The organism is Streptomyces sp. DS1-CR2 (assembly GCF_055760475.1).
On sequence record NZ_CM147085.1, the window covers coordinates 4862045 to 4975052 of the forward strand.

100 protein-coding genes, 2 tRNA genes and 9 pseudogenes (2 of these 111 cut by a window edge) are annotated in these 113008 nt (G+C 69.7%); 57 read left to right on the forward strand and 54 right to left on the reverse strand.

What is annotated here, in order from left to right; all coding sequences use genetic code 11:
- Positions 1 to 831 carry the 3' portion of a glycosyltransferase gene (locus ACY0PA_RS23325; RefSeq protein WP_473079650.1) on the forward strand. Its footprint begins 123 nt before the window's first position, so only the last 831 of its 954 coding nucleotides appear in the window; the start codon falls outside the window, past its left edge; it ends in the stop codon at positions 829 to 831.
- A 564-nt stretch (positions 832 to 1395) separates the two neighbouring features.
- Here the strand turns inward: ACY0PA_RS23325 and ACY0PA_RS23330 are convergent.
- The 4 genes from ACY0PA_RS23330 to gmd all read right to left on the reverse strand — a co-directional run bounded on the left by ACY0PA_RS23330 (position 1396) and on the right by gmd (position 5682).
- On the reverse strand, positions 1396 to 1776 hold the full coding sequence (locus tag ACY0PA_RS23330; RefSeq protein ID WP_473079651.1) for an ISAs1 family transposase: 381 nt from the start codon (positions 1774 to 1776) through the stop codon (positions 1396 to 1398).
- Between the two features lie 85 nt (positions 1777 to 1861).
- Positions 1862 to 2386, reverse strand: a complete 525-nt coding sequence (locus ACY0PA_RS23335; RefSeq protein ID WP_473079652.1) for a transposase family protein — start codon at positions 2384 to 2386, stop codon at positions 1862 to 1864.
- A gap of 129 nt (positions 2387 to 2515) precedes the next feature.
- Positions 2516 to 4105 (reverse strand): glycosyltransferase family 4 protein, encoded by a 1590-nt coding sequence (locus ACY0PA_RS23340; protein WP_473079653.1) that lies wholly within the window; start codon positions 4103 to 4105, stop codon positions 2516 to 2518.
- Positions 4106 to 4656: 551 nt separating this feature from the next.
- Positions 4657 to 5682: a GDP-mannose 4,6-dehydratase gene (gene gmd / locus ACY0PA_RS23345; protein WP_473079654.1), complete on the reverse strand. Its 1026-nt coding sequence runs from the start codon at positions 5680 to 5682 to the stop codon at positions 4657 to 4659.
- Between the two features lie 920 nt (positions 5683 to 6602).
- Between gmd and ACY0PA_RS23350 the strand changes: the two genes are divergently transcribed.
- Complete coding sequence (locus ACY0PA_RS23350) at positions 6603 to 7649, forward strand: GDP-L-fucose synthase family protein (protein WP_473079655.1); 1047 nt, start codon at positions 6603 to 6605, stop codon at positions 7647 to 7649.
- Between the two features lie 168 nt (positions 7650 to 7817).
- Positions 7818 to 7988 carry a hypothetical protein gene (locus tag ACY0PA_RS23355; RefSeq protein ID WP_473079656.1) on the forward strand — a complete coding sequence of 57 codons (171 nt, stop codon included), beginning with the start codon at positions 7818 to 7820 and terminating at the stop codon, positions 7986 to 7988.
- Between the two features lie 312 nt (positions 7989 to 8300).
- Here ACY0PA_RS23355 and ACY0PA_RS23360 read toward each other — a convergent pair whose 3' ends face one another.
- From ACY0PA_RS23360 to ACY0PA_RS23375, 4 genes are all read right to left on the reverse strand, one after another.
- Entirely contained in the window at positions 8301 to 8864 is a 564-nt protein-coding gene (locus tag ACY0PA_RS23360; protein ID WP_473079657.1) for a glutaminyl-peptide cyclotransferase, read from the reverse strand.
- Entirely contained in the window at positions 8830 to 9105 is a 276-nt protein-coding gene (locus tag ACY0PA_RS23365) for a glutaminyl-peptide cyclotransferase (protein ID WP_473079658.1), read from the reverse strand. The genes ACY0PA_RS23360 and ACY0PA_RS23365 overlap by 35 nt, the downstream gene beginning before the upstream one ends.
- A gap of 35 nt (positions 9106 to 9140) precedes the next feature.
- Positions 9141 to 10826 carry a DUF4012 domain-containing protein gene (locus ACY0PA_RS23370; RefSeq protein ID WP_473079659.1) on the reverse strand — a complete coding sequence of 562 codons (1686 nt, stop codon included), beginning with the start codon at positions 10824 to 10826 and terminating at the stop codon, positions 9141 to 9143.
- Between the two features lie 198 nt (positions 10827 to 11024).
- Complete coding sequence (locus ACY0PA_RS23375) at positions 11025 to 11504, reverse strand: hypothetical protein (RefSeq protein WP_473079660.1); 480 nt, start codon at positions 11502 to 11504, stop codon at positions 11025 to 11027.
- A gap of 508 nt (positions 11505 to 12012) precedes the next feature.
- On the opposite strand from ACY0PA_RS23375, the gene ACY0PA_RS23380 reads away from it, so the two are divergent.
- The 3 genes from ACY0PA_RS23380 (at position 12013) to ACY0PA_RS23390 (ending at position 14485) form a co-directional block, all read left to right on the forward strand.
- Positions 12013 to 13470 (forward strand): tyrosine-protein kinase domain-containing protein, encoded by a 1458-nt coding sequence (locus ACY0PA_RS23380; protein ID WP_473079661.1) that lies wholly within the window; start codon positions 12013 to 12015, stop codon positions 13468 to 13470.
- Positions 13467 to 14102: an arsenate reductase/protein-tyrosine-phosphatase family protein gene (locus tag ACY0PA_RS23385; protein ID WP_473079662.1), complete on the forward strand. Its 636-nt coding sequence runs from the start codon at positions 13467 to 13469 to the stop codon at positions 14100 to 14102. The genes ACY0PA_RS23380 and ACY0PA_RS23385 overlap by 4 nt, the downstream gene beginning before the upstream one ends.
- A gap of 209 nt (positions 14103 to 14311) precedes the next feature.
- On the forward strand, positions 14312 to 14485 hold the full coding sequence (locus tag ACY0PA_RS23390) for a hypothetical protein (protein ID WP_473079663.1): 174 nt from the start codon (positions 14312 to 14314) through the stop codon (positions 14483 to 14485).
- Between the two features lie 269 nt (positions 14486 to 14754).
- On the opposite strand, the gene ACY0PA_RS23395 is transcribed toward ACY0PA_RS23390, so the two are convergent.
- The 3 genes from ACY0PA_RS23395 to ACY0PA_RS23405 all read right to left on the reverse strand — a co-directional run bounded on the left by ACY0PA_RS23395 (position 14755) and on the right by ACY0PA_RS23405 (position 16412).
- A complete protein-coding gene (locus ACY0PA_RS23395; RefSeq protein WP_473079664.1) occupies positions 14755 to 15492 on the reverse strand; it encodes a chaplin in 738 nt (245 codons plus the stop codon).
- 96 nt (positions 15493 to 15588) lie between these two features.
- Positions 15589 to 15771, reverse strand: a complete 183-nt coding sequence (locus ACY0PA_RS23400; RefSeq protein ID WP_473086401.1) for a chaplin — start codon at positions 15769 to 15771, stop codon at positions 15589 to 15591.
- A gap of 227 nt (positions 15772 to 15998) precedes the next feature.
- On the reverse strand, positions 15999 to 16412 hold the full coding sequence (locus tag ACY0PA_RS23405; RefSeq protein ID WP_473079665.1) for a rodlin: 414 nt from the start codon (positions 16410 to 16412) through the stop codon (positions 15999 to 16001).
- A 240-nt stretch (positions 16413 to 16652) separates the two neighbouring features.
- Between ACY0PA_RS23405 and ACY0PA_RS23410 the strand changes: the two genes are divergently transcribed.
- Positions 16653 to 17063 carry a rodlin gene (locus tag ACY0PA_RS23410; protein ID WP_473079666.1) on the forward strand — a complete coding sequence of 137 codons (411 nt, stop codon included), beginning with the start codon at positions 16653 to 16655 and terminating at the stop codon, positions 17061 to 17063.
- 9 nt (positions 17064 to 17072) lie between these two features.
- Here the strand turns inward: ACY0PA_RS23410 and ACY0PA_RS23415 are convergent, their stop codons facing one another.
- Complete coding sequence (locus tag ACY0PA_RS23415) at positions 17073 to 17312, reverse strand: hypothetical protein (protein WP_473079667.1); 240 nt, start codon at positions 17310 to 17312, stop codon at positions 17073 to 17075.
- A 181-nt stretch (positions 17313 to 17493) separates the two neighbouring features.
- Here ACY0PA_RS23415 and ACY0PA_RS23420 point away from each other — a divergent pair, with 181 nt between their 5' ends.
- Positions 17494 to 18627, forward strand: coding sequence for an LCP family protein (locus tag ACY0PA_RS23420; protein WP_473079668.1), 1134 nt, complete (start codon positions 17494 to 17496; stop codon positions 18625 to 18627).
- 48 nt (positions 18628 to 18675) lie between these two features.
- Positions 18676 to 19083 (forward strand): rodlin, encoded by a 408-nt coding sequence (locus ACY0PA_RS23425; protein WP_473079669.1) that lies wholly within the window; start codon positions 18676 to 18678, stop codon positions 19081 to 19083.
- 520 nt (positions 19084 to 19603) lie between these two features.
- Here the strand turns inward: ACY0PA_RS23425 and ACY0PA_RS23430 are convergent.
- The 5 genes and pseudogenes from ACY0PA_RS23430 to ACY0PA_RS23450 form a co-directional block, all read right to left on the reverse strand.
- A pseudogene (locus ACY0PA_RS23430) lies at positions 19604 to 19861 on the reverse strand (ATP-binding cassette domain-containing protein); the annotation flags it as partial.
- A 692-nt stretch (positions 19862 to 20553) separates the two neighbouring features.
- Positions 20554 to 20735: pseudogene (locus ACY0PA_RS23435) on the reverse strand (ACR3 family arsenite efflux transporter); the annotation flags it as partial.
- 47 nt (positions 20736 to 20782) lie between these two features.
- The gene (locus tag ACY0PA_RS23440) at positions 20783 to 21760 is read right to left on the reverse strand and encodes a thiopeptide-type bacteriocin biosynthesis protein (protein WP_473079670.1); all 978 of its coding nucleotides are present in this window, start codon (positions 21758 to 21760) and stop codon (positions 20783 to 20785) included.
- Positions 21761 to 21825: 65 nt separating this feature from the next.
- Positions 21826 to 22671: a hypothetical protein gene (locus tag ACY0PA_RS23445; RefSeq protein WP_473079671.1), complete on the reverse strand. Its 846-nt coding sequence runs from the start codon at positions 22669 to 22671 to the stop codon at positions 21826 to 21828.
- A gap of 694 nt (positions 22672 to 23365) precedes the next feature.
- A pseudogene (locus ACY0PA_RS23450) lies at positions 23366 to 23996 on the reverse strand (ISAzo13 family transposase); the annotation flags it as partial.
- On the opposite strand from ACY0PA_RS23450, the pseudogene ACY0PA_RS23455 reads away from it, so the two are divergent.
- From ACY0PA_RS23455 to ACY0PA_RS23465, 3 genes and pseudogenes are all read left to right on the forward strand, one after another.
- A pseudogene (locus tag ACY0PA_RS23455) lies at positions 23961 to 24347 on the forward strand (transposase); the annotation flags it as partial. The pseudogenes ACY0PA_RS23450 and ACY0PA_RS23455 sit on opposite strands and share 36 nt — an antisense overlap.
- A gap of 1624 nt (positions 24348 to 25971) precedes the next feature.
- Positions 25972 to 27111, forward strand: coding sequence for a glycosyltransferase (locus tag ACY0PA_RS23460; RefSeq protein WP_473079672.1), 1140 nt, complete (start codon positions 25972 to 25974; stop codon positions 27109 to 27111).
- A gap of 6 nt (positions 27112 to 27117) precedes the next feature.
- Positions 27118 to 27195: pseudogene (locus ACY0PA_RS23465) on the forward strand (dihydrofolate reductase family protein); the annotation flags it as partial.
- A gap of 54 nt (positions 27196 to 27249) precedes the next feature.
- Here the strand turns inward: ACY0PA_RS23465 and ACY0PA_RS23470 are convergent.
- Together ACY0PA_RS23470 and ACY0PA_RS23475 are read right to left on the reverse strand one after the other, a co-directional pair.
- Positions 27250 to 27978 (reverse strand): transposase, encoded by a 729-nt coding sequence (locus ACY0PA_RS23470; protein WP_473079673.1) that lies wholly within the window; start codon positions 27976 to 27978, stop codon positions 27250 to 27252.
- Positions 27979 to 28156: 178 nt separating this feature from the next.
- Positions 28157 to 28624 carry a hypothetical protein gene (locus ACY0PA_RS23475; RefSeq protein WP_473079674.1) on the reverse strand — a complete coding sequence of 156 codons (468 nt, stop codon included), beginning with the start codon at positions 28622 to 28624 and terminating at the stop codon, positions 28157 to 28159.
- 37 nt (positions 28625 to 28661) lie between these two features.
- On the opposite strand from ACY0PA_RS23475, the gene ACY0PA_RS23480 reads away from it, so the two are divergent.
- Together ACY0PA_RS23480 and ACY0PA_RS23485 are read left to right on the forward strand one after the other, a co-directional pair.
- Positions 28662 to 29348 (forward strand): class I SAM-dependent methyltransferase, encoded by a 687-nt coding sequence (locus ACY0PA_RS23480; protein ID WP_473079675.1) that lies wholly within the window; start codon positions 28662 to 28664, stop codon positions 29346 to 29348.
- A gap of 343 nt (positions 29349 to 29691) precedes the next feature.
- A complete protein-coding gene (locus ACY0PA_RS23485; protein WP_473079676.1) occupies positions 29692 to 30015 on the forward strand; it encodes a hypothetical protein in 324 nt (107 codons plus the stop codon).
- Positions 30016 to 30137: 122 nt separating this feature from the next.
- Here ACY0PA_RS23485 and ACY0PA_RS23490 read toward each other — a convergent pair whose 3' ends face one another.
- The 5 genes from ACY0PA_RS23490 to ACY0PA_RS23510 all read right to left on the reverse strand — a co-directional run bounded on the left by ACY0PA_RS23490 (position 30138) and on the right by ACY0PA_RS23510 (position 33612).
- Complete coding sequence (locus ACY0PA_RS23490; RefSeq protein ID WP_473079677.1) at positions 30138 to 31562, reverse strand: FG-GAP-like repeat-containing protein; 1425 nt, start codon at positions 31560 to 31562, stop codon at positions 30138 to 30140.
- A gap of 611 nt (positions 31563 to 32173) precedes the next feature.
- The gene (locus tag ACY0PA_RS23495) at positions 32174 to 32446 is read right to left on the reverse strand and encodes a hypothetical protein (protein ID WP_141303074.1); all 273 of its coding nucleotides are present in this window, start codon (positions 32444 to 32446) and stop codon (positions 32174 to 32176) included.
- A 38-nt stretch (positions 32447 to 32484) separates the two neighbouring features.
- Positions 32485 to 32751 (reverse strand): hypothetical protein, encoded by a 267-nt coding sequence (locus ACY0PA_RS23500; protein WP_473079678.1) that lies wholly within the window; start codon positions 32749 to 32751, stop codon positions 32485 to 32487.
- A 101-nt stretch (positions 32752 to 32852) separates the two neighbouring features.
- A complete protein-coding gene (locus ACY0PA_RS23505) occupies positions 32853 to 33062 on the reverse strand; it encodes a hypothetical protein (protein WP_473079679.1) in 210 nt (69 codons plus the stop codon).
- Between the two features lie 4 nt (positions 33063 to 33066).
- Entirely contained in the window at positions 33067 to 33612 is a 546-nt protein-coding gene (locus ACY0PA_RS23510; protein WP_473079680.1) for a DUF5994 family protein, read from the reverse strand.
- A gap of 269 nt (positions 33613 to 33881) precedes the next feature.
- Here ACY0PA_RS23510 and ACY0PA_RS23515 point away from each other — a divergent pair, with 269 nt between their 5' ends.
- Positions 33882 to 34376, forward strand: a complete 495-nt coding sequence (locus tag ACY0PA_RS23515) for a DUF5994 family protein (RefSeq protein ID WP_473079681.1) — start codon at positions 33882 to 33884, stop codon at positions 34374 to 34376.
- 72 nt (positions 34377 to 34448) lie between these two features.
- Here the strand turns inward: ACY0PA_RS23515 and ACY0PA_RS23520 are convergent, their stop codons facing one another.
- A complete protein-coding gene (locus ACY0PA_RS23520) occupies positions 34449 to 35648 on the reverse strand; it encodes a PP2C family protein-serine/threonine phosphatase (RefSeq protein WP_473079682.1) in 1200 nt (399 codons plus the stop codon).
- Between the two features lie 207 nt (positions 35649 to 35855).
- On the opposite strand from ACY0PA_RS23520, the pseudogene ACY0PA_RS23525 reads away from it, so the two are divergent.
- From ACY0PA_RS23525 to ACY0PA_RS23535, 3 genes and pseudogenes are all read left to right on the forward strand, one after another.
- A pseudogene (locus ACY0PA_RS23525) lies at positions 35856 to 36203 on the forward strand (aldo/keto reductase); the annotation flags it as partial.
- A 276-nt stretch (positions 36204 to 36479) separates the two neighbouring features.
- Positions 36480 to 38189 carry an ATP-binding protein gene (locus ACY0PA_RS23530; protein ID WP_473079683.1) on the forward strand — a complete coding sequence of 570 codons (1710 nt, stop codon included), beginning with the start codon at positions 36480 to 36482 and terminating at the stop codon, positions 38187 to 38189.
- A complete protein-coding gene (locus ACY0PA_RS23535; RefSeq protein WP_473079684.1) occupies positions 38177 to 38419 on the forward strand; it encodes a hypothetical protein in 243 nt (80 codons plus the stop codon). The genes ACY0PA_RS23530 and ACY0PA_RS23535 overlap by 13 nt, the downstream gene beginning before the upstream one ends.
- Here the strand turns inward: ACY0PA_RS23535 and ACY0PA_RS23540 are convergent.
- The gene (locus ACY0PA_RS23540) at positions 38416 to 39660 is read right to left on the reverse strand and encodes a hypothetical protein (RefSeq protein ID WP_473079685.1); all 1245 of its coding nucleotides are present in this window, start codon (positions 39658 to 39660) and stop codon (positions 38416 to 38418) included. The genes ACY0PA_RS23535 and ACY0PA_RS23540 overlap by 4 nt on opposite strands.
- A gap of 402 nt (positions 39661 to 40062) precedes the next feature.
- Between ACY0PA_RS23540 and ACY0PA_RS23545 the strand changes: the two are divergent.
- Both ACY0PA_RS23545 and ACY0PA_RS23550 read left to right on the forward strand, forming a co-directional pair.
- A pseudogene (locus ACY0PA_RS23545) lies at positions 40063 to 41234 on the forward strand (IS30 family transposase).
- Between the two features lie 104 nt (positions 41235 to 41338).
- Positions 41339 to 41527: pseudogene (locus ACY0PA_RS23550) on the forward strand (helix-turn-helix domain-containing protein); the annotation flags it as partial.
- Positions 41528 to 41652: 125 nt separating this feature from the next.
- Here the strand turns inward: ACY0PA_RS23550 and ACY0PA_RS23555 are convergent.
- Together ACY0PA_RS23555 and ACY0PA_RS23560 are read right to left on the reverse strand one after the other, a co-directional pair.
- Positions 41653 to 41726, reverse strand: a tRNA-Pro gene (locus ACY0PA_RS23555).
- Positions 41727 to 41817: 91 nt separating this feature from the next.
- Positions 41818 to 42756, reverse strand: coding sequence for a metallophosphoesterase (locus ACY0PA_RS23560; RefSeq protein ID WP_473079686.1), 939 nt, complete (start codon positions 42754 to 42756; stop codon positions 41818 to 41820).
- A 76-nt stretch (positions 42757 to 42832) separates the two neighbouring features.
- Between ACY0PA_RS23560 and ACY0PA_RS23565 the strand changes: the two genes are divergently transcribed.
- Positions 42833 to 43297 (forward strand): GatB/YqeY domain-containing protein, encoded by a 465-nt coding sequence (locus ACY0PA_RS23565; RefSeq protein WP_356276410.1) that lies wholly within the window; start codon positions 42833 to 42835, stop codon positions 43295 to 43297.
- A 185-nt stretch (positions 43298 to 43482) separates the two neighbouring features.
- On the opposite strand, the gene ACY0PA_RS23570 is transcribed toward ACY0PA_RS23565, so the two are convergent.
- A complete protein-coding gene (locus tag ACY0PA_RS23570) occupies positions 43483 to 45708 on the reverse strand; it encodes a transglycosylase domain-containing protein (protein ID WP_473079687.1) in 2226 nt (741 codons plus the stop codon).
- A 428-nt stretch (positions 45709 to 46136) separates the two neighbouring features.
- On the opposite strand from ACY0PA_RS23570, the gene ACY0PA_RS23575 reads away from it, so the two are divergent.
- On the forward strand, positions 46137 to 46481 hold the full coding sequence (locus tag ACY0PA_RS23575; RefSeq protein WP_199841926.1) for a WhiB family transcriptional regulator: 345 nt from the start codon (positions 46137 to 46139) through the stop codon (positions 46479 to 46481).
- A 79-nt stretch (positions 46482 to 46560) separates the two neighbouring features.
- On the opposite strand, the gene bagB is transcribed toward ACY0PA_RS23575, so the two are convergent.
- Together bagB and bagA are read right to left on the reverse strand one after the other, a co-directional pair.
- The gene (gene bagB / locus ACY0PA_RS23580; protein ID WP_473079688.1) at positions 46561 to 47979 is read right to left on the reverse strand and encodes an ATPase BagB; all 1419 of its coding nucleotides are present in this window, start codon (positions 47977 to 47979) and stop codon (positions 46561 to 46563) included.
- 6 nt (positions 47980 to 47985) lie between these two features.
- The gene (gene bagA / locus ACY0PA_RS23585) at positions 47986 to 48963 is read right to left on the reverse strand and encodes an ATPase BagA (RefSeq protein ID WP_473079689.1); all 978 of its coding nucleotides are present in this window, start codon (positions 48961 to 48963) and stop codon (positions 47986 to 47988) included.
- 81 nt (positions 48964 to 49044) lie between these two features.
- Between bagA and ACY0PA_RS23590 the strand changes: the two genes are divergently transcribed.
- The 4 genes from ACY0PA_RS23590 to ACY0PA_RS23605 all read left to right on the forward strand — a co-directional run bounded on the left by ACY0PA_RS23590 (position 49045) and on the right by ACY0PA_RS23605 (position 51795).
- Positions 49045 to 49203, forward strand: a complete 159-nt coding sequence (locus ACY0PA_RS23590) for a DUF4177 domain-containing protein (RefSeq protein WP_020129281.1) — start codon at positions 49045 to 49047, stop codon at positions 49201 to 49203.
- Positions 49200 to 49670 carry a RidA family protein gene (locus ACY0PA_RS23595; RefSeq protein ID WP_473079690.1) on the forward strand — a complete coding sequence of 157 codons (471 nt, stop codon included), beginning with the start codon at positions 49200 to 49202 and terminating at the stop codon, positions 49668 to 49670. The genes ACY0PA_RS23590 and ACY0PA_RS23595 overlap by 4 nt, the downstream gene beginning before the upstream one ends.
- A 422-nt stretch (positions 49671 to 50092) precedes the next feature.
- Positions 50093 to 50968: an NUDIX hydrolase gene (locus ACY0PA_RS23600; protein WP_473079691.1), complete on the forward strand. Its 876-nt coding sequence runs from the start codon at positions 50093 to 50095 to the stop codon at positions 50966 to 50968.
- The gene (locus tag ACY0PA_RS23605; protein ID WP_473079692.1) at positions 50965 to 51795 is read left to right on the forward strand and encodes an MBL fold metallo-hydrolase; all 831 of its coding nucleotides are present in this window, start codon (positions 50965 to 50967) and stop codon (positions 51793 to 51795) included. The genes ACY0PA_RS23600 and ACY0PA_RS23605 overlap by 4 nt, the downstream gene beginning before the upstream one ends.
- 12 nt (positions 51796 to 51807) lie before the next feature.
- Here ACY0PA_RS23605 and ACY0PA_RS23610 read toward each other — a convergent pair whose 3' ends face one another.
- The 3 genes from ACY0PA_RS23610 to ACY0PA_RS23620 form a co-directional block, all read right to left on the reverse strand.
- Positions 51808 to 52680: a sigma-70 family RNA polymerase sigma factor gene (locus tag ACY0PA_RS23610; RefSeq protein WP_473079693.1), complete on the reverse strand. Its 873-nt coding sequence runs from the start codon at positions 52678 to 52680 to the stop codon at positions 51808 to 51810.
- Positions 52681 to 52698: 18 nt separating this feature from the next.
- The gene (locus ACY0PA_RS23615; protein ID WP_473079694.1) at positions 52699 to 53499 is read right to left on the reverse strand and encodes a nucleotidyltransferase domain-containing protein; all 801 of its coding nucleotides are present in this window, start codon (positions 53497 to 53499) and stop codon (positions 52699 to 52701) included.
- A 112-nt stretch (positions 53500 to 53611) separates the two neighbouring features.
- On the reverse strand, positions 53612 to 54286 hold the full coding sequence (locus tag ACY0PA_RS23620; RefSeq protein WP_100596519.1) for a Crp/Fnr family transcriptional regulator: 675 nt from the start codon (positions 54284 to 54286) through the stop codon (positions 53612 to 53614).
- Between the two features lie 243 nt (positions 54287 to 54529).
- On the opposite strand from ACY0PA_RS23620, the gene nth reads away from it, so the two are divergent.
- Genes nth through ACY0PA_RS23635 form a run of 3 tightly spaced genes read left to right on the forward strand, consistent with a single transcriptional unit; the run spans position 54530 to position 57586 of the window.
- A complete protein-coding gene (gene nth / locus ACY0PA_RS23625; RefSeq protein WP_473079695.1) occupies positions 54530 to 55597 on the forward strand; it encodes an endonuclease III in 1068 nt (355 codons plus the stop codon).
- Between the two features lie 59 nt (positions 55598 to 55656).
- On the forward strand, positions 55657 to 56373 hold the full coding sequence (locus ACY0PA_RS23630) for an NUDIX hydrolase (RefSeq protein WP_454398891.1): 717 nt from the start codon (positions 55657 to 55659) through the stop codon (positions 56371 to 56373).
- Between the two features lie 13 nt (positions 56374 to 56386).
- The gene (locus ACY0PA_RS23635; protein WP_473079696.1) at positions 56387 to 57586 is read left to right on the forward strand and encodes a MarP family serine protease; all 1200 of its coding nucleotides are present in this window, start codon (positions 56387 to 56389) and stop codon (positions 57584 to 57586) included.
- 36 nt (positions 57587 to 57622) lie between these two features.
- Here the strand turns inward: ACY0PA_RS23635 and ACY0PA_RS23640 are convergent, their stop codons facing one another.
- From ACY0PA_RS23640 to ACY0PA_RS23665, 6 genes are all read right to left on the reverse strand, one after another.
- Positions 57623 to 57811 carry a hypothetical protein gene (locus ACY0PA_RS23640; RefSeq protein ID WP_100596324.1) on the reverse strand — a complete coding sequence of 63 codons (189 nt, stop codon included), beginning with the start codon at positions 57809 to 57811 and terminating at the stop codon, positions 57623 to 57625.
- Positions 57812 to 57962: 151 nt separating this feature from the next.
- A complete protein-coding gene (locus tag ACY0PA_RS23645; protein WP_100596323.1) occupies positions 57963 to 58913 on the reverse strand; it encodes an alpha/beta fold hydrolase in 951 nt (316 codons plus the stop codon).
- Entirely contained in the window at positions 58910 to 59419 is a 510-nt protein-coding gene (locus tag ACY0PA_RS23650; protein ID WP_266672793.1) for a phage holin family protein, read from the reverse strand. The genes ACY0PA_RS23645 and ACY0PA_RS23650 overlap by 4 nt, the downstream gene beginning before the upstream one ends.
- A gap of 51 nt (positions 59420 to 59470) precedes the next feature.
- The gene (nhaA, locus tag ACY0PA_RS23655) at positions 59471 to 60874 is read right to left on the reverse strand and encodes a Na+/H+ antiporter NhaA (protein ID WP_473079697.1); all 1404 of its coding nucleotides are present in this window, start codon (positions 60872 to 60874) and stop codon (positions 59471 to 59473) included.
- A gap of 208 nt (positions 60875 to 61082) precedes the next feature.
- Positions 61083 to 63101 (reverse strand): acetate--CoA ligase, encoded by a 2019-nt coding sequence (gene acs, locus ACY0PA_RS23660; RefSeq protein WP_473079698.1) that lies wholly within the window; start codon positions 63099 to 63101, stop codon positions 61083 to 61085.
- 113 nt (positions 63102 to 63214) lie between these two features.
- Positions 63215 to 65608, reverse strand: a complete 2394-nt coding sequence (locus ACY0PA_RS23665; RefSeq protein WP_473079699.1) for a bifunctional SulP family inorganic anion transporter/carbonic anhydrase — start codon at positions 65606 to 65608, stop codon at positions 63215 to 63217.
- Positions 65609 to 65955: 347 nt separating this feature from the next.
- On the opposite strand from ACY0PA_RS23665, the gene ACY0PA_RS23670 reads away from it, so the two are divergent.
- Positions 65956 to 67236, forward strand: a complete 1281-nt coding sequence (locus ACY0PA_RS23670; protein WP_473079700.1) for a polysaccharide deacetylase family protein — start codon at positions 65956 to 65958, stop codon at positions 67234 to 67236.
- A gap of 29 nt (positions 67237 to 67265) precedes the next feature.
- Here ACY0PA_RS23670 and ACY0PA_RS23675 read toward each other — a convergent pair whose 3' ends face one another.
- On the reverse strand, positions 67266 to 68246 hold the full coding sequence (locus ACY0PA_RS23675; protein ID WP_199841924.1) for an ATP-binding protein: 981 nt from the start codon (positions 68244 to 68246) through the stop codon (positions 67266 to 67268).
- Between the two features lie 101 nt (positions 68247 to 68347).
- Here ACY0PA_RS23675 and ACY0PA_RS23680 point away from each other — a divergent pair, with 101 nt between their 5' ends.
- The gene (locus ACY0PA_RS23680; RefSeq protein WP_473079701.1) at positions 68348 to 69172 is read left to right on the forward strand and encodes a Fic family protein; all 825 of its coding nucleotides are present in this window, start codon (positions 68348 to 68350) and stop codon (positions 69170 to 69172) included.
- A 404-nt stretch (positions 69173 to 69576) separates the two neighbouring features.
- On the opposite strand, the gene ACY0PA_RS23685 is transcribed toward ACY0PA_RS23680, so the two are convergent.
- The gene (locus ACY0PA_RS23685) at positions 69577 to 70422 is read right to left on the reverse strand and encodes an HAD family hydrolase (RefSeq protein ID WP_473079702.1); all 846 of its coding nucleotides are present in this window, start codon (positions 70420 to 70422) and stop codon (positions 69577 to 69579) included.
- A 593-nt stretch (positions 70423 to 71015) separates the two neighbouring features.
- Between ACY0PA_RS23685 and ssd the strand changes: the two genes are divergently transcribed.
- From ssd to ACY0PA_RS23720, 7 genes are all read left to right on the forward strand, one after another.
- The gene (gene ssd / locus ACY0PA_RS23690; protein ID WP_473079703.1) at positions 71016 to 72131 is read left to right on the forward strand and encodes a septum site-determining protein Ssd; all 1116 of its coding nucleotides are present in this window, start codon (positions 71016 to 71018) and stop codon (positions 72129 to 72131) included.
- 182 nt (positions 72132 to 72313) lie between these two features.
- Positions 72314 to 73459 carry a TadA family conjugal transfer-associated ATPase gene (locus ACY0PA_RS23695; RefSeq protein ID WP_473086402.1) on the forward strand — a complete coding sequence of 382 codons (1146 nt, stop codon included), beginning with the start codon at positions 72314 to 72316 and terminating at the stop codon, positions 73457 to 73459.
- 83 nt (positions 73460 to 73542) lie between these two features.
- Positions 73543 to 74454: a type II secretion system F family protein gene (locus ACY0PA_RS23700; protein ID WP_473079704.1), complete on the forward strand. Its 912-nt coding sequence runs from the start codon at positions 73543 to 73545 to the stop codon at positions 74452 to 74454.
- A 22-nt stretch (positions 74455 to 74476) separates the two neighbouring features.
- Positions 74477 to 75253, forward strand: a complete 777-nt coding sequence (locus ACY0PA_RS23705; protein WP_473079705.1) for a type II secretion system F family protein — start codon at positions 74477 to 74479, stop codon at positions 75251 to 75253.
- A 107-nt stretch (positions 75254 to 75360) separates the two neighbouring features.
- Entirely contained in the window at positions 75361 to 75564 is a 204-nt protein-coding gene (locus ACY0PA_RS23710; RefSeq protein WP_469375107.1) for a DUF4244 domain-containing protein, read from the forward strand.
- Positions 75557 to 76006 carry a TadE family type IV pilus minor pilin gene (locus ACY0PA_RS23715; protein WP_473079706.1) on the forward strand — a complete coding sequence of 150 codons (450 nt, stop codon included), beginning with the start codon at positions 75557 to 75559 and terminating at the stop codon, positions 76004 to 76006. Before ACY0PA_RS23710 ends, ACY0PA_RS23715 begins: the two co-directional genes overlap by 8 nt.
- Complete coding sequence (locus ACY0PA_RS23720; RefSeq protein ID WP_473079707.1) at positions 76003 to 76416, forward strand: Rv3654c family TadE-like protein; 414 nt, start codon at positions 76003 to 76005, stop codon at positions 76414 to 76416. Before ACY0PA_RS23715 ends, ACY0PA_RS23720 begins: the two co-directional genes overlap by 4 nt.
- Positions 76417 to 76434: 18 nt before the next feature.
- Here the strand turns inward: ACY0PA_RS23720 and ACY0PA_RS23725 are convergent, their stop codons facing one another.
- A complete protein-coding gene (locus tag ACY0PA_RS23725) occupies positions 76435 to 78978 on the reverse strand; it encodes a DEAD/DEAH box helicase (RefSeq protein WP_473079708.1) in 2544 nt (847 codons plus the stop codon).
- An 80-nt stretch (positions 78979 to 79058) separates the two neighbouring features.
- Here ACY0PA_RS23725 and bldG point away from each other — a divergent pair, with 80 nt between their 5' ends.
- The 11 genes from bldG to ACY0PA_RS23780 all read left to right on the forward strand — a co-directional run bounded on the left by bldG (position 79059) and on the right by ACY0PA_RS23780 (position 95422).
- The gene (bldG, locus tag ACY0PA_RS23730; protein WP_003975386.1) at positions 79059 to 79400 is read left to right on the forward strand and encodes an anti-sigma factor antagonist BldG; all 342 of its coding nucleotides are present in this window, start codon (positions 79059 to 79061) and stop codon (positions 79398 to 79400) included.
- Positions 79401 to 79497: 97 nt separating this feature from the next.
- Positions 79498 to 79935: an ATP-binding protein gene (locus tag ACY0PA_RS23735; RefSeq protein WP_473079709.1), complete on the forward strand. Its 438-nt coding sequence runs from the start codon at positions 79498 to 79500 to the stop codon at positions 79933 to 79935.
- A gap of 331 nt (positions 79936 to 80266) precedes the next feature.
- Positions 80267 to 82672: a sodium-translocating pyrophosphatase gene (locus tag ACY0PA_RS23740; protein WP_473079710.1), complete on the forward strand. Its 2406-nt coding sequence runs from the start codon at positions 80267 to 80269 to the stop codon at positions 82670 to 82672.
- Positions 82673 to 82890: 218 nt separating this feature from the next.
- Positions 82891 to 83481 carry a small secreted protein gene (locus tag ACY0PA_RS23745; protein ID WP_473079711.1) on the forward strand — a complete coding sequence of 197 codons (591 nt, stop codon included), beginning with the start codon at positions 82891 to 82893 and terminating at the stop codon, positions 83479 to 83481.
- A 219-nt stretch (positions 83482 to 83700) separates the two neighbouring features.
- A complete protein-coding gene (locus tag ACY0PA_RS23750) occupies positions 83701 to 85224 on the forward strand; it encodes a DUF7059 domain-containing protein (RefSeq protein ID WP_473079712.1) in 1524 nt (507 codons plus the stop codon).
- 243 nt (positions 85225 to 85467) lie between these two features.
- Entirely contained in the window at positions 85468 to 85665 is a 198-nt protein-coding gene (locus ACY0PA_RS23755; RefSeq protein WP_473079713.1) for a hypothetical protein, read from the forward strand.
- Between the two features lie 249 nt (positions 85666 to 85914).
- Positions 85915 to 88749 carry a type I DNA topoisomerase gene (gene topA, locus ACY0PA_RS23760; RefSeq protein ID WP_473079714.1) on the forward strand — a complete coding sequence of 945 codons (2835 nt, stop codon included), beginning with the start codon at positions 85915 to 85917 and terminating at the stop codon, positions 88747 to 88749.
- Between the two features lie 193 nt (positions 88750 to 88942).
- Positions 88943 to 92206 (forward strand): dTMP kinase, encoded by a 3264-nt coding sequence (gene tmk, locus ACY0PA_RS23765; RefSeq protein ID WP_473079715.1) that lies wholly within the window; start codon positions 88943 to 88945, stop codon positions 92204 to 92206.
- Between the two features lie 145 nt (positions 92207 to 92351).
- Positions 92352 to 93557, forward strand: coding sequence for a DNA polymerase III subunit delta' (locus tag ACY0PA_RS23770; RefSeq protein WP_473079716.1), 1206 nt, complete (start codon positions 92352 to 92354; stop codon positions 93555 to 93557).
- An 87-nt stretch (positions 93558 to 93644) separates the two neighbouring features.
- On the forward strand, positions 93645 to 95219 hold the full coding sequence (locus tag ACY0PA_RS23775) for an alpha/beta hydrolase (RefSeq protein ID WP_473079717.1): 1575 nt from the start codon (positions 93645 to 93647) through the stop codon (positions 95217 to 95219).
- 129 nt (positions 95220 to 95348) lie between these two features.
- Positions 95349 to 95422, forward strand: a tRNA-Thr gene (locus ACY0PA_RS23780).
- 121 nt (positions 95423 to 95543) lie between these two features.
- Here the strand turns inward: ACY0PA_RS23780 and ACY0PA_RS23785 are convergent.
- Positions 95544 to 95978 (reverse strand): hypothetical protein, encoded by a 435-nt coding sequence (locus tag ACY0PA_RS23785; RefSeq protein ID WP_473079718.1) that lies wholly within the window; start codon positions 95976 to 95978, stop codon positions 95544 to 95546.
- 201 nt (positions 95979 to 96179) lie between these two features.
- On the opposite strand from ACY0PA_RS23785, the gene ACY0PA_RS23790 reads away from it, so the two are divergent.
- Entirely contained in the window at positions 96180 to 96686 is a 507-nt protein-coding gene (locus tag ACY0PA_RS23790) for a SigE family RNA polymerase sigma factor (protein ID WP_473079719.1), read from the forward strand.
- 40 nt (positions 96687 to 96726) lie between these two features.
- On the forward strand, positions 96727 to 98001 hold the full coding sequence (locus ACY0PA_RS23795) for a hypothetical protein (RefSeq protein WP_473079720.1): 1275 nt from the start codon (positions 96727 to 96729) through the stop codon (positions 97999 to 98001).
- A gap of 161 nt (positions 98002 to 98162) precedes the next feature.
- Here ACY0PA_RS23795 and ACY0PA_RS23800 read toward each other — a convergent pair whose 3' ends face one another.
- From ACY0PA_RS23800 to ACY0PA_RS23825, 6 genes and pseudogenes are all read right to left on the reverse strand, one after another.
- Positions 98163 to 99854 (reverse strand): bifunctional 3'-5' exonuclease/DNA polymerase, encoded by a 1692-nt coding sequence (locus ACY0PA_RS23800; RefSeq protein ID WP_473079721.1) that lies wholly within the window; start codon positions 99852 to 99854, stop codon positions 98163 to 98165.
- Between the two features lie 127 nt (positions 99855 to 99981).
- Positions 99982 to 100821 carry a nitrilase-related carbon-nitrogen hydrolase gene (locus tag ACY0PA_RS23805; RefSeq protein ID WP_473079722.1) on the reverse strand — a complete coding sequence of 280 codons (840 nt, stop codon included), beginning with the start codon at positions 100819 to 100821 and terminating at the stop codon, positions 99982 to 99984.
- A 177-nt stretch (positions 100822 to 100998) separates the two neighbouring features.
- Positions 100999 to 101616, reverse strand: a complete 618-nt coding sequence (locus tag ACY0PA_RS23810; RefSeq protein WP_473079723.1) for a zinc-binding dehydrogenase — start codon at positions 101614 to 101616, stop codon at positions 100999 to 101001.
- A gap of 6 nt (positions 101617 to 101622) precedes the next feature.
- Positions 101623 to 102285, reverse strand: coding sequence for an FtsX-like permease family protein (locus ACY0PA_RS23815; protein WP_473079724.1), 663 nt, complete (start codon positions 102283 to 102285; stop codon positions 101623 to 101625).
- 68 nt (positions 102286 to 102353) lie between these two features.
- A pseudogene (locus ACY0PA_RS23820) lies at positions 102354 to 103203 on the reverse strand (ABC transporter ATP-binding protein).
- An 80-nt stretch (positions 103204 to 103283) separates the two neighbouring features.
- Entirely contained in the window at positions 103284 to 104198 is a 915-nt protein-coding gene (locus tag ACY0PA_RS23825; protein ID WP_473079725.1) for an IS982 family transposase, read from the reverse strand.
- Positions 104199 to 104512: 314 nt separating this feature from the next.
- Between ACY0PA_RS23825 and ACY0PA_RS23830 the strand changes: the two genes are divergently transcribed.
- The 3 genes from ACY0PA_RS23830 (at position 104513) to ACY0PA_RS23840 (ending at position 109746) form a co-directional block, all read left to right on the forward strand.
- Positions 104513 to 106084, forward strand: a complete 1572-nt coding sequence (locus ACY0PA_RS23830; RefSeq protein ID WP_473079726.1) for an IS200/IS605 family accessory protein TnpB-related protein — start codon at positions 104513 to 104515, stop codon at positions 106082 to 106084.
- 106 nt (positions 106085 to 106190) lie between these two features.
- Entirely contained in the window at positions 106191 to 107378 is a 1188-nt protein-coding gene (locus tag ACY0PA_RS23835) for a DUF2786 domain-containing protein (protein WP_473079727.1), read from the forward strand.
- A 118-nt stretch (positions 107379 to 107496) separates the two neighbouring features.
- A complete protein-coding gene (locus tag ACY0PA_RS23840) occupies positions 107497 to 109746 on the forward strand; it encodes an FUSC family protein (RefSeq protein WP_473079728.1) in 2250 nt (749 codons plus the stop codon).
- A gap of 50 nt (positions 109747 to 109796) precedes the next feature.
- On the opposite strand, the gene ACY0PA_RS23845 is transcribed toward ACY0PA_RS23840, so the two are convergent.
- From ACY0PA_RS23845 to rpmB, 3 genes are all read right to left on the reverse strand, one after another.
- The gene (locus ACY0PA_RS23845) at positions 109797 to 110288 is read right to left on the reverse strand and encodes a hypothetical protein (RefSeq protein WP_473079729.1); all 492 of its coding nucleotides are present in this window, start codon (positions 110286 to 110288) and stop codon (positions 109797 to 109799) included.
- 75 nt (positions 110289 to 110363) lie between these two features.
- Entirely contained in the window at positions 110364 to 110669 is a 306-nt protein-coding gene (rpsN, locus tag ACY0PA_RS23850; RefSeq protein WP_356276129.1) for a 30S ribosomal protein S14, read from the reverse strand.
- A complete protein-coding gene (gene rpmB, locus ACY0PA_RS23855) occupies positions 110669 to 110905 on the reverse strand; it encodes a 50S ribosomal protein L28 (RefSeq protein ID WP_473079730.1) in 237 nt (78 codons plus the stop codon). The genes rpsN and rpmB overlap by 1 nt, the downstream gene beginning before the upstream one ends.
- 125 nt (positions 110906 to 111030) lie before the next feature.
- On the opposite strand from rpmB, the gene rpmG reads away from it, so the two are divergent.
- Genes rpmG through ACY0PA_RS23870 form a run of 3 tightly spaced genes read left to right on the forward strand, consistent with a single transcriptional unit; the run spans position 111031 to position 112591 of the window.
- Entirely contained in the window at positions 111031 to 111195 is a 165-nt protein-coding gene (gene rpmG / locus ACY0PA_RS23860; protein ID WP_324770702.1) for a 50S ribosomal protein L33, read from the forward strand.
- 5 nt (positions 111196 to 111200) lie between these two features.
- Positions 111201 to 111455 (forward strand): type B 50S ribosomal protein L31, encoded by a 255-nt coding sequence (locus ACY0PA_RS23865; protein WP_473079731.1) that lies wholly within the window; start codon positions 111201 to 111203, stop codon positions 111453 to 111455.
- Positions 111452 to 112591, forward strand: coding sequence for a CobW family GTP-binding protein (locus ACY0PA_RS23870; protein WP_473079732.1), 1140 nt, complete (start codon positions 111452 to 111454; stop codon positions 112589 to 112591). Before ACY0PA_RS23865 ends, ACY0PA_RS23870 begins: the two co-directional genes overlap by 4 nt.
- Positions 112592 to 112685: 94 nt before the next feature.
- Here the strand turns inward: ACY0PA_RS23870 and ACY0PA_RS23875 are convergent, their stop codons facing one another.
- Positions 112686 to 113008 carry the 3' end of an aldehyde dehydrogenase family protein gene (locus ACY0PA_RS23875; RefSeq protein WP_473079733.1) on the reverse strand. 1135 nt of this gene lie beyond the right edge of the window, so only the last 323 of its 1458 coding nucleotides appear in the window; its start codon lies off the right edge, out of view — the gene reads right to left on this strand; it ends in the stop codon at positions 112686 to 112688.

Here is a 113008-nt window from a genome sequence, read left to right on the forward strand (position 1 = left end):
TTGGACAACTCGGCCGACGGCTCTGTCGGAACCCACATCGCGGCCGTCCATGACGCCCACTGCCGACGCGTGTTCCGCCGCGGGTACTCCCAGGTGCGCAACGCCGCCCTCGACATGGCCGCCGAATATGACGCCCTTATTTTCATCGATGACGACGAAATTCCTCTCCAGGGCTGGTTGCAGGCCCTGCTCGAAGGTGCGGACCGGTACGGTGCCGACGTTGTCTGGGGGCCTGTCCGTGCGGTGGTTCCGCCGGGCTCTCCGCGCTGGGTGGCAGGCGGCAAGACACTGCGCCGCGCATGCCCGAGGCCCGACGGTCCTCTGTGCCGGGGTGTGGCCGGGTCGGGCAATACCCTGCTGCGCATGGCGGCGCTACGGGAAACGGGGCTGCGCTTCGAAGAGGACTTCGACCTGTCCGGGGGAGAGGACACGGTGTTCTTCTCCAAGGTGGCCCGCGTCGGAGCCTGCATCGTGTGGATCGGTGCGGCTTGGGTCGTGGAGACTCAGGACCCGGACCGGCTCACGCTCAGAGGACTGATGAAGCGTGGTTATCGTCGCGGTGCCGCAAGTGCCTGGGCACAGCGGGCACTTGAGGAAAGGTGGGGCCTTCGCCTATTCGCACGGCGTTCAGTGAGGGCGGCCCGGGGCGTTGTTCGCATCATCGGCGGTACGGCAGTGTTCAGGTCCTCGACTGTGGCCCTGGGAGCCGAGGATCTGGCCTACGTGAACGGGTGGGGTGCCACGGTGTTCCGTTGCCTCTTCCGAGCCCGTCGTGCGTCATTGACTACAGGCATGGCGCCTCTTCACGAGCGGGTGCCTCCTCATCCCTGAGTGGATGGATTCGTCTCCTATGCAGGCCTCATAGGGGCGACGTTTTGCGTTTGAGCGGCCCTCCGCCGTTCCTGGAATCATTGACCCGCGTTCCCCGTAATCGGGGGTTCTGGAAGCATGGGCGGGGTGAAGTTGTAGGTCAGTCCCCCTGATCCCTTTTGGGTACGCCTTGCTGGCGAGAAAACATGATCGCGGTGCCTGCCCGCCGGCCCGGATGTCTCGTTGGGACGTTGAGCCCGTAGGCCAGTCTGGCGCCGGGACCGCAGCGGGGCCACGCACTGTTGCCTTCGAGCACGCCTGTCAGATTCGCGTTCCCCCTGCGGTCCCACGGGCACAGGCATGATGCGTGCTCAGGTGGTGAGACCGAGTTCGCGCAGGGCGTCGGCGGGGGTGGTTGCGGTAGTGGTCGTGAGCGGCTGCGTGGTTGGTCCATCCGGCGAGGTGGGCGAGGCTGATCGCGAGGCTGCAGAAGGTGGCCAGGGTCCTGGGGAGGCTGCCGGTACGGGCCCTGCTGGCGTCCTCGGCGAAGGTCACGTCACGGACGACGTGCTGGGCCTCGATGGATCACTGACCGCGAACGCAGCGGGCGAGGGTGGCCGCGTGGGCTGCGTCAAGTGCGGTGGTGACGGCAAATTCGGCGACGGCGTGGGTTTTCCCGTCGCCTCTGCCGGTGGTGTACCGCTCGATGAGCAGGGCCTGCGTGGCGTGCGGAAAGCGGACCTGGCCTTCGGTGAGGGGCTGCACGCACACGGTATGGATCTCGTGGGTCCCGCTGTTGGCCTCCTTGGTGCGGTGCACGGTGATCGCGTCGTTGGTGTGTTCGTTCCCGTCGAGCGCATCCAGCTGAGTGAAGAGCGTGGGCCGGTTCTCCTTGACCGGGAAGAGACTGAAAGCGCCGCGTCGGTGGGCGGCGACGGTGTGCAGGGTGTCCGCGGTGACGATCACGCCGGAGATATCGGTGACCAGGTCCAGGGCCGGGGCGACGCGCAGGGTTTCGCGGGCTTGCGGCGCAACTCCCCCTGGGCGAGCATCACGCCGGGGTCGGTGAGGTAGACGCCCAGCAGATGCAGCTGGTGCCCGTCGGCGTCGCGGGCACCGCGCACGTCTTGCCGTCCGCCGCCAGTTGCAGCACCGGCACCTCGCCGGCGATTCCGGCCCGCGGGTCGGCCGCATGTGCCTTCATGAAACGCCCGACCGCGGCGTCCAGCGCGTCGTCGGCCGCACGGGCCAGTGCGCGGGTCAAGGCGGTGGTCACTGGCAGGCGGCCCGGATCGCCGCCGGGCACTTCCAGCGCCGTCAGGGCACCGGCCCCCTGGCCGTGGGCCCAGCGGATTACTCTGCGCACCGAGCGGCCCCTGCACAGCAGGGCGCAGCCGACCAGGCCGAGCAGTATCGGCCAGGCGTGAGTGACCAGGTGCGGTGCATGCGGGTCGGGCACGTCGCGGACCGCTTCCAGTAGCGGCGGGAGTCGCTGCGCAGCACACAACTCGTCTGGAGCGAAGCCGAGTTGATCGGCGAGTTGGCGCGAAGCAGGCAGGTTCGGGCTGCATGACACACGGGCGCGGCCTTCGTGATCACGCTGAGTGTTATCAAAGTGATCATGAACGGTCGCGCCCTTCGAAGTTCAACGACCCCTGCCCGCCCCCGACATATCGCGCAGCGAGCACGCATCAGGCCCGCGTTGTCAGTTGAGCATTGAGGGGACGGGAGCCGCTGCTCCGCCTCGTTCGGGGCGATCAACAGACAAAGCGGTAGCAGATGGTCTGTCGGTGGGAAGGATGGCGTAGTAGAGCTTTTCGGCGATCTCCGCTTTCGCCGCCCATGTATGTTTCCGAGCCCACGCAAGCGCTGCGCGTCCCATACAGCGGCGTGCTTGTTCGTCACTGAGCACACCACTGAGCGCGGACGCGAGACGCTGTGGTAGATCGGCTGGGCTGCCGAGGGGCACGGAGACTGCTCCACCTGGTGCGGAGAAATCACCGATGCCGTGGTGGCCAAGATGTACCACAGGTACGCCTCTGGCGCATGCCTCCAATGACTGCATGCTGGAGGAGTCTCGCAGGCTCGTCATCAGAAACGCGTCGGCATCATCGTAGACCGTGAAAACTTGGTTCCAGGGCAATCGGCCACGGAATTCGACGGATTCATTTACTCCCAGGTCCAGCGCGAGTTTTTCCAGGGCATGCCGCAGAGGCCCGTCGCCGAGGATCACGAGGCGCACATCGGGGTTTTCTGACCGCAGGTGCGCGATCGTCCGCAACGCTAGCTCGGGGGCTTTGATCGCGGTCAAACTGCCCACCCACAGAACGGTGGGAGGCCGGGCGGGGCGGGCCCACTCCTCCTCCGCCGATTCTCGGAGCAACGATTCGTGGATGCCGTCGGCAAGCATCAGACTGGTATCCGTACGGCCCAGGCGACGAGCCGCTCGTTCTGTGTCTCGGTTGGTGACCAGCACTGCCGCTGCCTCGCGGAGCGTCGCACGGCACAGCGGCAGGTGGCCGAGACAGCGAATCCGCAAGGACCGCAGGGATTCCTGGAAATATGCGTTGCCCAAGTAACGTCGGTGACTGTGCGGTGCTGTCTGGCCACCGCCGACCGGGCCGAACACCAAGGGCGGGCCCAAGCGCTGCAATGCACACCCGCCTTGCAGGGAACCATAGGAGACGTGGTGCACGAGGTCGGCCCCATCGAGTCCCTGGCTGCGGGCGTAAGCCAAGGCCCGGCGCTGCCAGCCGTCGTAGCGCCGGAATTCTGTGACCATGCCGCTCAGCCAGTCGGGCAGCATTGCGATCCAGGAAGGGATAGGCGGTACCGGGATGGCGTGCGGTTTGATCTGTTTTCCCGCCGGTCCCATTTCCTCTACTTGATGCATAATTTGCTGCGCGTTTCCGGCGTAGGTCAACACCTCTACTGTGTGCCCCCGCCTCGCAAGCGCTTCCGCCCAACCCCACCCAACGGCTGGTTCACTGCCACGCGTTGGATCGCAGGCGTACGCGACCAGCACGATACGCAGGCCTCTTGACGCGGTGTGTAGTCCCGAATCTGTCTGTCGCGTGCTGGTAGAAACTTCTTCGGCCCTCGCTGTCACGGGGCAGACCTCAAAGGGTCCGGCTTCGTTCACCTTTTTCTGGTGCATGAAGTCCTCTCCGCCCGCTGTGGGGCCTCTCGAGGCAGCGATGCGTGGGTGACAATAGAGTGGATGGTCGTCCCGAGGCCCGACCTGGTGTTTCAGAGTATGGTCTGGTGCAGCGGTAACCCGCCGTTCTCGTTTCATTTCGCGAAGCCGTTCCCCCGTTCGGCTCCTCGAAAGATGGTGCTTGCCATGCAAACTGATTGCCGACAAGGACGACGTCCCGAAGCTGACGACTGATGATCCCTGTGGTATGCCGTCTTCATGAGGTATGCGCAGGGCGGCGGACTGATCGCTGAACGCCGTCCGCTCAGTGAGGAGTTCCTGGTGAAGGATCTTGGCGCTGTGTCCGCCCTCATCCCAGCGTTGCTGTAGGTAGTCGAGGTAGGGGTCCAGGCCCGGGCGTACGTGCGCACCGTGCGGAGAAGGGAGCGATCCTGCGGGGCGTGCGCATGAACGGTTGTACCACTCGCACGTGATCGAGTGGCGCCAGGCCCGCGACGCCGGCGCCCTGGACGCCCTGACCGACCGGCGAACCTCTCCGGTCCGTCCGAAGAAGGCGGCCGAGCAGGCCGAACTGGAACGGCTGCGCAAGAAGGTCGCCCGGCTGGAGAAGGGCCTGGCCCGTCGGGGCGCGGCCCTGGCCGTCAGGGGACCGTCGTGTGACACGTGGCACCGGCCGACTGGTGCCGCCACTATGCCAGGTTTGGAACGGCGACCTGGTTCCGTGGCGTGGGAAGGCCATCTAGAGTCGCCAGTTCTGCGTCCACCATCAGCCTCGCAAGCTCTGGGGCGAGCACCCTCGGACGCCAGTCGAGCACGCGCTCGGCCTTCGATGCGTTGCCCACCAGATCGTCGACCTCCGAGGGACGCAAGTAGCGCTCATCGAAGCGGACATGATCGCGCCAGTGCAGGCCTACATGGGCGAAGCACTGCTCGACGAAGTCGCGCACGCTGTAGCTGGTGCCAGTGGCGAGAACGTAGTCATCGGGATGGTCCTGCTGCAGCATGCGCCACATCGCTTCAACGTACTCCGGTGCATAGCCCCAGTCGCGTCGAGCGTCCAGATTTCCCATGTAGAGCTCGCCCTGGAGACCCACCTTGATACGGGCGGCGGCCATGGCAACCTTCCGAGTGACGAATGTCGGGCCCCGGCGCGGGGATTCGTGATTGAACAGAATGCCGTTAACCGCGTAGATGCCGTAGGCCTCACGGTAGTTGCGGGTCACCCAGTAGGCATAGACCTTGGCGACTCCGTAGGGGGAACACGGGTGGAAGGGGGTGTGCTCGCTTTGGGGTGGCGGCGTAGCGCCAAACATCTCGGAGCTCGATGCCTGGTAGAAGCGGGATGGCAAGCCCGTCGCCCGAATGGCTTCAAGCAACCGAGTGGTGCTCAGGCCTGTGGTGTTGCCGGTGAATTCGGGCTCGTCGAACGACACTCGTACATGTGACTGGGCCCCCAGGTGGTAGACCTCATCGGGCTGCAGCCGCTCGAGCAGTCCCGCGATCCGGGTGCCGTCGGTCAGGTCGCCGTAATGCAGGAAGAGTCGAGCTTCCGGATCGTGCGGATCGCGGTAGAGGTGGTTGATACGTTGCGTGGTGAACGTCGAGGCACGGCGGACGATACCGTGTACGACGTATCCCTTTTGCAGCAGCAGCTCTGCCAGGTAAGAGCCGTCCTGTCCGGTGATGCCGGTGATCAGCGCTGTCTTGGCCGTCACGGATACTCCTTGTGCTGGGCTGTCGGGTCGGGAGACACAGCGGGAGGGGAGGGTGGTCGTGGCGTCATCGCTCTCTCCAGTGTGGTGATCATGCGCCAGCACATCACCAGTCCACGAGTTCCCTGAATAGCGGGAGCGGTTCACGAACTCACTTGATTTCGAGGCGAGAAGACTGGAGGCCAGTAGAGGTGTAGCGCAACCTGACTTTTCCGCCAACCCGGCCCGAACTAGGGTGAAACTGGGGCGCGTGCCGAACCTTTTGGCCAATTTGGCGGCGCACAGGAGCTGCGGCTCCACAGTGAATACCTCTGCTCCAAGCGCAAGGAAAACCGTGGTTCGGTTCCTCACGTTGGCGTCGACATAGATTACTAGGGCCCTTAGTTCCACAAAATCGCGGCAGATGGCCGTGCGCATTCTGAAATCTCGCCGACGAGTCGGAGAGGGGTTTCCTGCGCTGACTTCGCGTACGCATAGGTCCTCGACCGCTGCACGATTGCCTTGAGTCCGCTACTGGCGGATGGACTCAACATGCCGGCATCCTATTCCTGAGGAACGCAAGGTCGGCCGTCCTGGTTCCATCCGGCGCTGGTTTCATCCGTCTGCATGAAGCGCGTTCCGATATCTGGCCGAATTTCGCGATCCTTCGTACGTCGTCAGCGTGCGGTGTCGCAGCGATCTGTCAGGACATCCACGATGCCGAATCCCGGAGGGGGAAGATCAAGCAGCTGGCTGGTAAATCCACAGCCTGGCCGGAGAATCTCGCCGATGGGCCGAACGAAAGGTCGAGACTGCTGCGCGCGCCTCCCGCGCCGGTGATCAGCGGGCTGTGAGGCTCTTTGGGGGCTGTGAAGCACATTGCACAAGTGCATCTGTGCTTGGCTGCGCCCCGAGGCAGTGGCGGCGAAGAAGGAGTGAAGCCCATGACGACCTGTCCGAAAGTCGAGAGATACGGCGAACTGCGCACCAATTCGGCGCTGAGCGCCTTCGAAGTGGTAGCAGATGGGAAGGCCCACCGCCCCTTGGAGCACTCCTCCCGTGTTTTCGTGGCCGGGAGGAACGGGCTCGTTGGTTCGGCTGTGTGGAGAGAACTGGTCCGAGAAGGGTTCACCGATGTCATCGGCCCCGGCTCCGCCGAGCTAGACCTGCGTGACCGCCGGGCCGTCTTCGACTGGTTTGCGGCCGCGCAGCCCGACGTCGTCGTACTCGCGGCCGCACGAGTGGGCGGCATCAAGGCCAACGCCACCTGGCCCGCCGATTTCCTCTCTGACAATCTCCGCATTCAGGCGAACGTGCTGGACGCCGCCCTGGAGCACGGAGTGGAGCGGCTGCTGTTCCTAGGGTCCAGCTGCATCTACCCGAAGTTCGCCGATCAGCCCATCCGGGAGGAGGCACTGCTGGCGGGCCCACTGGAGCCGACCAACGACGCCTATGCCATCGCCAAGATCGTCGGAATTCTGCAGGTGCAGGCTGTGCGCCGACAGTACGGTCTGCCGTGGATCTCCGCCATGCCGACCAATCTGTACGGGCCCGGCGACAACTTCCACCCCGAGCACTCCCATGTGCTGCCGTCCCTGATCCGGCGCTTCCACGAGGCGAAGGAATCGGGAGCGCGGAGAGTGGTCAACTGGGGCAGTGGATCGCCTCGGCGCGAGCTCCTGCACGTCGACGACCTGGCCCGGGCGTGCCTGCACCTGCTGGACCACTACGACGGGGACGGCCCGGTCAACGTCGGCACCGGCACGGACCTGACCATCCGGGAGTTGGCGGAGTTGGTGGCGGAAGTCGTCGGATACCGAGGGAGTATCGAGTGGGATCCGACCCAGCCGGATGGTACCCCGCGCAAGCTCCTCGACCTCTCGCGGCTCACTGCGCTGGGCTGGGCGCCTCGTATCGAACTGCGAGAGGGGCTCACCCAGACGTACGCCTGGTACGTGGAGAACCTCGGATCCAACGCCCTGCGGCACTGACCGCCGCCGTTGGTTCCGGTTCGGGTTCGCAAGACGGATGGCACCAGCCTTGACCCTGCACACCATCCACCCTCGCCACCATTCGGCCCGGCCGGGGAGCGCGTTTTGTCGCGACGACGGACTCGGCCTCGCACCCGCCCTCGCCGGAGTGACGCGCAGAGTGTTCGCATGGCAGCGATCCTGAAGACCGCCGTCGAGGACACTCTTCACCCGGACGAGATCCTCGAACGGACCTCGGCCCCCGGCCGCACGACCACGTCGATCGTCTTCCCCGGTGCAGCGGAAGCCGCTGCTGCTGCCGCCTTTCCACCGGCATTGAGGGGCGCCGTTGTGTTGTGAGAACGCGATCACGGCGAAAGCCGGTACCGCTCGATTGGTACCGGCCTTCGCCTACTGTGCAGGGAGCGCTACTCAATGGCTCGGGCTCCGGCGCATCCTCTGGCTCCTCCGAACTGGTCGGGTCGACCGGCGTCTTGACGGAGTCGAGGAGCAGCCTGGGCGACGTCCACGACATGCTCCTCCGCCGCATTCCCGGTGTGCTCCGAAGGAGATGACCAAGCGGCGACTTATACAGTCCGTCTGAGAACTTCTGCCGCCGCACTGTAGCCGCGCAAGCGGTGATCTGCGTCGCTGTGGATCCCTCCCCCCGGATCAGCCGCCGGAGCGGCTCGCCCGCCCGGCCGGTACGAACGCGACCCGGAACATCCTCGGCCAGAACTTCCCGGTGATCAGGAACTGATCCGTGCCGGGGACCGCCGCGATGCCGTTCAGCGTGGCCTCCGGGACGAGTTCGTCGTCGCGCAGCAGGCCCGAGGCGTCGATGCTCGCCGTCACCGCTCCGGTGGCGGGATCGATGCGGACGATCCGGTTGGTGAGGAGCACGTTGGCGTACACGGCGGCGCTGACGCACTCCAACTCGTTCAGCTCCGACACTGGCCGGCCCCCTTCGGTCGCGGCGACCTGGCCCGTCTTCGCGAGCGTCCCGGGGTTACGGAACGTCAGCCGTGACGAGCCGTCGCTGGTCACCAGCCGGTGCCGGGCCCGCTGGACGCACACGCCCCAGCCGTCGTCCGGGTACGGGACGCGGCGCCGCTCCGCGAGCGTCCTGGCGTCGCGCTCGATGGCGGTCCGGTTCCGCCAGGTGAGCTGCCACAGGGTTCGGCCGAGCACGGTGATGCCCTCACCGGACAAGGGCGCGGGGAGTGCCGCGCGCACTGTGGGTTTCTTGCCCGGAGGCCCTGCCGGACCGGCCGGAGATGGCGGTGCCTTCGTAGAGCGTGTCGCCGACCATCTCAAGTCCCTGGGTGAAGGCCTGCGGGTCGTGCGGAAGGGTCTTGAGCACCTTGACCCGCAGGTGTTCGACCCGGTGCGCGGCGGCCTGCCGCCCACCCGAGGCCCGGCTTGCCGGATCGTCCAGGGCGCGCTCTTCCGTCGCGCACGAGGCGAGCAGCAGCACACAGGAGCACGGCCGCCCCGGTGCGGCGCCGGCGCTCAGACACGGCAGAAACCACCCGGTTTCAGTGTGGCTCGCAGCGGCGTCACCAGGGACTGCCGCAGAAGGACCGGGGCGCGGTCCGCGTGCGGCTCCAGCAGGTGCAGCACCAGCGTGCGGCGGGTGCGGGCGGGAAGCTCCAGGTCCAGCGTGTACACGGAGTGGCCGCGTTCGACGGCGGGCGCGAGCTGCGCCGGGCGGCCGTCCAGGGTGGCGCCGGTGAGGTTGGCGCCGACGCCCGCGTAGTACGACACCAGGAGCCGGTTGTCACCCGCCCGGGTGCGGTAGGGAGGGGAGTCCCCCCTCATGGTCACGTAGTCGGGCAGGCCGGAGGCCGGCGCCCGGTTGGTCAGGGTCATGGTCACGGTGACCGTGCGGTCGCCGCCGGAGCAGGCGCCCCCTTCCCAGGTCAGGCTGCGGTCGAGGTAGTAGTCCAGCTTGCCGCCGGCCGCGTTGTTCACCACCAGCCCCGCGAAGGGGCCGGGAGTGTCCGGGAGCGTGCCCGAGTAGGGGCGCGACTCGAGGAGGCGTTGCTCCGCCGGATGTGCACTCCACACCTTCAGCCGTCCGTCCCGCTGGATGTCGTTCAGGGCGACGAGCAAGGCGGGCAGTCGGCGAGTGTCGTCGGCCGTGGCGATCAGGGGCCCGGCGGCGGCGCGGGCCGCGGCGACGAAGAACGCCTTGCGCTGGGCGATGTCGTCGTACATCGCGTAGCTGGCCCGTTCGGTGAGGTCCACGACGTTGTCGGCGGTGAGCTCAGTGCCGTCTGTCATGCGGACCGGGCCGGTGACGCGCAGGAAACGGCTCAGCGTGGCGGGGTCGACGGCGAGCACGCCGTCCACGCGCTCGCCGGTGTGCTCACGCCACGCCGCTGCCCAGATGCGGGCCGCGTAGGGGAAGTGCGGGCTCATGTTGGAGTTGGGCCACACATGGGTGGGGTCGCTGCCCGCGTAGCGGGCGTTGAACTCGGCTCCGAGGTCGATGTCCGGCTTCGCCGTTTCCATCTCGGTGTTGTTGCCGAACCGCTCGAAGGACAGATGGCCCCGCTGGGCCCGCAGCACGGCGAAGGCCCCCGGCAGGCCTCCGGTGCCGCGTGCCTCGGCGAGGTTCTGGAAGGCGAGGAAGTAACGCCGGTCCCCTTGTGCGCCGAGCATGGGCGGCAGCACGCGGGCCGCCACAGAGGCGTCAGTCATCAACGGGGCGAGGCGGTCGAGCTGCTCCGCGAGCCCGGCACGGGCCCGGTCGGCAGCCGGCAGCCAGGTGGACCGGGGCAGCCCGTGCACGTCGGCCCGCACCTCGGCCGCTACGCGCGCGGCCCGGGTGACGTCCGGTGCGTGCCGCTGCAACGCCGTCAGGGCCTCGGACATCCCGGCGCCGTGGCCGTCCGGCGTGGGCTGGGGCAAGGCGTGCGCCAGCGGGTTCAGCACGTCGCCGGCCAGACGGTCCGCCGCGTAGGCGGCGCCGCGTACGGTCCTGACCGGGTCGCCGAGGAAGGGCAGGGCAGCGGCGGAGTACCAGGCCGGGCCAGTGGTGAGGCGATGGGCCCGTGCGGCGTGGGCAGCCGCGGAACGCACCGCCTGTTCCCGGGCCAGGGAGGAGGTAGGCGGCGCCCCGGCGGGGGAGCCGGGCGGCGACAAGGGTGCCATCGACTGCCGTAGCGCGTCGAGGTCCCGCTGGGCCGCCATCAGCTCCGAACGGGCGAGTAGTCCGGTGACACCGATCCAGGCGGCGCCGGCCAGAGGGAGTGCCGCGGCGGCCAGCAGGGCGTACCTGAGTGCGCGACGGCGGCCCGGAGCCCGGTTGCGGGGGGCAGCCGGGCACGGGGACGGCGTCCCGGCCGAGGCCCGGACGCCGTGGTACCACCGTAGGGAGGTTTCGCTCCGTCATGAACTGCGGCGACGACGTACGGCCATCATCGCGCCACCGCCCGCTGCGAGCAGCCCCACGGCGGCGCCGCCCAGCGCCAGGGCCCTCTCACTGCCGGTGTGCGCGAGGCCCGGATGGCGCTCGTCGGACTGCGATGCGCTGGATCCGTGGTGTGAGCCGGAGTCGCCGCGCCCGTCGTACCCCTTGCCGTGGTCGTATCCCCCGCCTTCGTGTCTACCGTCCCCGTCGTGCTTGCCCTCCTCGCGCCTCACCCTGATGCGGGCGGATGCCTCAAGCTCGGGGTTGTGCCCTTCCAGTTCGAAGATGTGGTACCCGGGCGCGGTTCGCCTGGGAATGGTCACCTTGCCCTTGACGGTTCCCCGTGAGTCCGCCCTGAACTTGCCCAGGACGATGTCACGCGAGTGCAGTTCCGCGACGACCCGCTGGTGGGGGGCGAAGCACGTGGCGCGGAATTCCAGCCTTTCTCCGGCGCGCACCAGGGTTCGGTAGAGGGTGAGGTGCGGAGGCCGCGGCGGATACGCTGGGCACGATCTCGGGGGGTAGGGGGGCTGGTAGGGCTGTGCGTAGGCGGCTTGCGCCCCCACCAGCGGTGCGGTTACGAGCACGGCAGCCGATGCCAGAGCAACCCGTCATCTGGGCGATGTCGTCATCTTCTCCACTCTCCTCGACTTCAGTTCGGCCGAGCTGCAGCGTCGGCCGTGAGCAAGATCTGGATACCAACACTTAGATACACCGAATAAATGGGATATATGTGCACCAACTTGCGTGACGGTGCCCAGAAGTCACCGGATGGTGTAGCGCTTGCTTTCTGACGGCCCACCCCGTCACCCCGACGGGGCCGTGTGCGTCACCGGGGTCATTTGGTGGGCCGACACAGGGGTGGCTCCCTCGGTTGAAGCGCATGAGTCCCTATCGTCGGCTGCGTACATAGGGAACAGAACCTTCTTCTTCGGGTGGTTCTCTCGGTCTCATGAGGGGTGCAGCTTGGATCTCCACGGATTCCTGAAGGCTCTTGCCAGACGCTGGCCGACCGTCGTGGTCTGTCTCGTTCTCGCGATCGGGGCGGCGCTCGCCGCGACGAGCTTGAGCACCCCGCTCTACGAGGCGAGGACCCAGCTCTTCGTCGCCACCCGTACCGGCGAGGACACGTCCCAGCTGAACCAGGGGCAGACCTTCTCGCAGGCGCGCGTGCAGTCCTACGCGGAGATCGTGACCACCCGTCAGGTGACCGGGCCCGTGGTGAAGGAGCTTGGGCTGCGTATGACGCCTGAAGAACTGGCGTCCCGGATCAACGCACAGGCCCCGCTCAACACGGTACTCATCGACATCACCGTTCAGGACACCGCGCCCGAGCGCGCGGCGTCCATTGCCAACGCCGTGGCGCAGCGGTTCAGCACGGTCGTCGAGCGACTGGAGTCACCCAAGCGCGCGCCCGGCCAGGAGTGGTCCGCAAAGAGAGACAGGGGCGACGGCACCTCGCCCGTCTCCCTGGGCGTCACCCAGGAGGCGGTCGCCCCCGTCGAACCGGTTTCGCCCCGCCCGCTGCTCAACCTGGCCGCAGGAGTGCTCGGCGGCCTGCTGCTCGGTGGCGGCGTGGTCGTCCTGCGCGAGACCCTGGACACCACGCTCAAGACGAGCGAGGCACTGGGCGAGTTCACCGTCCTGCCGGGCCTCGGCACCATCCCGTTCGACAGGAACGCCCCCCGGCAGCCACTCATCACCGCCGATGGGCACTCCAAGCGCGCCGAGGCCTTCCGAAAACTGCGCATCAACCTGCAGTTCTCGCAGGTCGATGACCCGCCCCGGATCATCGTGGTGACGAGTTCGCTGCCCGGTGAGGGCAAGACCAACACCGCGGTGAACCTCGCCCTCTCGCTCGCCGAGGCAGGCGTCTCCACCTGCCTGGTGGACGGCGACCTGCGCCGTCCCTGCGTGGCCACGGTCGCCGGCCTCGTCCAGGACGCCGGGCTGACCACGGTGCTGATCGGACAGGCCCGCATCGAGGACGTGATGCAGCAGGTCGGTGGCCAGCTCTCGGTGCTCACCAGCGGCGCCGTACCGCCGAACCCCGCAGAGCTGCTCGCCTCGGCGCGCATGGAAGACGTGCTGCGCGAGCTGGCGGACACCTACGAGGTCGTGATCGTCGACTCCGCGCCGGTGCTCCCGGTCGCCGACACTGTCGGACTCGCCTCGCTCGTCCAGGGTGCGCTGCTCGTGGTCCGCGCCGCGAAGACCAGGCGAGAACAGTTCCACACTGCAGCGGAATCGCTGGACCGTGTGGGCGTCCGCGTCCTCGGCACCGTCTTCAACATGGCGCAGACCCCCAGAGGTGACCGCTACGGCGCCTACGGGACGTACGGCGAGCTGCCCGCTCCTCGTCCGTCGGATCCCCGGGAGGAGGCCCTCTCGCCCGCGGCGGCGTATCCCGCAGGCGAGAAATGACCCGGGTCCTGTTCGTCTGCACGGGCAATGTGCACCGCTCAGCGCTGGCCGAGCGACTGTTGGCCGCGAGGCTTCCGCCCGGCTCGGCCGTGCGGCCAGAGAGCGCCGGCACACAGGCGTGGCCCCGGCCCGGCATGGAGAGCTCCACCAGGGCGGTGCTGGAAAAGCTGGGCGGTGACGGCTCCGGCTTCGTCGCCCGCCCGCTCACCGCACAGCTCGTCGCGGGAGCGGGGCTGGTCCTTGGTCTCGCGCGCGAACACCGGGAGGCGGCCGTGCGGCTCGCACCGCTGGCGATGCGGCGCTGCTTCACCCTGAAGGAGTTCGTGCGTCTCGCCGTGGGAGGCATCGACGAAGTGCGGGGCAGGGAAGCGGGCGGGGAACGTGCGGCGATCGCGCATTGGGGTGTGCCGTGCGGGGAAAGTCCGCAGGTCGTGGAACGTTTCGACGTCGTGGTCGCGGCCGTGGCCGGACGTCGGGGTGCCGCCGCCCCGGCTCCGCAGGCCGAGGACGAGGTCGCGGACCCGTGGGGCAGGCCGCACGCCGCGCTGTATGAGTGCGCCCGCGAGATCGACGGGGTGGTGAGCGCGCTGGCGCGGCTGCTGGGCGGCGGGGCGGGGGCCGGACCTCGGTAGGTCCTCACCTGCTACCTCCTGGTCCGGTCCGGGCGTGCCGTCGTTCGAGACGGATCACGTCATCGTGCGACCGGCTTCCGGGCGACCAACGGCCGCACGGGGATGCTCGCGCCGGCGCTGCGGGCCGGACTCGGCGCGGACGCGCAGGCGACGCCCCGCGTCGGCTCAGGCTTCGAGTCCCGCAGGCCGGGCTTCTCTTCGCGGACCTGATGACGGCGGCGGACTTCGGCCCCTCGATGCGCCTCGTGCACGGCGCGTCGTTCACCGCGCCGCATCTCGTGGACGGGGTCCGGCGGCGACTGCGTGGCGGGCGCCCATCGGGCGGCGTCACGCTGCCGGGCAGCACGTCGGCGCACGACCCGCCGGCTACGGCCGACCGCTGAATGGTCGGACAGGTGACCGGGACCGCCGCGGGTGCGTTCGCGCTCGTGGCGTCCTTTGGAGTGACGGTGCGGGCGAACGGGTGAATTGGTTCCGCAGCGGGGGCCGCCCGGTGGTGGACTGGTCCGGTTGCGAGACGGGCCCGGCTGCCTTCCCCGTCAGCCGTCGGCGATTACGCCGTGGGTTGGCAGCAAGCGGTTGAAGGGCCCTGTCCGCCGGCCGGGAAGAGTATGAACGTTGGCTCTTCCCGGCCTGGCGTGCGGCGATCACGTCACCGGGTGGCGGCACGTCCCCGCCGGTAGAGGACCGCGCCGCCGATCAGCAGCCCCGCACTCGCCGCCGCAGCGGCCAGCAGAGCCTGATCCGTCCCGGTCTCCGCCAACTGAGCGCGCCCGCCCGTGACATGGGCCTGCGGCACGAGCGCCTTCACGTCCGGGGGAGTCAGACGCTGCGTCGCCGGCGGCTGCACCGGGGCCGGGGCCGGGGACTCGACGGTACGCCCGGGCGGCGGAGGCACCTCGGAGATCTCCTCCGGGGTCGGCGGAGGCACCTCGGAGATCTCCTCCGGGGTGGCCACCGAGGAGGAACAGTGGTTGCCCATCGCGGGGTTGGCCGCGCCGACCACGTTCCCGGAGTTCCCGCATACGTTCACGGGAGTGTCCACCGGAGCCTGTACGGAGTTGCCCGACAGGATGCCGGGCGACCCCTGCGCGTCGCTCACGGCGTGGGCACCGCCCCCGGACATCGCGTCGCCGCCGCCGTACCCGTCGTCCTCCGCACAGGAGTTGCCGAAGGCCGGATTGAGTGCGGCGACGACGTCGACCGTGTTGCCGCACGCGTTCACCGGGACGTCCAGGGGGGCCTGGACAGTGTTGCCCGACAGAATGCCGGGGGAGTCCGCCGCCTGCCCGTCTGCGCCCGCCGCGGCGAACGCACTGGAGCCCGGCAGGGACAGAATGCTCGTCGCGGCCGCAGCCGCGACCATTCCCAAGTTCAGGGCCTGTCGCATCTCGTTGTCTTCCTGCTCGCAGATGAAAGCCGGCCTTGGAATGCGGGACGCGTTCAAGGCCGGCTGGAGCCGCGGCCCGATGGCCGCGGCGCTGAATCAGTCGTTGTTGGCGCAGGCGTTGCCGAGCGCCGGGTTCAGCGCGGCGATCACGTTGACGGTGTTGCCGCACAGGTTGACCGGGATGTGGATCGGGACCTGCACCACGTTGCCGGACAGGACACCCGGCGAACCGGTCGCGGTGCCCACGGCACCCGCGTCGGCGAACGCCGGAGCGGCCATGCCCAGGGCCAGCACCGCGCCGGCGACGATCGTCGCGCTCTTCTTGAGATTCACTCTCTCTACCCTTCTCTCGTCGTTCCTGACTGAGGTCATTACCTCGGTGTGAAAACGAGCCGTGAGGCGGAAGGGAACTGGGCCGTCCGCGTTAAAGAAGGGCCCTCAAGGCAAAGGAATCCGGGCTGCCGCGCCTCGGAAGGCGGACGGCCCGGATTCCCGGGGCGGGTCGATCAGCCGTTGCCTTGGCCGTTCGCGGACAGGACCGGGACGTCGTCCACGATGTGGGAGAGCGGCTCGTCGCCCTTGGCCTGCGTGGAGTTCTCCGCGCACTGCTGGTTCTGCGGTGCCGACAGGACCGAGACGTCCTGGACGGCGACCGGCACCAGCAGACCGAACAGCGGGCCCACGTTGCCCTTGACCGGCAGACCGATGCAGGGCTTGTTCAGCGAGCCCTGGACCGCGCCGAGCTGCGGGCTCTGGGCACCGTCCGTCGTGGAGTTGCCGTACGTCTGCTGGGCACCGACGCCGCTGTTCGACGTGGTGCCCGTGTCGTCACCGATGGCCAGCGCCTGAGGGGCGGCGGCAGCCGAGACGCCGACGACCGAAACGGCGACCGCGGCCGCTCCCATTGCCTTCTTAAGCATTTCGAGTTCCTTTTCGCACAGGCGCCAGTTAACGCTGCCCGGACAACAGGGCTCCGGTGGAAATGGTTGCGACCCTTCACTCTGACGGGTCGGGCTGCGCGTGCAGAGAATGATCCGCCGATAGTCATTTATTCGGCAACGCCCGGCTGGACCCGTCAGAGTGAACCCGGACAACCATGTGCGTAAATCGGAGTTGGGCAGGGGGCTCCCGAGTCGGGGGCAACGAGAAGGGAATTCATCATGATGAAGAAGGTCATGGCGGCTGCCGCAGTCGCCGCCTCGGTCGCCGGTATCTCGGCGGTCGCAGCCCCCCAGGCCATGGCGACCGGCAACGACAGTGGCACCACGTCCACGAGCGGCGTCGGCGCCCAGCAGACGTACGGCAACTCCTCCACGTACGGCAGCATGAGCCCGCAGATGGCGCTCATCCAGGGCTCGCTGAACAAGCCCTGCGTCGGCCTGCCGGCCAAGGCCAACGTCGGTTCGCTGGTTGGCGTCGTGCCGGTCTCCGTGCAGGACATCCCGGTCCTGTCGGCCCCGCAGAACCAGCAGTGTGTCGAGAACTCCACGCAGGCCAAGGGCGACGAGCCGCTCTCCCACATCCTCGAGGACATCCCGGTCCTGTCGGCCAACGGCACGGCCAACAACTGATCCGCGGCCTCATTCCGTTGGGTCGTCCGCCTGTCCGGCGGCCCAACGGCCCTGGCCGTCGCGGGGCCAGATGTCCCGGGCCGCGATCTCGTCCCACTCCCGGTCGGGCTGCCCGGGAAGCGTTCTGCCCCGCTGCCGCCAGTTGTCGAACAGCGCCCCGTAAAGGGGTTCGTCGACTCGGTATTCGGGCGACTCCCGGCTCTGCGGAATGAAGCCCTTGGGTGGTTGGCGGTTCTTGTTCTCCGGCACAGCTCTCCGCCTTCCTCTGGGGCGATCTCCGGCTTTCTGTTCCATCTTCTTCGGAAGCCGAAACAGTTCCCTTTAGGGCGAAAGAGTTACTTCCCGGCGGCGCGCGGGGCGGTCACCGTTCAAGTTATTTGGCTGGCATACGGTGCCGTCAGATCAGTCCCTCTGGTGCGGAGCGAATCAGGTGACGGAACGCCCTTCACGAATCAGCCGTCTGAGAAATGCCCGCCTGGGCGCGGCCCCCCTGGGTGTACTTCTCGCTACGGCGGTTTCCGCGGCGGCTAATTCTGTTTCCGCGCTGCCGGGCAGGATTCAGCGGGTCGATGTGTTCTGCGCCGCCGTGAACCGGCCTGCTGAGGGCCCCGGCACACATATTCTGCTCATGGGGACGGATGGCCGGGACACCATTTCGAGCCGGGAGAAGAAGAAGTTCCACGCCGGTGGCATCGCCTGCGGCTGCACCGATTCGCTGAAGCTGATCCATGTCTCGCAGCGGCGTGACCACGCCAGCGTGGTCAGCCTCCTCAGGAACTCGTTGGCGCAGATCCCCGCGCACCGGGACCCGGGCACCGGGGAGCAGTTCCCCGCCCACCCCGCGAAGATCAACGCGGCCTTCGCGGAGGGCGGTCCCGCTCTCTCGGTCCGCACGGTGGAGGCCATGACGAACCTCAGGGTCGACCACTATCCGCAGATCGACTTCAGGCGGTTCATCGACAGCGTGAAAGCGGTCGAGGGGGTAGACGTCTGCACCCCAAGGCGGCTGCCCGACTCTGCCACCAAGCTCGACCTCCGGCCCGGCCGGCACCGCCTCGGGGGCGGTGAGGCCTTGCAGTACGTCCGCTCGCGCCATGTGGACGCAAGCGCCGACCTGGGGCGGATCCAGCGCCGGCACCGTTTCCTGATCAGCGTCATGCACAGACTCGCCACCGGCGGGATCCTCGCCGATCCGGGCAGGGCGGTCGGCCTGGCGCGGAAGGTGCTCGGTGTCACGAAGGTCGACCAGGGGTTCACGCCGGAGGAGCTCGTCTGTCTCAGCAGCGACCTCAGCCGGCTGCCCGCCGCGCAGACCGAGTTCACCGTCGTGCCCATCGCCGGGTTCAACCCGGTCATCGAAGGCGTCGGCACGACGCTGGAGTGGGACGAGGCGGCGGCGGAGAAGACGTTCGTCACGCTCAGCCAGGACCGGACCCTCCCCGCCGGCCCCCGTGCATCAGGGTCGAAACGGCGGTGCGCGGGAACACGCCGGCCTGTTCCTCACTGTAAGTGCGCTGGGCCAATCGGGTTGCACCGCGAAACCGCATCAGCCCGGCTCAGTTGATGACCATGCGGCTCCGTGACCGGAGCCCGCCGATTGAAGGGATTCACCATGAAGAACCTGTGGGCAACCGCGGCCATCGCTGTCTCCGTCGCTGGTATGTCGGCAGTCGCCGCCCCCCAGGCCCTCGCCGTCGGGGACGACACGGGCACCACGTCGAACAGCGGCAACAACGCCCAGCAGTCGTTCGGCAACTCCTCGACGTACGGCAGCATGAGCCCGCAGCTCGGGCTCGTCCAGGGCTCGCTGAACAAGCCCTGCGTCGGCCTGCCGGCCAAGGCCAACGTCGGTTCGCTGGTTGGCGTCGTGCCGGTCTCCGTGCAGGACATCCCGGTCCTGTCGGCCCCGCAGAACCAGCAGTGTGTCGAGAACTCCACGCAGGCCAAGGGCGACGAGCCGCTCTCGCACATCCTGAGCGACATCCCGGTCCTGTCCGCCAACGGCGACAGCAACGGCTAGTAGCCATGGAAGCGGGGGCAACCGGATTCCGGTTGCCCCCGCTTTTTGCTTACCGGCTTCGCTAGCTCACCGACGGCAGAAGCCCCGTCACCGGGGCCACCAGGTCGGTGACCTGGTGCAGCTCGTTCAGCCGGTTCAGGCCGCCGAGCTGCTCGTTCACCGTGGGGATCTCGGCCCTGTGCTCGACCGGAATGCCGCTGGTGGTGAGGTCGTCGAGGCTGATCGGCTTCATGTTGCCGAGGGGACCTACGGGAGCGGCCTCGGCAGAGGGCATGGCGAGAGCCGAGGCGCCGGCGGCCAGAGTGACCGCGGCGAGAACATGTCGTGTGGAGATCATGCCTTCAGCAACGGCCGTCGGGCGCCGGGGGAAACGGGCGCGACGGCCCGGCCACCCGAGAGGCGTACCGAAGTCGTACGGAATCGCCCGTCCCGGGGCGGGCGATCGGGCGCGTGGCAGATCTGTACGCCACCGGCCTTCCCGCACACGGGCCAGGGGCGGGACATGGGGGAGGCTGGACTGGGCGTACTGACCCGTGAGCCCGATCGGCCCCCGCACCCGTACGGGTTCCTTCACCACGTCGAACCCGCCGACCGTGGCGCGCCCGGCGTCGGGCCGCATCAGCGTGGACAGGATCCGCACGGTGGTGGTCTTGCCGGCGCCGTTCGGCCCCGAGGACGGCGATCAGCTTCCGGCGGGCACCTCCAGGTCGACCCCGTCCAGCGCGACCATGCCCCCGTACCGCTTGACGAGCCCTTCGGCCCGGATGACGTATGACATCGCCTCTGCCTCCGTCTTCCTGTTCTCTGTCGGTTTGCTGTCGTCGTTCACGATGACTACGACGATGCCGAGCGCCGCTGGCAGACGGCGAACAGGCGGTTGAGAGGGACTGACGGGACCTGTCAGGGGCTGACGGGGAGGTTCGAGGAGGGGCGGCCGTGCGCCGGATGTACTCGGTACTCGGACACAGGTGAGTATCAGCGCTCTGGGCGGTCATGGCGTGGGCCGAAACACTTGGCCCATGGACACGAATGAGCGACTGCCGAAGCGAACGTTCCACCCTTTGGCGACCATCGCGCTGGCCGGGGTGGCACTGGCGGCGTGGGCCGGCTGGCTGGGCTGGGACCAGCAGCGTGACGTGCACCCCGACGGCTCGACGACCGGCCCGTACGAGGCGTGGCAGGTGATCGGACTCGTACTGACCCTGCTGCCACCGGTGTACTGGGCGGCATCCCGGCGCTACGCCGCAGCCGCGGTGCTCGGCCCGACGGCCGGTCTCACGGTGGCCGCCTACGTGGACTGGTCGGACGACGCGAGCGGCCTCTTCGTGATCGGCGTGGGTCTCGTCATGGTGGCGAGCCTGGTCGTGACCTCGGCGCTCTCCGCGGTGATCGCTGCGTTGGCCCGGGGGCCGGGAGGGCCGCCGCTGGTTAGCGTGCTGGTGAGGACCTTGGGTGCCTCAGCGGAGACGTCGATGCCGATCTCGCGAGCGTGGTGGCGCGCGGGTGATCGAGGCCGACTGCCTTGCCGAGGGCCAGGGACCGGCCCACATGACGGCGAAGTACACCAGCAGCGCAATGCTGGCGACGTCCAGCGGCCGGGAAGCGATCGCGTCGCCCTGGAGGGCGAAGAGCACGACGACGGTGAACGGCAACCGAGGCCGTCCGCTCTCACGGGCCCGACGTGTGCGTCGCCGAGTGGTCAGTCCCTGAGGAACGTCTCGCGTGCCGCTCGTGCCCAGATGCCTTGTTGGCGCGGGGTGAAGCCCATGCGGTTCCACTGGTAGAGGACGTGCCGGGCCAGGATGCCGCGTGTGCCGACCCCGAGCAGTCCTGCGTTCGCAGCGCGTGCGAGGGCCTTGCCGCCGTGCTGCATTCCGGCCGCCCAGTCCGCGTACGGCGCGAGCTGGTCGGTGTTCGTGTGGGCGTGGTCGGCATCCGTCGTCAGAAGGTCGTGGAGCGTGCTGGCCATGGCGGTGACACGGTCCACCGGAACGTCATCGGGCAGGGGCCGTTCCGCCTCGACGCGCGCCCATACGTCGCCCTGGTCGCTCCACTCCTGGCCGGCGGCGCGGAGGAAGTGGCTGATGACGAGAAGCGAGGTTGTCCTGGCGTCGGGTACTCCTGTGTCGGCCGCACTCGTTCGGTGCAGGTAGTCGAGGGCGCCGACGCTGTCGATATGGAACAAGTCGTGGGCGATCCTGATGCCCTCCAGGCCGCCGAATTCCGCGGTCTTCGGTTCGTACAGCGTTGACTGCCAGCGCCTGACCACGCCCCACGACACCGCACTGTCGAGAGCGCCGACGAGGTGCTCCGACAGTTCCTCGGCTGTGGCCTCTCGGCCGGGAGTGACTCGGAGGCACCAGCAGGGGTACTTGCGGATGAACCACCAGGATCCGACCATCCCCATGTCAGTCGCCTGCCGCAAGGGCGGCAGGAGGTAGGTGAGGAAGGTGAGTTCGGCGGTCGGGTAGTCGGCGAACTCGATGTTCACCTGCTGCCACCCCGACGGATCCGGCCGTGTGGTGAGGGCCGCGCGTCCGGCCGCGCGGTACCGCTCGGCGGCCCCGGCGAGATGCTCGGGGGAAGAGCGCGCCCAGTCGGCGGCCTCCACGAGCGGGGTACCGGTGAGGACGGCCAGTACGGCCTGCTCGGTCGTGCTGCTGTCGTGCAGGTCCATCCGAGTCCCTCCGATTCGGCGGTCAGATGATGGCGAGGTAGGCGTCCCAGCCGTGCCCACGCACGTCATGGAGCTGGGGCGCTGGTATCCACGCCCCGCGTGGCTGCGCCAGTGAGGTCTTCGTCAGAGGCGATGGGTAGGGGGAAGGGCCTCAGCCGGTGTCGGGGCATCGACCTTCGGGGGGCGCGTGTCAGGGTGATCTGGCGGACGGCTTGCTGGAAGCAAGCCAGAGAAGCGAGTCCCGGCAAAGCGGCCGCAGCGGTGTCGAGGAAGGTTTTCGGCGCCTGGACGACACACAAAAAGATCGCGATCGATGAAAAGAGGAGGACCACACACCACGAATGCACGGCGCGGCGCTGATGCAGTGCGGCCCGAAGGATGGAGAGTGACGCCACCAGCCAAGGCCCGTACACCAGCAGGGGCCACCACGCGACGATGCCGCCCCGTACGCGGGACGCAGCTACGACGTGCAGGGGATCGCAGGCGACCACTCCGCTGAGAAAACCCACCGCGGAGGCGATGACCGCCGCCAGCGCGGTAACGAGATAGCTGGTGATTTGGAGCGCGCTCAGTCGCTTGCGCTGACGAACCTTACGGTGACCAGGAGGAATACCCTGAACCGGCGGAAGTTCCGCCGTGATTTCCTGGAGGTTCCCCAGGGGCGTGCCAGGGGCCGGGTTGGTGACGGATTCCTCGTCCCGGGTCGCGGGGGTTCTCGGGACCTGCTCCTCCAGGGCTTCCTGGAGCATCCAGGCCAGTTCTTCCGCCGGATCCCAGGCCCCGTCCGGTGGCACCAGAGGCGCCGAGAAAACCTCGGTCGGGGCCCGGTGCCGGCCACTGCCCGTCTCGTTGCGCATCCCCAGGTCATCGGCGGAGCGCACTCGGTGTTGATCGATTCCTTCGTCGTGCATGACGCGGCCTGATTATTCCGATCCATGGGAATCGCATCGACCTTCGGATTTAATCCATAGTTGAGTGAGGTCAGCTTCTAGCGTCCTCATTACGTCCAGGAATTCCCGCAGAATGGAGTCAGCGGCCTTAGGTTCAACAGGAGGCTCGCCCATGGCGCGAGTCTCGTTCGCGGCGGATGATGAGCGCATGGGGGAGGGGCCGTATGTGCAGGGTCCCAGCGTCACCCGACTGGCGGCTACGCCCTCCCGCTCCTGATCCGCGAGGAGCCGAGGGCGCACTTCCCTGTCTTCCTTATTCATATCCCGACTAACGTCGCCCCTCTTCGACAGATGCGCGGCAAACGGGTGAAGGGATGCCTGGATAATGATTCAATCTAGGGGCCATTCAGGCTCCATATATCCCTGTACGAAAAACGTGTTGCAGCTCCTGGTGCTTGGCCTCGATCGTTCGTGACGCGTGACGGTCTGCCGACGGAGACGGCAGACCGTCACGCGTTCCGTGGCTGCTGGCGGGCAGGCCGGTAGCCCGGCTGACGTGTCGGGTGGGCGCGCCGGGTTCCACTGCTCCGGAGACGATGGTGCTGTTCGCAGCGACGGGAAAGGTCACGACCCGCGGGAGTGGTGCATCGACGGTCACTCGGGGATCTCGATTTGACGCTGTGCGGTCCTACCTTGTTCGTCGTGGGTTGGACGGGCCCGCCTCGGCGGCGAAGTCCGCGAGCTCGGCCTTCCATAACCGGTAGCGGCAGCTGTTGGAGCCGCCTGAGTCGGCGGCGATCAGGAGCCGGCTCGCGTTCGGGTAGTCGTGGCGACCACGGGCTCGCCACCAGCCGCGGATCGAAGCAACGGCGAAGGCCGAGGTGTTGTGATCGACACCGACGTGTACCCAGCCGCGGTCGGCTGTCATGTCGTAGACGCCGAAATGGATCGCGTGCGGGACGTCTGGTCCGGTGAAGAAGAAGCTGTGGTCCTCGACCTCGACCGGGTCGCCTTTGGGTCGCCACTGTCGTCCGGCGTTGGGCAGGTGGCCGAGTTGTTCCTTCTTCTTCGCATCGATGCTGATCACCGACTGCCCGGCTGCCCGGCCGCCTGGTGTGCTTTGACCTGCTCGTTAATGGAGCGGAACTGGGCGTCCCGGTCGGGGTGTTGTTTCCCTCAAGGGGCAGGGGATCCCCGTCGGCCTCCAGCTCGAACACCCCGTTGCGGACAGTCGTCTCGCTGACTTGAGCCGCCCGTACTCCGCCGTACCCCAACAGTCGGGCCTCCTGGGCAAGTACCAGCCGCTGCTGCCCGACACCGACGCCGTCCAGGCCCAGATGCGGCACGTCCTCGACGCGCTGGAGGCCAAGTTCCCCAAGGCAGCAGCCCACTTGGACGCCGCTCAGCACGAACTGCTCGCGTTCACCGCGTTCCCACGCGAGATCTGGCGACAGATCTGGTCGAACAATCCCCAGGAACGGCTCAACAAGGAAATCCGGCGCCGCACCGACGTGGTCGGCATCTTCCCCGACCGCACCGCCGTGATCCGGCTCGTCGGCGCGGTGCTGGCCGAGCAGAACGACGAATGGACCGAGGCCCGCCGCTACATGGGACTCGACCTACTCGCCAAGACCCGCCTCCACCCGGTCGAGCCAGAAACCGACGACACCACCCTGCCCACCGAACTCACCGCCTAGCGTCAAATCGAGATCCCCGAGTGACCGTCGATGCACCACTCCCGCGGGACGTGACAGGCCACCTCGGATCCGGCGGCTCCAGCTGCCCGAAGGGCTCGCAGCCTTACCTTCTCGCAACGACGTCGGGCGGTGCCTGCGCGTCATCACTAACTCCGCGTCATCACTAACTCCGCGTCACCTACGTGCTCACGGGCGACTAAACCCTGCAGATCGGCCACGACGCCGAAACTGTGAGTGTGGCCAACGACGAACCGCAGAGCCGGTAGCCCCGGCACGGAGCTTGCCCAAGTTGAGGGCGGGTACGGGCCAACCTACGCTGGTGCGAGTGGGTGAGTGAAATAACCCACGCTCGGCCAGCGTCCATCCATGTTGCCTGCCACGGCGGTCCTTTCGGAACCGGTGACCTGTCTCGAACCGGTGACCTGTCTCCTTGCCTGGCCGCGGCACTACTCCGGCTTTCTCAGCCAGGCTCGTCGACGCAGCGCACAAGCCTCGACATCCATTGGGTGCCGGCAAAGGAGAGTTTCATGCGAGGGAAAACAGCACTGAGCGCTGCCGTGATGACTGCGGTAGTCGGAGGAACGGCTGTCGGCATAGTGGAGCCGGCTTCCGCAGCCCCGAATCAGTCATGCCAGGTCGCTGGGGGGACCCTGACGGGCGAGGGTTTCGCTCCCAACGGAACATTCACCGTTTCGCCCGGAGGGGTGAGCGTGCCCTCCTCTTCTGACGGCCGTATCGGACCGACGGCTGTCACAGGCGCAGGGCCTTTCTCCGTAGGCTCCGCGTCCTGCGCGGGAGGAGGGGATTCCACAGGAGGTGCAGCTGGGGCGTCCGCTGTCGTGGCAGCCGGTACGAGCGCAGCGCAAGCGGCCATACGTGGAGGCGCCTCCCCCGCGCAGGCGAGGGCGCAGGGCACAGCCGCTGCACAAGCCAAGGCGCAGAGCCTCGGTCTGCCGGCAACGGTGGTCAACCAGACAATCAACCAAATCAACCAAATAATTGGTTCAACAATCAACGGGCCAGTCTGTCAGGGCAATCAGGTGGGTAACGCAAACATGACATGCGGTACTCCCACGGGCGGGACTGCGACGGGCGGTACTCCCACGGGCGGGACTGCGACGGGCGGTACTCCCACGGGCGGACTGCGACGGGCGGTACTCCCACGGGCGGGACTGCGACGGGCGGTACTCCCACGGGCGGGACTGCGACGGGCGGTACTCCCACGGGCGGGACTGCGACGGGCGGTACTCCCACGGGCGGGACTGCGACGGGCGGTACTCCCACGGGCGGGACTGCGACGGGCGGTACTCCCACGGGCGGGACTGCGACGGGCGGTACTCCCACGGGCGGGACTGCGACGGGCGGTACTCCCACGGGCGGGACTGCGACCGGCGGCACTCCCACCGGCGGGACTGCGACCGGCGGGACTGAGACGGGCGGTACTCCCACCGGCGGGACTGAGATGGGCGGGACTCCCACGGGCGGGACTGCAACAGTCGGGACCCCCACAGGCGGTATGTGAAACAGGAATGACTCGGGGGCCGTCGCCCGGGTCTGCGTCGGATCGCGCAGGCCCGGGCCAGGCTCCTCGTAACCAGCGCGCTCAGCCCGACAGGGAGCAGCGATGATTGTGCAGCCGTCCCTTTGCCTATGCATGATCGTAAAGAATGAGTCCGCCACCATCGAACGCTGTCTCGCGTCGGTCCGTGATCTCATCACCACTTGGGTGATCTCCGACACCGGGTCCACGGACGGCACGCAGAAGATCATTCGCAACGCACTCAGGGGCATCCCTGGCGAGCTCCACGAGGAGCCATGGGTCGATTTCGGTCAGAACCGCAGCCTGAACATCAGTCACGCTCGCGGGAAGGCCGATTACTTGCTCCTGCTCGATGCCGACCATGAGATCCGGCAGGACGATGCGCTGCCGCCGCTGACGGCTGACGCCTACATGTTGCGGCATGAAGGTGCTTTCGAGTACTGGATCAGGCGGTTGGTCAGGGGGGACATTGCCTGGCGCTACGAGGGTGTCACCCACGAATACCTCACCACCGACGGGCCGGCCGATCAGTCGAAACTCGACGCTCTGGTCATCGTGGACCATGCCGACGGAGGATCGCGTCACGACAAGTCCGAGCGTGACGCACGTCTGCTGAGCGCCGAACTCAAGCGAGACCCAGACAACCCCCGCACTGTCTTCTACCTGGCTCAGACCATGCGAGACATGGGCAGGAAGGAAGAGGCCATCGCCCTGTTCGAGGGTCGCGCCGCCATGGGTGGCTGGCCGGAAGAGGTCTACTTCTCGCAGTTCCAGGCCGGTGTCCTCAAGGCCGAGACGGGCGACTGGCCAGGCGCCATGGATGCGCTTGTGCACGCCTGGGAGACACGGCCCCAGCGGCTGGAAGCCTGCTACCAACTGTGCTCAAGGCTGCGTGCCATGGGCCACTACCGGGCCGCACATGCCTTCGCCTCCGCCGGTCTCAACCGGCCTGTTCCGGACGACCTGCTGTTCGTCAGCCCCTGGGTGTACCGATGGGGGATGCTCTTCGAGTTCTCGATCACTGCGTACTGCGTCGGGGACTGGGCGGGCTCCTACCAGGCATGCGACCGGCTCCTGGCCATGCCTGATCTGCCTGAGGACATTCGCGAGCAAACGCTTGCCAACCGCGAGTTCCCCGCCCAGCACCTCTCCAAGGTGTGGGCGTCCTTTTGGTCGATGGCACGCAGCTGCGGGAGCCTGGGCGGGCGTGAAGTTCCCCTCTGACTTTCATACGGCGACGATGGTTTCGGCCGGTTCATCACCGAGGTCTTCGACCGCGCGGGCGCCTTCCTGCTCGGCCGCCGCACGGACCGTACGGAAAGTGAGCTGCCCCGAGTTTCGTAGCGGCCGGTTTGTGTGTTTTCAGGCGGCGTTCGGGGTCGCCAGGGAACGGTGGTAGGTGGCCTCGAATCCCTCGGGTGGGAGGTAGTCGAGGGCGGAGTGCGGCCGCTCGGTGTTGTGCCAGCCGACCCACTCGACGACGGCGTGTTCGACATCACCTCCCCGAGGAAGCCGGTCATAGCGGAGCGGGCGGCCGTAGCGGTCGGCCCAGTCAGCGGCGACGAGAGTGGCCAACCACTCTTCGCCGTGGGCCATCAGCTCTTCGAGAGCAACCCGCAAGGTCTCGGCGACCAGTTCACCCCGGTTGAGGCGGCGTACTGCCGCAGGCACGTGGGTTGAGTCGGTGTGGATCCGGCCGCGGCGTTTGACCAGCCCAGCGGCCGCAAGACGTTCGACCATCACTGCCAGCAGCCGGTCCGCGCGGTCCCCTTCGGCCAGACGGTCGCGGAACTCGCTCAGTACCGAGAAGTCGAAACCAGCGTCATACAGCTCCAGGCCGAGGCAGTACTTCCAGTCCAGACGGCACCGGGTGGCCTCCGCCGCCTGACAATCGGTCAAGTTCTCCGTGTACTGCAGCACCGACACCAGCGCGAGCCGGGCTGGCGACAAGTCCCGGCGCCCGTCCGCCGGATACCAGGCAGCGAAGTCCTCGTCGACGGACAACTCGTCCAGGCGATCCCGCATCCACATCGCCGCGGTGCCCCGCGGATTGCTCGCCCGGGCCATCTTCACGGTCAGCGGCGGAACCACCCGACCCGAAACACACCCCATTGCCATCCCGGCCCCTCCGACCGGCAGAACCGCCCCGCTCGACAACAGCAGCACACCGCCGCGACCACGAACAGCAGGACGGAGGTGAGTATCGGGCCGGCCGAGTCGAAGGCGGAGTGGACGTCTGTCGTGGCGGTGATCTGCCGGAGCTGTCGGCTCACGGGGCCACCTCGCAGATGTCGGCGCCCAGGCCGCCGGGATACAGGGAGGCAATGGCTCGCGGCGATCGGCCGGTGGGCTGGGCGTCCTGGGCCTGGACGGCGAGGGTGTAGTCCTCGGCGTCGGCGGGCACGCCGAGCCCCCGCAGCGCGTTGACCAGGGGAGCGATGGCGTCGCTGCGAACGCCGAGGATGTGTGCGTTGCCGCCGCTCACCGCGACCGCGCAGGCCGGTGTGCCTGCCTCGATCTTGTCGCCGGGCACCCTCCAGGCGAGGGTGTCGTCGGAGACGGACCGAGGCGGCTGGAGCGTGAGGACGGTCTCGCTGATCCGGCCCTCCCACTCGGCGATCTTCAACGCCTTGACGACGCTGAGCACTTCGGGCGACAGGTTCGGTTGCCCCAGACGCAGCGGCCGTCCGACGGCGACCGCAGCATGCCAGGATCGGTCGTCCGAGGCCCCCGCCACAGGGCGGAACGGACACCTACGTGACACCAGGACGGGCATGCAGCACGACCACGACCATGACCACGGCCACGGCCACGACCTCGCCACCGCGCAACAGCACCACTGGCAGCACACGTACACCGCCCACCCGGGCATGTACGGCGAACAGCCCTCCGCGCCCGCCGCACACGCGGCCGAGGTGTTCCGTGCGGCCGGGGCCGAGAAGGTGCTGGAGCTGGGCGCCGGTCACGGCCGGGACGCCCTGTACTTGGCCCGCGAAGGCTTCACCGTCCAGGCCACCGACTTCAGCCCCGTGGGGCTGGGCCAACTCCAGGACGCGGCCCGGTCCCAGGGGGTGGCCGAGCGGGTGACCGCCGCGGTGCACGACGTGCGTGAACCACTACCGCTCGCGGACGCCTCCGTCGACGCGGTCTTCGCACACATGCTGCTGTGCATGGCCCTGTCGACGGACGAGATCCACGCCCTGGTCGCCGAGACCGGCCGGGTACTGCGACCGGGCGGCACCTTCGTCTACACGGTCCGCCACACAGGCGACGCCCACTACGGCACCGGCACGCCCCACGGCGACGACATCTACGAACACGCCGGTTTCGCAGTGCACTTCTTCCCCCGCACCCTGGTCGACACCGTGGCGGACGGCTGGTACCTGAAGGAGGTCCACGCTTTCGAGGAGGGCGCCCTCCCCCGCCGCCTGTGGCGCGTGACCCAAACCCTGCCCCGATAACCGCAGTCCCGAGACCGGCGCGGAACACCACGGCCCTGCCCGCCCCGCCCGCCCGACACGGCTGAGAGCCCTTCACGGGCGCGTGTCCTTTCCACGGTGTCGCCCGAGGGCGGATGCCGTGTGCTGTCCCTGCCGCCGCCGGTGACGTAGTCCCGCTGCGTGGACTTTGGCTGCCGTCACGGTGTGTTGACCTGCCGGTCCTGTGCTTATCTGTTCAGCTGCCCGGGGGCCGCGGAAGCCTGAACGGCCTCTCGATCCGGCACTTCCCCGCGCGCCCACCCGGCTGAGAAGGGTGACGGCGCAGGGCGGATGCACCTTTCAGCCTCAAGGAGACGGACACCACATGTCGGCACACGTCAAGGCCCGCTACGGGCACATGACTTCAGGTCGCGAACGACGCACCTTGCTGCGGATGCTGGCTTTGACGGTTGTGGTCGCGATGGCATGTCTCGCTGGTCCCCTGCTGATGGCCACGCCTGCGCACGCACAGACCGAATGCGGCACAGCCTCCGGCGACGGCACCGCGGGAATCACCGCCCGGACCAGCGGCGCCGCCGTCACCTTCGCCGCCGGCGCAAGCACCGCAGCCGCTCGGCCGACTCCGGCTTTCTCCTCCACGGGCGCTCCTCTCACCTGCGCCGACGCGACACCCACCATCGTGGTCTGACCTGGTGTTCCAGCTGTGTCGGGGTGGCGGGATTTGAAACCCTGACCTCATTCGTCCCGAACAAGGTCAGGGCACTGCGTGGAGCCCACTGGTCCGCGCCCGGTCAGAGACGCTCGCCCGGCTCAGTCGAGCAGGCTCTCCCCGAGCCGTGATCCGCTCGCGAGGCCGAAGTCGGTGGAGCTGAGGGACTTGGAACCGGAACCGGTGGGGCCAGATGAAGTGCCCGGCAGGGTCCACAGGCCTCCGCTGCGGTTGTTCTCGAAGGAGGCGGTCACCGCCAGGTCGGCCTTGCCGTTGTTGTTGTAATCGGCGATCCGGACCTGGGCGCCGAAGAGGTCGTCGGTCTCGGCGACGCCCGGAACGCCGGTGGTGTCCTGGGAAATGCGTACGACTCCGGACTGCGAGACACCGGAGGCGGAGCCGCGGAACACTGTCACGTCGCCGGCGTTCTTGAGGTTGCCGAGCCATTCGCCGTTGGCGCCGACCACCAGTTCGGCCTTGCCGTCGCCGGTGATGTCACCGATCGCCACCGAGGATCCCCAGTTGTCGCCGTCCTCGTCGGCGCCGGGCACACCGGTGCTGTTCTGATGCAGGGTCGTCGGGTCGCCGAAGCCCGTCCGGCTGCCGTACCGGACGGTCACGTAGCCGGAGCCGTTGCTCGGGTCGTCGACGGAGTAGGAGCCGGGCCAGGTGAGGGAGGTGGCCATGTCGTCGAAGCCGTCGCCGTTGATGTCGCCGAGGGCGACCGCGGTGCCGCCTTCGTCCACGCGCTGAATCCGGTTCGGACGGCCTTCCTGGCCCGTGTAGATGTCGGTGCCCGGGCGTCCGGTGCCGGGGTCGCCGGTCACGGCCAGGTCATCCTTGCCGTCTCCGTTGACGTCGCCGACGGCCGCCTCCCAATTGAGGAGCTGGGCACCCGGGACCGTCATGGTGTAGGCGGGGGTTGTCTGGCTCTCCCGGGAGTTGCCGCCCTTGTACATGACGACCGCGTCCGGCTCGATCACGGCGAGATCCGCGCCGCTGTCACCGGTGAAGTCCCCCACCGCCACGTCCAGGCCGTGACTCTGCCACTGGTGTGGGTTGTCCACCGTGGTCGTGGTGCTGCTGGTGAACGGCTTGGCACCGCCCCAGAGGATGGTCACGCTGCCTTGGCCTTCGTAGCTGCCTACATCCTCACCGTCGGCGCCCACGACCAGGTCCGCGTATCCGTCCGAGTCCAGGTCTCCGCCGGCGATCGACATACCGAAGTGGTCACCCTCTTCCGGTGTGCCCGGCACCCCCGCGGAACTCTGGGTGAGTACGACCTTCTGAGTGGTCAGGCCGGTGGCTGACCCGAGAGCCACGACCACACCGCCCGCAGCCGACGCACCGTTGATGGACTTGTACGGCGCGCCGATCGCGATATCCCGGTGTCCGTCGCCATTGAAGTCGTCGGCGTATTTGGCAGGGGCGGCGGACGCCGGTGTCGCGGTGACAGCGGTGAACAGGCCACCGGTCAGCGCAGTTACGGTCGCGGCGGCGACAGCCGTGCGGAATGGCAGGGGCATGACGATCTTCTCCTTGGAGCGGTGCCGGACGGTGCCGTAGACGACTCAAGGGGTTGAAGGGTTGTACGAGACTGGCCGTTCGGTTGCGCAGATGCGGGCGGACCTGCTCGCCAGCCTGACGGCGGAGTGGGAAGCGTCGCTCGATGCGCGGCTGGCGAGGTCGACCACGTCTCCGGTGGCGGTGCTCGATGGCCTCTTGCGGGAGCGGTTGAGGGCACGTCCGTAGAGCCCGTTCGGGAGAGAAATTCCAAGATCTTCTCTCAGATTGCTCCCAGGACTACCCGCACAAGCAGAAAGACCCCCTGCACTCAAGCGAGTGCAGGGGGTCTGACCTGGTGTTTCAGCTGTCGGGGTGGCGGGATTTGAACCCACGACCTCTTCGTCCCGAATGAGGTTCGGGTGGGATCCTGACCCGACGGTTTGCCATTTCGCCTGGTCGCAACGTGGGTGTGCGGCGGGTTCGGGCGGTGTCGCAGGGGCTTGGGGAGCAAGTCGGCTCCCAGATGGCTCCCAGGTGGGACATACCTACGGTGCCAACCGAGGGATCGTTCAATTTGTACAACTGCGGGCCGGACAGGCTGGGAGACAGAGCGGCCATCGGGCAGTCCGGCTCAGCCGCGTTCTTCCTCTTCGGCCTCCATGCGGCGGATTCCCTGGTGGGTGAGGGAGACCATCGCGGGTGTGTTGCCCGGTTCCCAGTCGACGGTGATCAGGTCCTCGCCGGCGAGGTAGGTACAGGCGGCGGCCAGGTCTTCCTCCGGGATGCGCAGGTCGTTTCGTAGCTTCCGCCCCGGGACTCCGAGGAGACGGTTTCCTTCGGTGGCTTCGTAGAGGGCGGTCAGGACCCGTTCGCGGTAGACCTGTCGCTCGCGGAGTGTCGCCATGATCGAGTCCTTTGGTTGATGCGAACACCCGCTGCTGCTCAGACTTCGTCGACGTGGGTGCCGGTGCGAGCGGACGGTCTGCTGGTGCTGAGCCAGGAGTGGGCGGGTTCCGCGGCGGTTTCGGTGTCGACGGTGAGGTTGAGCCGGGTGCCGCCTTCGGGGACGGGGTAGCTGCGCTGTTCCGTCCCGGCGAAGGAGCGGCGGATGACTTCGGCGACGGCGCGGGCGGCTTCGGGGGTGGCGGCGACGATGCGGATCTCGGCGTGTCCGGCCGGGGGCAGGGTCGCGGTGTCGGTGGGGTACAAGGGGCTGGTCCCTTCACGGGCGAGTGAGAGGCCGGCGGGTGGGTTGTCCCGGTGTCGGTGCCCCACCCGCGGCCTTCGGTCGGAGGAGTGGTCTGGGGTGGTCAGGGCCAGGTGCCCGTGACCCGGCGGCTGGAGGCTTGCCCGGTCGGCGTGGGGTGGCTGTGGCCGGGGGGCCGGCGAATGGCCGGGAAGGGGGCGCTGAAGTGGTGGGCCGCGATGCGTGCGTCGTGCTGGGTGTTGAGCCGGTGGATCAGGCGCGTGCCGAGCGCGATCAGCAGGGCGACTGCCGCGAGCGCGATCAGGGTCTCCATGGCGTCACCTCCGCGGGTTCCCGGGCAGCGGGATCATCCGCGCGCCGACGACCGGGTGCCGGAGCGGCGCCAGGAAGGACCCGCCGCCGGTCTCCCAGGCGTCCTCGCTGCTTCGGGCGTCCCACATACGGCGGCCGGTCGCGGCCTCGTCGGACATCAGGACACCAGCGGTGAGGACGCTGCCGGGGATGGCGGCGGCGGTCATGAGCCGGGCGGCTGCGGCGGGTTCGGTCTCGGGTGGGATCACCAGCAGGTCGTAGCGGCCGACGGTGTAGGAGAGCAGGATCACCTTGTCGGGATCCTGTTCGGTGAACCAGCCGACGTGCACGGTGTGCCCGGTGGCGGGAACCTTGTGGGGGACGACGGGCCAGCGGGTGGGGTTCACCGTGACGTGTGTGATGCGTCCGTAGCGCTGCTCCAACGCGTCGACCAGGGGAGGGAGTTCGGCGGCCAGGTCACGCGAGCGAGGCCACCAGGCGCCGTCCAAGAGGCCGGCGAGAGTGGTCTTTGGCGTCAGCGACAGGCGCGCCGAAAGTGTGGGTGCGGTCATGATCGCGGACCCGTCTCCGGGCCGCCCTGCAGGGCGGCCCAGTGTCTTGATCGCCGGAAACGACGTCCGCGTGGGAGCGGGTGCTCGAGTTACTCCCGGTAAGTTCAGCCTACTCCGCCCCGTGGCCAGGCGGGCCGTTCTGACCAGGTGATTTCCCGCAGGGAGCACCGCCCGGCCGATGACCGCAGGCACGCGGAGTACCGTGAGACCACGGCGGTATCTCGTCGGCCATGAGGTGTCGGCGGCCCCGCGCAGGCAGGCGGACCACCATGGCCGAATCCGACACTCCCACCCCTCGGAAGCTCCTTCCGGACGAGATCCACCGAGCGGTGAGTCCCGGCACGGCCCTGCTCCGGATGCAGACGACTCACTCCCGCGAAGGCGTCCTCGACGGAGCCTGGTGGCCCCGCTCCCGGGACGTCGCGACGGAGCTGCCCGACCTGATCCGGGCGCTCACCACGCACCTCGGCGCCATCACGCGCGTCGGCCTGGACACGGACGCCTGGGACGAGGTCCCGACTCGTGTGGTCGTAGACGACCGGGTCGTGCACCTCGACTCCTTCCCCGTCGGCGACGACACTGTCCTCATCACTCGTGGCGACAACGACCTCTTCGCCCTGTTGGTGGTCCCGCCGCACACCGAGGCGGATGCCGCTCGCGAGGCGATGGCCCGGGCGGTCGAGGCCGACAACGCCGCCCAGGCCGCAGAGATCCTTCTCGCCACGCTTCCCGAACCGGCGACCGAGGGCGACGAGTCGGCGTGATCCGGACAGCGCAGCCTCTTCCGCCCTGCGCGCCGCCGTGCCCGTACCGGCACCTCACGGCACGTCCCTCCGTCATCCGCGCCACTCGACCAGGACGAGCGTGGCATCGTCCGAAGTGGCTTCGCCGCGTGCCCGCTTGAGCGTGTGGGAAAGATCCCGCGCCACGGCGCGGACCGCCCGGTCCACCGCCTCCAGCTGGTTCACCCAGTCGATCAGCTGGCCCTCGCCGAACTGTTCCTGCCCGCTTCCGTGTTCCTCGACCAGCCCGTCGGTGAAGCAGAGGACGCGATCCCCCGGTTCGAGCGTCACTCCGCTGACCTGCGGCTGTGCTCCTCCGAAGCCGACAGGCAGGGTCGTGGGGCTGTCCAGGCGGTGAACGACGCGGTGCCTGCGGATCAGCATGGGAGCGGGGTGCCCGGCGTTGACCCACTGGAGGCGGCCGGTGTTCGTGTCCAGCCGCATCATCTGCGCGGTCACGAAGTGGTCGGGCGCGAACTGCTCGGCCACGGCCCGGTCCATGAAGAGGTAGATCTCGGACAGTTCGACGCTGATCCGGCGGGCGTGCCGGTACGCGCCGATGGCCACCGTGGCCATCGTGGCCGCGTCCAGGCCGTGGCCCATGGCGTCGATCATGGCGAGGTGGAAGGTGTCTCCGTTCAGGGCGTAGTCGAAGCTGTCGCCCGCCACGTCGTAGGCGGGCTCCAGAACGCCGGCGAGGGCGACGCGCGGCGTCACCATCGACAGAGGCGGCAGCAGCGACCACTGGATCTCGGCGGCGACGCTCATCGGTTCGCTGCGGCGGGTGCGGGAGAAGAGGTCGGTCTGGCCGTTCTTGGTCTGCATCATGTCGGCGATCAGACCGGCGATCCTGCGCAGGAGGCGGCGGTCGTCGTCATCGACGGCGTCCAGGGTGACGGCCAGGACGCCCGACTGGTCGCCCCTGTCCGGCAACGGCAGCAGGACCCGTACGCCGTCGGGCAGCGCGAGTTCGACCGGGCGCGAGGTGAGGAAACACCGGCCGGCTTCGGAGCGGTCGATGGACTGCGGTTCGCCGCCTGCCAGCCCTTCGCCCGGCAGGGGGACCAGGCTCTGTTGCCCGTAGTCCTGGAGCAGGATCTGCGGATTCCGTCCCCCCAGCCGGGCCACCGTGTCGGCGAGGACCGGCCCGACGAGATGAGGTGGCAGCTCGTGGGCATGGTCCAGCAGCCCGCCCAGCAGCCCCTCGCCGAAGCTCTCCGACCGATCCGGATCCCCGGGCGATGCGACGGTCATCCCGCTCCCTCCCGCAGGTCGGCGGACGGGCTGTGTAGCGCCTACGCTGCTTCTGCAGTCCGGCCCGTACGGGGCGGACGCCGCTCAGGGGCCGGCGCCGACCGGTGTCCGGCAGAAGGGCAGCCGGGCCCGCTACCGGCGGTCTCGTCATCAGGATGCGCCTCGTCGGCAGGGCACGCCACACGGGTGTTGCGTGAGGCCGGTACCTACCAGGCCCTGATGCGCGAGCACGGGGTGCAGATCCAGTCCTGGGGCGGCTTCGCCGAGGGCAAGAACGACCTGTTCACCAACCCGCTGCTCGCCGAGATCGGCAAGGAGTACGGCAAGTCGGTCGCGCAGGTCGTGCTGCGCCGGCTGACCCAGCGCGACGTCATCGCCATCCCCAAGTCGGTCCGCGCCGAGCGCATGGCCGAGAACATCGACGTCTTCGACTTCCGGCTCACCGACGAGCAGATGGCCCGGATCGCCATCCTGGACACCGGCAGCTCCCTGTTCTTCGACCACCACGACCCGGAGATCGTCACCTGGCTCGCCAAGCGCCGCCTCGACGCCTGACCGCTCCCGCTCTGACGGGCCTCGAACGTTTCCACGGGCTGTGGTTGCGGCGGTACAGTCCGGCAAGGTCGGATCGGTGACCAGGGGAGGGCCGGCGTGCTGGAGATTGTGGCACTGAGCGCACTGACTGCTTTTCTCACTGCTGCAGGGAACGGCGCTGCAGGGGAGATGGGCAAGCAACTGCTGCTGTCGACAGGGGCGTTGGCAAGAAGGACCCTGGGACGGGAGACGCCACTGCCGACCTGCCCGGAAGGATGGCAGACACTGGCGGGCCACATGCACGCGCGGCTGGGCCGCGACCCCCAGCAGGCCGATGAGTGGGCGCTACTCGTGCGCAGCCTCCCGGAGCAGGCCGCGGCCCTGACACCGGCAGCCGGGCTGCCTCCTGCGTCGAGGGCCTTCACCAATCGCCAGAAGGTCCTGAAGCAGTTGAAGCGGGAGGCGACCCGGCCCGCCGCGGGGCGGCCACGTGTCGCGCTGCTCCATGGGCCGCCCGGGGTCGGCACCTCCGCGGTGGCTCTGCACGCAGGCGCCGCCCTCTACGGCCAGTTCCCCGACGGGCAGTTCTACGTCGACTTGCGTGACGCCTCAGGGGGACATGGTCCGGAGCCGGCAACGGTTCTGCTCCGCCTGCTTCAGCAGATGGGAGTCGTGCCGGAGCGTATGCCGCCCACCGCCGCGAGCCGCGAACTGCTCTACCGTCAGCTCACCGCGGGCCGCAGAGCTTTGATAGTGGTCGACCACGCGTCGTCTCTCGCGCAGGTCCGTGGCCTGGTACCGGCCACGCCCGACGTCTTCCTGCTGGTGGTCGTGTCCGGCCGCCCCTTCGCTCTGGAGGCCGAACGCGTCACCGTTCCTCCCCTGAGCGACCGGTACGCGGTGCAGATGGTGAGGAAATTGGCCGGGGCCGAGAAGGTCGCGCGGGCCAAGGCCCGGATGCCGCAGCTCCTGGATCACTGTGCGGGCAACGCTTTCGCTCTGAAGGCTGAGGCGATGCGTCTACTGGCTGAGGAGACCGAAGCGGAGCGGAGAGCCGAAGGGCCAGGGCATCATCCGGTGCGTGACACTGCGCGGAACGCCTGCGCGAGTCTCCGGCCGGAAGCGGCGCGCCTCGTCCGGCTGACGGCACTGGGCGGCTGGCCCTCCATCGACGCCCAACTCGCCGCCGCAGCCGCCGGTGTCGTGCCCGAAGAGGCGGCTCGGATGCTCAACGAGGCGGCGGACGTCCAGCTGCTGGACCTCGTGGCTGACGACCACTACCGCTTCCGTCCTGAGGTACGGCGATACCTGGCTGACACCGCGGGCCCGGAGCACGGCAGCGCTGCATGTTCCGCCGCCGTGGAGCGCGTGCTCGACGCCCTGCTGGACCGTGCCCTGCGTGCGGCCCATGCCGCTCTGCCGCAAAGCTGGCGCACGGAGCCCGCACCGGAGGGCGGAGACGCGTACCGCGATGAGGCACAGGGCATGGCGGTGCTGGCGGCAGAGGCCGGCAATCTGGCCCGGGCGGTGACCGTGGCCGTTGAGCACCAGCACGTGACGACCGCGTTGCGGATGGCCCGCGCTCTGTGGCCGCTGCAGCTGAAGGCCGGACATTGGGACGAGGTACTGCCTGCGCTGCGTGTCGCGGCCAGGTGTGCTGACGAGCACCAGCCGCACTCGCGTACGGCGGCGGGGATCCACTTTCAACTCAGCCACTGTCTGGGCCAACTCGAACGGTGGGAGGAGGCCGAGCGGGCGGCGCGTGCCGCTCCGCCGAGAGCGAGCGCGCAGAGGGGCACACACGGGGCGAGGCATCGTCCGTCGAGCTGCTGGGCCTCTTGTATCTCTACCAATGGCGGTACGACGCTGCCTACGAGCAGTTCGTCGAGGCTGAGCACATCTACCGGCGGATCACTCCCGGCCAGGAGGGAGCGCCGGACGTGGCGCGCGCCCTCGCACTGGCCGAGCGCCATCAGGGGCGTGCTCTACGCGGCATGGGGCGTCTGACGGAATCGCAGCGCCTGCTTGAGTCCGCAACGGACTTCTTCAAGGAGCAGCGGGAGAGCTACAACCAGGCACGTGCTCTCACGGACCTGGCCGAGACCCTCCACGACGCGGGTGAGAACGCCCAGGCGCTGACGAAGATCACCGAGGCGGAGGGGCTGCTCCCTCCCGCGGCCGTCCCGCACCTGCGGTATCTCTCCGGGCTGCGACTGCGCTGCGAGGGCGGCCGCTAGCAGCGTTCCACGACCACCGGGTGCACGCCTCCAGCGACGTGCACCCGAAGCGTGATGCCTCCGGAAGGCACGCTGCCACCGCCCGCCAGCCACGCGTACAGCGAGGAGGCGTACGCCGCTGGATCGGCGTCTGCCCCTGGTCCCGCAGACAGCTGGAGAAGGCCGTGTTCCCGGCTGCGAACGGTACAGCCGTCAGGGCCGGTCATATACGCGGCGATCGCGCAGTGCGCATGCCGCTTCAGAACCTCGGCCGTCCACACCCCCGGGCCACCGAGGCGCGGGTCGTCCGCCGGCCCATCGCGCATGATCACGTCCGCCAGTTCCAGGCTGCCTGGATCCCGGGTGTCCTCGTGCACCGCGAGGTGCACGTCGCCGTCTGTGTCATAGGGGTGCTCGGTGGAACGCTCGATCACGACGTCGGTGTCGGTGAGACGCGTGAGTACGCGCAGCGGAGCTGTCCGCCGCGGCGGATCGTACGGAGGCAGAGGCAGCGGATCCAGCAGGGCGGGGGTGGTTGGTTCGGGAAGGTCCATCAACGTATAGAAATGCCGCCGCAGGAGTGCTGCTGAGGAGCCCGGCGCCGAGGTGACGAACTCGGCGGGATCGTTGGCCGGGCGGTGGCCGGCCAGCAGCTGTTCCACCTGCGGGCGCAACGGCCCGTGCGGATCCAGACGTGGTGCGTCCCGGACGAACGCGGCGAGCGGCGTCTCAGGGTCCAGCCGGTCCTCGCCGGTGGCGGCCAACAGCACGGGGATGCCCAAGGCGGATGCGTAGTAGGAAACCGCACCGAAGTCTCCGATGACGGCATCCGCCGCCAACAGAGCCTGCCGCCAGGCGTGAGCGGGGTCGATCAGGGTCAGTCCGCTGCGGAGAGCCTGGTCCAGCCAGGCACGGACCTGACCGGGACCGTGGCCGTACCAGATGTTCGGGTGCAGTACGACAGCCAGACGGTAGTCGTCAGCCGGCAACTCCGCCGTGAGCCGGGAGAGGAGACTCGGGAAGATGTCATGGCCGCCCCTGTTGCCGAAGAAACCCTCCGGGTTCCAAGTGGAGTTCAGTACGATGAGCCGTTGGCCTCGTCGCACACCCAAGGCCCGGCGGAAGCGGTCGTGGTACGGGCGCGCGGCGAGCATACGGTCGAAGCAGGGGTCGCCCGCAAGCACAGCGACGTCCACGGCCTCCGGGCAGGCGCGACGCAGCCGCTCCAGTTGTTCCGGATGCGACAGCACGAGGCCGTCCATGAACGCTTTGCCATCCTCCAGGAGCCAATCCGCTGACAGGCCGAACGTCGGCTCCCGGCCTGGCTAGCTTCTTAGTATATCCAACCCCATGTGAAATAATAGCCAATTTGCCTTGAATGGCGGAGATTTGTCCCCCGAAGCTTGCGGAAATCGCAAGATCCACCGGTGTTGAAAGAGCTTGATCCCAAGGCAGCACGGGGAGGCACAAGTCGGAGGAGAACTTGTCGACTCCGCCCTGAAAGGCAGAAGACCCCGTAGACGTGACGAGCAACTGCACGCGGAAGTCGTCATGAAACAGCGACAACACGTCCAGGAGTGTCGGCGACGGGTGAATCGTGACCCTCTGGCGCGCTTGGGTTCTAACGCTTGTCGCAACATTCCTTGATCATTAGGGGTGTGTTGATGGCGAGGCGGGGACGGAAGCGCAGGCTGGAACTCGAGGCCGAGTACTGGCGGCTGCTCGCGGCCGGGATGGGCTCGGTCGAGGCATGCAGACAGCTCGGGATCGGACGCAAGACCGGATACCGGTGGCGCTCAGAGAACGGCGGCCTGCCACCGGACTACCTGCCGGAGTCTTCCCGGTCGGGCAGGTACCTGTCCCTGCTCGAGCGGCGGCGTATTGCCTCGTTGCGCGAAGGCGGCCTGACGATACGGGAGATATCTCGCCGCCTCGGTCGCGCCCCGTCGACGGTCAGTCGGGAGCTTCGTCGTAACAGCCGACCGCATGACTATGGCCGGTACGACGCGGACCTGGCGCATCATCGCTGCCGGAGCGGGCTGTGCGTCCACGCCGAGCGAAGCTGGCCACGGACCTTGACCTGCGGGCGGAGGTGCAGGCCAAGCTCGATCTGGAGTGGAGCCCTGAGCAGATCGCTGCCCACCTGCGCAGACGTTGGCCGGATCGGCCCGAGCGACATCTGTGCCACGAGAGCATCTACCGCGCCCTCTATCAGGGCGCCAAGGGCGGTTTGAGTAGGACGCTGACCAGGAAACTCCGCACCGGCCGCCCACTGCGCAGACAACGCCGCCGTCCCAGCCAGCGCATGCCCCGCTTCGTCGCACCCGCCACCTTGATCGACCAGCGGCCGACGGCGGTCGAACTCCGCCAGCGCCTGGGTGACTGGGAAGGAGACCTGGTCGTGGGTGTCCGGAGCCAGTCCGCCGTCGCCACCCTCGTCGACCGCCGCACCCGCTACCTGCGCCTGGTCGCACTTCCCGAAGGACACTCAGCCGGCCACCTACGCGACGCGCTCATCACCGCGCTCACCGAGCTGCCCGAACTTGCTCGCCGGACTCTGACCTGGGACCAAGGTTCGGAGATGGCTCAACACCACGAGATCGCCGCGTACTTCACCGACGGCGTGTTCTTCGCGCACCCCGCCAGCCCCTGGCAGCGCGGCACCAACGAGAACACAAATGGTCTTCTTCGCCAGTACCTGCCCAAGCGCACGAACCTCGCGCTGCACTCCGCCGAGGACCTCCGAGCCATCGAGGAACGACTCAACAACCGACCCCGAAAGACCCTGGGTTGGAAGACCCCCGCCCAAGCATTCGCCGCCGCTCTGGCACCATGAGCCTGCAACGTTGCGACGATGATGCGAATTCACCGCGGATCAAAACTGACCCACTTCGTGGTCTTCTGACCAACCTGATCTTGATCGAAGGTCAGGAGAAGAGGGTGATTTCCGTGGAGGACTGGGCAGAGATTCGCAGGCTGCACCGGGCCGAGCAGATGCCGATCCGGGCGATCGCCCGGCAGCTGGGCATCTCGAAGAACACCGTGAAGCGGGCGTTGGCCACCAACCGGCCGCCGGTCTACTCCCGGCCGTCGAAGGGCTCGGCGGTCGACGCGGTCGAACCGCAGATCCACTGGGTAGGTCGGGAGTGGCATTTCCATGATCCACTCCCCGCTCACTCCCCGATGGGATGCAGAACGCAAATCAGGCCCGGCTTCCTGAGAAGGAAACCGAGCCTGACCTGGTATTTCGGCTGTCGGGGTGGCGGGATTTGAACCCACGACCTCTTCGTCCCGAACGAAGCGCGCTGCCAAGCTGCGCTACACCCCGATGTCGTTGCTCCACCGTCCCGCTGTTCTGCAGGTCGTGGCGACATCGATTACTTTAGCGGACCGGCGGCCGTAGACGAAATCCGGTTTTCTCAGGGTGCAGGGGTCAGGGTCAGGAGGGTCGCCTCCGGGGGGCAGGCGAAGCGGACCGGGGTGTACCGGTTGGCGCCGCAGCCCGCTGAGACGTGCAGGTAGGAGCGGTGGCCTTCGGACTCGTGGGTCGAAAGGCCCTTCACGCGGTCCGTGTCCAGGTCGCAGTTGGTGACCAGCGCCCCGTAGAAGGGGATGCAAACCTGGCCGCCGTGGGTGTGGCCCGCCAGTACCAGCGGGTAGCCGTCCGCCGTGAACGCGTCCAGGGCCCGCAGGTACGGAGCGTGCACGATGCCCATCGAGAAGTCGGCGCCCGCGTCCGGGCCGCCCGCCACGTGCGCGTACCGGTCGCGCTTGATGTGCGGGTCGTCCAGGCCCGTGAAGCCGATCTCCATGCCCTCGATCTTGAGGGCGCCCCGCGTGTTCGTCAGGTTCAGCCAGCCCGCCGAGTCGAACCCGTCGCGCAGGTCCTCCCACGGGTTGTGGACGACGCCGACCGCGGGGGCGTTGCCGTTGAGGCCGTGGGCGCCGCGGGCCTTCTCGAAGAGGTAGCGGACCGGGTTACGGAGCTTGGGGCCGTAGTAGTCGTTCGAGCCGAAGACGTACGCGCCGGGGAAGTCCATCAGCGGGCCCAGCGCGTCCAGGACCTCCGGCACGCCCTCCGGGTCGGACAGGTTGTCGCCCGTGTTGATCACGAAGTCGGGGCGCAGGCCGGCCAGGGAGCGCAGCCAGCGCTGCTTCTTGCGCTGGCCGCCGACCATGTGGATGTCGGACACCTGGAGGACGCGCAGCGGGCGCATCCCCGCGGGAAGCACCGGGACCGTGACCCGTCGGAGACGGAACGAACGGGCTTCGAACCCCGCCGAGTAGATCAGTCCGGCGGCGCCCGCCGCCGTGATGCCTGCTGTCACTTTCAGGGGAATCCCGTATCGCGCGCGCATACGCCCATCGTGTCAGACCCGGCAGGTCCCGGAAATCAAGGGGCATAGGGCATTGCGTACCTGCGACAATCGCTGCATGACCACGCTCAAGTCGAAGCTGCAGGAAGACCTCACCGCCGCGATCAGGGGGCGTGACGAGCTGCGCTCCTCGACGCTCCGGCTCACCCTCTCCGCCATCACGAAGGAGGAGGTCGCGGGCAAGACGGCGCGCGAGCTGTCCGACGACGAGGTGCAGAAGGTGATCACCCGCGAGGCGAAGAAGCGCCGCGAGGCCGCCGAGGCGTTCGCGCAGGGCGGCCGCGCCGAGCAGGCCGAGCGGGAGAAGGCGGAGGGTGAGGTGCTCGCCGAGTACCTGCCGAAGCAGCTCTCCGACGACGAGCTGCACGAGATCGTCGCCCAGGCGGTCGGGGAGGCGAAGGCGGCCGGCGCCGAGGGGCCGCGCGCCATGGGCCAGGTCATGAAGATCGTGAACCCGAAGGTCGCGGGCCTGGCGGAGGGCGGCCGCGTCGCCGCCGTCGTGAAGCAGCTGCTCGCCGGCTGAGGTGTCCGCCGGGGTGCTCGCTCGCTGAGAGTGCCCTTCGGGGTGGGGGAAGACGTTCCGGTCTCCTTCCGGTCTTCCGCCTCCTCACCCCTCACACCTACGCCGATGGGGCGCCCCCCATAGAGGGGGCGCCCCATCGGCGTACCGTCACCGTCCGAGCGGGACTCGCCCGAGTGGCATCCGCTTCAGCGGTGTCCGCCGCCGTGCCCGTTGCCGCCGCCGAGGATGTCCGGCGGGAGGGAGATGTCCGGCCACGGGCTGTCGCCGTTTCCGCCGCCGTTCTGGCCCGGCTTTCCGTCGTTCTCGTCCGGGTCCTCGTCATGGTCCCTGTCCCGGTCCCTGTCCTTCTCGGGGTCGGGGATGTTGATCAGGTTGAAGCCGGGGGACGGCTTGTCGGAGAGTGCGCCGACCATGGCGTCCCTCCAGATCGGTCCGGGGACCTGGCCGCCGAAGACCTTCGGCTGGTAGACGCCGCCGATGGTGATGTTCTGCATCTCGACGTTCTGCAGGGCGCTGCCGACCCAGACCGCGCCGGACAGGTTCGGCGTGTACCCCACGAACCAGGCGTTCTTACGGCTGTCGGTCGTACCGGTCTTGCCCGCGTTGGCCCGGTCGGTCAGACCGGCCTCCTTGCCCGTACCGGAGTCGATCACGCCGCTCAGCAGGGTGTTGATGCTGTCGGCGGTCTTCGTGGTCATCGCGCGCGAGCACGACGACTTCGGCACCGGCAGCGACTTGTCGCCGGGGGCCGTGATCGACTCGATGGCGACCGGCGTGCAGTACGTGCCGCGGTTGGCGAAGGCGGCGTACGCGCTCGCCATGGTCAGCGGCGAGATGCCCTTGGAGCCGAGGGCGATGGCCGGGACCTCGGGGAGCTTGTCGCCGTTGCCCTGGACGACGCCCAGCTTGTCGGCCATGTCCATCACCGGGCACATCCCGATGTCGCCGATCATCTGCACGAAGTAGGTGTTGATGGACTTGGCCATCGCCTCCTCCAGTGCGTACGGACCGCGCTCGGACTCGTTCTCGTTCTCCACGGTGGCGCCGCCGCTGTTCACCCACGGCTTGCCGCTGCACGTCTGGACCGAGCTCGGATACGGCATCCGGTACGGCGCCGGGTACGACTTCGTCACCGGGGTGCCCTGCTCCAGGGCGGCCGCGGCGAGGAACGGCTTGAACGTCGAACCCGTCGGGAAGCCGTAGTTCGACCCGCTCATCTTGCGGTCGACCGAGTAGTTGATCTGCGTCTCGTTCTTGCCGAAGCCGTACGGCTTCGACTGGCCCATGCCGAGGATCTTGCCGGTGCCGGGCTCGACGAACGCGGCCGCCGTCGCGACCTTGTCCGTCTGGTAGACGTGCTGCTTGATCGAGGCCTGCACCGATTCCTGCGTCTGCGGGTCGAGGGTGGTCTGCACCCTCAGGCCGCCCCGGTTCCAGAGCTTCGCCCGTGCTTCCTTCGTCTTGCCGAAGACCGGGTCGGTGAGGAACACCTCGCGTACGTAGTCGCAGAAGAAGCCCGCGCCCTTGACCGCCGTGATACAGCCGTTCTGCGGCTTGCTGATCTTCAGGCCGAGCGGCTTCTCCTTGGCGCGGTCCGCCTCGGCCTGGGAGATGTCGTGCGTCTCGGCCATCCGCTGGAGCACGACGTTCCGTCGCTTGGTGGCCTCCGCCTCGTCGTTGACGGGGTCGTAGCGGCTCGGGGACTGGACGATGCCGGCCAGCATCGCGGACTCCTCGATCGTCAGGTCCTTCGCCGACTTGGAGAAGTACCGCTGCGAGGCGGCCTCGACGCCGTATGCCTGCTCACCGAAGTACGTGATGTTCAGGTAGTTGGAGAGGATGCGCTTCTTGCCGAGCTTGTCCTCGAGCTGGATCGCGTACTTCAGCTCGCGGATCTTGCGGCCGATCGTCTGCTGGGTGGCCTGGGCGAGCTTGGTCGGGTCGTCGCCGGCCTCCTCCATGAAGACGTTCTTCACGTACTGCTGGGTGAGCGTGGACGCGCCCTGCGTGACGCCGCCGCTCTGCGCGTTCTCGTTGATCGCGCGCAGGATGCCCTTCAAGTCGACGGCGCCGTGTTCGTAGAAGCGCGAGTCCTCGATCGCGACGAGCGCCTTCTGCATGTACGGCGAGATGTCCTTGAGGGGCACCACCGTGCGGTCGCGGGAGTAGACGGTCGCGATCGCGCCGCCCTTGTTGTCCAGTATCGTGGTGCGCTGACTGAGTGGCGGCTGCTTGAGGTTGGCCGGGATCTCGTCGAATCCCTCGACCGAGCCCTTCGCCGCGAGGCCGAGCGCGCCCGCCGCGGGCAGCGCGATTCCGGCGAGGACGGCTCCCGCGAGGACACTGACACCAAGGAACTTGGCGGCCTGCTGAGTCGGTGACAGTCCACCGCCCGAGCGCTTCTTTCCCATGAGGGCAGCCTACGTTCTGATTCTCCGGACAGGCGTATATGCCTTGGCCTAAGCTGCACTCAACTGTCACAGCAGTATGGTCACGTATCAAGACGTCCGGCGAACCCGAATCGTTCCGGTAGTCATCTCACCACTCCTGCGCGATCGTTCCGTGGTTGGTGAGGGCGTGTCCGAAACCGCCTTGAGTGTCACCCGGTGTCCGCTGTGACTCAACTGAAACGCCCTGGTTTGCCGGGTTGGTTGCGAATGCCCTCGGCTCACTCCGTCGGGTGATCTGCCGCTTACGCATAGTCCGTTCGGGCCATTCAAGATTGGGCCCGAAGGGGGTGTTGCGCTGTGCCCACCTTCCGTAACGTCCTCAACTGGCGGCGGTGAATATGCCGCTGCCGCCGTGGGGGAGCCTCGATTCGGGAGAGGACGGCGCCGGTATGGGCTGGGTAACCGACTGGAGTGCGCAGGCGGCCTGCCGCACTACCGATCCAGATGAACTGTTCGTTCAAGGAGCAGCGCAGAACCGGGCGAAGGCGGTGTGCACCGGATGCCCGGTGCGGACCGAGTGCCTGGCCGACGCGCTGGACAACCGCGTCGAGTTCGGCGTGTGGGGTGGCATGACCGAGAGGGAACGCCGTGCGCTGCTGCGCAGGCGCCCCACCGTCACCTCGTGGCGCCGGCTGCTCGAGACGGCTCGTACGGAGTACGAGCGCGGTGCGGGCCTGCTGCCCGTGGACATCGATGACGACGCGACGTACGAGAGGTACGCCGCCGTGGGGTGAGGGAGCCGAGCTCCTTACCAGGGCGTCCGAGGGGTGCGAGCCGTGTGGTGGCCCGCGCCTCGGGAGGCGTCCGTACGGCTCACGCAGCTCCGGCCGGGTCCGTACCGGCCGCGAGCCGGTCCCCGATGCTCCTCAGGCCTGCCAGGTCGTGCACATCGCCGGGCAGGGCGCCGACCTCGGTGACCGCCACCTCCGGGTGGAGCGCCGCGAAGCGGTCGCGTGTGCGCTGCTCGCGTGCCAGCAACTGCATGCGTTCCGCGTGCAATCGCAGCAGGCCTGCCGTGAGTTGGTCTGTCGCTGCGTGGTGTGTGGCTGCGCGGTCTGTCGTGGTGCGGTCTGCCGTGGCGCGGTCTGTGGTCGTGGTGGCAGGCGTGCCTGTGACAGGTGAGTTGGGCGTGTTTGCGTGCACGGGTGTGCTATGTGGGGTTTTGTCCGGCATCTGGGCGTGCTCGTCGGCCGTGTCCCTTGCTGGGGCGGGGGAGCCTGCTTCGGGAGCGCTACGCAGCTCTACATTCCCGTCCCCCTGATCCACAATGCCGCGCTCGTCAAGATTTTCTGCGGCTGCGAGCGCCCGCTCGGCCGACAGCTGCGCGGCACCGCTGCCGTGCACCCGGTTCAGTACGAGCCCGGCCAGCGGCATGTCCTCCGCGGCGAGGCGCTCCACGAAGTACGCCGCCTCGCGCAGCGCGTCCCGCTCCGGCGCCGCCACCACCAGGAACGCCGTACCAGGGGCCTGGAGCAGCTTGTACGTGGCGTCGGCGCGCGTGCGGAACCCGCCGAACATCGTGTCCATCGCCGCCACGAACGTCTGTACGTCGCGCAGGAGCTGACCGCCCAGCAGTTTCCCGAGTGCGCCCGTCATCATCGACATCCCGACGTTCAGGAACTTCATGCCGGCCCGGCCGCCGACCTTCGCCGGGGCCATCAGGACCCGGATCAGCTTGCCGTCCAGGAACGAGCCGAGACGTTTCGGCGCGTCCAGGAAGTCGAGCGCGGAGCGGGAGGGCGGAGTGTCGACGACGATCAGGTCCCACTCGCCCTGGGCCCGCAGCTGACCCAGCTTCTCCATCGCCATGTACTCCTGCGTGCCCGCGAAGCCCGCCGAGAGCGACTGGTAGAACGGGTTGCCCAGAATCGCCTCGGCCCGCTGACCGTCCGCGTGCGCCTCGACGATCTCGTCGAACGTCCGCTTCATGTCGAGCATCATCGCGTGCAGTTCGCCGCCCGCCGTATCGTCGATCCCCTTCACCCGGCGCGGTGTGTTGTCCAGGCTGTCGATGCCCATGGACTGGGCCAGCCTGCGTGCCGGGTCGATCGTCAGCACGACGACCTTGCGGCCGCGCTCGGCCGCGCGCAGGCCGAGTGCCGCCGCCGTCGTCGTCTTGCCGACGCCGCCGGAGCCGCAGCACACCACGATGCGCGTCCTGGGGTCGTCGATGAGTGGGTCCACGTCGAGTACGTGGGTGTCCGTCGGGTTCAGGCTCAGGGACGACGTCATGTGTCTCTAGATCCCTTGCTTCCGCAGTTCCGTGGCCAGCCGGTACAGGCCCGCCAGGTCCATCCCCTCGGTCAGCAGCGGCAGTTCGTGCAGCGGCAGGCCTGAATCGGCCAGCACCGCCCGCTGGCTGCGCTCCAGCTCGTGCCGTTCCGCGTACTGGGCCGCCTGGTCGAGGAGCGGGGTCACCAGACGTTCGGCGTTGCCGCCTCTGCGGGCGCCGCCCAGGCCCGCCGCGGACAGGGACTTGGCGATGGCCGTCCTGGGCACGCCGCCCTGCGCCAGCGTCAGTTCGGCGTCGTCCAGGACCGCCGGGCGCACCATGTTCACGATGAGCCTGCCCACGGGGAGGTTCGCCGCCTGCAGCTCCGCGATGCCGTCCGACGTCTCCTGGACCGGCATCTCCTCCAGCAGCGTCACCAAGTGCACCGCTGTCTCCGGCGACTTGAGGACCCGCATGACCGCCTGCGCCTGGTTGTGTATCGGGCCGATCTTGGCCAGGCCCGCGACCTCGTCGTTCACGTTCAGGAAGCGCGTGATGCGGCCCGTCGGCGGGGCGTCCATCACCACGTAGTCGTAGGCGTATTTGTTCTGTTTCGTCTTTCGGCGTACCGCCTCGCAGGCCTTGCCGGTCAGGAGTACGTCCCTCAGGCCCGGCGCCACCGTTGTCGCGAAGTCGATCGCGCCCAGCTTTTTGAGCGCCCTGCCCGCGCCGCCCAGTTTGTAGAACATCTGGAGGTAGTCCAGCAGCGCCAGCTCCGGGTCGATGGCGAGTGCGAACACCTCGCCGCCCCCCGGGGCTACCGCGATCTTCCGTTCCTCGTACGGCAGTGCTTCCGTCTCGAAGAGCTGTGCGATGCCCTGGCGTCCTTCCACCTCCACCAGGAGAGTGCGCTTGCCCTCGGTCGCGAGGGCGAGCGCCAGTGCGGCGGCGACCGTGGTCTTTCCGGTACCGCCCTTGCCGCTGACGACCTGGAGCCTGCTCACGCCTTCGAGCCTAACCAGTCCGCGCGCGGGCTACGCAGGAGGCTGTCGGTCATCGTCGGTCCAGCGGCTACAGTCGGCCGTATGACCAAGTGGGAATACGCGACCGTGCCTCTTCTCGTGCACGCGACCAAGCAGATTCTGGACACCTGGGGCGAGGACGGCTGGGAGCTCGTCCAGGTCGTGCCCGGGCCGAACAACCCCGAGCAGCTCGTGGCCTATCTGAAGCGGGCGAAGGCATGAGCGGGGTCGTCGACGCGCGCCTCGCCGAGCTCGGCCTGACCCTGCCCGAGGTCGTGCCGCCGCTCGCCTCTTACCAGCCGGCCGTGCAGTCCGGCGTGTACGTGTACACGGCCGGTCAGCTGCCGATGGTGGACGGGAAGCTTCCGCTCACCGGGAAGGTGGGGGCCGAGGTCACCGCCGAGCAGGCCAAGGAGCTGGCCCGTACGTGTGCGCTGAACGCGCTCGCCGCGGTGAAGTCCGTTGCCGACGATCTCGATCGGGTCGCCCGTGTGGTGAAGGTCGTCGGATTTGTCGCCTCCGCGCCCGACTTCACCGGGCAGCCGGGTGTGGTGAACGGGGCCAGTGAGCTCTTCGCCGAGGTTCTCGGCGAGAAGGGTGTGCACGCCCGGTCCGCCGTGGGTGTGGCCGTTCTGCCGCTGGACGCGCCTGTTGAGGTCGAGGTTCAGGTCGAGCTCGTTTCGGGTTGAGTGGTTCGGTTCGGCTGAGAGTTCGGTTCGGCCGAGGCTTCTGCTTCGGCCGAGCCTTCTGGTTCGGCTGAAGGTTCGGGTCGGCTCGGGACCGGTGCGCTCCGTCTCCTGAGGGCGGGGCGGCGCCGGGATGTACGTGCTCGCTGTTCCAGGGGGCTTCGTCGCCGGGCCCATGCCACCCGCGTGTGGTGCTGGTGGCTCCGCGCGCACATCCCGGCTCCCCTCGCGCCTCGTACGCGGGCTGCCAGCCGGTGGGTGATGCGTCGGCCCGGTTCTCTCTCGCGGCTGCGGGGCGGTGGGTGATTCGTCCGTCCGGCTCTCTCGGGTATGGCCGCGGGGCGGTGGGGGTTCTTCGTGGTCTCCGTCGTACTTGATCGTCTATGGCTCTCGAACATCCGCTTGGTAGCGGATAGCCTCCGGCCATGGCGAATGGGCAGTGGTATCCCCCGGAGTGGCCCGAGCGGATTCGTGCGCTCGCGGCGGGTGAGCTGGCGGCCGCTGTGCCGCGGCGGGCCGCGACCGTCATGCTTCTGCGGGACGCGGTCGCCGGTCCCGAAGTGCATATGTTGCGTCGACGCGCCTCCATGGCTTTCGCCGGGGGCGCGTACGCGTATCCGGGCGGGGGCGTGGATCCCCGTGACGACGAGTCGGTCGTGCGGTGGGGCGGGCCCTCGCGCGCGGCGTGGGCGGCTCGGCTCGACGTGGACGAGAAGTCAGCGCAGGCGATCGTGTGTGCCGCCGTGCGGGAGACGTACGAGGAGGCGGGCGTGCTGCTCGCCGGGCCCGATGCGGCGTCCGTGGTGGGGGATACGACCGGTGAGTCCTGGGAGGCCGACCGGGAGGCGCTCGTCCAGAGGGAGTTGTCGTTCGGGGAGTTCCTCGGGCGGCGTGGGCTGGTTCTGCGGTCCGATCTGCTGGGGGCCTGGGCGCGGTGGATCACGCCCGAGTTCGAGCCCCGGCGGTACGACACCTGGTTCTTCGTCGCCGCTCTGCCGGAGGGGCAGCGCACCCGTAACGCCTCTACTGAAGCCGATCGGACCGTGTGGATCCGGCCCGAGCAGGCCGCCGAAGGGTACGACAAGGGCGAGCTGATGATGATGCCGCCCACGATCGCGACGCTGCGGGCGCTGGCCGGCTTCGACAGCGCCGAGGGGGCCCTCGTGGGGGCCGCGGCGCAGGATCTGTCCCCTGTGCTCGCCCGGGCCCGGCTGGAGGGTGGGGAGATTGTTCTGTCCTGGCCCGGTCATGATGAGTTCACCAAGCACATTCCGACCACGTCCGGGGGAGCCTCCGCATGACTGAAGCCGCAGCCCTTCCCGGACAGCCCCGTGGCGGGGTGCTGTCCGGGCCCGCCACCGCGCGCGCGGTCAACGTGCTGGCTCCGAACGCCTCCGCGATGACCCTGGACGGGACCAATACGTGGATTGTTTCCGAGCCTGATTCCGAGTTTGCCGTGGTGATCGATCCCGGGCCGCTCGACGACGTGCATCTGCGGAATGTTGTCGCGGTCGCTGAGGCTGCCGGTAAGCGTGTGGCTCTGACCCTTCTTACTCATGGGCATCCCGATCACGCGGAGGGCGCCGGCCGGTTTGCCGAGCTGACCCGGACCAAGGTGCGGGCCCTCGATCCTGCCCTGCGGCTCGGGGACGAGGGGCTGGCTGGTGGGGACGTTGTGGCTGTTGGCGGGCTTGAGTTGCGTGTTGTCGCCGCGCCTGGGCATACCGCTGATTCGCTCTGTTTCCATCTGCCCGCCGATCGCGCCGTGCTGACCGGGGACACCGTGCTCGGGCGCGGGACCACCGTCGTCGCCTATCCCGACGGGCGGCTCGGGGACTATCTCGACTCGCTGCGGCGGCTGCGGTCCCTCACCGTCGACGACGGGGTCGACACCGTGCTGCCGGGGCACGGGCCCGTACTCGAAGACGCCCAGGGCGCCGTCGAGTTCTACCTCGCCCACCGCGCCAACCGGCTCGCCCAGGTCGAGACCGCCGTCGAGAGCGGTTATGTCACGGCGTCAGAAATTGTTGCCCATGTGTACGCGGGTGTGGATCGGTCTCTGTGGCCCGCTGCCGAATTGTCGGTGCTGGCTCAGCTCGATTATCTGACGGAGCACGGGCTCATTTAGAGGGCCGCCCGGTCAGGCCTCGCGGGTCAGGCGCTGCAGACGGACCTCGTCCGCCAGGACGTTCAGTTCCGTGATTCTCGTGTCTGTGATCGTGAAGGACATCAGCGATGCCGGGCGGCCCTCGGGCAGCGCCAGGAGGCCGATCGCGCCGTTGACCAGCACAACGCGCACGTGCGGTGCCATGCGCTGGAACGTGATCGCCCCGGACGCCACCGCGTGAGCGCCTCGGACCAGGCGCGAGAGGTCAGTTGCCCCGGCGTCCGCCCGTAGCACTACGTTCGGGTCCAGGACCGCCAGCAGTCCCTCGAAGTCGCCCTCGCGGGCCGCCGAGAGGAACGCCTCGACCACCTCGCGCTGGCGTACCAGATCCGTCTGAGGCGGCGGGGCTCCCTGGACGCGGCGGCGCGCGCGGCTCGCCAGCTGCCGGGTCGCCGCCGGCGTGCGCTCCACGATCGGCGCGATGTCGTCGAACGGCACCGCGAACAGGTCGTGCAGCACGAACGCCAGCCGCTCCAGCGGCGCCAGCGAGTCCAGGACCACGAGCAGCGCCAGGCCCACCGAGTCAGCCTGGAGCGCCTGTTGTTCGGGGTCCGGGGTGTCGAGGCTCGTGACCAGGGGGTCGGGTACGTGGGTTTCCAGGGGCTCTTCGCCCCTTGCCTTGCGCGAGCGCAGCAGGTCCAGGCAGATCCGGCCCGTGACGGTGGTGAGCCAGCCGCCCAGGTTCTCGACGGCCGAGGTGTCGGACCGCTGGAGCCGCAGCCACGTCTCCTGTACGGCGTCCTCCGCCTCGCTGAACGAGCCGAGCATCCGGTAGGCCACGGCGCGCAAGTGCCCCCGTGACTCCTCGAACCGCTCGGCCAGGCTGTCCGTCGACGCTGAGCTCATCGGTGTCCTGCTTCCGGGTCAGGGGCGGGGGGCCTTCACTCCGTGCACGGCTTCGTATTCTGCCGCCAGCCACGGGCCCAGGTCCTCGGTGTAGGCCCGGAGGGTGTGCGGTGCGCCCACCGGTTCGTACGACGCCTCGGACGCCTGTCGCATCGCGTCCGCCCACTGCGGGTAGTACGTGCCGAACACCTCGGCCATCTGCGTCAGATCGCTGGTCCAGCCGTTCCAGCGGGGCATGACGAGCGTGAAGCCGGTGCGGACGAGGTGACGGGAGATCTGGCGGTCCAGGGTGCGCGGGTCGTCGCCTCGCGCGATGCGTTCGCGCCAGCGCGTCAGGAGCAGGCGCAGGTCGCCGTTGGTCTCCCGGGCCAGGAGGGAGTCGGGGCGGTAGCGCGGCAGGTATGCGGCCAGGTCCTCGCCGAGGAGCGGAGTGCAGAGGCAGGCCACGAACCAGCCGAGGTCGTGTCGTTCGAGGTCGCTGAGGACCTGGCTTCGGCTGAGGACCAGCAGGCCTACGCCGTCGATCTGGGCGAATTGTTTGTTCAGGTCTTCGGCCAGGGCGTTGGCCTGCGCCCTGTCGTTGTCCGTCGGCTCCTCGCGCAGTGCGAGGAGGAGGTCGAGGTCGCTGCGGCCGGGGCGGGCGGTGCCGCGCGGCACGGAGCCGTAGAGGTACGCGCTCGTCATCCGCGGCCCGAAGCCGGCGAGCAGACCGTCGCGCGCCGCGGACACCACGGGGCGGAAGTCCGGCTGGATCCGGCTCAGAGAGCCTTCGCGCTCGATGAATCCGCGGTCGTCCAGGCCGCGGGCGGTGGGGTCCATGGGCCCACTGTGCCGGGTCGGGCGGCTGCAGTCCCGGCATTTTCCGGGGCGGTGAACGCGTGATCCCGCCTCCCCGGAGGGAGACGGGACCCGTACGCGTGGAACGAAGGTGTCAGCGCGAGCGCTTCGCGAGGCGCTCCACGTCGAGCAGGATCACGGCGCGGGCCTCCAGTCGGAGCCAGCCGCGGCCCGCGAAGTCCGCGAGCGCCTTGTTCACCGTCTCGCGGGAGGCGCCGACCAGCTGGGCCAGCTCCTCCTGCGTCAGGTCGTGCACGACGTGAATGCCCTCCTCCGACTGCACGCCGAAGCGGCGGGAGAGGTCCAGGAGCGCGCGGGCCACGCGGCCCGGCACGTCCGAGAAGACCAGGTCGGACATCTGGTCGTTGGTCTTGCGCAGGCGCCGGGCGACGGCGCGCAGCAGGGCGGAGGCCACCTCGGGGCGCGCGTTCAGCCAGGGCAGGAGGTCGCCGTGGCCGAGGCCGAGCAGCTTGACCTCGGTGAGCGCGGAGGCGGTCGCCGTGCGCGGGCCCGGGTCGAACAGCGAGAGCTCGCCGATCAGCTCGCCGGGGCCGAGTACCGCGAGCATGTTCTCGCGGCCGTCGGGGGAGGTGCGGTGGAGCTTCACCTTGCCCTCGGTGACCACGTACAGGCGGTCTCCGGGGTCGCCCTCGTGGAAGAGGGCGTCGCCGCGCGCGAGGGTCACCTCACTCATGGAGGCGCGGAGCTCCGCGGCCTGCTCATCATCGAGCGCCGCGAAAAGCGGGGCGCGCCGCAGAACGTCGTCCACGAGTTTCTCTCCTATGTCGACCTGCATCCGGGGACCGGGTTCCCGCTCCCCATTTTGCCGGACGGTCCAAACAGTGTGATCAGTCACTCAGGCACAAGTCTGCCGCACGGGCGTCGCAAGCTGTCGGGGAGGGGGCCAATCGAGGACTGATCTGCGGGGTCCACGGCGGATGTCAGCGGCTGCCTCTAGGCTGGCCGAGTGTCCAAAACGCCGGTGAGAGCAGAGGCCAAGGGGGCTGGGACGGTGACCGCAGGACGTAATTCCGCTGTGGGCGAACAGGCCCCGGCCGCGCCCGAGAAAGCGGCAAAAGGGGTAAAGCGGGCCAGCGGTGTCGGGGATGGTGCCGGGGGTGCTGCGGCTTCCGCGGGGAAGGGCGCTGGTGGTGCCGGTGGTGCCGGTGGTGCCGCGGGTTCCGGAGGGAAGCGTGCTGGCGCGAAGAAGGCCGGCGCCGCCAAGCCCGTGAAGAAGGCCGCCGCCGCGACGTCGGACAAGCCTGCGAAGAAGGCCGCTGCCAAGCCCGAGCCCCGCACCGCGCTCGTCCGGCGTGCCCGGCGCATCAATCGTGAGCTCGCCGAGGTGTACCCGTACGCCCACCCGGAGCTGGACTTCGAGAACCCCTTCCAGCTGCTCGTCGCCACGGTGCTGTCCGCCCAGACCACCGATCTGCGGGTCAATCAGACGACGCCCGCCCTCTTCGCCAAGTACCCGAGCCCGGAGGACCTCGCGGCCGCGAACCCCGAGGACGTCGAGGAGCTGATCCGGCCCACCGGGTTCTTCCGCGCCAAGTCGAAGTCGATCATGGGGCTCGCGGCGGCGCTGCGGGACGAGTTCGGGGGCGAGGTCCCTGGGCGTCTCGAAGACCTCGTCAAACTGCCCGGCGTCGGCCGCAAGACCGCCTTCGTCGTGATGGGCAACGCCTTCGGGCGGCCGGGAATCACCGTGGACACGCACTTCGGGCGGCTCGTGCGGCGCTGGAAGTGGACGGAGGAGACCGACCCGGACAAGGTCGAGAAGGCTATCGGCGAGCTCTTCCCGAAGAACGACTGGACGATGCTCTCCCACCGCGTGATCTTCCACGGCCGCCGGATCTGCCACGCCCGCAAGCCCGCCTGCGGCGCCTGCCCGATCGCGCCGCTCTGCCCGGCGTACGGGGAGGGCGAGACCGACCCGGAGAAGGCGAAGAAGCTCCTGAAGTACGAGAAGGGCGGCTTCCCCGGCCAGCGCCTGAAGCCCCCGCAGTCGTATCTGGACGCCGGCGGTATCCCGGCGCCCCCGCTCGGCGCCACCGCGCCGCCCGCCACGGGGGAGTGACGCATCGCGGAACGAACGGCGGGGACGCAGGCGTTGTGTTCAGTTGGACGGGGGTGCCTATGACACATGCACACAGTGAGGCGCACGAAGAGCGCGTGACGAAGATCGAGCCCGTGCGGCTGAGCCGCGAGGGGCTGCCCGAGTGGCTCGACCCGGTCGTGAAGGCCGCCGATACGGTCGAGCCGCTCCAGCTGAGCCGCTTCCTGCCGCCCGAGAGCGGCGACGGGCGCCAGTCCGCCGTCCTGATCCTCTTCGGTGAGGGCGAGCGCGGCCCCGAGCTGCTGCTCATGGAGCGCGCCACATCGCTGCGCTCGCACGCGGGCCAGCCGTCCTTCCCGGGCGGCGCCCTCGATCCGCAGGACGGCGATCCGCGTACGGACGGGCCGCTGCGCGCCGCCCTGCGCGAGGCGGAGGAGGAGACCGGGCTCGATCCGCGCGGCGTCCAGCTCTTCGGTGTCCTGCCGAAGCTGTACATCCCGGTGAGCAGCTTTGTGGTGACGCCGGTCCTCGGCTGGTGGCGCACACCGACGCCGGTGCAGGCGGTCGACCCGGCGGAGACGGCCCGCGTCTTCACGGTCCCCGTGGCGGATCTCACGGATCCGCGCCACCGTGCGACGGCGGTCCACCCGAGGGGTCACCAGGGCCCGGCGTTCCTCGTCGAATCGGCTCTGGTCTGGGGCTTTACGGCCGGAGTGATCGACCGGATCCTGCACTACGCGGGATGGGAGCGTCCCTGGGACCGCAGTAAGCAGGTCCCACTCGACTGGCGCTCATGACAGGGTGGCCCACGTGAATGTGCTGGACATCCTGTTGCTCGTCGCCGCCGTGTGGTTCGCGATCGTGGGCTACCGCCAGGGCTTCGTCGTCGGCATCCTGTCGGTGATCGGCTTCCTGGGCGGCGGCCTCGTCGCGGTCTACGTCCTGCCCGCCATCTGGAGGGCGGTGACCGACGAGGCCAAGGTGAGTACGACCGCGGCCGTCGTCGCCGTGATCGTGGTCATCGTCTGTGCCTCCGTGGGACAGGCGTTCACCACGCACTTGGGGAACAAGCTGCGCCGGTACATCACCTGGTCCCCGGCCCGCGCCCTGGACGCCACGGGCGGTGCCGTGGTGAACGTGGTGGCGATGCTCCTCGTCGCCTGGCTCATCGGCTCGGCCCTGGCCGGTACGACGCTGCCCACGCTCGGCAAGGAAGTGCGCAACTCCAAGGTCCTGCTCGGCGTGTCCAGAGCCCTGCCCGCGCAGGCGAACACGTGGTTCGCGGACTTCTCCTCCGCGCTCGCGCAGAACGGCTTCCCGCAGGTCTTCAGCCCGTTCTCGAACGAGCCGATCACCGAGGTCCAGTCCCCCGACCCGAAGCTGGCGAACAGCCCGGTCGTGCAGACGGCCAGGCGCTCCATCGTCAAGGTGACGGGCCAGGCACCCAGTTGCGGCAAGGTCCTCGAAGGCTCCGGCTTCGTCTTCGCCGACCGCCGCGTCATGACGAACGCGCACGTGGTCGGCGGCGTGGACGAGCCGAACGTACAGATTGGCGGCGAAGGCCGGATGTACGCGGCGAAGGTCGTCCTCTACGACTGGAAGCGCGACATCGCCGTACTCGACGTGCCCACGCTGAAGGCGCCCCCGCTCCAGTTCACGTCCACGGACGCCGAGCGCGGCGCAAGCGCGATCGTCGCCGGCTTCCCGGAGAACGGCGCGTACGACGTCCGCCCCGCGCGCGTGCGCGGCCGCATCTCGGCCAACGGCCCGGACATCTACCACCGCGGCACCGTGCAACGCGATGTGTACTCGCTCTACGCGACCGTCCGCCAGGGCAACTCCGGCGGCCCGCTGCTCACGCCCGAGGGCAAGGTGTACGGCGTGGTCTTCGCGAAGTCACTCGACAGCGCCCAGACCGGGTACGCGCTCACCCGAGACGAGATCAGCCAGGACATCGACCGCGGCCGCACGGCCAACCAGCAGGTGGGCAGCGACAACTGCGCCCTGTGAGGTTCGGGAGGCGGTGAAGGCCGGGCCGGTGACGCGTCAGTCGCGCGTGTGCCGCAGCCGGGCCGAGACCCAGCGGGCCCGGCGGCGCAGGATGCGGGGAATGTTGATCCCCGGAGGGGTTTGGTCATGGCCCGGTTCCTGCGGGCCACCCCCCGGGTGACGGCTCAGCACCGTGGCTGAGCGGCGGTTGCGTGCTGCGTCACTGTAGTCGTGCGTCCAGCCCATACCCCGACGTGTGCCCGTGCCCCAAGGTCGGTAATCGCGCGCACGCCCCCCAATTGGCCTATGCGCCAGGCAATTGGCAGTTCGAGGGACAGTTGTTCCCGGACATGGCTCGAACGCGTCACCCGATCGTGCGAGGGCGACCGCGCGGCCGTCACCGGTCGGGCTCGGGGTCCTTCAGCCAGCTGACCAGTTCACTGGAGAACGCGACCGGGTCCTCCTCGTGCGGGAAGTGCCCCAGACCGTCGAACAGCCGCCAGCGGTACGGCGCTTCGACGTACTCGCCGGAGCCCGCCGCGCTGCGCGTACGCATCACGGGGTCGAGCGAGCCGTGCAGATGCAGCGTCGGCACCCGCACCGGACGCTTCATGCGCCGGTTGAACTGGATGCCGTCCGGACGGGCCATCGACCGCACCATCCAGCGGTACGGCTCGACCGAGCAATGTGCCGTGGACGGGATGCACATGGCGCGCCGGTACACGTCCACGGCCTCGTCGTCGGGCAGGCGCGGCCCGGACCAGTCCCGGATCAGCCGCCCGACCAGGGCGCCGTCGTCCGCGACGAGCTGACGCTCCGGCACCCACGGCCGCTGGAAGCCCCAGACGTACGAGCCCGCGGCGGTCTGCTTGACGTCGGACAGCATCGCCGAGCGCCAGCGCCGGGGGTGCGGCATCGAGGAGACCACGAGCCGGCGCACCAGCTTGGGCCGCATGACGGCCGCGGTCCACGCGAGATAGCCGCCCAGGTCGTGCCCCACGAGCGCCGCGTCGGGCTCGCCGAGGGACCGTACGACGCCCGTGATGTCGAGGGCGAGGTTCGCCGGGTCGTAGCCGCGGGGGGTGCGGTCGCTGCCGCCGACGCCGCGCAGGTCCATGGCCACGGCCCGGAACCCGGCGTCGGCGAGCGCCACCATCTGGTGCCGCCATGTCCACCAGAACTGGGGGAAGCCGTGCAGGAGCAGGACCAGTGGCCCGTCGCCCATCTCGGCGATGTGGAAGCGCGCGCCGTTGGCGGCGACGTCCCGGTGGGTCAGCTCGCCGCCGCCCGGGACGCCGATGCGTACGACCGAGGCGGGCTGAGCCGAAGGGGTGGCGGGGTCCGTCATGAAGACGAGCGTGCCACAGCCTCGACCGTGTCGCCGACTCGGTTCGCGGGGGCCACCTGACGGGGGTGCGGTTTGGCGTTCCCCAGTACGCCTGCCGTCTCCTTGACCGAGGCGGCGACCTTCTGCGGGCCCTTGCCCTTCTTGGCCTTCTTCGCGAAGACGACGCCGATCAGGGCGAGCAGCGCGGCCACCAGCACGTTCGCCGCGAAGGAGAGCAGGAAGCACCAGCCGAGGTTCCAGCCGCCCTCACCGTTGTGCCCGCCGGTCCAGGCCTGGATCCCGTAGGCGAGCGCGAAGCTCAGCATGGGCAGCGAGAAGAGCAGGACCACGCCGGCCGCCGAGAGGGCGCCGCCGCTGACCGCACCCCGCTTCACGTCCTGCTTGAGCTGGGCCTTCGCCAGGGCGATCTCGTCGTGCACCAGCGCGGACATCTCGGTCGTGGCCGTGGCGACCAGCTGGCCGATGCTGCGTTCGGCGCCGACCGGTGTGCCGTCGGGTGCGCTCATCGCGTACTCCCTCTTCTCTGTACGGGCATCTGTAGCAGACCTGCTGTCAGATCATGCCGGACGACTGCTTTCCTCGCTTGCCCCGCCCGTCACTTCGGCAAGCCTGCGGTGTTCGGCGGCCTTCTTCTCGTAGATCTCCGCCATCCGCAAGTGGTACTCCGGCTTGTCCTCCTCGTAGATGTCGGGGATGCCGTCTAGGTCGTCGTCCCGCTCCTCCTCGGCGCACATCGCGCGGTACTTGGCGTTACGGATCTTGAGCAGGACGCTCGACAGGACCGCCGCGATGAGGGAGCCCATCAGGACGGACGCCTTGATCTCGTCGGTCAGCAGCGGGTTGTCGGTGAAGGCGAGTTCGCCGATGAGGAGCGAGACGGTGAAGCCGATGCCGGCGAGGGACGCGACGGCGAACACGTCGGGCCAGGCGAGTTCGTCGGAGAGCGAGGCCCTGGTGAAGCGGGCGGTGAGCCGGGTCCCGCCGAAGATGCCGACCGCCTTGCCGACGACGAGGCCGAGCACCACACCGAGCGTCTCGGGCTTGGTGAACACGTCGGTCAGCGCGCTGCCCGACACGGCAACGCCCGCGCTGAACAGGGCGAACAGCGGCACGGCGAGCCCCGCTGAGAAGGGGCGCACCAGATGCTCGATGTGCTCGCCGGGCGAGTGCTCCTCACCGTCCCGCCGGGTGCAGCGCAGCATGAGGCCCATGGCGACACCGGCGATGGTGGCGTGGATGCCGCTGTTGTACATCAGGCCCCAGATCACGAGCGCGAGCGGCACGTAGATGTACCAGCCGCGAACGCCCTTGCGCAGGAGGAGCCAGAACACGGCGAGGCCGACGACGGCGCCTGCGAGGGCGGCGAAGTTGATGTCGTCGGTGAAGAAGATCGCGATGATCAGGATCGCGCCGAGGTCGTCGACGACGGCGAGCGTGAGCAGGAACGCGCGCAGCGAGGAAGGCAGTGAGGTGCCGATGACGGCGAGGACGGCGAGCGCGAAGGCGATGTCGGTGGCGGTCGGCACGGCCCAGCCGTCGAGCGAGCCGTCGCCCGTGATGTTGACCAGGAAGTAGACGAGCGCGGGGACCGCCATGCCGCAGAGCGCGGCGGCGACAGGCAGCATGGCCGCCTTCGGGTCGCGCAGATCGCCGGCGACGAGTTCGCGCTTGAGCTCGATACCGGCGACGAAGAAGAACACGGCGAGCAGTCCGTCGGCAGCCCAGTGCTCGAGGGACAGGTTGAGTCCGAGCGCGGCAGGGCCGATGTGGAAGTGGCGCACAGACTCGTAGCTGTCGCTGAGCGGGGTGTTCGCCCAGATGAGGGCGGCGATCGCGGCGACGAGGAGCAGAACGCCGCCGACGGTCTCGGCCCGCAGGGTGTCCGCCACGAACGTACGCTCGGGAAGGGAGAGCCGACCGAGGACCTTACGGCTGTTCTTGCTGGGGGCGGGCGCGGCCACGGGTGAAGACCTCCGGTCGGGTTCGGCTTTCGCGAACGCGCCGACGAGGGGTCGCCGACGGCGTTGCCGACCAGACTTCCCGGCACACCAGTTGAGGTCTCACCCTACCGGGTGTACGCGGGCCGTAGCTGGTAATCGTCACTTTACGCACGAAACGGGCACCCGGCGCGTTCGGTGCCGGGTGCCCAAATCGTGGTGTGCGGTGCGGTCAGTCCTCGCTCGACGCGGCCGGGAGCCGGGTCTGGATGAGGTCCATGACGGACGAGTCCGTCAGGGTCGTGACGTCTCCCAGCTCCCTGTTCTCCGCGACATCGCGCAGCAGGCGCCGCATGATTTTCCCGGAGCGGGTCTTGGGCAGCTCGGCCACGGGCAGGACCCGCTTCGGCTTGGCGATCGGGCCGAGCGTCGCGCCCACGTGGTTGCGCAGGTCGGCGACGAGGCCCTCGTCGTCGGCGGACGCCGTGCCGCGCAGGATCACGAAGGCCACGATGGCCTGACCCGTCGTCTCGTCGGCCGCGCCCACGACCGCCGCCTCGGCGACGGAGGGGTGCGAGACGAGCGCCGACTCGACCTCGGTGGTCGAGATGTTGTGGCCGGAGACCAGCATCACGTCGTCCACCCGGCCGAGCAGCCAGATGTCGCCGTCCTCGTCCTTCTTGGCGCCGTCACCGGCGAAGTACCTGCCCTCGAAACGGGACCAGTACGTGTCGATGAACCGCTGGTCGTCGCCCCAGATGGTGCGCAGCATCGACGGCCACGGCTCGGTCAGGACGAGGTAACCGCCGCCCCCGTCGGGTACTTCGTGAGCCTCGTCGTCCACCACCGTCGCCGAGATGCCGGGCAGGGCACGCTGGGCGGAGCCCGGCTTGGTCTCGGTGACGCCGGGCAGCGGCGAGATCATCATCGCGCCGGTCTCGGTCTGCCACCAGGTGTCCACGATGGGGCACTTGTCGCCGCCGATGTTCTTCCGGTACCACATCCAGGCCTCGGGGTTGATCGGCTCACCGACCGAACCGAGGACCCGCAGACTGCTCAGGTCGAACTTGGCGGGGATGTCGTCCCCCCACTTCATGAACGTGCGGATCGCCGTCGGCGCCGTGTACAGGATCGTCACCCCGTACTTCTGCACGATCTCCCAGAAGCGGCCCTGGTGCGGGGTGTCCGGGGTGCCCTCGTAGATGACCTGCGTCGCGCCGTTCGAGAGCGGGCCGTAGGTGATGTACGAGTGCCCGGTGACCCATCCGATGTCGGCCGTGCACCAGTAGACGTCGGTCTCCGGCTTGAGGTCGAACACCGCGTGGTGGGTGTACGAGGCCTGCGTGAGGTAGCCGCCGGACGTGTGCAGGATGCCCTTGGGCTTACCTGTCGTGCCGGACGTGTAGAGGATGAACAGCGGCTGCTCGGCGTCGAATGCCTCGGGGGTGTGCTCCGCCGACTGCTTCTGCGTGATCTCGTGCCACCACACGTCGCGGCCCTCGGTCCAGGCGACGTCCTGCTTGGTGCGCTGGACGACGAGGACCTTCTCGACTCCGTCGACGCGGCTGACAGCGTCGTCGACGGCGGGCTTGAGCGCGGACGGCTTGCCGCGCCGGTAGCCGCCGTCGGCCGTGATGACGACCTTGGCGTCGGCGTCCCGGATGCGGGCCGCGATGGCGTCGGCCGAGAATCCGCCGAAGACGACCGAGTGCGCGGCACCGATGCGCGCGCACGCCAGCATCGCGACGACGGCCTCGGGGATCATCGGCAGATAGACGGCGACGCGGTCGCCCTTCTGCACGCCCAGCTCGGTCAGCGCGTTGGCCGCGCGGCTGACCTCGTCCTTGAGCTCCGCGTAGGTGATGGCCCGGCTGTCGCCCGGCTCACCCTCGAAGTGGATGGCGACCCGGTCGCCGTTCCCGGCCTCGACGTGGCGGTCCACGCAGTTGTACGCGACGTTCAGCTTCCCGTCGGCGAACCACTTGGCGAACGGCGGGTTCGACCAGTCGAGGGTCTCGGTCGGTTCGGTGGCCCAGGTCAGCCGGCGGGCCTGCTCGGCCCAGAAGCCGAGCCTGTCAGCCTTGGCCTGTTCGTACGCCTCCGCGGTGACGTTGGCGGCGGCCGCCAGGTCGGCCGGCGGCGCAAACCTTCGCTCTTCCTTGAGAAGGTTGGCCAGGCTTTCGTTGCTCACGACATCTCCCTTACGGTGCTTTGCCGGGGCGCGACCGTTGTGTCCCAGGCCACAGCTCATCAGACGGCCCCCCTCGGTGACAAGGGGGGCCCGTAAAATGGTTTAGACCTGTTGAGCCTTGCGTGCGCGTGCCGATGGTTCACCCACCGGCACGTACGCCGTCACGGACGGGTTCAGGCAGGGCGCAGTTCACCCTCCGGCGCCACCTGGTCGAACACTTCGTCGGGCCGCTCGGTGAGCAGATAGGCCTGCGCCTCGCCCACGTGGAAGTACATCCCGTGCAGTTCGAGCGAGCCCTCCTGGAGGCGGCGGGCCACCGACTCGTGCGCCCGCAGATGCTCCAACTGCTGGACGACATTGGTCAGGCAGAGCTGCTCGACCGAGTCGGCGGGGGCGCGCCCCGCGAGCCGCGCCCAGGGCTGGTTCGCGGCCGCCATGCGGGCCAGGCTCGGCAGGCCGTGCCGCAGCCACCGCTTCAGGGGTGTCTGCGCGCCGCCCTCGGGCGGACTGTTGAGCAGCGCCTGCATGGCACCGCAGCCGGAGTGCCCGCACACGGTGATCGACTGCACCTTCAGTACGTCGACGGCGTACTCGATGGCCGCGGCGACCGAGTCGTCACCGCTCTCGGCGCCCGGCAGCGGCACCAGATTCCCCACGTTCCTGACGACGAAGAGGTCGCCGGGGCCGCTTGAGGTGATCATCGACGTCACGAGCCGGGAGTCGGCGCAGGTCAGGAACAGCTGGGTGGGCCGCTGCCCCTCACGGGCGAGCCGGGCGAGCTCGTCCCGCACATGCGGCGCCGTGTTCCGCTGGAACGCGCTGATGCCGCTGGCCAGTTGATAGCCAGCACCGCCGGCCGGGGGAGCGGCGGTCTCGGTCTGCGGGCGGTCGCAGTGGTGGTTGAGCCAGGGCGTCCACGGCCGGCAGCAGGAGTGCGACGCCGACGCGGGCTCGGCGATACGGGTCCCCGCCCGCCCGGTCACCTCGACCTTCCCGCCCTGCGCGACATGCGACTTCTGCCAGTCCTGCAGGGACTCGAACGCGGCGTGGTCCATGAAGGACCCGTCCAACTCCACGACGCAGCCGACTCCTTGGGGTACCTGGTGCAGTACGCGGCTGAGCCGGGGCACGGCGAGGAACGTCAGCTGCCCGCGCACTCGCACGTGATGCGTCCCGCCTCGGCTTTCGGCGCCCGCCGCGCCTGCTCTGTCTGCTCCGTCTGTTCTGTCCGTTCCGTCCACGGTGTGGGTGATCCGTGTGCGGGCGAGCCGGTGCAGGGCAACCGCGACGGCGACCGCGATGCCGAGGGCGACACCCTCGAGTACGCCGAGGGTGACCACGCCGAGCGTCGTCACGGCGTAGACGAGGACCTCGCGGTGGCGCGTGACCGTCCGGATGTGGTGCAGGGACACCATCTGGATGCCGACGGCCATGACCAGGGCGGCGAGTGAGGCGAGAGGGATCAGCTCGAGCACCGGGACCATCAGGAGCGCGGCCACTACTACCCAAACGCCGTGCAGCATCGTGGAGTTCCTGCTCTCGCCGCCCGCGTTCACATTCGCGGCGCTGCGGACCGCGACCCCGGCGACGGGGAGTCCGCCGAGGGTGCCGGAGACGATGTTGGCGGCCCCCTGGCCGAGCAGCTCCCGGTCGAGGTCGGAGCGGCGGGCCTCCGGCCGCAGGGCGGGCTTCGCGGACGCGAGCTTGTCCACGGCGACGGCGCCGAGCAGTGACTGCACGCTGCACACGAGCGTCACGGTCAGGACGGCCGCCACGAGGCCCAGTACGGGCCCTTCGGGCAGGCCGGCGAGGGCGTGGCTGCTCCAGGACGGCAGGTCGACCTTGGTCACGGTGATCCCGGCGAACGCGGCGGTCGCGGTGGCGCAGGCGACGGCGACGAGCGCGGCGGGAGCCCGGCGCAGGGCCCGTCCGGCGCGTCCGGGGATCCGGGGCCAGGCGAACAGGACCGCGAGCGTCAGGAGGCTCAGGCCCAGTGCGGCCAGGTCCACGTGGGTCAACTGGGCGGGCAGCGCACGGAGATTGTCGAGGACGGCGCTCTGGGGGGTGCCGCCGAGCACGATGTGCACCTGGGCGACCGCGATGGTGACGCCGATTCCGGCGAGCATGCCGTGGACGACAGCGGGGGACACGGCGAGCGCGCTGCGGGCCACGCGCAGGCAGCCGAGGCCGAGTTGGGCGATTCCGGCGATGACGGTGATCGCGCAGGTCGTCCGCCAGCCGTAGCGGTGGATGAGGTCGGCGGTGACGACGGTGAGGCCGGCGGCCGGGCCGCTGACCTGGAGGTCGGAGCCGCCGAGGCGGCCGGCCACGAGTCCGCCGACGGCGGCGGCGACGAGTCCCGCCTGGAGCGGGGCCCCGGTGGCGAGGGCGATTCCGAGGGACAGCGGCAGGGCGATCAGGAAGACCGCCCCGGACGCGGACAGGTCGGCGCCCGAGACGCGGAAGCGGCGGGGCGGCTTCGGCGGCGGGCTGTGGGGTGGATGGGTGCGGCTGGTTTCGTCGGTCCGTGTCGGATCGGCAGTGCGTGTGGGGACGCAGGCTGACATGTTCCCGTCTCCTCCGGGGCAGCGCGGTCGCGGAACGAGGGGGCCCCGTCTGTGGCGGGGCAGGGTCGCGGCCGTGGATCACGGCGTGCAGCGGCGGGATGAATCAACTCTCGGTAAATGAATCGTAATGCAGAGTAAAGGTTGTGGACGGATTTTCGGGTCAAATGGGGCAGTAATTCACCTCAGTGGGTGAATGGGGCCTTTCTTCGGCTTGTCGTATTAATCCTCCCCTGGGTCTCGTGCGACGTTGGCGGCGCCGTCGATAAATGCGGCATTTCAACACATTGATCCCGTCCTGACGTGAAGAGATCCGAGCCGAAGAGACCCAAGGAAGAAGGTGGGCGGACATGACCGCCACCAAGAAGCTCGCCGCGAGCTTCACCGCCGTCGCGGTGTGTGCAGCAGTCCTGTCCGGTTGCGCGATCGGTGACCACCAGGCGACCGGTCCCCAGAAGGGCGCTCCCCGCCCGAATGAGGCCGCCCCCGCCCCCGCGCCGGGAAGCGCGATCCGGCTGATCGGGGACGGCTCGACCGCCTTCACCGGAGGTCAGCCGCATCTGCCGAAGGCCGAGCGCCTCAAGGCGGGCCAGAAGCCGCCGCAGTTCGTGGTGTTCTCCTGGGACGGCGCGGGGGAGGACAGCCGGAAGCTGTTCTCGCACTTCCGCAAGGTCGCCAAGGAGAACAACGCGACGATGACGTACTTCCTCAGCGGCGTGTACATGCTCCCGGAGGAGAAGCGCGACCTCTACCGGCCGCCGCAGCACTCACCGGGCAGCTCGGAGATCGGCTTCAATGACGAGCAGGGGATCAAGGACACCGTGGACCAGCTCCGCGGCGCCTGGCTCGAGGGCAACGAGATCGGCACGCACTTCAACGGCCACTTCTGCGGCAAGGGCGGCGGCGTCGGCGAGTGGTCGGTGGCCGACTGGAAGGACGAGATCAGCCAGGCCAAGTCCTTCGTGAAGTCCTGGAAGACGAACACGGGCATGAAGAACGCGGCCCCGCTCCCCTTCGACTACGACAAGGAGCTCATCGGCGCCCGCACCCCGTGCCTGGAGGGCCAGAAGAACTTCCGGCGAGCGGCCCACGACCTCGGCTTCCGCTATGACACCAGCGGCGTCAACGACCAGATCTGGCCCACCAAGAACGACGGCCTGTGGGACCTGTCGATGCAGCTCGTGCCCTTCCCCGGGCACAAGAACGAGCAGCTCACCATGGACTACAACTTCATGATCAACCAGTCGGGCACCGCGACCCAGGGCGACGCCGACAAGCAGGAGTTCTGGGGTGACGAGATGCGCGACAGCCTCCTCCAGGGCTTCGACCGCGCCTACAGAGGCAACCGCGCGCCGCTGGTCATCGGCAATCACTTCGAGTCCTGGAACGGCGGCACCTACATGCGCGCCGTCGAGGAGACCGTCCACGCCGTGTGCTACAAGCCCGAGGTGCGCTGCGTCTCCTTCCGCCAGCTCGCCGACTGGCTGGACGCTCAGGACCCGAAGACCCTGGACCGGCTCACCAAGCTGCGCGTCGGCGAGGCCCCCAAGCAGGGCTGGGCGTCCTTCATCTCGACCAGCCCCGCCCCGGCACCCAAGGGGGCACCGGGAGCGCCGGCGGTGAAGCGGTAGCCGAGCCCAGTCGGGTGCGGCCGTGCCGGTCAGGCGGTGGCGGCCACGCTCTCCTGGAGGACGAAGGCGGGGTCGACCTGGGCCGCCAGGTCGGCGCCCGTCTTCGCGTTGCCCCAACTCTGCGCGTTCTTCAGGTGGAAGTGGACCATCTGGCGTGTGTAGCGCTCCCAGTCGCGGCCCGCGTAGGCCGCGTCCGCGGCGGACCGGAGCGTGCGCAGGGCGGCCGCGTTGGGCTCCTCCAGGAGGTCGAACCGGGGAGGGCGGCCCTTCTCCATGGCCCGTACCCAGTCGGAGTGCCCGACGGTGACGAGCAGGTCGTCTCCCACCTGTGCGCGGAGGAAGTCGAGGTCGTCCTGGCCCTGCACCTTGTTCCCCACGACCTTCAGCGTGATGCCGAAGTCCCGTGCGTACTCCTTGTACTGGCGGTAGACCGAGACCCCCTTACGCGTCGGCTCGGCGACGAGGAACGTCATGTCGAAGCGGGTGAACATGCCGGAGGCGAAGGAGTCCGAACCGGCGGTCATGTCGACGACCACGTACTCGTCGCGGCCGTCGACGAGATGGTTCAGACACAGCTCCACCGCTCCGGTCTTGGAGTGGTAGCAGGAGACACCGAGGTCGGCTTCGGTGAAGGGGCCCGTGACCATCAAACGCACGGCCCCGCCGTCGAGTTCCACGGGCCGGGCGCACGCGTCGTACACCGGGTTGTTCTCTCGTACCCGCAGAAGGCGCGAGCCCTCGCCGGGCGGGGTCGTCTTGATCATCGTGTCCGCGGAGGCGATCCGTGGATTCGAGCCGCGCAGGTAGTCCTTGATGAGGGGGAGGCGTGCGCCCATGGCGGGCAGTTCGGCCGCCTGGTCGTCGTCGAGCCCCAGGGCGGGCCCGAGATGCTGGTTGATGTCGGCGTCCACCGCGATGACCGGGGCGCCCATGGCGGCGAGGTGACGGACGAAGAGCGAGGACAGCGTGGTCTTCCCGCTGCCGCCCTTCCCCACGAAAGCGATCTTCATGTTCACCAAGGGTAGTGGAGTGATCGCTGTTCGTGTCCGCCCTGCGTGAAGAAGACCACTCCTTCGTGGGGCGGGGCCCTGGACTGCGTAGGGTCGTACCCATGAGTACGACAGCCGACCCTCTTGCCGCCCTCGGGGCCCTTCCGGGCGTGGCCGACTCCGTGGACTCCGTGCGCAAGGCCGTGGACCGGGTCTACGGCCACCGGGTCATGCGGCGTCGCAGCCATGCGGTCACCTCCGAAGCCGCGCTGCGCGGCGCGCGCGGCAGCGCGGCGCTGTCCGGTGCCGACTGGCCGCTCGAAGAGGTGCGCAGGCGCTCCGACTTCAGCGGCGCGGGCGGGGACGAGGAGGCGCGCACCGTCGGCGCCGCCCTGCGGCTGACGGCGGAGGCGGGCCAGCTCCTGTCGATCTGGCGGCAGTCCCCACTGCGGGTGCTCGCACGTCTGCACCTCGTGGCGGCCGCCGACAGCGGCGACACGGTGGGGCGCCCCCGGCAGGGTGGCGAGCCGGTCGACGAGCCGCTGGTCGAGCTGCCGCTGCCGGACGCGCAGGAAGTGGCGGGCCGGCTCGAAGGGCTCTCGGGGCTGATCATCGCGGGTGGCTCGGCTCCGGCCCTGGTCACCGCAGCCGTCGTGCACGGCGAACTGCTCGCACTGCGGCCCTTCGGTTCGCACAACGGGCTGGTCGCGCGCGCGGCCGAGCGCATCGTCCTGGTGGGCAGCGGTCTCGACCCCAAGTCGATCTGTCCGGCCGAGGTGGGGCACGCGGAGCAGGGTCGCGCCGAATATCTGGCCGCGCTCGAGGGCTATGTGTCGGGCACCCCGGAAGGGGTTGCCGCGTGGATCGCGCACTGCGGGCGGTCCGTGGAGCTCGGGGTCAGAGAGTCGACGGCGGTGTGCGAGGCGCTCCAGCGCGGAGCGGCGTAGGCGCAGGGACGAGTTACCGGAAAGTCCCTGAACAGGGTTGCGGCGGTACGAGTCCTCGTACCGCCGCTGGCATGTTCACCTGGTTACCAAGCGTCCTCGAAATATGCCCATCAGGTCGGGAACTTAGCCCGTGGCCTGGTGCGGCTGGCCCGTAATCGACGGGTCGACGTCGCGTGGGTGCCTGGTGTTCATGCTCGGTCCGTGGGGCCTTGGTTGCGTTTAAAGGTGATCCTCTCGGATGTCCCTTGGTCTCGCGGGCCGTTGCCTTATTTGTACTCCAGGTGTGGGGGAAGCGAAACCCCTGGCCGTACTTCTTTACTTTTAGGTTCAATTAGGTGCGAAACGGGCGGCCGGGTGACGGGCTTGCCTCCCGTCCGGGTGGCGGGGCCGCATAAAGGGGCCGGTCAGCCGACCGCGGCGCGTCGGCGGCTGGCGTACCAGACCAGGCCCGCGGTCGCCGCAGCGGCGCCGACGGCGGCGGCAGCGACAAGGGCCGGCCGCGACGGTGCGGACAGAGAGGGCAGTCGCTGCTTGAGCCGGACGGGCCGGTTGAAGTCGAGAATCGGCCACTCGCGCGCGATGGCCTCGCGGCGCAGCGCCCGGTCCGGATTGACCGCGAAGGGGTGGCCGACGGACTTCAGCATCGGCACATCGGTCGCCGAGTCGCTGTACGCGTAGCAGCGCGAGAGGTCGTACCCCTCGGACCGCGCGAGCTCCTCGATCGCCTCCGCCTTCGTCGGCCCGTACGCGTAGTACTCCACCTCACCCGTGAAGCAGCCGTCGTCGCCGACGACCATGCGCGTGGCCACCACGCGGTCCGCGCCGAGGAGTTCACCGATCGGCTCGACGACCTCCGCGCCGGACGTGGAGACGATCACCACGTCGCGCCCGGCGGTGTGGTGCTCCTCGATGAGCGACGCGGCCTCGTCGTAGATGATCGGGTCGATCAGGTCGTGGAGCGTCTCGGCGACGATCTCCTTCACCTGCTGCACGTTCCACCCGCGGCAGAGAGCCGAGAGGTACTCGCGCATCCGCTCCATCTGGTCGTGGTCGGCGCCGCCGGCGAGGAACACGAACTGCGCGTACGCGGTCCGCAGCACCGCCCTGCGGTTGATCAGCCCGCCTTGGTAGAACGACTTGCTGAAGGTGAGCGTGCTCGACTTCGCAATGACCGTCTTGTCCAGGTCAAAGAACGCGGCTGTGCGGGGCATCGAGTGCGTCAAGGAGTGGTTTTCCACGAGCCCGAGCATAGGCGCCCACCATTCGGCGTAAGCTTTGGCGCGTGGGTTTGCCTGAGAAGGCTCTCGGGTACACCATGGAAGTCACGGATCGTTCGCGACCGTGCTAACCCGGTCTGGCTCCTCCCCCCCCGAGTCGGACCGTGGGGACGACCCCCGCTCTCCCCCCCGGCGGGGGTCGTCGCATGTCCGGACCCACTTTGGGTCCGGACTTTTGCGTTCTCCACCCTGTTGCCGCCCCGCGCTGAGCTGCTGGCTCGCGGCTCTTCGCGCCCGACCTACGTCACTGAGTGTAGTCGAGGGGCTGCTCTGTGGAAGGTCTGGAGAGGGCAGCTGAGGTGTCGCCCTAGATGGCACAAGTGATGTCACCGGTATGGGTGATGGGGATATTCACAAGCACACTCTTGTCCACAGTAATTGACCAAGATCCACACGATTTCCGGGATCGCTGCACGGTGATTCCACTCGCGAAGACGGGACCGGTGTTCATTACCGGTTCCGTTCGCCGGTCGGGCAGTCGGAGGGCTGTCGGCCGGCCTGTGCTGCGCGAGGGGAGTGGCCGGCTCGCAGGTGCGAGCGGGACAGCGAGCGAGGGGGCGGAAATCGTGGCGGGAGCCATCACATGCGACCGGGCGCCGGTCGCCGACGGGCGGCGGCGGACACCGCTGATCGTGACGGAGGACGTGGATCTGCTGGACGACCTGCTGCGGCTGTGCGCCGCGGCCGGCGCGCGGCCCGAGGTCCATCACGGGGTGCCGGAGCGCAGAGGGAGCTGGGAATCGGCGCCGCTGGTGCTCGTCGGGGACGACGCGGTCGAGCGGGTACGGGGTGTGGCGCGACGGCGTGGTGTCGTGCTGGTGGGGCGTGACCAGGACGATTCGGGAGTGTGGCGGCGGGCCGTTGAGATCGGCGCCGACCATGTGCTGATGCTGCCGGACGGCGAGCAGTGGCTGATGGACCGCATCGCCGACGTGGCCGAAGGCGTGGGCAGGCCCGCGCTCACCGTCGGGGTGATCGGCGGGCGAGGCGGGGCCGGGGCGTCCACGCTGGCGAGCGCGCTCGCCGTGACCTCGGCGAGGACCGGGCGGCGCACCCTCCTCGTCGACGCGGATCCGCTTGGCGGTGGGCTCGATGTACTGCTTGGCGGGGAGGCTGCTGAAGGAATGCGGTGGCCCGCGTTCGCGGAGTCGCGGGGGCGGGTCGCGGGTGGCGCGCTGGAGGAGTCGCTGCCCGAGCTGCACGCACTGCGGGTGCTGAGCTGGGACCGGGGCGACACGGTGGTGGTCCCGCCTGAAGCCGTACGGGCGGTGCTGGCCGCGGCGCGACGGCGGGGCGGCGCGGTCGTCGTGGATCTGCCGCGCCGGGTCGACGAGGGGGCGGCCGAGGCGCTGGCCCAGCTGGACCTGGGGCTGCTTGTGGTGCCGCCGGAGCTGAGGGCCGTCGCGGCGGCGAAACGGGTTGCCTCCGGCGTGGGGATGGTGCTGCGGGACCTGCGCGTGGTGGTGGGGCCCTCGCGCGGGGGTGCGGCCGGCGGTCTCGATCCGGATGAGGTCGCACGGCTTCTCGGGCTTCCACTGGTCGGCGAGCTTCCGGCGGAGGGCGCGCTGTTGGCGGCCGATGGGGGCGGACTGCCGCCGGGGGCGCGGGGGCCGCTCGCGCGGTTCTGCGCGGCGTTTTGGGAGCGGGTGCCGGTTGTGGCGGCTGAGGGGGGTGGGGTGTGAGAGCGGGGGGCGGCATGTCCGGGTGGGCGTGGGTGTGAGTGCGGGTGAGGTGCGGGTGTGGCGAGTCGAGGGGGCGGGCTGTGAGTGCCGGTGTGGTGGGTGATGGCGGTGGGCGGCGTGTGAGCGGGGGTGCGGTCGGTGACGACGGTGCGCGGCGTGTGAGTGGGGTCGTGGGCGCACGCATGTTGGACGGGGTGCGGCAGTGGCTCGCGGAGAACGGTGCGGAGGCGACCCCCGCGCGGGTCGCGGAGGCGCTCCGGGCTCAGGGGAAACTTCTCGGGGACGCCGAAGTATTGGGTGCGGCCGGCCAGTTGCGCTCCGAACTCGTGGGCACGGGACCGCTTGAGCCCCTGCTCGCCGATCCGTCGGTGACCGACGTGCTGGTGTCCGCGCCCGACCGGGTATGGGTGGACCGGGGCGGTGGCCTGGAGCTGACGGGCGTGTCGTTCGAGAGCGCCTCATCCGTACGGAGGCTCGCGCAACGGCTCGCGGCGGTGGCCGGGCGGCGCCTGGACGACGCGAGGCCGTGGGTGGACGCCCGGCTGCCGGACGGGACCCGCCTCCACGCCGTCCTGCCGCCCGTCGCCGTCGGCTGTGCCTGCCTGTCGCTGCGGGTGGTCCGGCCGCGGGCCTTCACGCTGGAGGAGCTCGTGACGGCGGGGACGGTGCCACCCGGCGGGGACCGGGTGCTCAGGGCTCTTCTCGATGCCCGGCTGTCGTTCCTGATCAGCGGTGGCACGGGGTCCGGTAAGACGACGCTCCTGAGCGCGTTGCTCGGCCTGGTGGGGCCGGGGGAGCGGGTGGTGCTCGCCGAGGACTCCGCCGAGCTGCGGCCCGACCATCCACATGTGGTGCGGCTTGAGGCGCGGCCCGCCAACCAGGAAGGGGCTGGTCTCGTGGCCCTGGACGACCTGGTGCGTCAGGCGCTGCGCATGCGGCCGGACCGCCTGGTGGTGGGCGAGGTGCGGGGCCCGGAGGTCGTGGCGCTCCTCGCCGCGTTGAACACGGGGCACGAGGGGGGCTGCGGCACGGTCCACGCGAACGCCGCCCATGACGTGCCCGCCCGCCTGGAGGCTCTGGGGACGGCGGCCGGCCTCGATCGCGCTGCCCTGCACAGCCAGTTGGCGGCGGCCCTGTCGGTGGTTCTTCACCTCGTACGGGACCGGAGGGGCCGGCGTCGCATCGCCGAGGTCCATGTCCTGGAACGTGACGCGGCCGGCTGGGTGGTCACGGTGCCGGCGCTGCGGTGGGGCGAGGGGGAGTTCGTGCGGGAGCGGGGGTGGGCGCGGTTGCGGGGGTTGCTCGGGGAGTTCGTGGAGGGGGGGTAGGCGGGTTGGGGCTGGCGTGGGGCCGGTCGGGGTGGTTGGGCGGCGGCGGGGCGCTGGGTGGGGCGTGGGTTGGTACGAGGGCGATGTCCGTGGAGGGGGCGGTTGTTGTGGTTGGAGTTGGGGCGGTGGGGGTCGGTGTGGGGCCTGGTTGTGCGGCTCTGGTCTGTGTGGGGGCGGCGGCCTGGGTTGCCGGTGGTGGGCACGGGCGTGAGGCGCGGCGGGCGAGGGAGTTGCTGGGTTCGGGCGGTGGTGTGCTGTGGGGCGCGCAGGCGTGGCGTGTGGGCTGGGCGCGGTGGCGGGAGCGGTGGGAGTGGTGGGTGCTGGTCGTAGGGGCCGTGCTCGCGGTCCTCGGGGCTTCCGTGGTGCCGCTGGTGGTGGGTGCCGCGGGGGTGCCTCTGGCGGCGCGGGTGCGGCGGGACCGGGAGGTGCGACGGGTGCGGGAGCGCCGGGCGGACGAGGTGATCTCGCTGTGCGGGGTGCTGGCGGGGGAGGTGCGAGCGGGGCGGCAGCCGGGGGAGGCGCTGATCGTGGCGGTGCGTGAGGAGGGCGAGACGAGAGCGGGCGGCTCGGGCGCCGGCGATGGGGCGGTCGTGGCTGCTGCCCGGTTCGGTGGGGACGTGCCGGGGGCTTTGCGGGAGGCGGCGCGGGCGCCGGGGGCCGAGGGGCTGTTGGGGCTCGCGGCGTGCTGGCGGGTGGCGGTGGACCGGGGTGCGGGCCTGGCGGCCGGGCTGGAGCGTCTCGCGGACGCGCTGCGGGCCGAGCGTGACCAAAGGGCTGACCTACGCGCTCAGTTGGCCGGATCGCGGTCGACGGCGGTGATGCTCGCGGGGCTTCCCGTCCTGGGGCTGCTACTGGGGAGCGTGCTCGGGGCCCGGCCGTTGAGGGTGCTGCTGCACACCGGGGCGGGGTTCGGGTGCCTGCTGGTGGGCGGGGCGTTGGAGGGAGCGGGGCTGTGGTGGGCGCTGCGGATCGTACGCGGAGCGGAGGAGCGATGAGTGCTCGGGAAGCGGAGGGGCGATGAACGGTGTCCACAGGCTGGGGCTCGTGCTGTGTGTCGTGACGGGCTTGGGGTGGGTCGTGCATGAGGTGGCGGCACGGCGCAGGGAACGGGCGCTGCTGCGGAGGTTGAATGCCCTGCTGGAGGCGGTGACTGAGAAGCCCGCGAGGCGGGGCGTGGATGTGCGGGGCGCCATGGGCAGGTGGGGACCGTCAGCGGGGGCAGTCTGTGCCGGGTACGTGCTGGTGGGCGGGGTGGCCGGGCTGCTGTTGGGGCTGGTCGCGGCGTTCGGGGTGTGGAGGTGGAGGCGAAGGACCCGCGCGGCGGCCGACGTGACGGCGTCTTCGGAGGCTCAGGCGCGTCGGCAGCTGCCGTTGGCCGCCGATCTGTTGGCCGCGTGCATCGCCGCCGGGGCCGATCCCGTAGGGGCGGCGAGGGCTGTGGGGGAGTCGCTGGGTGGCCCGGTCGGCGAGGTTCTGGCGCGGGGTGCGGCCCAGGTGCGGCTCGGTGGCGAACCGCGTGCTGCGTGGCGGCAGTTGGCGTCGATACCGGGGGCCGGTGCGCTGGCCGGACTCCTTGAGCGGGCCGGTGATTCGGGAGCCCCGGCCGCGGAGCCGGTCGCGCGGCTGGCCGCGGAGGCCCGGGCCGAGCGAGGGCGTGCGACCACCGCGGTGGCGCGCAGGGCGGCTGTGCTGATCACGGCGCCGGTGGGGCTGTGCTTCCTGCCCGCGTTCGTGGCCATCGGAGTGCTGCCTGTGGTGATCGGGGTGGCCGGCGGGCTGTTGGGAGGTCGGTGAGAGGCCGCGGGGAGTCCCGGGCCGGTTCGTGGCCCGGCGCGAGTTCGGCGGACGTCGTGTGGACGTCAGTCGGTGACGAACTTCAGAGGAATTTCATGGGGGTTGAGATGTACGGAGTGATGCGGGCGCGTGCCGGGATGTGGGTGCGTCGGATGCGTGCGGTGAGGCGGGACGCGGGGATGGTCACGTCGGAGTATGCGATGGGGCTGATCGCGGCGGTCGGGTTCGCCGGACTGCTGCTGAAGGTGCTGACCAGCGGACAGGTGCAGGCCGCGCTTCAGGGGATCGTCGAGAGGGCGCTCCATGGGTAGGGCCGGCCGGCGCAGGCCACGGGCTGGTGAGCGGCAGGCCGGTACGCGACGCGCCGGTGACCAGGGTTTCGTGACGGCGGAGGCGGCCGTTGTGCTGCCGGTGCTCGTGACCTTCACACTGGCGCTGGTCTGGGCGCTGATGGCCGCGTCCGCGCAGATCCAGTGTGTGGACGCGGCGAGGGCGGGCGCCAGGGCGATTGCCCGGCAGGACCCGCAGGGGGCGGCCGTGGAGTCGGCGAAGAGGGTCGCGCCGCGTGGCGCGAAGGTCGCCGTGAGCCGGGAGGGCGACCTGGTCCGGGTCGCAGTCGAGGCCGCGGCACCGGGGCCTGGCGTGCTGAACGTCCGCCTACGGGCCGACGCGGTTGCGTTGGCCGAGGAGACGGTGGGGACGGCCGAGCCGGCCGACGTAGCCGGGACGGCGGAGGAGGTGGGTGATTCATGAAGCGGCGGAAGGCGTCTGGGGACCGGGGTTCCGCGACCGTGTGGGCCGTGATGGCGATGGCCGCGCTCGGGCTGGTCTTCGGGTGCGTACTGACCATGGGGCAGGCCGTCATAGTGCGCCACCGGGCGGGTGGGGCCGCCGACTTGGCGGCTCTCGCGGCCGCCGATCACTGGATGGAGGGCCGGAAGGAGGCCTGCGCCCACGCCGCCCGGGTGGCGGCCGCTCAGGACACACGGCTCGTGCGGTGCGCGGTGTACGGGGAGGTGTCTGACGTCACCGCGGTGGCCGGCGCGGCGCCGCTGACCGCGGAAGTCAGGGCCAGGGCGGGCCCCGCAGGACCCGTGGCGCCTGGGGTCCCGACCGACCCAGCTGGTCCGACGGATCCAGTCGGCCCCACGGATCCCGGGTGATGGGCCTCGCAGGATCAGTCAGCCGGCGTCCTGACCTGGTTCCTGATCCTGCGATGTCGGCCGCCCCTCGGACGCAGCCTCCAAAGATGCCGATGCCGATGTCGGGACCTCCGCCGATGGCGCGTCCCTGAGCAGGACCTTCAGCAGCCGTACCGCGCCGCGCTTGTGGAGAGGGTCGTTGCCGTTGCCGCACTTGGGCGACTGGATGCAGGACGGGCAGCCCGCCTCGCACTCGCAGGAGGCGATCGCTTCGAGGGTGGCCGTGAGCCACTCACGGGCCGTGTGGAACGCGCGCTCCGCGAATCCCGCCCCGCCGGGATGGCCGTCGTACACGAAGACCGTGGGCAGCAGGGTGTCCGGGTGAAGGGGGATGGAGACACCGCCGATGTCCCGGCGGTCGCAGGTGGCGAACAGCGGCAGCATGCCGATGGAGGCGTGTTCGGCGGCGTGCAGCGCGCCGCCGAGGATCTCCGGGTTCACGCGGGCCGCGTCGAGTTGGTCCTCCGTCACCGTCCACCACACGGCGCGGGTGCGGAGGGTGCGGGGAGGGAGGTCGAGTTTGGTCTCGCCCAGGACTTCGCCGGTGATGAGGCGGCGGCGCAGGAAGGAGACGACCTGGTTGGTGACTTCGACGGAGCCGTAGCACAATCGGCCGTCGCCCCAAGGGACTTCGATGTCCCTCTCCAGTACGGAGATGGCGGTGGTGTCGCGGGCGGTCGTCGAGTAGGTCGGGTTGGCCTCCTCGACGAGGGCGACCGAGTCCTCCAGGTCCAGGTGCTTCACGAGATAGGTGCGGCCCTGGTGGAGGTGGACCGCGCCGTCGTGGACGGTCGTGTGCGCCGAGCCGGCGTCCACGGTGCCCAGGAGGCGTCCCGTACCGGCCTCGACGATCTGTACGGGGCTGCCGCCGTCGCCGCGGATGTCCGTCAGATCGGCGGCGCGTTCGCGGCGGGTCCAGTGCCAGGCCTTGGTGCGGCGGCGCAGCAGCTTCGCGTCCTCCAGCTGGGGGAGCAGCTCGGCGGTGGTCGGGCCGAACAGGGGCAAGTCGTCGTCGGTGAGCGGGAGTTCGGCGGCGGCCGCGCACAGATGGGGGGCGAGGACGTACGGGTTGTCGGGGTCCAGGACCGTGGACTCCACCGGCTGGTCGAAGAGGGCTTCGGGGTGGTGGACGAGATACGTGTCCAGGGGGTCGTCGCGGGCGACGAGGACGGCGAGCGCGCCCTGCCCCGACCGTCCCGCGCGGCCCGCCTGCTGCCACAGCGACGCTCTGGTGCCCGGATAGCCGGCGATGACGACGGCGTCCAACCCCGAGACGTCGATGCCGAGTTCGAGGGCGGTGGTGGCGGCCAGGCCGAGGAGTTCGCCGGAGTGCAAGGCGCGTTCGAGGGCGCGGCGTTCCTCGGGCAGGTAGCCGCCGCGGTAGGCGGCGACGCGGCGGGCGAGGGAGCGGTCGATCTCGGCGAGGCGCTCCTGGGCGATCACCGAGATCAGCTCGGCGCCGCGCCGGGAGCGTACGAACGCGACGGAGTGGACGCCCTGCAGGGTCAGGTCCGTCAGCAGGTCCGCCGTCTCGGCGGTGGCGGTGCGGCGGACGGGGGCGCCCTTCTCGCCGTGGAGCTCGGTGAGAGGGGGTTCCCAGAGGGCGAAGACGAGCTCTCCGCGGGGCGAGGCGTCGTCGGCGATCTCGACGACAGGGAGACCCGTCAGGCGCTCGGCAGCGACGGCCGGGTCGGCGGCGGTGGCGGACGCCAGCAGGAACACGGGTTCCGAGCCGTAGCGGGCGCACAGGCGACGCAGACGGCGCAGGACCTGGGCGACGTGGGACCCGAAGACACCGCGATAGGTGTGGCACTCGTCGATGACGACGTACTTGAGCGACTTGAGGAAGGAGGACCAGCGGGGGTGCGAGGGCAATATCCCGCGGTGCAGCATGTCGGGGTTGGTCAGGACGTAGTTGGCGTACTGCCGCACCCACTCGCGTTCCTCGACGGGGGTGTCGCCGTCGTAGACCGCGGGGCGGATCGCCGTGCCGAGCGGTTGTGAAAGTTCCTTCACCGATCTGCACTGGTCCGCGGCGAGCGCTTTCGTCGGCGCGAGGTAGAGCGCGGTCGCGCCACGCCCGTTCGGGGCCTCGGATCCGTCGAGGAGCCGGGAGAGCACCGGGACGAGGTACGCCAGGGACTTTCCGGAGGCAGTTCCGGTGGAGACGACGACCGACTCGCCGTCCATCGCGTGCTCGGCAGCGAGTGCCTGATGGGCCCAGGGATGCTCGATTCCGGCCGACTGGACGGCGGCGAGGACCTCGGATCGGATGCGGTCGGGCCATACGGCATGACGACCCGGTCGCGGGGGCAAGTGCTCCGTATGAGTGATGCGCGAAGCCCGGCTCGGACCCGAGGCGAGTCGGTCGAGAATCGCCCCTGGAGAGGGGCGGGAAGCGGTGTCCGCCGCGGGTTGTCCGGGGCGGTGATTCTTGGCCATCGGCACCGAGTGTGTCACTGGCGTGACGGACAATGCTCCTAAGGCGTCGTGCACGCCTGCCGGTAAGTGATTGAATGCCATCGCGGCTGGCGATCCGTCCCGGGGGCTCTGCCGAGGTGTCCCGAGGGACGACCGCTCGATAGCAAGGTGCTGGAGGATCCGTGGACCTGTCCCTGTCGACCCGTACCGTCGGCGATCGTACGGTCGTCGAGGTCGGTGGCGAAATCGATGTATATACCGCGCCCAAGCTGCGAGAGCAGCTGGTCGAGCTCGTGAACGACGGCAGCTTCCACCTTGTCGTCGACATGGAGGGAGTCGATTTCCTCGACTCCACCGGGCTCGGCGTACTGGTGGGCGGTCTGAAGCGAGTGCGGGCCCATGAGGGCTCGCTGCGACTGGTCTGCAACCAGGAGCGCATTCTCAAGATCTTCCGTATCACCGGCCTGACCAAGGTGTTCCCCATTCACACCTCGGTCGAGGAAGCCGTAGCGGCTACCGACTGATCGGTCACCGGCCCACAGGCCGGTGGCTGAGCGGAAGTGGGGGCCGGGCCGATGGCCCGGTCCCTTCAGAGCACGCCCGTACATCCGAGGGGGATGCATGGCCACCGTCGAACTCCGATTCAGCGCGCAGCCCGAGCACGTCAGAACCGCCCGTCTGGTGGCGGCTGCGGTGGCGCGCAGGGCCGGAGTGGACGAGGCCGTGCTCGACGAGGTCAGGCTCGCTGTCGGCGAGGCCTGCAGCCGCGCCGTCGGTCTTCACCGGAGCAGCGGTATCGCTGCACCCGTTCGGGTCCTTCTCACCGAGGAGGAGAAGCAGTTCTCCATCGAGGTCGGGGACGAGGCTCCGCGGAGCGTTCCCGGCGAGCAGTCGTCCGGCGCGCCCGGCGGGTCGGACGATCTGGAGGCGGAGGGCGAGGACGACATGGGCCTCGCCGTCATCAGTGGCCTCGTCGACGATGTGGAGGTCACCGCGGACGAGTCCGGTGGACTCATTCGGATGACTTGGCCGACCACGCCGGCGACTCTTCCGTCCTGACGCGGACCCCCCGACGTCCACGCAACGCCCCCTGATCCACCCGTCCGTGGCTCCGCTCGGCGCTGCCCCCATGTGATCGTTTCTGGTTCCAGGCCCTGCCCTCACCCCGGTGAGCAGGGCCTATTTGCATTCCCTAGATCGTCGATCATAATTGGATCAAGCCTCAATGCTTTCAGGGCATTACTGCTTCTTGTGCGCCCATCGTGTTGGACGATCATTTGCCGGGTAGTAACGGATGGCAAATTCCGTTTCTCGCGCACTGTTTTGATCAGGCGCCGCTCCCTACAATCCGTCCACATCTTGAGCTCAGCCCAAGCGTCAAGGAGGACGAATGGCGGGGCTTTCTACCCCTCAAGCGTTTGACCACCCCTCAACCTTCGCAGCCGCGGTCCTGACCGACGACAACCGGCTCATCGTCATGGTGATCGGCATCGTCGCGCTCGCCGCCCTCGTGGTGGCCGCAGTGCTCGTACGCCAGGTGCTGGCGGCAGGCGAGGGCACCGACAGCATGAAGAAGATCGCGGCAGCGGTCCAGGAAGGCGCGAATGCCTATCTCGGGCGGCAGCTGCGGACCCTCGCGGTATTCGCCGTCGTGGTGTTCTTCCTGCTCATGCTGCTGCCCGCGGACGATTGGAATCAGCGAGCAGGGCGTTCGATCTTCTTCTTGATCGGCGCGGTGTTCTCGGCCACCACCGGATACATCGGAATGTGGCTGGCGGTGCGCAGCAATGTGCGCGTCGCCGCCGCGGCCAGAGAGGCCACCCCGGCGGAAGGCGAGCCGGAAAAGGATCTCACTGCTGTCTCGCACAAGGCCATGAAGATCGCTTTTCGCACGGGTGGCGTAGTCGGCATGTTCACGGTGGGGCTGGGTCTGCTCGGCGCCTCCTGTGTCGTGCTGGTCTACGCGGCCGACGCGCCCAAGGTCCTCGAAGGATTTGGCCTCGGTGCGGCGCTCATCGCGATGTTCATGCGTGTCGGAGGCGGCATCTTCACCAAGGCCGCCGACGTCGGCGCCGACCTGGTCGGCAAGGTCGAAAAAGGCATTCCGGAGGATGATCCGCGTAATGCCGCGACCATCGCCGACAACGTGGGCGACAACGTCGGCGACTGTGCCGGTATGGCCGCCGACCTCTTCGAGTCGTACGCCGTCACGCTGGTCGCCGCGCTGATCCTCGGCAAGGCGGCCTTCGGCGACTCCGGGCTCGCCTTCCCGCTGATCGTTCCCGCGATCGGCGTAGTGACGGCGATGATCGGAATCTTCGCCGTGGCGCCGCGCCGGTCCGACCGCAGCGGCATGAGCGCGATCAACCGCGGGTTCTTCATCTCTGCGGTCATCTCGCTCGCGCTGGTGGCCGCAGCGGTCTACACGTATCTGCCGGCGACGTATGCCGAGCTCAACGGCATCACCGACGCGGCGATCAAGGTGAAGGACGGCGATCCGCGGATCCTCGCCCTCGTCGCCGTGGCCATCGGCATCGTGCTCGCCGCGCTGATCCAGCAGCTCACGGGCTACTTCACCGAGACCAGCCGGCGCCCGGTGCGCGACATCGGCAAGTCATCGCTCACCGGACCCGCCACCGTCGTGCTCGCCGGAATCTCCGTCGGCCTCGAATCGGCCGTCTACACCGGCCTGTTGATCGGCCTCGGCGTGTACGGGGCGTTCCTGCTCGGCGGCACGTCGATCATGCTGGCGTTGTTCGCCGTCGCCCTCGCGGGCACGGGCCTGCTGACCACGGTCGGCGTCATCGTCGCCATGGACACCTTCGGGCCCGTCTCCGACAACGCGCAGGGCATCGCCGAGATGTCCGGCGACGTGACGGGATCGGGTGCGCAGGTCCTCACCGACCTGGACGCCGTGGGCAACACGACCAAGGCCATCACCAAGGGAATCGCCATCGCCACGGCCGTACTGGCGGCCTCGGCTCTCTTCGGGTCCTACCGTGACGCGATCGTCTCCGCCGCCCAGGAAGTCGGCGAGAAGGTAGGCGACGGCGGCCCGATGAACCTTGTGATGGACATCTCGCAGCCCAACAACCTGGTGGGCCTGATCGCCGGCGCGGCGGTCGTGTTCCTCTTCTCCGGACTCGCGATCAACGCGGTGTCGCGGTCCGCGGGTGCCGTGGTCTACGAGGTGCGGCGGCAGTTCCGCGAGCACCCCGGGATCATGGACTACACGGAGAAGCCGGAGTACGGGCGCGTCGTCGACATCTGTACGAAGGACGCGCTGCGGGAGTTGGCCACGCCGGGTCTGCTCGCCGTTCTCGCGCCCATCGCGATCGGCTTCACGCTCGGCGTCGGTGCCCTCGGTTCGTTCCTCGCCGGCGCGATCGGCACCGGGACGCTGATGGCGGTCTTCCTCGCCAACTCCGGTGGCGCGTGGGACAACGCGAAGAAACTCGTCGAGGACGGGCATCACGGCGGCAAGGGCAGTGAGGCCCACGCCGCGACCGTCATCGGCGACACGGTCGGCGACCCGTTCAAGGACACGGCCGGGCCCGCGATCAACCCGCTGCTGAAGGTGATGAACCTGGTGGCGCTCCTCATCGCGCCCGCGGTCGTCAAGTTCAGCTACGGGGCGGACGCGAGCGTGGGCGTACGGATCGCGGTCGCCGTGCTGTCGATCGCCGTGATCGTCGGTTCCGTTTACGTCTCCAAGAGGCGCGGCATCGCGGTCGGCGACGACGACAACTCCGACCACGTATCGAAGCGGGAGGCGGATCCGGCGGTGGTTTCCTGACCCCGGGTTTCACCTGGTCAGGTACGGCCGCAAGCTCAACGGGCGGGCGGGCAGCGCGTATTGGCGCGCTGCCCGCCCGCCCGTGTCAGGTGACGGCCCTTCAGTGAGGCTTATCTCTCTTGGTGCAAATGGCTACAAAAAGCCGATAAAGCACCCATAGCGGATGTCCGGCATGCGATTGTCGCCCACTTGGCGTGTATGTTCCGGGGCCGAGAGCCATGGAAGGGACCAATCCGGTGAACAAGAAGCTTGCAGCCGCACTGTCCAGCGGTGCGGTACTGGTGCTTGCGCTGTCGGGATGCAGCAGCGACGACGGCAACGAGAAGCTGGACTCCTGGGCCAAGACGGTCTGTGACGCGGTCCAGCCGCAGGCCAAGAAGATCGAGAACGCCAACGCCGCGATCCAGAAGGAGACCTCGGACAACAGCAAGCCCGCCGACGTCCAGAGCACCGACTCGCAGGCCTTCCAGGACATGTCCGACGCCTACAAGGCGATCGGTGCGGCCGTGGACAAGGCGGGGGCACCGCCGGTCGATGGCGGCGAAAAGAAGCAGAAGGACGCGGTCAAGGAGCTCAACGGGATCTCGGCCTCGTACGCGGATCTGAAAAAGCAGGTCGACAAGCTCGACACCAAGGACCAGGCGAAGTTCGCCGACGGCCTCAAGGGCATCGCGGGCGAGCTCGACAAGCTGAGCCAGAGCGGGAGCGACGCGCTCAAGAAGCTGGAGGAGGGCGACGTCGGCAAGGCGATGGCGAAGCAGGACAGCTGCAAGAGCGCGTCCGCTTCCCCGGCTCCCTCCAAGAGCTGACGCAGGTGAGCTGATTCCGGATGCCGGCCCAGGTGGACCGGCATCGGGAGTTGGCTCCGGGTGAGCCCGCTCCGGAAGCCTGCTCCACGCGAGCCCGCTCCACGCGGGCTGCCTCGGTGCGCTGACGTTTTCCCTCGTGTCCCCGGTGCCGTCTTCACACGGTGCCGGGGGCACGTCGTATGTGGGTGGCCATCGGGGGTCCGGGGTGACAATGGGGGCGTGAGTAGCTCCAGTCTGTCCAAGTTGCCGTCCATTGACCGTGACGATGTCGCCGCCCGGCTGCGTGAGTCCCTGCTGGGGGCCGAGTTCACCGCCGACGGCCTGCTCGAGCTGCTCGGGGCGCCGGCCTACGCCGCGCTCGCGCGGAGCGAGACCGTCCCCGCCCTGCGGGCGACCAGCGGGGACAGCCCGTTGGAGACGCTCGTACGGCTGTTCCTGTTGCAGCAGCCCGCGGAGTACGCGCGCGTGGCGGCCGTTCTGCCCGTCGAGGAGTGCCTGGAGAGCGGGTGGCTGACGCGCGCCGGCGATGACGAGGTCGCCGCGGCCGTCGACGTACGGCCGTACGGGGGGCCCGACGGCGAGGACTGGTTCATCGTGTCCGACCTCGGGTGCGCCGTCGGCGGCGCCGGAGGTATCGGCAGCCGCGCCGAGGGCGTCGTCCTGGGCGTCGGCGGCGCGTCCACGACGCTGTCCGGAATCACCGTGCGTACGCCCGTGGAGAGCGCCCTCGACCTCGGTACGGGCTCCGGGATCCAGGCCCTGCACGCCACCCGGCACGCCACGCGTGTCGTCGCCACCGACCTCAACCCGCGCGCCCTCCACATGACGGCGCTGACCCTCGCCCTCTCCGGCGCGGGCCCCGTGGACCTGCACGAGGGCTCGCTGTTCGAGCCCGTGGGCGACGAGGCGTACGACCTGATCGTGTCGAATCCGCCCTTCGTCATCTCGCCGGGTGCGCGGCTGACGTATCGGGACGGCGGGATGGCCGGGGACGATCTGTGCCGCACGCTCGTTCAGGAGGCGGGGGCACGATTGAACGAGGGCGGGTACGCGCAGTTTCTCGCCAACTGGCAGCACGTCGACGGGGAGGAGTGGACCGACCGGCTCCGGTCCTGGGTGCCGCGCGGGTGCGACGCGTGGATCGTGCAGCGCGAGGTGCAGGACATCACGCAGTACGCCGAGTTGTGGCTGCGGGACGCCGGGGATCACCGCACGGATCCGGCGGAGTACGCGGCGCTGTACGACGCGTGGCTCGACGAGTTCGAGGCGCGCAAGGTGCGCGGCGTCGGATTCGGCTGGATCACGCTGCGCAAGGCGCCGGAGGGCGTCGAGCCGTCCGTCACGGTGGAGGAGTGGCCGCACTCCGTCGAACAACCCCTCGGGGACACGGTGCGGGCGCACTTCGAGCGCCTCGACTATCTGCGCACGCACGACGACGCCGCCCTGCTCGGTGCCCACTTCAAGCTCGCGGGCGAGGTCGTGCAGGAGCAGGTCGGGCTGCCGGGGGCCGAGGATCCGGAGCATGTGGTGCTGCGCCAGCACCGCGGGATGCGCCGGGCCACGAAGGTGGACACGATCGGTGCCGGGTTCGCGGGCGTCTGCGACGGCACGCTCAGCGCCGGCCGGATTCTCGACGCCATCGCGCAACTGGTCGGGGAGGACCCGGTCTTGCTGCGGGACCGCACGCCGGCGCAGATCAGGATGCTCGTCGAGCAGGGGTTCCTGGAGCCGGCTCCGGTCTGACGCGCAGCGCTGATCGGATTCCGCTTTTCTTTCTGAAGATCTTCCGAGAGGCCTCGGGAGATCTCCCGAGATCTCAGGTAGCACTCTGAAGATCTTCAGAGAGACCTCAAAACATCTCCGGTGGCGCCCCGCGACATCGTTGCCAAAGGCATGCGTGGCGGTCGTTCACCCGGGGTTCGTCCTGTCGTCTCCCGCGCGTGTCAGCCTCACCGGCCTGGGGACCCAGCACCGGGAGGAAAAGCCATGGAGAGCGGATCAGCGATCTTCGCCGGGACCGTGTTCACGCTGTTCGGGGCAGGACTGCTGCTGTGGACCGGGGTGCGTGTCATGCACCGTGCACCCGTCGCCGACGGTGTGAACCCCGTCGCATCGGCGACGCTCGCCACCCTGGCCTCAGTGGCCTGTCTGGTACTCGGGGTGTGGTGCTTCGGCCGGTTCTGAGCGGCGTCCCGCAGGGGGTGTCCCGGGTGAGGGCCCGGTGGACGTCCCGGACACCCTGTGGGCACTCCGGGCGGCAGGATCGTCGGTAGTCGGGTTACCGTTCGAGTGGCCGTTGCGAGCTTTTCCCGTTTGACACGGGGGCGGGAGGTACCGTCACACTCCGCAGCGAGACCGCACGTACCGCAGTGCCGACCCCCACGTCCCGAGGGCGCGGGGGATCCCCAGCGCCGACCGGAGAGAAGAGCGAAGTTGTCCCCGACCAGCGAGACCGCACACGGCGGCCGCCGACTCGTCATCGTCGAGTCGCCTGCCAAGGCGAAGACGATCAAGGGCTACCTCGGCCCTGGATACGTCGTCGAAGCGAGCGTCGGGCACATCCGCGACCTCCCGAGCGGCGCCGCCGAGGTGCCCGAGAAGTACACCGGCGAGGTGCGCCGGCTCGGTGTGGACGTCGAACACGACTTCCAGCCGATCTATGTGGTCAACGCTGACAAGAAGGCCCAGGTCAAGAAGCTCAAGGACCTGCTGAAGGACTCCGACGAACTCTTCCTCGCCACCGATGAGGACCGCGAGGGCGAAGCCATCGCGTGGCACCTCCTCGAGGTCCTGAAGCCCAAGGTCCCCGTCCACCGGATGGTCTTCCACGAGATCACCAAGGACGCGATCCGCAGCGCCGTCGCCAACCCACGCGAGCTCAACAAGCGCATGGTCGACGCCCAGGAGACCCGCCGCATCCTCGACCGCCTCTACGGCTACGAGGTCTCGCCGGTCCTGTGGAAGAAGGTCATGCCGCGCCTGTCGGCGGGCCGCGTCCAGTCCGTGGCGACCCGCCTCGTCGTCGAGCGGGAGCGCGAGCGCATCGCCTTCCGCTCCGCCGAGTACTGGGACCTGACCGGCACCTTCGCGACCGGCCGCTCCGGCGACGCCAGCGATCCGTCGAACCTCGTGGCCCGCCTGAGCGCCGTCGACGGCAAGCGCATCGCGCAGGGCCGCGACTTCGACTCGGTCGGCCGGCTGAAGTCGGCGAGCGTGCTGGCCCTGGACGAGACGAACGCCCGCGCGCTCGCCGCCGCCCTGGAGAACACGAATTTCGCCGTACGGTCCGTCGAGTCGAAGCCGTACCGTCGCTCGCCCTACGCCCCGTTCCGTACGACGACGCTCCAGCAGGAGGCGAGCCGCAAGCTCGGCTTCGGCGCGAAGGCCACGATGCAGGTGGCCCAGAAGCTGTACGAGAACGGCTTCATCACCTATATGCGTACGGACTCCACGACCCTGTCCGACACGGCGGTCTCGGCCGCCCGTGCGCAGGTCACGCAGCTGTACGGCGCCGACTACCTGCCGGACAAGCCGCGCACGTACGCCGGCAAGGTCAAGAACGCGCAGGAGGCGCACGAGGCGATCCGTCCGTCGGGTGATCGTTTCCGCACGCCCGCCGAGACCGGCCTGACCGGCGACCAGTTCCGGCTCTACGAGCTGATCTGGAAGCGGACCGTCGCCTCCCAGATGAAGGACGCGGTCGGTAACTCCGTCACGGTCAAGATCGGCGGCACCTCCGCCGACGGCCGTAACGCCGAGTTCTCCGCCTCCGGCAAGACGATCACCTTCCACGGCTTCCTCAAGGCCTATGTCGAGGGTGCGGACGACCCGAACGCCGAGCTCGACGACCGTGAGCGCCGGCTGCCGCAGGTCTCCGAGGGCGACGCGCTGTCCGCCGAGGAGATCACCGTCGACGGCCACGCGACCAAGCCGCCGGCCCGCTACACCGAGGCCAGCCTGGTCAAGGAGCTCGAAGAGCGCGAGATCGGCCGCCCGTCGACGTACGCGTCGATCATCGGGACCATTCTCGACCGCGGCTATGTGTTCAAGAAGGGGACGGCTCTTGTGCCCTCCTTCCTGTCCTTCGCCGTGGTCAACCTCCTGGAGAAGCACTTCGGGCGGCTCGTCGACTACGACTTCACCGCCCGGATGGAGGACGACCTCGACCGCATCGCCCGCGGTGAGGCCCAGGCCGTGCCGTGGCTGCGGCGCTTCTACTTCGGCGAGGGCGAGGGCTCCGGAGGCGCCGCCGAAGCGGGCAACGGCGACGGCGACCACCTCGGCGGCCTCAAGGAACTCGTCACCGACCTGGGCGCTATCGACGCCCGCGAGGTGTCGTCCTTCCCCGTCGGCGAAGGCATCGTCCTGCGCGTCGGCCGCTACGGCCCCTACGTCGAGCGCGGCGAGCGCGACTCCGAGAACCACCAGCGCGCGGACGTGCCGGAGGACCTCGCTCCGGACGAGCTCACCGTCGAGCACGCGGAGGAGCTGCTCGCCAAGCCGAGCGGCGACTTCGAGCTCGGCGCCGACCCCGTCTCCGGGAACCAGATCATCGCGAAGGACGGGCGCTACGGTCCGTACGTCACCGAGGTGCTCCCCGAGGGAACCCCGAAGACCGGCAAGAACGCGGTCAAGCCGCGTACGGCGTCGCTCTTCAAGTCGATGTCCATCGACACGGTCACCCTGGACGACGCCCTCAAGCTGATGTCCCTGCCGCGCGTGGTCGGCGCCGACGCCGAGGGTGTCGAGATCACCGCGCAGAACGGGCGGTACGGGCCGTACCTGAAGAAGGGCACCGACTCGCGCTCCCTGGAGACTGAGGAGCAGCTCTTCGCCATCACGCTGGAAGAGGCGCTCGCGATCTACGCGCAGCCCAAGCAGCGTGGACGCGCGGCCGCCAAGCCGCCACTGAAGGAGCTCGGCGAGGACCCGGTCAGCGGGAAGCCCGTCGTCGTCAAGGACGGCCGCTTCGGCGCGTACGTCACGGACGGCGAGACGAACGCGACGCTCAGGTCGTCCGACTCCGTCGAGGAGATCACGCCCGAGCGCGGCTACGAACTGCTCGCTGAGAAGCGGGCGAAGGGCCCCGCCAAGAAGACGGCCAAGAAGGCCGCGAAGAAGGCTCCGGCGAAGAAGGCGCCCGCCAAGAAGACGGCTGCCAAGAAGACCGCCGCTTCGAAGACGACGGCTGCCAAGAAGACGACCGCCGCGAAGAAGACGACGGCCAAGAAGGCGACGGCTTCGAAGTCGACCTCCACGGAGGAGTAGTCATCTTGCGGTGGTCCTCTGCTGAGGTCCTTCTTGAGGTCCTTCTTGAGGTCCTTCTACGGAGGAGTGGGCACACAGCAGTGTGCACGCGCGCGTGAAGCGTGAAGGTCGTACGGCCGCCGGGGCGAGCCCCTGGCGGCCGTATGTTCGGGTGGACCCTCGGGGAGTCAGTGGGTCCGGATAGGCTGGACGAATGACGCGAGCCGAGCAGCCAACGGCCCAGAATCCGGCCCCCGACGACGCCCTGGTCGCAGATTCCCGGGAGCGCGCCGTCCGCGCCCTGCTGCGGGTGCCGCAGCTGAAACGACTGTGGAGCGCCCAGCTCGTGGGCGGCATCGGTGACGCACTCGGGCTTCTCGTGCTCGTGGTGCTGGCCCTTCAGACAGCAGTCTCCGAGGGCTCGTTCGGGGGCGGTTACCGGGGCGTGGCGTTCGCCGTCGCCGCCGTGTTCGGCGCGCGCGTCCTGTCGACGCTGCTCTTCGGAGCCGTGCTCCTCGGCCCGCTCACCTCGCTGACCTCCACGGACGGTCCCCTGGACCGGCGCTGGACCATGGTCGGCGCGGACGGCGTGCGGGCCGCGCTCCTCATCGTCGCGCCCCTGTGGATCGACTGGACCCCGGACAACGCGCTGGCGGTCCTGCTCGTCACCGCCTTCGTCGTCGGTGTCGCCGAGCGCTTCTGGACCGTGTCGCGCGAGAGCGCGGCGCCCGCGCTGCTGCCCGCGCCGCCCCTCGAAGGCGCGGCCGTACGCCCGCTGCCCGACCACATGGACGCACTGCGGCGCCTTTCCCTGCGCACCGGATTCGTGGCGCTGCCCGTCGCGGCCGCCGCGCTCGTCGCCGTCACTCTCGTGGGAAACCTGATCGGGGCCGGGGTCGACTGGTTCGGCCTGCACCAGGCCGCACTCGCCTCCTACGTGGCGGCCGGTCTGTTCGCCGCCTCGCTGTCCGTCGTCTTCTTCCTCGAACTGCCCGACACGCAGACCCCGCGCGCGCGGTCGCCGCTCGAGGGCATGCGCCGCCCCAAGACCGGCAGCGGTGTCGACAAGGGACGCACGGGCGCCATCCCGCTCCTCGTCCTCGCCTGCGCCGCCGTCGCCGCCGCGATCTCGGCGGCCGTCGCCGTCTCCGTACTGCACGCCAAGGACCTGTCCGGTGGCCCGGTGACCTTCGGGCTGCTCGTGCTCGGGCTCACCGGCGGCACTGTCATCGGCATCCGCTCGGCGCCCTCCGTGCTGCCGTCGCTGTCGCGCCGCAGGCTCCTCGCGCTCGCGATCGCCCTGACCGGCATCGCCCTGCTCGCCGCGGGCCTGGTCCCCGACGTCACGAGCGTGCTGCTGATCGTCACGCTCGCCGGCGTCACCGCGGGCATCGCCGCCAACACCGGGCACACGCTCCTCGACCAGGAGGCCGAGGACTACCGGCGCGCCCGCACGACCGAGCACCTCCAGGCGGTCGTACGGGTGTCCGTCGCGGTCGCCGCCGTCGCGGCTCCCCTGCTCGCGGCCGCGATCGGCCCGCACCGACTGGGCAACGGCAAGTTCGTGTTCGCACACGGCGGCGCCGCCTTCACGCTGATGCTCGTCGGCGCCCTGCTGCTGCCCGTGGCCGCCCTCGTACTCGCGAAGGCCGACGACCGCAGCGGAGTGCCCCTGCGGCACGACCTGCGCGACGCGCTGCTCGGTGGGAACGACCCGGCGCAGGCCCCCGCAACCACTGGCTTCTTCATCGCCCTGGAGGGCGGCGACGGCGCCGGGAAGTCGACCCAGGCCGAGGCGCTCGCCGAGTGGATCCGCGGCAAGGGGCACGAGGTCGTCGTCACGCGCGAGCCGGGCGCGACCCCGGTCGGTAAGCGGCTGCGCTCGATCCTCCTCGACGTGTCGTCGGCAGGCCTCTCGCACCGCGCCGAGGCCCTCCTGTACGCGGCCGACCGCGCGGAGCACGTGGACACCGTCGTGCGGCCCGCCCTCGAACGCGGCGCCGTCGTCATCTCCGACCGCTACATCGACTCGTCCGTCGCCTACCAGGGCGCCGGCCGCGACCTGTCGCCGACCGAGGTCGCCCGCATCAACCGCTGGGCGACCGGCGGACTCGTACCGCACCTGACCGTCCTGCTCGACGTCGACCCGCAGGCGGCCCGCGAGCGGTTCACAGAGGCGCCCGACCGGCTCGAATCGGAGCCGGCCGAGTTCCACGCTCGCGTGCGCTCCGGTTTCCTCACGCTCGCCGCCGCCGACCCCGGCCGCTACCTCGTCGTCGACGCCGCCCAGGAGCCGGAAGCCGTCACGACCGTGGTCCGGCACCGGCTCGACATGGTGCTGCCGCTCTCCGAGGCCGAGGTGAAGGCCCAGGAAGAGGCCCGTAAGGCGGCGATCGAGGAGGCCCGCAGGAAGGCCGAGGAGGAGGCCGCCCGCAAGGCCGAGGAGGAGCGCGCCGAGCGCGAGCGGCTGGAACAGATCGCCAAGCTGCGCGCCGAGGAGGAGGAGCGCAAGCAGCGCGAGCTGGAGGAGGCCCAGCGGCGCGAAGCCGAGCGCCAGGCCGAAGAGGCCCGCCAGCGTGCCGAGGAATCGCGTATCCGCGCCGAGGCGGAGCGCGCCAGACTGCTCGCCGAGGAACAGACCAGGGCCGCCGAGGAGGAGCGCCGCCGTCGTGAGGCGGAGGAAGAGGCGCGCCTGCGCGCGGAGGCAGAGGAACGACGCCTGGAGAAGCAGCGCAAGGCGGAGGAGGCGCTGCTTCGGGCGGAGGAGGCACGGCGGCTCGCTGCGGCATCTGCGGCGGCTGCTTCTGCGGCGGCCGAGTCCGCCTCTGCCTCGTCTGCCTCTGCCGCTGGGGCGAGGTCTGGGTCGGCGAGTGCTGCCGGGCATCCGGTGGCCGACAACGAGACCACCGTTCCCACGCCTGTGGTGAAGCCCACGGGTGGGGCGACCGATGAGACGGCCGTGCTGCCGCCGGTCGGGGATGCCGGTATGGGGCCCGGGACTGGTGGGGCTGGTGCTGACGCCGGTCCTGCCGCTGCCGCCGGGGCTGGGCGTGGGGCTTGGCATGGTGGGGACAACGACGAGACGACTCAGCTGCCGGTGCCGCCGCGTCCCGCGCAGCAGCAGGGCGGGCCCGCCGACGAGACGGCGGTGCTGCCGCCGGTGCGTGATGACTCCGTGGGTAGCGGTGCCGGTGTTGCCGGCGGTGGACCGGCGGATCGGGTTCCGCCGGGGTACTTCCGTGATGAGCGCCAGGCGTCGGCTCCGTCAGCGGGTGCCGGTGCTGGGTCGAACGACCGTACGCGTGAACTGCCCCAGGTCGACGAGGAGGGCCGACCGCGACAGCGGCCGAGGCCCGACTGGGCGGAGGAGACCCCGCTGGACGACCTGCCGTCGCTGGCGGACGAATTGCTCGGCGGGCACGACGACGCCGGTGAGGGCGACGAAGGCGCGGGCGGCAGGCGCCGGGGCCGGCGCTGAGCCGACCGCGGGCAAGCTGTTGCCGTCCGGCGACCGAGGGCTGGATCGACCAGTGGCTCGGTCGCCGGACGGCGTTGTCAGTGGCGTCCCGCACAATGAATCCGGTAGAGCGAAGTGCCGGAGTTCGACGGTGAGGCGGTAGTCCATGCCCGTATGGGACGACCTGGTGGGTCAGGAGCGCGTGGCCGCGCAGCTCGACGCCGCCGCGCGCGACGCCGACGCGCTCGTCACGGCCAACGCGACGAACGCTCCGCCGCCCGAGGCCTCCAGGATGACGCACGCCTGGCTCTTCACCGGTCCGCCCGGCGCGGGGCGGGCGACCGCGGCCCGCGCGTTCGCCGCCGCGCTCCAGTGCGTCAGCCCGGACCGGGCGCTGGGCGGAGCCCCCGGCTGCGGATTCTGCGACGGCTGTCACACCAGCCTCGTGGGCACGCATGCCGATGTGGAGATCGTCCGTACGGATCTGCTCTCCATCGGCGTGAAGGAGACCCGCGAGCTTGTCCGCAGAGCACAGCTGTCGCCCGCGGTGGGCCGATGGCAGGTCATCGTCCTGGAGGACGCGGACCGCCTCACGGAGGGCGCGGGGAACGTACTTCTGAAGGCCGTCGAGGAGCCCGCCCCGCGGACCGTCTGGCTGCTTTGCGCGCCCTCCCTGGAAGACGTGCTGCCCACGATCCGCTCCCGCTGCCGCCACCTGACGCTGCGTACGCCCGCGGTCGAGGCGGTGGCCGACATGCTCGTACGACGCGACGGCATCGAGCCGGCCGTCGCCGCCGAGGCGGCCCGCGCCACGCAGGGCCACATCGACCGCGCGCGGCGCCTCGCCACGGACCCGCGCGCGCGGGCGCGCAGAGCGGCGGTGCTGAAGCTGCCCCTGCGTGTCGACGACGTCGGCGGGTGCCTCAAGGCCGCGCAGGAGCTGATCGACACCGCGGCGGAGGACACCAAGCAGCTCGCCGAGGAGGTCGACACCAAGGAGACCGAGGAGTTGAGGGCGGCGCTAGGCGGGCAGAGCGGCAGCCGGATGCCGCGCGGCACGGCCGGCGCCATGAAGGAGCTGGAGGACCGCCAGAAGCGCCGCAGAACGCGTACGCAGCGCGACAGCCTCGACCTGGCTCTCACTGACCTCACGGGCTTCTACCGCGATGTTCTCGCCCTGCAGCTCGGCTCCCGCGTGGCCCTCGCGAACACTGAGGCCCAGGACACCCTGGAGCGTCTCGCCCGCGCGGCCTCGCCCGAGGCCACGCTCCGCCGCATCGAGGCGATCGCCGCATGCCGTGACGCGCTCGACCGCAACGTGGCGCCGCTGCTCGCGGTGGAGGCGATGACGATGGCGCTGCGGGCCGGCTGACACACCTTCTCTTAATTCGATTAACTCGTACGGGGCGCGGTGGCCACACACCGCGACTGGTCGAACGCGGACAGTTAGGCTCGGCTGATGTACTTCAGGCGTCACCATTCCCCTGTCCGAGGCCGCCGGGCCTGTGGAACCCTGCTCGCCGCTGCCGGACTCCTCATGTCCGCCTGCTCACCAGGGAGTTCGGGAAGCACACGGACGGCGGACATCTCGCTGGCCGCGCTGCCCAGGGCGACCCCCGCCAACCTGTCGGCCTACTACGGGCAGTCGCTGACCTGGCGCGAGTGCGGCGTCCCCGGCTTCGAATGCACCACGATGAAGGCTCCGCTGGACTACGAGAAGCCGGAGGCCGGTGACGTCAAGCTGGCGGTGGCCCGCAAGAAGGCCACCGGCCCGGGCAAGCGCCTCGGCTCGCTCCTGGTCAACCCCGGCGGGCCCGGCGGCTCGGCGGTCGGCTACCTCCAGTCGTACGCCGCCCTCGGCTACCCGGCGGCGGTCCGGGCCCGCTACGACATGGTCGCGGTCGACCCGCGCGGCGTCGCCCGCAGCGAACCGGTCAAGTGCCTCGACGGCAAGCAGATGGACGCCTACACGCAGATCGACGTCACGCCCGACGACCAGGCGGAGACGAACGAACTGTCGGCGGCCTTCACGAAGTACGCGGCCGGCTGCGAGACGAGGTCCGGGAAGGTGCTGCCGCACGTCTCCACGGTCGAGGCGGCCCGCGACATGGACGTCCTGCGTGCGGCGCTCGGCGACGACAAGCTGACGTATGTCGGGGCGTCATACGGCACGTTCCTCGGGGCGACCTACGCGGGGCTCTATCCGAAGCGGGTCGGCCGCCTCGTCCTGGACGGCGCGATGGACCCGGCCCTGTCCGCGCAGGAGATGAACCGCGACCAGACGGCCGGCTTCGAAACCGCGTTCCAGTCATTCGCGAAGGACTGCGTACGGCGTTCCGACTGCCCCCTGGGTACGGGGAGTGTCGCCGACGCGGGCAAGCGCCTCAAGGCCTTCTTCGCCGACCTGGACCGCACCCCCATCCCCACCCGTGACCCCTCGGGCCGCAAGCTCGGCGAGGCCCTCGCCACGACCGGCGTGATCGCGGCGATGTATGACGAGGGGGAGTGGGCGCAGCTGCGCTCCGGGCTCAGCTCGGCGATCAAGAACAAGGACGGGGCGGACCTGCTCGCCCTCTCCGACAGCTACTACGAGCGCGACAGCGACGGCACGTACGCGAACCTGATGGCGGCCAACGCGGCCGTGAACTGCCTCGACCTGCCGCCGTCCTTCAAGAGCCCCGACGACGTGAAATCCGCCCTGCCGTCGTTCGAGAAGGCGTCCCCGGTCTTCGGCGACGGCCTCGCATGGATGGCACTGAACTGCGCGTACTGGCCGGTGAAGGCGACCGGCGAGGCTCGCCGCATCGAGGCGAAGGGCGCCGCCCCGATCGTCGTCGTCGGCACGACCCGCGACCCGGCCACCCCGTACCGCTGGGCACAGTCCCTCGCCGGCCAGCTCGACTCCGGCACGCTCCTCACCTACGAGGGCGACGGCCACACGGCGTACGGCCGCGGCAGCGACTGCATCGACTCCGCGATCAACGCGTACCTCGTGGACGGCACTCCGCCCAAGGACGGAATGCGCTGCTCATAAGGGGTGCGAGGGCATTTTCCGACGCCCCGGGACACCCGTCCCGGGGCCTGGGCAGGGGGTGTGCGGAGCACCCCCGAAAACTGTGTAGACTTGGCGACGTTGCTGACCGCACCATGGTGCAGACGGCGCGCCGCCTTAGCTCAGATGGCCAGAGCAACGCACTCGTAATGCGTAGGTCTCGGGTTCGAATCCCGAAGGCGGCTCTGTAGAAGCCCCAGAACTCACTCGCCGTGATCTGGGGCTTTTGCTTGTTCTGGGGGACGTGCTCGGGTTCTTGTCCTGCTGATGGCGAATCCGGTGCCGGCCGACGCGTCTTGTCCGGAGTCAGCGGCCGTGGAACAGGGACCACATCAGCTCGGGCGGCAGCGACGGATTGGTGGCTGCGGCCGCCGCTATGTGTGGGTCGTCGTCTGCAAGGAGTTCGGCGATGTCCGCCGGAGGCAGAGCCGGGTGGGGTGCGGCCAGGGGTCTCGCCCGGACGTCCGACAGGCAGGCCAACAGCGCCGGGGCGGTGGCGATGCGGTAGCGGGCTATCTCGCGGAGCAGCTTCTGCGCGGGTGAGCGGTGCTCGACCTGGTGTGTCAGGTAGGCCAGGACTGCTGCCAGCTTTTCCCGCTGCATGACGACGGAATCGGTTGCGAAGGCCCGGGCCCATGTCTCGCGACCGGCACCATCGTCCAGCAGGGCGAGCGAGGCGAGCGGCCGGGCCACAGGGGCGATGTCGTCGGCGGCCAGAAGGCCCGCGTATGCCAGCCGCACCGCTGCGTACTCGTCGAGGGAGGCCAGGGCGGAGGCCTGCGCGTGGGTGAGGTCGGGGCGGTCGGCGAGCTCATTGACGAGGTCGCTGAGCGAGTCACGCGCGAGCGCGCCGGCGGGGCTGCTGGAACGCGGCGTCGCTGAAACATCCCGTCCGCCTCACCGCATCTAAAAGGTGTGGGGCGATGAGGGGGAGGGCGCCTGATGAGGCGGACCAAGGAGAGTGGGTTCCGGGAGTTCGCGGAGGCCCGGACAGGACACCTGTTTCGTTCGGCATGCCTGTTGACCAGTGGCGATACGCACTTCGCCGAGGATCTGGTGCAGGAGACGCTGGGGCGGATGTACGTGGTGTGGGGGCGGTCGTCACGGGTCGGGAACCCGGCGGCGTATGCCCAGACCGTCCTCATACGTGCCTTCCTCGCGCACCAGCGGCGGCGTTCGGCGCAGGAGCGGCCCAGCGACGAGCTTCCAGAGACCTCGGACAGCACGCCGGGTGACGCCTCGCTGCGGATCACTCTTCTCGACGCGCTGCGACAACTTCCGCCAAAGGACCGGGCAGTGATTGTGCTGCGGTACTGGGAGGACCGGTCCGTGATGGAGACCGCGGAGATTCTGAACGTCAGCTCGGCGGCGGTGCGTACGCGGAGCACGCGGGCGCTGGCGCGGCTGCGGGAGCAACTGGGCGGCACCGTAGCTGAGTTCGCCGCGTAATGAACTTGACTCGATCTTGTGTGAGGAGTGGTGGTTCGGCATGTCAGGAACAGATGAAGACCGTGACCAGGAAGCCTTCGTGGGTGGCCTCGGGGAGGCTCTACGGATAACCGGTGAGACGTTCAACGCCGCGGGTGGGCCGCTGGTCGACGGTGGCGTGGCACGCGGCCGGCGCAGGTTGCGGCGCAGGCGGGCCGCGACCGTCACCGGGAGCTTCGCCGCGCTCGCCGCGGTCGGATTCGGCGCGTCGTACGCCGCTGGGGCCTTCGGGGCCGAGGCCGGGTACGGCAGCCCGGTGGCCGCGCAGCCCAAGCCGGGCAGCGTGACCAAGGGGAAGGTGAGCACGCCGGGTGAGGGGCCGCAGTTCTCGGCCAGCCATCTGATCAAGACCCTCGAAGGGCTGCTTCCCGACGGCAAGTTCAGCGGCGAGTCGGGCCGCGGTACGGAGGACGAGCTCGGGCCGCTCGCCTCGGTCGTCTTCGACGACGGTAAGGGCAAGGCGGCCATCGGGCTGAGTCTGGGCCGGGTCGACCCTGAGAGCACGAGGGTCGCGGAACAGCTCGCCTGCCCCGAGAAGGTCTACACGCCGTACGATTCCTGCTCGAGCAAGACACTGACCGACGGATCCAGGCTGCTGCTCCTGCGGGGCTACGAGTACCCGGACAAGCGCGCGGACACCAAGTGGTGGCACGCGTACGTGGTGACGCCGGAGGGCTTCACCGTCGATGCCAGCGAATGGAATGCGCCGGCGGAGAAGGGCGAACCCGTCTCCCGGGCCGAACCGCCGCTCAGTACAGCACAGTTGAAGGCTTTGGTGACCTCGAAGGAGTGGCGCCCGATACTGCGGGCACTGCCGAAGCCGCAGGGCGAGCCCGTGCAGCAGCCGGTCCCGCAGGCCGCGAGCGGCGACACCATCCTCGAGAACCTCACCTCGCTGCTGCCGAAGAGTGCCAAGGTGACGACCCGCCAGGGCGAAGATGGCTTCGCGTACGTGGTGGTGAACGACGGCAAGGGGGCGAGTCTCGTCCAGATCAATGTGCAGCCCAACATGTCGGATGTGGAGGGCGGGCTCTTCGGCTCAGGCGCGCAGCCCCTGCCGGACGGCACGAAGGTCGTCACGCATCAAGGGCCCGGCGAGAAGGGAGGCCAGGGCGTGGTGATGTGGACCGTGGACACGATCCGCAAGGACGGGTTCCGCGTGGTGATATCGGCGTTCAACTCAGGCACGCAGAACACCGCGGCCACGAGGGCGACGCCCGCGCTGACCATGACGCAGCTCAAGGCGATAGCCACGAGTGAGAAGTGGCAGGGGTAGGGCGGCGACGAGGGACGCTCTCGGGGTTTGGTCCTCGGTCCTTGGTGCTCGCCGACCGCCGACCGGTGAGCAGTATGTGTTGGTCAGTGATTGGAGATTGGTGATCGGTGGCCGCCGGGCTGTGAGCTCCGGGGTGGCGTGAGTGGCTTTGTGGAAGGACGTCACTTCGCGTCGGCGTAGCACGTCACCACTGCAGTGGTGAAAGGGAAGTGGACCGGGGTGTCGCCGAATGTGAGGTGGCCGGCCAGTTCTGCGGCGACGCGGATCGCCGCGGTCACTGCTTCCGCTTCCTCTTCCGGGCAGTGCACGATCACCTCGTCGTGCTGGAAGAAGACCAGTTCCGCCGCCATCCCGGTGCAGGACTGGCGCAGGGCGGCGAGCATCAGGTCGGCCCAGTCGGCGGCACTGCCCTGGACGACGAAGTTGCGGGCGAAGCGGCCGCGGGCGCGGGAGTTCGAGGAGGCGTAGCCGGGGGTGAACTCGGTGTCTCCCGATGCCTGTTCGGGCGTCGGAGCGTCCTGGGGAATACCGGCCTCGTCCTGGTCGCCGGCGCCGGCGACCGGTGGGCAGGTGCGGCCGAGCCAGGTCCGTACGAGGCGGCCCTCCTCGCCCGCGCGGGCGGCGTCGTCGACGTAGGCGACGGCTTGCGGGAAGCGGCGGCGCAGGGCGGCGAGGTTCTTGAGGCCGTCGCCGGACGTCTGGCCGTACACCGCGCCGAGCACCGCCAGCTTTGCCTTGGCGCGGTCGCCGGAGAAGGCCCGGTCGGAGACGGATTGATAGAGGTCGGTCTCCCGCCCGGCGACCTCCATCAGGCCAGGGTCGCGGGAGATGGCGGCGAGGACGCGGGGTTCCATCTGGTCGGCGTCGGCGACGACGAGGCGCCAGCCCGGGTCGGCGACGACGGCACGGCGGATGACCTTGGGGATCTGGAGTGCGCCGCCACCATTGGTGACCCAGCGTCCCGAGACGGTACCGCCTGGCAGGTACTCGGGGCGGAAGCGGCCGTCGCGGACCCAGTCCTGAAGCCAGGACCAGCCGTGTGCGGTGTAGATCCGGTACAGCTTCTTGTACTCGATCAGGGGCCGTACGGCCGGATGGTCGATCGACTCGATCTCCCAGCGGCGCGTGGACGTGATCTTGACGCCGGCCTGGGCGAACGCCTTCACCACGTCGGCTGGCAGATCGGGGCGTACGCGACGGCCGAACGCCTCGGAAACCTCGTCGGCCAGTTCGGTGAGGCGGCGCGGTTCGCCACCGCCCGCGTAGCGCTCGCCGAGCAGCTCGTGGAGTACGGAGCGGTGCACGTCGGCGCTCCAGGGGAGGCCCGCCGCGTTCATCTCGGCAGCCACGAGCATGGCCGCGGACTCGGCAGCGGTGAGCAGCCGCATCCGGCCCGGGTGAGCGGTGGCGTCGTGGCGGCGCTGCTGATCGGCGTACACCTCTATGAGGTCTTCGAGGGGGACATGGACGGGTTGTGGTTCGAAGAGGGAGGACTGGGAGCGGGGGGTCGCGGCTCGTTGAGGGGGATCCGGGGGGACGGCCGTGCCGTGGATCCTGGCCAGGGCGGCGGCCGCGGAGCGGGGTTCCCCGAAGCGGCCGGCGTGGCCGAGGAGGAGAGTCTCGGCGTCCTCGATGTCGTAGCAGCGTGGCACGCGGACGCCCGCTGCGAGCAGGCGGGGGTAGACGGCGGCTGTCGATCGCCAGATCCAGCGCGTGACGTCGGGGCGGGAGCGGACCGCTTCCGCGAGGCTGGGCTCCTGGCGGACCGGGGCGGCGGGTGCGCCGTCGGCACCGAGCGGCGCGAGCTGGGCTCCGCCGTCCTCGGTGGCCGCGATGGCCCACTTCTCGGTCATGTCGGTGAGTCTTACACCCGGCACTGACAGCGCCGGGGGCGTCGGGACAGGCGGGCCGGTGGTGATGCTCGTAGAGGTGACGCCCGGGCGCCCGCCCGGGCGGCGTGGGGGCTGGGCCGGGTTCCCGTCAGCTGTCGCCGCCCTCGTCGATCAGGCGGCGGACCTCGCGGTCGATCAGGCCGAGGCGGGCCTCCGCGACCAGGGGGACGACCCTGCGTTGACGGCGGGCCTCGTGGAGGTCGATGTCGATTGTCACCAAGCTCGGTTCCCACTTGGGGGCCTGGGCCACGACCGTCCCGCGTGGGTCGACCACGCGGGAGCCACCCCAGAAGGAGGCGCCATGTTCATTGCCGACGCGGTTCACGAAGACGACCCAGCACTGGAGCATCTTCGCGGTGTAGGCGAGGAGCGTGTCCCAGTACAGGCCTGTGTCCATGGCCTCCGGGTCGAGTGTCGCCGCGCTGTTCGCGGGGACGATGACGACCTCGGCGCCGTCCTGCACGGCGAGCCACGGCAGGACCGGCTGCCAGGCGTCGTTGCAGATGAGGGTGGCCGCGCGGCCGTGGCCGTGCGGCAGGTCGTACGCGCGCAGATGCTGGCCGGGGCTGACGTGCTTGCGCTCTTCCCAGGCCAGGTAGTTCGGCAGGTACAACTTGCGGTGGGAATGGAGGAGTTGACCACCCGCGTAGTAGGCGCAGGTGTTGTAGGCGCGCAGGCTGGTGTGTTCGTGCAGGCCGATCACGACATCCGCGCCGAGCGTCGAGAGGGCGGCCAGACGCGGGTCCGTCACCGGGAGGGAGACGTCCTGGCGCAGGGCGCCGAGGTGATAGCCGTGCAGGCTCAGCTCGGGGAAGACCACGAGGTCGGCGCCCTGGGCCGCCGCCTGCTCGGTCTGCTCCCGGGCGACGGTCAGATTCTCGTCCACGTCGCCGAGCACACAGTCGGTCTGCGCAAGCGCCACTCTCATCCCCCGAGCGTCGCAGTGTCCGGCGGAGTCGGCATCCGCAGGGGCGGGTGGCGTCACGGGTGGCGTCGTGGTTGGCGGAGGCGGGGTCCTCGTGGGCGGCGCGTGCCGGCGGCCCTGCGTGTCCCGGGCCCGCGCCGGCTCACCCCACGAGGATCACCAGGACCACCACCTGTCGCCTCAGCCCACCAGCAGCACCAGCTTGCCCCGCACGTGGCCCGTCTCGCTCAGGGCCTGTGCCTTGGCCGCGTCGCGGAGGGGGAACGTGTCGGCGATCGAGATATGGAGTTGGCCGTCCGCGGCGGTGCGGCGGACGACGGTGGCGGCGTTCTCGCGGATGAGGAGCCCGACCGCTCCGGGCAGCCGGACCAGCCGCACTACCGGGCGTACAAGGAGCGGGGCGAGCGCGGCCGCCGCCGTGATGAGGATCATCGGCTGGGTGGTGTACGTCTTGCGCTTCAGGAGCGCCGACGGGTCGGTCCAGAGGGGGTGGACCGTCAGACCGAGTCCCAGGGGCAGCAGTGCGGCGCCGACGATCCGGCGGCTCCACGGCATGATGTCCGTGTCCACGTCTGCGTCCCGCAGCGCTTCCGCCGGGCCGATGCGTCCGGCGCGCCACGACGCGGCCCACGCTCCCGTGATCGCCACGAACAGGCCGGTCCAGAAGGTGAGTTGGAACGGCCAGTAGGCCCAGTAGGCCCAGTAGGCCCAGTAGGCCCAGGAGGACCAGGAGGACCAGGAGGACCAGGAGGTCCAGGGAGTCCCGGAAGTCCGGAGCGCCGTGCCGCTGCCGCTCACGGTGAATCACGTGGGCGCGGTTCCGTTGTCGATCAGCGCCCGGGCGAGCAGTGGGGCACCCCAGGAGCCGAGGGCGCAGCCGGTGGCGCTCGCCGCGACCCCGGCCGCGAGGGCCTCGGTGACGAGCTGCCTCCGTACGCGCCCCGGCGTGGCGCCCGCAAGCCGCAGCAGCCCGAACTCCCGCCTGCGCAGGGCGACAACGAAGGCGAACGTCGACGCCGTGACGAAGACGGCGACGAACGCGGAGACTCCGCCGGCCGTGCCCAGCATCGCCCGCACCGCCATGACCGCCTGCGCGTCGCGCTCCGCGCCCGGGTATGCCAGGCGCCGTGCCGCGCCGGCCAGGACCTGCGCCCGGTCGCCGACCACCTTGCGTACGGCGGCGGCCGAGGCGTCTACGCCGACCGCGTCCGGCGCGAGATGATCACGGTGAACGGTGCCCAAATCGGCGAGCTCGCCCAGCAATTCTTTGTCCACAGGCTGTGGATAGGGAATCTTCTTCGCGTCCGGGGCGCGGTTCGGGCCCCGGTCGACCTCTACGGTCAGAGTGTCGTGCGGCATGACCACGACAGGCTGCGCGGCGAACCGCTGCGGCTTGCCCGGAGGCGGGTCGGCGGCCGCCGCGAGCCCCAGCCCCATGCTCGCGACCAGGGCCACCCCGAGCGCCACGGCGACGAATGCCCCCGCGAAGAGATGCCAGCGCGTGCGCAGATTCGCCCAGGTGGAGGTGAGTGTGGTCAGGATGCGTCTGCCTCCTTGCCGAGCGACGCGTTGTCGGTGTTACCGGCGGGCACGGAACGAATGCCGGTGGACGTGCCGCCCGCATCCCCTTCAAGCCCCGCACGCCCCTCAAGCCCTTCCGGCGCTTCCAGCCCCTCAAGCCCCTCCAGCCCCGTCATCCGTGCAGCGACCGTCTCCGCGTCCGGCGCCAGAAGCTCGTCCACGACCCTCCCGTCGACCAGGAACACCACCCGGTCCGCGCGGGCAGCGGCCACCGGGTCGTGGGTCACCATCACCGTCGTCTGACCCTCCCGGTCGACCAACTCCCCTAACAGGGTGAGGACTTGATGTCCCGTTGTCGTGTCGAGCGCGCCCGTCGGCTCGTCGCCGAAGAGGACGGCCGGCCGGGTGATCAGGGCGCGGGAAAGGGGCCACCCGCTGCTGTTGGCCGCCGGAGAGCTGTGAAGGGCGGTGTCCCGCGCGCTCGGCGAGGCCCACGCGGCCCAGCGCCTCGCGCACCTCCGCGCGCGAGGGCCGCCGCCCGGCGAGCCGCAGGGGGAGCGTCACGTTCTGCGCGGCTGTGAGCGCCGGCAGCAGGTTGAAGGACTGGAACACGAAACCGATCCGGTCCCGGCGCAGGAGCGTGAGTGCCCGTTCGCCGAGTCCGGTGAGGTCGGTCCCGGCGACGGTGACGGTGCCCGACGTCGGAAGGTCCAGGCCCGCGGAGCACTGGAGGAGCGTCGACTTCCCGGAGCCGGAGGGCTCCATCGCGGCGGTGAAGGTCCCGGCGTGGAAGTCGAGGTCGGCCCCCGGGACGTCCCCCAGTGCTCGTGTTCGCGGGGAGCCGCGGCGGTTGTGTTGAGGCATGACCACACCTGCTGTGCGGCTCACCGCCGTACGCCGCGAGTACCGCGGCGTCGCCGCCCTAGATGATCGATTCCAAGGGATCAGTGGTCATAGGCGGTCAGTGAGCGCAGGACGAGCTGGCCGGTGTGGTCGTTGTGCCAGATCGCGGCGGTCAGCGCGAGGATGCGCTGCATGACGCGGGCGATCACGCCGGCCGGTGTGCGGCCTCGGTGCTGTTCGAGGTTGAGCTGGCCCTTGAAGGTCTCGTTGACCGACTCGATGACCTGCCGCAACGGCTTGAACAGCGGGGCCCCGGGCCGTTCCGGCTCGCCCTTGCGGGCCGGCCGCAGCAGCCGGATGTCCTGCTCGGCCACCTGGTGCTCGAAGTCGCGGCCGAAGTAGTTCTTGTCGCCGATCAGCGTCTGTCCAGGCCGGGCAGCGACGAGGTGCGGTTCGGCGGCGAGCAGGTCCAGCAGGGTCTCGCGTTCGTCGGCCTTGGCCCCGGTCAGGGCGAAGGCGATCGGCAGGCCCTGCAGGGTACACACCAGGTGCAGGCGCAGGCCCCAGAAGAAGCGGCTGTGGCTGGCGCAGTACCCGTACTCGGCCCATCCGGCCAGGTCGGAGCGTTTGACGGTCTCGCGGGAGCGTCCGCACTCCACCGGCGTGGAATCCACGATCCACACGTCGTCGCTCCATACAGAGGTGTCGGTAGCCAGCAGCCGGGTCACCCGCCGCAGCAGCTCGGCGGCCTTGCGCAGGCGCTTGTTGTAGCCGGGCTGCTTCGGCAGGTAGGGGAAGAGATGCCGCAGGTGGGAACGGGCATGGCGAAGCCACTTGGCCTCGGAGGTGAAGCCCAGCATGGCCTGCACCATCGCGAGCGTGACCAGCTCGGCATCGGTCAGTCGCGGAGCGATCCCGACCGCCGGACGCCAGGGCGCCAGATGCGGCGATGCCTTCAGCAGGTCGTCGGTCTTCACATAGAGTGCGGTGGCGAGGGAGTCCAACTCTGTCTTCACACACTGACGTTGGGCTCCCTCCCCTTATGCGCGCAGCCGATCCCTTGGAATCGATCATCTAGACGGGGTGGCGAACTGTTGGGCTCTGAGCGTGCTCCACCGCGCAGGAGCGAGTGTGAGTGTGTGGGGGCGTCCGGTGGGAACACGGAATCCTGTGTCGAATGCGTGACCTCGGTCGGGTCGGGCTCGTTGGGCGGGTGGACCGATGATCGGATTGCGCGAGTGGCTCGCTGGACGGAGTGGGTGGGGTGACGGGGAAGGCGTTGCGGGTGCTGGCGGCTCCGTTCGTGGCTCCGTTGCCGAGTGGGGTAGCCGTGCGGACCCGTCTCAAGGGCCTGTCCGTAACCGATACCGAGGTGCTCGGTGTGGTGGGGCGGCATTTGGGATCGTTGGCCGGACGGGATCTGAAGGTCCGCAGCAGGGCTGGGCTCGGTCACGATGCCGGTCAATGGGCGGCGCGTAAGCGGGATGTGAGTGCCTCCTCATCGGCGCGGTGGGCGGGGTCGGTTACCAAGGCCTCGCATGACCAGTGGGCGCTGGCGCGCCGGTGCCTGGCCGCGCATGTCCGGGAGTTGGAGGCGGGCATCACCTGTATCCGGCAGCGCCTCGCGCTGGAGCTGGGTGCCAAGGGCGAGCGGGGCGTGCCGGGCGGGTATCGCTCCCGGCGTGAGTGGCATGCCAAGTCGCGCCGCCTGCGCGTCCTTGAGGTCCGTCTGGCCCGGGCGCGGGCGGATTGGGTGGCGGGCCGGGTGCGGGTGGTGCGTGGCGGCAAGCGGCTGGCTAATGCCCGGCATCACCTGGATGCGGCCGGGCTCAGCGAGCAGGGGTGGCGCGCTCGTTGGGAGGCGGCCCGGATGTTCCTGTCCGCTGACGGCGAGTCCGGCAAACGCCTCGGCAACGAGACCATCCGTCTCGATCTTGACGGGCAGTTGAGCCTCAAACTCCCCGCCCCGCTCACCCACCTGGCGAACGCCCCCAACGGCCGCTACGTGCTGGCCGCCCGGGCGGTGTTCGCGCACCGGGGCCAGGAGTGGGCGGACCGGGTGGTTGACCACCGGGCAGTTGCGTATCGCATCCACCACGATGTGGTGCGAGAGCGCTGGTATGTGACCGCATCCTGGCAACGCACCCCAGCCCCTCCCCTCACCCCGGAAGCCGCCCTGGCAGACGGGACCGTGATCGGCGTGGACACCAACAACGATCACTACGCCGCCTGGCGCCTCGACGTCCACGGCAACCCCATCGGGCGTCCGAAGTGTTTCTTCTATGACCTGTCCGGCAATTCCGCGCATCGGGATGCGCAGATCCGGCACGCCACCAGCCGCCTGCTCCACTACGCGCACCAGCGTGGCGCGAGCGCTATTGCGATCGAGGACCTCGATTTCGCGGACTCCAAGACGCGGGAGAAGCACGGCCGTAACAAGCGTTTCCGCCGTCTGATCTCCCGCTTTCCCACCGCACGGCTGGCTGCCCGGCTCATTTCGATGGCTGCCGAGCAGGGCATCAGCGTGATCGCGGTCGATGCCGCATACAGCAGCCGGTGGGGCGCCGAGCACTGGCAGAAGCCGACCAGCATCCCCACCCATCAGACCACCCGGCATGAGGCCGCGAGCCTCGTGATCGGACGGCGCGCCCAGGGATTCGGGGCACGACGACGGACGACACCGCCCCCACGCGACCGGAGCGATCGCGTGGGGCATCGGATCGCCCAGGCCGCACCCCGACACCCCGGACGTGAGGGAGACCGCCCACCCCGGACCGGACCACCACCAGCAGTGGTGACGCCACCAGGGAAGCGAAAGCGGCGACCCAGCCCGCCCAACACCGTTCGGGACGGGCGTAGCGAACGAGAGTGGATCTACGACTCACTCCCGCTCGCTATCTAGGAACGGTATGGCCAGCCCTACCCCCTCGTATCCGCCTGAGACCATGGAAGAGAAGACACGGCAGCCCGCATGACAGACCAGACAGGCACGGAGACGGCGCCCCCGCATGACGGAACGTACGACGCGGACCACGGTCGAGCGCGCCTTCGCGGCCGCCCTGTACGGGGAGGGCGCGGAGGCCGGGCTCGACACCGGCGCGTCCCTGCTCGCCGCCGACCCGTCCGCCGACACCCAACTCGCCCTGCGCGGCCAGGAGTTCGTGCGCCGGTCCTGGGAACGCGGCTGGCAGCCCGCCGACGTCATGCGCATCGTCGTACGTGACCTCGAAGAGAGTCCGCACGGATACATCGCGGCCCGTCTGATCCGCGCCGAGACCGCACGTTACGAATACCTGCCCGCGCGCTGGGACGCACAGCTCGCCGAGCTCCCGCAGGACCCGGGGCAAGCGTCGGGCCCCGGAACGCGGGGCCCCCGCCTCGACCGCTTCTCGTACGCCACCGCCGTCCTGGAGCTGTACAGACTCCTCCTGCGCCTCCCGCCGATAGAGGCCGTGGGGCCCGTGCCCGGCGAGTCCGTGGCGCGACCCGTCGCGGGGGAGCCGCGCGAGCTCGCCCGGATTCGCGCGCTGCTCGCCAAGGCCGAGGCGACCGGCTACCCGCCGGAGGCCGAGGCGCTGGCGGCGAAGGCGCAGGAGCTGATGACCAGACACAGCGTCGACGCGGCGCTCCTCGCGGCCCGTACGCACGCGAAGGACACGCCCGTCGCGTGCCGGATCGGCGTGGACGCCCCGTACGAGACGGCGAAGGCGGCCCTCCTGGACGCGGTCGCGTCGGCGAACCGCTGCCGCGCGGTGTGGAACAGCGGCTTCGGCTTCTCCACGGTTGTCGGCTTCGAGTCCGACCTGGAGGCGGTGGAGCTGCTCCATACGTCGCTGCTGGTGCAGGGCACGGCGGCGATGACGCGGGCCGAGGCCGAGCAGCGCGCCGGGGGACGCAAGCGGACCAAGACCTTCCGGCAGGCGTTCCTCGCCGCGTACGCGCACCGCATCGGCGACCGGCTCGCGGCCGTGGCGGAGGAGGTGACCGGCCGGAGTCAGGGGGGCGGGCTGCTGCCGGTCCTGGCGGCGCGCGATGTCGCGGTGGCCGGCCGGACCGACGACATGTTCCCGCAGACGGTGACGACCCGGATCCGGGGCGTCAGCGACGGCGCCGGCTGGGCGGAGGGCGTGGCCGCCGCCGACCGCGCCCGCGTCGCGGACCGCGCCGAGGTGCGCGGCGGCGCCACACACCGGTGAACCAGCCCTTGAACAAGCCCTGAACGAGCCCCTGAACAAGCCCTGAACCAGCCCCCAGGCCAGCCCCCGAACCGAACCACCCCAACCCATATGCCCGACTCACCCGTATTCTGACGGAGTGAGCTGGTTCCGGGCGCTGAAGGACACCACCCGCTCGGGCCTGAGTGTCGAGCGGAAACGTCTGGAACCCCTGATCGCGCTGCGCGGCGCCGCCGGTCTGGCCATCGTGATCACGATCAGTCTCACGTTCTTCGGCCCGGCGGTCGCGGCGAGCTCCGCGTTCGGCGCGTTCCAGGCGGCGATCGCCACGTTTCAGCGCAGCTGGCGCCCCCGCCCTGAGCTGGCCGTCGCCTCCGGCGCGAGCCTCGGCGTCTCGACGTTCCTCGGCTACCTCACCGGCGGCCACCTCGTCCTCTTCCTCGCGCTCCTCGTCCTGTGGACGTTCCTGGCGGGCCTCGCCTGGGCGGCGGGCCCGACGATCGGCATCATCGCGTCGTCGAACGTCGCGATGATGCTGGTCACGATCACCCTGCCGACCTCGGTCGCTGCCGCTGCCGGGCACGCCGCGATGATGGTCTTCGGCGGTCTCGTCCAGGCCGCCCTCGTGATCCTCTTCCCGGTACGCAGATGGGGCGCGCACCGCGACGCCCTGGCCGACGCGCTCGCCGCGGAGGCCGACTATGCGCGCCGGCTGCGCCACGACCCGGTCGCCCCGTTCGACGGGGAACCGCTGATGCTGGCGCGCAGCGCCGCCGCGCTCACCCCGCGCCAGGCCCGCACCCGCCCGGCCCAGCTGCGCGGCGCCCGCGGCATCGCCGAACGCATCCGCCCGGTCCTCGCCTCCCTCGCGGACCCGGCCGTCGGCGTCCCGGACGAGGGGCCCGAACGCGAGCGCGTGCGGGAACTCCTGGGCGCGGCGGGCTCGATGCTGGACGCGGCGGCGCGGGCGATCCGCCACGGGGCCCCGGTCAAGGTGCCCCCGGCGGCGGTCGCCACGTTCAAGACCCCCGACACGGGGGCGATCCTCTCCGGCCCGGCGAAGCGGGCGGCTGCGCGCCTCGGCTCGCTCCTGAGGGACGTACTGGAGACCGCCGGCGCCCGGACGGACACCCAGCATCCCGAGCCCCGCAACGAGAACGCCCAGCTCAGCCGACCCACCCTCGTCCGGCTGCTCCCCATCGCGGCCGGAGCGATGCGCAAGGAGCTGCATCGCGGGTCGCCGATTCTCCGGCACGCCATCCGGGTGTCGGCCGTCGCCGCGGTCGGCTACCTCATCGGCACCGCCCTCCCCTTCGGCCACGGTTACTGGGCGCCGATGGCCGCCGTCATGGTCATGCGCCCCGACTTCTCACAGACGTACTCGCGCGCGGTGGCCCGTTTCGGCGGCACGCTCATCGGAGTCGCCCTCGCCACCGGGCTCGTCCAGGTCACCCACCCGGACACCGCCCTCTCCGCGATGCTCGCCGTTATCTGCGCGGGCCTGATGTACCTCGTGATGCGCACGGGCCAGCTCGCCGCGCAGGCCTGCATCGCCGCGTACGTCGTGTTCCTGCTCGGCATGGACGGCGAGGCGTGGGACCAGACGGTCCCCGAGCGGGTCGTCCTCACGCTCGTCGGCGGCCTCCTCGCGATGCTGGCGTACGCGGTGTACCCGGCGTGGGAGACGCCCCGCCTGCGCACCCGCCTCGCGGACTGGCTGCTCGCCCTCGGCCGGTACGGCGCCGCCGTGATCGGCCGCTACGCGGAGCCCGGCGGCGGGAACCTGCCCGATGTGCGCGAGGCCCTGCTCGCCGCCCGCACGGCCGAACTCGCCTGGCAGGAGGCCGCATCCAGGGCGCGGACCGAACCGGTGCGCCACCGCGGTCTCTCCCGCGCGGCGGCCGACGACGCCGAACACGCCCTGCGGCACATCGGCCGGGTCGAGATGCTGATGGAGGCGCACCTCCCCGAACGTGACGCGACCCCGGTCCCGGCGGGCGCCCGCCTCGCGAAGGCGCTGCGCACCGCCACGGAGGACGGCGCGCGTGCGGTGCGCGAGCGCCGGGTGCCGCAGTGGCAGGGGGTACGGGACGCTCTCGCGGACTGGGACGGCGAGGACGTACCGGACCGGGTCGTACGCAGGGGCGCGGGCCTGCTCATCGAGGCCCTGGAAGAACTCTCCGACGCACTCGACACCGACGTACCCCCGATCACCCTGAAACCCGACGCATCGCCCGAGGACCGGAAACCCGACGCATCGCCCGAGGACCTGAAACCCGACGCGTCGCCCGAGAACCAGAAGCCCGAGAACCGGAAGCCCGAGAACCGGAAGCCCGAGGATCAGAAACCCGAAGGGCCGCCCGGTCCGGAGGATCGAGCGGCCCGGTAACGGGAGAGCGGCTTACGAGGCAGCCGCGAGGGAGAGAGAACCCGCCCGCGTCAGGACGTCGGCAGCCCCATCGTCGGGAACCCCGACGGCAGCTTCCCGTTGTCCGTCTTGCGGAACGTGTCGTCCCCGAAGCCTTCCCACGACACCTTCAGGGTCGTGGCGTCGACGGACTTGACCTGCCCCATGTTCCGGTCGGTGTTCCCGTCGGCGCACTTCAGGGTGAGCATCTGCATGCCCATCTCGTCGCCGGCCGTCCCGCTGCACACGTGCTCGCCGACCAGGGCCACCTTCTTGCCGCTGATGAGCAGGGCGACGCTCTTGCCCTGGGACGTGGTGACCCAACTGCCCTGAAGACTCCCGGACTTCCCGCCGGAACCGGAGCCGCCCGTGTCGCCTCCCGTGGACGCCGTGGCCGAGGCCTGCGGCGTCTCCTTGGGCGTGCCGCCGTCGCCCCCGTCGCCGCTGTCGCTGCTGCATCCGGTGATCACCAGCGCCGCGGCAACTCCCGCCGCGGCGGCACCGATCCGTACGCGCTTCAGCACAAGATCCCCCTACGTTGCGGATGTGACTGCCGGTACATGGCCCGGCCCGCAGCAAGCTACCAGCCGCCCCTCACGTCACCAGGAAGACTTCCGCACCCCGGGCAGGAAGCCCGCATGCGCCTGCTCGCGCAGGTTCACCCTGGAGAGGCCGAAAGCGCGCAGATATCCGCGCGGCCGGCCGTCGACGCTGTCGCGGTTGCGTACGCGCGTGGCGCTCGCGTCCCGCGGCTGACGTGCCAACTCCCTTTGCGCAGCGGCCCGTTCCGCGTCCGTGGACGACAGCCGGCGCACGATCTCGTTGAGCTCGGCCCGTCGCGCGGCGTAACGGGCGACGACCCTCCGGCGCTTCTCGTTCTTCGCGATCTTGCTCTTCTTGGCCATCAGATCCTCACCCCACGGGCACGAATCCTGGCGACGGCGGCCTCGACGCCGATCGCGTCGACGGTCTTGATCGCCCTGGTGCTCAGCCGCAGCCGTACGTGCCTGCCCTCGCTCGGCAGCCAGTAGCGCTTGCGCTGGACGTTCGGGTCGAAACGGCGCGACGTGCGCCGGTGGGAGTGGGAGATGCGGTTGCCGAAGCCGGGGGCGGCCCCGGTCAGCATGCAGTGCGCGGACAAAACGACGTACCTCTCTCATTGGCTGTGGTCCGTGATCCGGAGCTGTGACCCGAAGGCCGCGCGGCCCCGGGGTCCTGTGACCCGGATCATTTTGGAAACGGGATTCATTTTCATATACTAGCCACATGGCACGCAACGAACTCCGCCCAGTGATCAAGCTCAGGTCCACCGCGGGTACGGGCTACACCTACGTGACCCGCAAGAACCGCCGTAACGACCCCGACCGCGTGACCCTGCGCAAGTACGACCCGGTCGCAGGCCGTCACGTCGACTTCCGAGAGGAGCGCTGAGCCCCGTGCGCAAGGACATCCACCCCGACTACGGCCCGGTCGTTTTCCGTGACCGCGCCGCGAACCACGCTTTCCTCACCCGGTCCACCGCCACCAGTGACAAGACCGTCGAGTGGGAGGACGGCCAGACCTACCCCGTCATCGACGTCGAGATCTCGAACGTGAGCCACCCCTTCTACACGGGCAATGCGCGCGTCCTCGACACCGCCGGCCGCGTGGAGCGCTTCGAGCGGCGCTTCGGGAAGAGGGGCGGCCGGTGACCCGGCTGCCCGTAGTGATCGTCGGCGGCCTGCACGCGGAAGCGCGCCGGGCCGCCGTCGAGGAACTGCTCGCCACGGTCCCGGGCAGCGTCGCGCTCCACCACGACCTCTCAACTGCCGTACAGGGCAAAGTCGTACGGACCCTGCGCGATGCCACCGGGGTCCTCGGCACCGGCGAGGCGCCCCTCGTCAACGACTGCGCGTGCTGCGCCCTGCGCGAGGACCTGGTCCCCGAACTGGAGCGGCTCGCGGACGCCGGGCTCACCCGGCTCGCGGTCGTCGAACTGTGGGACTCCGTCGAGCCCAAGGCGATGGCCGAGGTCGTCGCCGCGCACGGCGGACCCGAGCTCCCGGTCACCGGCGTCATCACCGGCGTGGACCCCGCGCTCCTGCTGCCGTACCTCGGGAACGGCGACGACCTCATGGACGCCGGACTCGCGGCGGCCGCCACCGACCGGCGCACCATCGCCGACACCTGGGCCAGACAGCTCGAATACGCTCCCGTGCTGGCCCTCGTGGACTCCCTCGAGGCCGACGACGCGGACCGGGCCCTGCTCGCCCAGCTCCACCCGACAGCCCGCCGAGTCGCGATCGGCCACGGCGACCTGGCGGGCGCCGCGCTCGGCGGATTCGACGTGGAGGCGGCAGCGGCGGCCCAGCATCCGGCGTGCGCGCTGCTGCCCGCGGACGCGGACGAGGCGGGTGTCTCCACGCTCGTCTGGCACCGCGACCGGCCGTTCCACCCGGAGCGGCTCTACGCGGCCCTGGAGGATCTGACGTGCGCGGCGGCCCGCAGCCGCGGCCGTTTCTGGCTCGCCGACCGCCCCGACACGCTCCTGCACTGGGACGCGGCGGGCGGCGCGCTGTGCGTCGAGAGCGCGGGGCCCTGGCTGGTGTCCCTGCCGGACGCCGCCTGGGACATGGTCCCGCCGGTCCGCCGCGCGGCCGCCGCCCTGGACTGGCACCCGCAGCACGGCGACTGCTGCCAGCACCTCGTCTTCACGTCACCCGGACTCGACCGCGACGGCCTCGCCGAGATCCTCGAGTCCTGCCTGCTCACCGACGCCGAGTACGGCGCGGGCCGCGAGTCCTGGAAGGGCCTGCCCCGCGCCTTCGACACTCTCCTGGAGGTCTGAATGTCCCCGCGCCGGCGCCGGCTCACCGCGGCGGTCAAGAACGCGCGCGAGACGGCGCTGCTGCCTTACGGAACACGCTGACCCCGGCTGAGGCTCAGAAGGGGAACTGGCTCCGGCCGTGCTGCACGGAGATCCACTTCTGGGTGGTGAACGCCTCGACCGTCGCCTCGCCGTTCAGCCGGCCGAGCCCGGACCGCTTCTCGCCGCCGAACGCGACGAGCGGCTCGTCGTGCACCGTCCCGTCGTTGACATGGATCATCCCGGTGTCGATGCGCCGCGCGAACGCGACGCCGCGCTCCACGTCCCGCGTGTGGACGGCCCCGCTCAGCCCGTACGGGGTGTCGTTCGCGACCGCCACCGCCTCCTCGTCCCCGTCGAACGGGATGAGGAGCGCGACCGGTCCGAAGATCTCCTGCC

Coding starts and splice junctions, on each gene's coding strand:
- ACY0PA_RS23835 (WP_473079727.1), top strand. CDS start 106,191: ATGACGGAACGTACGACGCGGACCACGGTCGAGCGCGCCTTCGCGGCC.
- ACY0PA_RS23720 (WP_473079707.1), top strand. CDS start 76,003: ATGAAGCGGCGGAAGGCGTCTGGGGACCGGGGTTCCGCGACCGTGTGG.
- ACY0PA_RS23530 (WP_473079683.1), top strand. CDS start 36,480: ATGCACGCGCGGCTGGGCCGCGACCCCCAGCAGGCCGATGAGTGGGCG.
- ACY0PA_RS23755 (WP_473079713.1), top strand. CDS start 85,468: ATGGAGAGCGGATCAGCGATCTTCGCCGGGACCGTGTTCACGCTGTTC.
- ACY0PA_RS23390 (WP_473079663.1), top strand. CDS start 14,312: ATGACGGCGGCGGACTTCGGCCCCTCGATGCGCCTCGTGCACGGCGCG.
- ACY0PA_RS23520 (WP_473079682.1), bottom strand. CDS start 35,648: ATGACCGTCGCATCGCCCGGGGATCCGGATCGGTCGGAGAGCTTCGGC.
- ACY0PA_RS23340 (WP_473079653.1), bottom strand. CDS start 4,105: ATGAAACGAGAACGGCGGGTTACCGCTGCACCAGACCATACTCTGAAA.
- ACY0PA_RS23485 (WP_473079676.1), top strand. CDS start 29,692: ATGTCGGCACACGTCAAGGCCCGCTACGGGCACATGACTTCAGGTCGC.
- ACY0PA_RS23425 (WP_473079669.1), top strand. CDS start 18,676: ATGAAGAACCTGTGGGCAACCGCGGCCATCGCTGTCTCCGTCGCTGGT.
- ACY0PA_RS23410 (WP_473079666.1), top strand. CDS start 16,653: ATGATGAAGAAGGTCATGGCGGCTGCCGCAGTCGCCGCCTCGGTCGCC.
- ACY0PA_RS23490 (WP_473079677.1), bottom strand. CDS start 31,562: ATGCCCCTGCCATTCCGCACGGCTGTCGCCGCCGCGACCGTAACTGCG.
- ACY0PA_RS23715 (WP_473079706.1), top strand. CDS start 75,557: ATGGGTAGGGCCGGCCGGCGCAGGCCACGGGCTGGTGAGCGGCAGGCC.
- ACY0PA_RS23440 (WP_473079670.1), bottom strand. CDS start 21,760: ATGGACCTGCACGACAGCAGCACGACCGAGCAGGCCGTACTGGCCGTC.
- ACY0PA_RS23710 (WP_469375107.1), top strand. CDS start 75,361: ATGTACGGAGTGATGCGGGCGCGTGCCGGGATGTGGGTGCGTCGGATG.
- ACY0PA_RS23805 (WP_473079722.1), bottom strand. CDS start 100,821: ATGAGAGTGGCGCTTGCGCAGACCGACTGTGTGCTCGGCGACGTGGAC.
- acs (WP_473079698.1), bottom strand. CDS start 63,101: ATGAGCTGTGGCCTGGGACACAACGGTCGCGCCCCGGCAAAGCACCGT.
- ACY0PA_RS23405 (WP_473079665.1), bottom strand. CDS start 16,412: ATGCTTAAGAAGGCAATGGGAGCGGCCGCGGTCGCCGTTTCGGTCGTC.
- ACY0PA_RS23630 (WP_454398891.1), top strand. CDS start 55,657: ATGACACATGCACACAGTGAGGCGCACGAAGAGCGCGTGACGAAGATC.
- bagB (WP_473079688.1), bottom strand. CDS start 47,979: ATGACGTCGTCCCTGAGCCTGAACCCGACGGACACCCACGTACTCGAC.
- ACY0PA_RS23740 (WP_473079710.1), top strand. CDS start 80,267: ATGGCGGGGCTTTCTACCCCTCAAGCGTTTGACCACCCCTCAACCTTC.
- ACY0PA_RS23515 (WP_473079681.1), top strand. CDS start 33,882: ATGGCCGAATCCGACACTCCCACCCCTCGGAAGCTCCTTCCGGACGAG.
- ACY0PA_RS23685 (WP_473079702.1), bottom strand. CDS start 70,422: ATGCTCGGGCTCGTGGAAAACCACTCCTTGACGCACTCGATGCCCCGC.
- ACY0PA_RS23395 (WP_473079664.1), bottom strand. CDS start 15,492: ATGCGACAGGCCCTGAACTTGGGAATGGTCGCGGCTGCGGCCGCGACG.
- ACY0PA_RS23610 (WP_473079693.1), bottom strand. CDS start 52,680: ATGAGCTCAGCGTCGACGGACAGCCTGGCCGAGCGGTTCGAGGAGTCA.
- ACY0PA_RS23400 (WP_473086401.1), bottom strand. CDS start 15,771: ATGGCCGCTCCGGCGTTCGCCGACGCGGGTGCCGTGGGCACCGCGACC.
- ACY0PA_RS23725 (WP_473079708.1), bottom strand. CDS start 78,978: ATGGCATTCAATCACTTACCGGCAGGCGTGCACGACGCCTTAGGAGCA.
- ACY0PA_RS23665 (WP_473079699.1), bottom strand. CDS start 65,608: ATGTCAGCCTGCGTCCCCACACGCACTGCCGATCCGACACGGACCGAC.
- tmk (WP_473079715.1), top strand. CDS start 88,943: ATGACGCGAGCCGAGCAGCCAACGGCCCAGAATCCGGCCCCCGACGAC.
- ACY0PA_RS23745 (WP_473079711.1), top strand. CDS start 82,891: ATGGAAGGGACCAATCCGGTGAACAAGAAGCTTGCAGCCGCACTGTCC.
- ACY0PA_RS23770 (WP_473079716.1), top strand. CDS start 92,352: ATGCCCGTATGGGACGACCTGGTGGGTCAGGAGCGCGTGGCCGCGCAG.
- ACY0PA_RS23680 (WP_473079701.1), top strand. CDS start 68,348: ATGAGTACGACAGCCGACCCTCTTGCCGCCCTCGGGGCCCTTCCGGGC.
- ACY0PA_RS23600 (WP_473079691.1), top strand. CDS start 50,093: ATGGCGAATGGGCAGTGGTATCCCCCGGAGTGGCCCGAGCGGATTCGT.
- ACY0PA_RS23370 (WP_473079659.1), bottom strand. CDS start 10,826: ATGGCGGCCCAGCGGGACCTCGACGCGCTACGGCAGTCGATGGCACCC.
- ACY0PA_RS23640 (WP_100596324.1), bottom strand. CDS start 57,811: ATGGGCTGGACGCACGACTACAGTGACGCAGCACGCAACCGCCGCTCA.
- ACY0PA_RS23590 (WP_020129281.1), top strand. CDS start 49,045: ATGACCAAGTGGGAATACGCGACCGTGCCTCTTCTCGTGCACGCGACC.
- ACY0PA_RS23445 (WP_473079671.1), bottom strand. CDS start 22,671: ATGCACGACGAAGGAATCGATCAACACCGAGTGCGCTCCGCCGATGAC.
- ACY0PA_RS23700 (WP_473079704.1), top strand. CDS start 73,543: ATGTCCGTGGAGGGGGCGGTTGTTGTGGTTGGAGTTGGGGCGGTGGGG.
- ACY0PA_RS23705 (WP_473079705.1), top strand. CDS start 74,477: ATGAACGGTGTCCACAGGCTGGGGCTCGTGCTGTGTGTCGTGACGGGC.
- rpsN (WP_356276129.1), bottom strand. CDS start 110,669: ATGGCCAAGAAGAGCAAGATCGCGAAGAACGAGAAGCGCCGGAGGGTC.
- ACY0PA_RS23615 (WP_473079694.1), bottom strand. CDS start 53,499: ATGGACCCCACCGCCCGCGGCCTGGACGACCGCGGATTCATCGAGCGC.
- ACY0PA_RS23650 (WP_266672793.1), bottom strand. CDS start 59,419: ATGAGCGCACCCGACGGCACACCGGTCGGCGCCGAACGCAGCATCGGC.
- ACY0PA_RS23350 (WP_473079655.1), top strand. CDS start 6,603: ATGACGACCTGTCCGAAAGTCGAGAGATACGGCGAACTGCGCACCAAT.
- ACY0PA_RS23605 (WP_473079692.1), top strand. CDS start 50,965: ATGACTGAAGCCGCAGCCCTTCCCGGACAGCCCCGTGGCGGGGTGCTG.
- ACY0PA_RS23575 (WP_199841926.1), top strand. CDS start 46,137: ATGGGCTGGGTAACCGACTGGAGTGCGCAGGCGGCCTGCCGCACTACC.
- ACY0PA_RS23675 (WP_199841924.1), bottom strand. CDS start 68,246: ATGAAGATCGCTTTCGTGGGGAAGGGCGGCAGCGGGAAGACCACGCTG.
- ACY0PA_RS23595 (WP_473079690.1), top strand. CDS start 49,200: ATGAGCGGGGTCGTCGACGCGCGCCTCGCCGAGCTCGGCCTGACCCTG.
- ACY0PA_RS23510 (WP_473079680.1), bottom strand. CDS start 33,612: ATGACCGCACCCACACTTTCGGCGCGCCTGTCGCTGACGCCAAAGACC.
- ACY0PA_RS23570 (WP_473079687.1), bottom strand. CDS start 45,708: ATGGGAAAGAAGCGCTCGGGCGGTGGACTGTCACCGACTCAGCAGGCC.
- ACY0PA_RS23670 (WP_473079700.1), top strand. CDS start 65,956: ATGACCGCCACCAAGAAGCTCGCCGCGAGCTTCACCGCCGTCGCGGTG.
- ACY0PA_RS23460 (WP_473079672.1), top strand. CDS start 25,972: ATGATTGTGCAGCCGTCCCTTTGCCTATGCATGATCGTAAAGAATGAG.
- ACY0PA_RS23540 (WP_473079685.1), bottom strand. CDS start 39,660: ATGGACGGCCTCGTGCTGTCGCATCCGGAACAACTGGAGCGGCTGCGT.
- ACY0PA_RS23565 (WP_356276410.1), top strand. CDS start 42,833: ATGACCACGCTCAAGTCGAAGCTGCAGGAAGACCTCACCGCCGCGATC.
- ACY0PA_RS23800 (WP_473079721.1), bottom strand. CDS start 99,854: ATGACCGAGAAGTGGGCCATCGCGGCCACCGAGGACGGCGGAGCCCAG.
- ACY0PA_RS23480 (WP_473079675.1), top strand. CDS start 28,662: ATGCAGCACGACCACGACCATGACCACGGCCACGGCCACGACCTCGCC.
- ACY0PA_RS23385 (WP_473079662.1), top strand. CDS start 13,467: ATGACCCGGGTCCTGTTCGTCTGCACGGGCAATGTGCACCGCTCAGCG.
- ACY0PA_RS23735 (WP_473079709.1), top strand. CDS start 79,498: ATGGCCACCGTCGAACTCCGATTCAGCGCGCAGCCCGAGCACGTCAGA.
- ACY0PA_RS23775 (WP_473079717.1), top strand. CDS start 93,645: ATGTACTTCAGGCGTCACCATTCCCCTGTCCGAGGCCGCCGGGCCTGT.
- rpmG (WP_324770702.1), top strand. CDS start 111,031: ATGGCACGCAACGAACTCCGCCCAGTGATCAAGCTCAGGTCCACCGCG.
- ACY0PA_RS23495 (WP_141303074.1), bottom strand. CDS start 32,446: ATGGCGACACTCCGCGAGCGACAGGTCTACCGCGAACGGGTCCTGACC.
- ACY0PA_RS23795 (WP_473079720.1), top strand. CDS start 96,727: ATGTCAGGAACAGATGAAGACCGTGACCAGGAAGCCTTCGTGGGTGGC.
- ACY0PA_RS23535 (WP_473079684.1), top strand. CDS start 38,177: ATGGGGCGTCTGACGGAATCGCAGCGCCTGCTTGAGTCCGCAACGGAC.
- ACY0PA_RS23790 (WP_473079719.1), top strand. CDS start 96,180: ATGAGGCGGACCAAGGAGAGTGGGTTCCGGGAGTTCGCGGAGGCCCGG.
- ACY0PA_RS23560 (WP_473079686.1), bottom strand. CDS start 42,756: ATGCGCGCGCGATACGGGATTCCCCTGAAAGTGACAGCAGGCATCACG.
- ACY0PA_RS23355 (WP_473079656.1), top strand. CDS start 7,818: ATGGCAGCGATCCTGAAGACCGCCGTCGAGGACACTCTTCACCCGGAC.
- ACY0PA_RS23505 (WP_473079679.1), bottom strand. CDS start 33,062: ATGGAGACCCTGATCGCGCTCGCGGCAGTCGCCCTGCTGATCGCGCTC.
- ACY0PA_RS23695 (WP_473086402.1), top strand. CDS start 72,314: ATGTTGGACGGGGTGCGGCAGTGGCTCGCGGAGAACGGTGCGGAGGCG.
- ACY0PA_RS23645 (WP_100596323.1), bottom strand. CDS start 58,913: ATGACGGACCCCGCCACCCCTTCGGCTCAGCCCGCCTCGGTCGTACGC.